Origin of the sequence: Methanoplanus limicola DSM 2279 (genome assembly GCF_000243255.1) — an archaeon.
Taxonomy (GTDB): Archaea; Halobacteriota; Methanomicrobia; order Methanomicrobiales; family Methanomicrobiaceae; genus Methanoplanus; species Methanoplanus limicola.
This window is the reverse complement of record NZ_CM001436.1, coordinates 692-116,034: the sequence shown is the minus strand read 5'-3', so window position 1 is coordinate 116,034 and position 115,343 is coordinate 692. Positions and strand designations below refer to the sequence as shown.

The following is a 115,343-nucleotide window of genomic DNA, read 5'->3' as shown; positions in this document are numbered from 1 at the left end:
GTTATTGCTTCTATAATATTGTTTATTGTTATTATGACAGCCGGAGGGTTTTACATGTCAGGTGCACTTCCGGTAAAAAAATAAACGGGATTAAGAAGATAATGGATTTTAAGAGTGGATATTTTCGGTTTATTATCCACAAAAAAACTATATTGTGGTCTGTTTTAATATAGAACTTCCGAATATAGATCTGCTGAATATGATTATTCATCATTCCGGCAATATTTATTTTACTGAATTTAGCGTTATGTCAGATTCCGGTCCTGATTTCTGAATGTAGTACTCTGTCAGCAGCTATTTTATCAGTAATTATTGTTTTTATTATTGCTTTTGTTTTCGGTTTTTGGTTTAATCTGCCCTGTTTTAGATTTTTTATTTGTGTTTCCTGATTTTGTCTTTCCGGCGGACTCTTTTCTCTGTAAACTGCCTCTCTTCTCATTCCATGCTTTCTTCTGGGCAGACATCTTTTTCTTCTGTTTATAGTACCACAGCGGATGGGTGACGGACTTGTTTTTGCATATGGCATCGGGGTTTACGCACAGCCCGTATGTTTTCATTGTTGCACATCCGGGAGGATTGTATTCTGTGCCGCCCTTTCCGGAGATATGCTCTACCTGGTACATTGTCTTCTGTACGTCAAAATCCGGTGCCCTCGTATAGACTTCTACTATCTGGTGGAGGTCCATTCCGATTGTGTGCATAAATGCCGTCACGGCAAACCTTGCGGTATGCGGAATATTTGTCCCTTCAGATACTGCTGCAATTATTGCTTTCATGCATGGCGGAAAGGAACCTTCATCCAGGCTGCCGAACTGCTCAAATATGGTCTGCTTATAATTTACTGAAATTTCTTCAGTTGCCGTTTTTAAAAGTTCACATATGGAATCTGTCACCGGAAAAGGGAGTTGCTGGTGGAGTACTGTTCTGATTCTCTCCTTTAACAGCTCAGCTTTCTCTTCATTGGTGATCCTGACCATCCCTCTGTTAAGTTCACGGTTTACAAGCTGCCATTTTGCATCTCTGAGGTTTGGTACGAGCATGACATATGTGTGCACCGGAATTTCATCAGAGAACGGGTCAATTCCCATGCTTTGGGAGATGTAATCTCTCTTCTCCTTCTCTTCAGTCTGAAGGTAAAAATATGCTTTTTCAGATTCATAGCGGCAGATCTTATCTATAACTGCCCTCTCTTTCATACAGGAGACAATCACTCTTGAGATGGCATATGCCATGATCTCGCCTTCCGGAAATTCGTTGCGTATATTCTCAAATAAGTAAGGGGGTTTTATAGCCTTTTTCACTCTTTCAGCAGCATGTTTTGAGATTTCAGTTCCCGTGCGGCTTTTAAGGAAGTTATCCAGTGAATACGCGCTGCTGCTGACGAGGTCGTGTGCTTCTTTTAAAAAAGGATATTTTGCCAGATCTTTTTTGTCAAATTCGACAGGCATTTTCAGTCTGTTTCAATACGGGGTGCCAGAAGGAATTCAACTTTTCCATTGCCCTGCGCAATCTCAAAGCCGAATTTTACAGGGTGGTCTAAGCCTATATCTATCTCTACTCTGTCTGACCTGCTCATGACTTTTCCCATGTCGCGCAGATAATCCAGAGAGAAGAGTGATTTTGCTTCTGCCGGTGTGATTGATTCAAGCTGATCCTTTTCAAGCTCAAGGTTGATGTGGTCGGTATCTCCGTCTGCCTCCATGAAGAAGGTGGGCTTTTCCGGATTTATTCCAAAGGCAATCTTGTCTGATACAAGCGATGCCGCTTTTATTGAGCTGTTTAAGTCCGAACCTGATAATACTGCTTTTCCCGGAAGATCAATTGATGGCGGATTTGGATCTTTCCGTACTGTATTTACATCCAGAAGGGCGATTGAGTACTTGTATCCACCGAATGCCATCTCCATTTTGTGACCGTCATCAGGAAGTTCAAGTGAGAGTATCTCATCTTTTCCCATCATTCCGAGAATATTTTTCATCTTGTTGATGTCGAGACCGATCTCGGTTTCGGTTGCATCGTAGGATGTAAAAGCTCCTGAACTGAGGGTTAAAGAGATCATTGCAACGTTAGCCGTATCAACGGCGCGTGTGGTTATTCCATCAGGGCTTATGTGCAGCCGGCACTCTGTTACCAGGGCGGCGATTACATCAATAGCCTCTTTAAAGACATCTGTGTTTATTTCTGCTTTTAACATTTCTTTCCCCTTTACAAAGTCTATTATAAACTAGATTAGCATAATTTTTAATTATATCTAATGTTTGAACTTTGATATTTAAAAAAAGGAGGATAAATACGGACAATGGGTTCTCAATGGGGAGCAGATAAGTACTATCGCAGGTCAAAAGGCGAAGGTTACAGATCAAGAGCTGCTTACAAACTGGAAGAGATTCAGAGAAAATTCGGGCTGATACGCGGGGATGACAATGTGGTTGACCTTGGTGCGGCCCCCGGAAGCTGGCTGCAGTTCGTAAAAGGCATCACAGGCGGAGTGATCATCGGCATTGATCTCAATCCCATAGTTCCCGTAGAAGGGACGCATACAGTTAAAGGTGATTTTACTAAAAAAGAGATTCAGGATAAGGTTATCTCTCTGACTGGTGAGAATAATGTAGGAATTGTTCTCTGTGATGCCGCGCCGCAGTTTGCAGGCAATAAGTCATATGATCAGGCAAGAGCGATCGGGCTTAATGAAGGGGCACTTCATTTTGCGTGCCGGATTTTAAAGCCGGGCGGAAACTTAATCATAAAATCTTTTCAGGGTGAGATGTTTCAGGAACTTCTTAATGAGATAAGACAGAATTTCTATGCAGTAAAGGTTTACCGGACAAAGGCATCAAGAAGGGGGAGTACTGAAGTATATATTATTGCAAGAAATTTCAACGGAAAGATAAATGCAGAAACTGACTGATAATTACGGCAGAAAGATTTCAAATCTGAGAATCAGCATCACTCCCCGGTGCAATCTTGACTGTATGTACTGCCACCGTGAAGGGGAGGATAATCCGGGCGCGGAGATGTCACTTGAAGAGATATCAAATATATTTAATGTGGCATCCGGGTTTGGAATAAGCAGTGTGAAGATAACCGGGGGTGAACCGACTGTAAGGAAGGATATCTGTGATATTGTTTCTGCGGTTCCCGATTCTATGGAATCTTCAATGACTACAAATGGTACTCTTCTTGCTCCTATTGCGCACGATCTGAAGGATGCCGGACTTTCAAGGGTAAATATCAGTGTTGACTCTTTAAATCCGGATAAATACAGGGAGATTGCCGGTAAGGATATGTTGTCTGATGTTCTTGAAGGCATTGAGGCTGCCATTGAGGCCAGACTTACGCCTGTAAAGATCAATGTTGTCATGCTTAAAGGCGTAAATGATGACGAACTTGAAGATTTTGTGGACTTTGCAAGGGGCAGGCGGGAGATAATTCTTCAGTTTATTGAACTGATGGATTTCAAAGATCCTGATTCAATTACAAATGTCGATGAACTTGAAAAAGACCTCCAGAAGCGTTCAAAACTGATAATCACACGCCGGATGCACCACCGGAAAAAGTACTGCCTTGACGGCGCGGAGATTGAGGTTGTGCGCCCTATGCACAATAAGGAATTCTGTGCAAACTGCAACCGCCTGAGGGTGACTTCGGACGGTTATCTTAAACCATGCCTGCTCAGGCATGATAATCATATAAATATCAGGGGTCTTTCTGAGGATGAAATGAGGAAGGCCTTTCTCATGGCTGCAAGTATAAGAGAGCCTTATTTCAGGTGATCTGGCTTATAATCTGTATAATCTGGCAGAATGGATAATATTCTGCTTTTTTGTTAAATCATCATATTGGAGGATTGATGCAGAATAAAGTTTTTTACGGTTTATGGGATGAACGCGCTTTTTATCTCTGCCTGATTTTTAAAATTATGTTCCGTTAAAATCAGGCTGCCGGATCAGGGTACCTTTCCTGATGGCGGTTCTCTTGTTTAAATTATCCGCAGGGCAGGTGTATGTTATCTGATCTTTTTGCAAAATTATTTTTTAACGGCGGTTTAACTGGTAGTTATGCTAACTGAAAAGAATGAATATAATCATGTTCTGGATAAATTATACAGCAAATCCCTGGTTCTTGAGTCCGTAAGTGATTTTAACCCGGTATTATACTTCTATTTCATGGATTCAATCGCACATATAGATTATTCCGTATGTATTCTCTCCTTTAATTTTCACAATGTCAGGAATAAGATGAATATGGAGTATATGCGCTGGAGGATTGATGAGGAGAAGAAAGGTGATCGCGCTTATTTCCCCGAATTCATAAACTGGATGAAGGAGAATCACCGGGATAAATTTGATGAACTGCCTTCATTGTGGCAGGCTATATATGATAAAAGTACTCCTGCGGCTTACAGGAGTTTCAGAATATCAATAAATCCGGACTCAAACCAGCCGACTGAGGTGAGGATGTTTAACAGGTGGATTGATGAATTCTTCTCAAACCAGTTCATCAGGAGCATGTACAAAGGAGCTTCACTTGATCTGCTGTTTACTGAGTTTATGAACTCCCGTCAGAACTGATAGCGGACAGGAACTGTCATACTGAAGATTTTGGTGTCTGTGCTATGGAAGTTGAAAGTTTATGCTCTGAGCTGGTTAAGATCAATACAGAAAATCCTCCGGGGAACACAGAGGGTGCGGTCTCTTTCATTGCAGAACTCTTTGATGAGAGGAATATCCCGTATGTAATTACCGAAAATGAGGGTGGCAGGGATAATATCCTGACTGATTTTGGTGAGATGCCCCTTCTTCTTGCCGGGCATCTTGATGTTGTCCCTGCGATTGCGGATCGCTGGAAGAGAGATCCCTGCTGCGGGGATATAGACGGCGGTTTTGTTCACGGCCGCGGTTCGACTGACATGAAGGGTGGCTGTGCGGCCCTTCTCTCTGCTTTTTTTAAGGAATATGATAAGAAGGGCAGGGTTTGTGCAAATCTCTGCTTTGTCTGTGATGAGGAGAACGGCGGCAGATATGGTATGAGGCATATTGTTGAGAAGAAATTTTTTGAACCCTGTGACTGCCTTATAGCTGAACCGACTCCGGTACTTAATCCTTCAATCGGGCAGAAAGGACTGTTAAGGATTAATTTTGACTTCATGGGTGAGCCTGGTCATGGTTCATTATATCCTCATGTAGGTGAGAGCGCAATAATGAATGCCCTTGATCTTATGATTTTTATCCGGGACATTGGCAACCGGGATTTTGATGCAGGGGCCAAACTTTCAGATATGATTGGTGATTCTGTTTCACTGTTAGGGGAAATCTTTGATATTTCCGGGATAGAAAATGTGCTCCGGAGAATAACATATAATCCCGGTCAGATTAAGGGCGGAGAGAAGACTAATATTGTTGCTGAGAAGTGTTCGCTTGATCTTGAGATGAGAATTCCATGGGGGTGCAGCCCTGAAGATCTGATCTGTGAGATTATGGATCATGCACATTCTGCCAATGTTGAAGTTCTGGAGTGCTTTGATCCGTCTGTTACAGGAAATGAGTCAGATATTGTAAAAAAGACCTGTTCTTCTATTGAGAGTGTTTACGGTTGCAGATCGTTTCCTTTTGTACAGTGGGCAGCCACTGATGCAAGGTTTCTCCGTCAGGCAGGTTTTTGTGCCCTTGAATATGGTCCCGGGGAGATTGATCTTCTTCATGCAATTGATGAAAAAGTGTCTGTTGCAAATCTTCGCAGATCGGTTGATGTTTACAGGGAGTTAATCCGCAGGTACTGCTGAATCTGTAGTTGCTGATGAATTGTTGTAATTAAGAAATATTTTATTAATTACTATGATTTCTTTCTGATGCAGGTGCGGCACCCCGTTGTGATTCTTCTCTGCGCCGGATTTCTCAACGCTATAATTTTAATGAATATTGACATTTATTTAATTTTTAAGGGTGCTTTTAGCTTTAATTGTGCCGGATGTCTGTCGGGAATTATTTCATTGGTGTTCGCGCTTTTCTGATTTTTGCAGATCTGCTCATATTGTGGCTTAATGCACCGTGTAATAATTAATTAATATCTGTATGGATCATTACATGGATATACCATACTGCACCGTTCAGAGATTTTACTCCGGAATTTACTGTTATTTCCTCATTTTTTGCGAAAGTTATATATGATATTAGTGTTAATTATGGTCTATGACAGTTGTTAACGGTGTGAACAAAGTTCGGCTCCCTCCATCGGCAAGAACGGTTCTCAACCTGCTTGAAGATGGCGAGCCCAGAACATTCAAGGACATGACTGAAGAGGCAGAAATTGCCCCGAGAACCATACGCTACGCATTAAAGCGCCTGAAAGAGAATGGGTATATCATTGAAAAATTCAATTTCCGTGATGCCCGTCAGGTTCTTTACCAGAAGAAAATTCTTACTGAGGATTCATCTGAAGCGGCTACAGCATGAAGCATCCTGTCTGCAATATCACGACCTGTGATGAGATCGTCAGAGATTATCTCCCTTACATAAGAGCTGAGTTAGTCTGCCGGCTTGTGCATGATCGTGGTATTCCACAGGTTAAAGTAGCAAAGTGGATGGGTATTTCCCGTTCAGCAGTGTCGCAGTATCTGAATAAAAAGAGAGGATGCAGGGATATTGAGATCTCTGCGGAGCTCAGCATAATTATAGATTCGTGGGCGGAAGGTGTTATCAGTGGTGAAGGAGCTGTTACTATATGTGATATCTGCCGTTGCGTCTATATGATGAAAGAAAAATCCGGCTATCTTATTGAATCTGATAATTATCCGGAATAATAATTAATTCCTGAAGAAATTTTTACTTTTTTGCTCTGCTTTTACTGAATTTTATTTTCTCTCATTCTGTGCTGTCTCTTCTTTTCTTCTCTGTTTTCTCTTCCTTTATTCTTTATTTTCCGGATGGTGGAACAATCTGTCTATGCGGAAATTTTCCGGAAAGCCCTGATATTCAATTGTCCTTTATCTGTCAGATAATTCAGAATTTCCCGATAATTCTCTTTGGAATTACAGTTTCGGTAAATCTCCTCTCAAAATAGCCGTCCGTCATACCTGCTATATAGTCCGAGACTATCTCCGGAGGGGACGCATTTCTCAGATAATCAGGATTTTTACCGTCTGTTTCTATATACTCCTTATAAATCCTGGATTTTTTATTCCCGTTCTCGAGGTCATCAAGATAGGTCTCAAAGAGAAATTCATACATAAATTCAATCTTTTTCTTCTGCGATGTGAGTTTTTTATTGTTATATATATTTTTATAATTAAATTCCTTTAGTTCCCTGAGAGCGCCTGCTGTTCTGTCCGAATAGCCTATTGTGTTCAAATCTTCATCGTACCTGTCAGCAGGCACCCTGACGGAATTTTGGTTGCCTGCTCTGCTGTTCTCTATCAGATCCATAATCAGGCTGTTTACAATCGTCCGGTTGTCACATCCAAGTACTTCAGTGGCACTGTCGGGAAGACTCACATCTGCGGGCAGAAGGCCGATTTCTATAGCATCCTGGATATCTCTTCCGATATATGCTATGGTATCTGCCAGCCTGACCACGCAGCCTTCCGGTGTGGAAGGATAGAGATGACTGCCCTTATGGCCGTCTTTCTGTGCATCAGACAGTTTTTCGTCATATATCTCCCATGAGGAATATCTGCTGTATGAGAGCCTTCCCTGGTTTGATTCTCCGTCGTGGCATAATATTCCGTCAAGTACCTGAAGTGTGAGGTCAGAATCTTCAATCAGGTCAAGAAATCTTACACTCTGCACATTATGCATGAATTTTTTAGATCCATGTTTTTCACTGAGTTCAGAGAGTATTTTCTCTCCCGTATGTCCGTATGGAGGGTGCCCGATGTCATGTCCGGTGGCGATAGCCTCAATCAGGTCTTCATTCAGCCTTAACCTTCTGCCTATAGTTCTGCCTATTCTTGATACAATCTGTACATGCAGCGCCCTGTGCGTTATGTGATCGTTTGATACAAGATAGAACACCTGTGTTTTGTCGATATATCTTGAATATGCCCGTGAGTGAATAATTCTGTCACAATCGCGGGAAAATTCAGTTCTTATATCTTCAGGGTATCTCTTCTTTCTTCGTACTGCATGGGAGTTGAGGGTTGCATATGGTGAGTAGTATTTCTCTATACTTTCCTTTATGGCCGAATCTGACTGTATTTCCGGAGCTATATTCTGGCGGTTGTTCATTCTGTTACTCTTCTGTTACGAAAATTTATATCCTGAGTATTATACTCCCGATATTGTTTATTTCTGTGGTTTTTTGCTGGCGCTTCTGTTTATTAGCTGTTGAATCTACTCCTATGAATCAATAAACTGTTTCATTTATCATCTGTGAACCCACAGGCTCATGGTGACTTTTTTGTTCAGTTTTTGTGCAGCAATTGTCTATGACTATATAATTTATTGAATAATCTGTTTTTTCTGCTGACGGCAGGCATTATGCCTGATTGAATTTATGTTTTCCGGGTTTTATGCAGTATTTTTCGGGGCAATATTTACTGAATTTTTTTACATTTTATGAATGCGTGTTTTTGAGAGTTGATTTGAAGTTACCTCCCATATTTAAAATAATTTAGAATTGTCTGTGCAGAAATTGATACCTTTATTTTTAAAAGAAATTCAATATTAGATTATAAGAAATTTTTTTGGAGAAAAATATGGCAGATAATAATAGTACTGAATGTGACGGAAACTGCAGCAGCTGCGCGTCAGCAGCAGGATGCAGCGATCCAAAGAAGACAGCGGCAGGAATTCAGCAGAAAGTGGATATTAATGTAAAGCATGTCATTCTTGTTCTGAGTGGAAAAGGGGGAGTCGGCAAGAGCACTGTATCGACAAATCTTGCAATGGCGCTCTCCAGCAAAGGTTACGCCACCGGAATTGCCGACATGGACATTCATGGGCCAAATATCCCCAAGATGCTTGGGATTGAGGATGAAAAGCTGACATCCATGGACGGCAAGAAGATCTCACCGGTAAAGATTACAGGAAATCTTTCAGTTGTCTCAATGGCATTTCTTCTCCCGGATAAGACCAGCCCGGTTATCTGGCGCGGACCTATGAAAAACACTGCAATTAAGCAGTTCCTCGAAGAGACCGACTGGGGCGAACTTGATTTCCTTGTGGTTGATCTCCCTCCGGGAACGGGGGATGAGGCTCTTGCTGTTGCTCAGCTTGCGCCGAATATTGCAGGTGCAGTCATCGTTACAACTCCGCAGGAGGTTGCAATCCTTGATTCCTCAAAGTCTGTAAAGTTTGTTGAGAAAATTGGTCTTAAGGTTCTTGGTATTGTTGAGAACATGAGCGGGTTTACATGCCCTCACTGTGGGGAAATTGTTGATCTCTTTGGCAGAGGTGGCGGAGAAAAAGCAGCCGAAGAGCTTAATGTGCCGTATCTTGGTTCAATTCCGCTTGACAAAGAGATGCGTGAAGCAGGTGATTCAGGAAAACCGTTCATTGTAAAGCGTGACGGTACTGAGCAGAATAAGATCACCTGGCAGCACGTTGATGATGTAATGGAAGAAGTTCTGAAGCAGATCAAAGAGTGAATAATTTCAGAATATTCTTTTTTTTCATTTTTTCAGATTATCTATTTATTCTTTCAATTCTCAACAATAAGGAATGAGAATTGGAATTGTTGGCGGAACAGGAGATATTGGGGAAGGTCTTGCACACCGTCTTTCACATGAACATGAGATAATTATCGGTTCCAGGGAAAAAGATAAGGCCTGCACCATGAGTAAATCTCTCACCGATAATCTGGCTGAGAAAGGAGTATTGGATGCAAAATGCGCCGGGGCAACCAATCAGGAGGCAGTTGATAATGGTGATATTGTCATTCTCTCGGTAAATTACAAGCATCTGGAATCCACACTGGCAGGACTTACAGGTTTTGAAGATAAAATAGTAATCACTCCTGTAAATCCGATATCAAAGAAAGATCACTTCTATTTCGATCCGCCGGCAGAAGGTTCGGCAGCACTTGAGATAAAGCGCCTCCTTCCGGAAAGTTCACGTATAGTTGCGGCATTCAATAACATCTCTGCACAGAAATGGAAGAGACTGAGTGAAAAACTGGACTATTCAGTTGTGGTATGCAGTGATGATGAAGATGCCAAAAAAACTGTAATGGAGCTTGTAAACAGTATTTCCGAATTAAAGGCGCTTGACGGCGGACCTCTTGAGATGTCATCGGTTGTTGAGAGTTTAACCCCCCTTATCCTGAATATTGCAAAGTACAATAATATGAAGGATGTCGGAATTAAATTTTTCTGATTATTAATATTTTATATTTTTTTAAATCTTAATATCTTATTTTTTAAATCTTAATATATTATATTTTTTTAATCCGGCTAAATTTTGTATTTTATGGGTTATATTGGCTGTATCTTCTATCTTTGTCTCCTTCAGGCTGAATATTATATATTCTGTTATTTTATTTCGTTCTATATGGATTATATAGATATCATTAAATAATGATAGAAAGAAGTAGTTTATTGTCGATCATTACCCGTGCCAGTGTTTTGCCGGATGGGTAAGTCAGATCTCTGTCATCCGCTATGATTTCATCCTGCGGATATTCAGAATTAACTATTATATGTTCTGAGTGTAATCAACAGATGACAGAACCGGAGGAGAAGTTATGGCAAATTTAAAAACCCCAAATTCAGATGATGCCGTGCATACATCGACCCGCTCAAGAAATGTTGTTCCCATGTCCGGAATGTGCTCACGCTGTGTTGACGGATGTAAAGGCAACTGTGATATCTGGCTGTCTTCTTTCAGGGGCCGTGAAGTGCTCTATCCCGGCCCTTACGGGGAGGTGACGGCCGGTGCAGATAAGGATTACCCTGTTGATTATTCACATTTAAACATCCATGGCTATGCTGCCGGTGCAAAAGGGCTTTTGAAAGGTGTTACTGCAAGCCCGGATACAGCAGTTTTTGAGGATGTAAACACAGAGACTGAATATGGCTGGGATCTAAAGGTTCCGATGAAAGTTCCCGTTTTTACCGGAGCACTGGGTTCTACCGAGATTGCCCGTGTCAACTGGGAACATTTTGCGGTAGGTGCTGCAATATCCGGAATTACACTTGTATGCGGAGAAAATGTCTGTGGTGTTGACCCTGAACTTCAGCTTGACAAGAACAATAAGGTTTCATCATCTCCGGAGATGGACAGGAGAATTGAGACATATAACAAATTCCATAATGGCTATGGTGAGATTCTTGTACAGCTCAATGTCGAGGACACACGGCTCGGCACTGCCGAGTATGTATCATCTAAACATGAGCTTCAGACGATAGAACTAAAATGGGGCCAGGGTGCAAAATGCATAGGCGGTGAGATCAAGGTTGATTCACTTGAACGTGCTCTTGTGCTTAAAAAAAGAGGTTATATTATACTCCCTGATCCAACAAGGCATGAAGTGCAGGAAGCATATAAGGCGGGCGCTATAACTGAATTTGAGCGCCACTCAAGGCTTGGTTTTGTTACAAAAGAGGGTTTCCTTGAGGAGGTTGACCGCCTGCGTGACCTGGGATTCAGGCGTATCACCCTTAAAACCGGAGCATACTCCATGAAGGAGCTTGCAATGGCACTGCGCTATTCATCGGAGGCAAAGATTGATCTTCTGACAATAGACGGAGCACCGGGCGGGACCGGCATGAGTCCCTGGCCCATGATGAATGAATGGGGTATTCCGACCTTCTATCTCCAGTCACTTGCATATGACTTTTCAAAACAGCTTGAAGCTAAAGGATTCCGCGTTCCTGACCTTGCAATCGCAGGAGGTTTTGCAGATGAGGCGAATGCTTTTAAGGCGCTCTGTATGGGTGCGCCATACTTTAAAGCTGTATGTATGGGCCGTGCGCTTATGATCCCCGGAATGGTGGGTAAAAATATCGGGAAATGGCTTGATAAGGGAGAACTTCCAAAGACGGTGTCCAGGTACGGAAATAGCGTCGAACAGATCTTTGTCTGCTATGAAGAACTTAAGGAGATGTATGGTGAGGGTATTAAGGAGATACCTCTTGGCGCAGTTGCCCTTTATACATATACTCAGAGGTTTAAGACCGGAATGCAGCAGATAATGGCAGGAAGCAGAAATTTTAACCTGGGTACAATATCAAGGAATGATCTTATGGCACTGACTCCTGAAGCAGCGGAAGTCTCCGGCATATCATATGTCATGGAGTCATACCGTGATGAAGCACTGGATATTCTGCTGGAGTGATCTTCTCCTCCGTCTGCGGATATTTTCCTGATAATGTGATCCCTGTAATATAATGCCGGAATTTTCCGGCAGGATATTTTTTCCGGACAGATAATTATACCTTCCACTTATCAGATAATCCGGCAGGGCTTAATGCAGTAATAACTGGTATTATTGCTGATTAAAGCCTTTAATACAGATATATAATATATTCCGGCTGTTTTTTCCGGAGTTTTTTTCAAAATGTGAGGGTTTAATTCTTGTTTCTGCCGTCTTCTTTAAATGAAATGAAAAAGTCCGGTTACGACGAGTGTGATGTAATCATCGTAACTCCGGATGCCTATGCTGATCATCCGTCTTTTGCCATGGCACTTCTGGGGCGGTTTCTCCAGAGGAATGGTTACAGGGTGGGCATACTGTCACAGCCGAAATGGCGCGATCCTGAATCATTCCTTAAGCTTGGTGTTCCGCGTATCGCCTTTGCAGTATCCGGCGGCCAGATGGACTCGATGGTGCTGAATTATACGGCAACTAAGAAGCCGAGGCATGAAGATCTCTTCTGTGAGGGCGGTAACCCCTATTTTTCAAAGAAAGGTGAGGACAGGAAGTACCGCATCCGTCCTGACAGGGTTCTGAATGTCTATTGCAGCCAGATAAAATCGGTATGTAAGGAAAAACCGGTTATAATCGGCGGTATTGAAGCTTCGCTAAGAAGGACTGCCCATTATGACTACTGGTCAGGGAAGGTAAAGCGGAGTATTCTCTTTGATTCAAAAGCTGATATGCTCATCTATGGTATGGGTGAATATGCCCTTCTGGATGCTGTCAGGGGTTTTGAATCCGGAATTTCAGTCGAAGATATGCAGATTGGGAATACTGCGGTTGCTGTGCGAAGCACTGAAGGCTATGAAGATCCGGTAATTCTGCCCTCCTTTGAGGATGCAAAAAACTCAAAAGATGATTTTGCGAAGGCCCATCTTCTGTTTGAGAAGAACCGTGATGATAAGGTGCTCTTCCAGAAGCAGGATTCAAGGTACATCATCCAGTACCCCCGCCGGAGAATCAGCAGGGAAGAACTGGATTTTATTTATGAAAGCCGGTTCATGAGAAAACTTCACCCGGAATTTCATGATATTCCGGCTTTTGAGATGATCAAATACTCTGTAACCTCTCACAGGGGATGCTTTGGGAACTGTTCATTCTGTTCGATTGCCTCTCACCAGGGTTCTGAAATAGTATCCAGAAGCCGTGAATCTATACTCAGTGAGGTTCGGGAAATTGCTGCGATGGACTACTTTAAGGGAACAATAACGGACATCGGCGGCCCTTCTGCAAATATGTACGGCGCAGAGTGCATTACTGGCGGCTGCACTCTCCATGACTGCCTTAAGGATGGTTCCGGGTGCAGAAATCTTATCTCCGGAAATTCTGAATATCTGGCGCTTCTGAAGGATGCAGGAAAGATAAAAGGCGTTAAGCATGTATTTGTCAATTCCGGACTGAGGTTTGACCCCTGCCTTATGGATGAAAGATTCCTTGAGGATATGCTGAATAATCATATCTCCGGTCAGATGAAGGTTGCTCCGGAATCCGGATCCGATAAAGTGCTCAGACTTATGAATAAGCCGGCTACAGCAGTTTTCTGCGGATTTTTATCCGAATTTAACCGGATTACGAAAAAGGAAGGTATCAGGAAGTATGTTATTCCTTATGTCATAGTGGGGCATCCGGGTGAGGGTGATAAGGAGGGTTCTGATACTGCGGATTTTCTGCTTAAAAACAACCTGAAAGGCAGGCAGTTTCAGATCTTCACGCCCACACCCGGGACGCGCTCAACTGCTATGTACTATCTCGGTTTTGACCCTGTTACCGGAGAAAAATCTGTAACAGAGAAGAATATCGGGAAACTTGAGGCGCGAAAAGATAAGATCATCCGGAAGATCTCATAATGGGTATCAGTTTATGGATATTCTCTGAAAGACTTTTTTTTCAGAATTTAAGCAGGTTAAGGATTCTTATGTTCTCCTTTTGGGCGGCTTACACCTGCTGCCTGCAACGAATCGGATATTTAATCTCCGGACAGAACCTGTAACTGTAATACCTCTGATTACAATATCTGTTACAGCATTATCTCAGATAATTTTCACAATGTCCGGATGGTTTTGGTAATGAATAAAAATTATATTCTTGGGTTTGTTTTTGCGGTTGCTCTGATATTTTTCATTTTTGCTGCCCTTTCGTACGATCCTTCTGTAAATAACGATGACTCTGTTTATCTCTTTTCTCCGCTTGATAAACTGCTGAAAGGTGATTATAACGGTACATTTGCCTACTCTGATGTTATGCTGCATGGAGATACAGGACTTGGTACTTTTGACCGCCTTAATGGTGAGATGGTTGCAGTCGATGGTGAATACTATCAGGTATTCTGCAACGGAACAGTAGGTGAGGTTTCGGGAAGCCAGACCGCCTCTTTTGCCGAGGTTAAGGAATTCAGTCCTGATATTGCCTTTGCTCTTGAAAGTCCAAAAAATTATTCCGGCATGAAAGAACTGCTTACAGACAGGTTTGAATCTGACAGCAATCGTTCAGTGATATATGCTGTCAGGCTTGACGGTTATTTCAGCGAGGTTAAGACGAGGAGCGTGAAGGGGCAGGATGAGCCTTACAGGCCTCTTGAAGAGGTTCTTTCCACAGATAATCAGGCATTTTTTGAAAGAACCGGTGTTAAGGGTACTGCTGTAGGGTATTTCCATCCTTCTTATATGGCAGACCTCACCTCAGAAGGCTTTCATCTCCATTTCATAAGTGAGGACCGGAAGTTTGGAGGCCATCTTGTTGAATTTAGGATGGACTACGGCGTTTTGTCAGCCGACAGATCAGATAAGGTCGTGCTCAGAACAGCCGGGGTGAGTTCAGATTATTTCTGATTATTTTTCATAATTTCTGAGATCACATCACCTGTTTTCTTCTTTTTTTAATTCTGTTTATTATTCAGAAAGATCTCCGGTAAAAATCGGAAAACCCGAAAAAAGCAGTAAAAATTTTTTTGAGTAAAATCATTCAGATATGCTTTTTCCGGCAGAGATAATTATTGATAAAATCAATTTTTCATGAAGATGAAACTTGGTGTCCTTTTTTCCGGCGGGAAAGATTCAGTATATGCGTGCCACATGGCACTCTTAAAGGAGGAGGTCTCATGCCTGATAACGCTCAGGTCCTCCAATAAAGAGAGTTATATGTTTCACACCCCCAATATCGACCTGACTATGATGCAGGCGGAGGCAGCAGGAATTCCCCTTTTAAGATATGAAACTGCGGGTGAGAAGGAGGAGGAACTAAAAGATCTGAAAGCCGCAGTTTCTCTTGCCATGGACAATTACGGCATTGAGGGGATTGTAACCGGAGCGGTAATGTCGGTTTATCAGGCATCGCGTGTTCAGAAGATCTGTGATGAACTGGACCTCTTCTGCTTTAATCCGCTCTGGTATGTAAACCAGGAAAAATATATGAACTCGCTGATTGAGGATGGTTTTGAGGTGATAATTGCCGGAGTTTACTCCTGCCCGTTTGATGAAAAGTGGCCCGGCAGGGTCATTGACAGAAAAACTCTTGCCGAACTGAAGAAGATAAGGGACAGGTATCATATAACACTCACGGGTGAAGGCGGGGAGTATGAGTCATTTGTATGTGATGCGCCCTTCTTTAAGAAGAGAATTGTCATTGATGAGTCCTCGTGCAGTTACAGAAATTACAATGGCACACTTTCAATAACATCGGCACATCTGGAGGATAAATGATCATCAGCGTTTTTTTCCTGAATACCGGATGCCTATGCTGCGACCATATTCGGTGCTATGTTACTGCCCGGACTAAATCCCGGAGGCCATATGATTCTTATTGCTGATCTCTGCTACCGGAAGGATTCTCTCTCATATTATGAATATGTAAATCCGGTCTGTGAAATCATTGAGGACTGCGGTTTTGAATATGATGTCCTTCATTACTCAGAACTATCCGGAGAAATTCCCGAAAAATACTCCTCTGTGATATTCTGCGGTACTGCCCTGAAGGACAATCTCTTTATTGAGGATTCATCTCTTATGCAGACTGTCAGGGAATATGACAAACCTGTAATCGGAATCTGTGCCGGAATGCAGGTTGTTGCTTCTGCATACGGCGGAGAGGTGAGAGACCTTAAAAAGATTGGAATGAGCCGGGTCAGGTTCTCACCGACAGATCCGGTTTTTTGTGATATTCCGGAAGAGATTATAAGGTCGGGTGAGGTGGCAGCGCTGGCAAAAGAAATGGCTGAAGGGAATTATGATGAAAATACTTCCTCTGCTGCATCAGAAAACTGCTCTCCGGAAGATAATTCTGATCTGTCAGGTAATTCCGGCAGTCCGGTCTATGAGTTTGAGGGTTATGAGGTTCATTCACGTATGCCCGGGATGCCTGATGATTTCATACCGCTTGCTTTCTCCGGAGACCGGAATGATTCATCTGAACCGTCCGGAATTTCAGGTTCATCCTTCTCCTCCGGGGGGTTTTGTCCGGAATTTTATCCGGAGATAATCAGGCACAGGGAAAAACCTGTATATGGAATTCTTTTCCACCCGGAGGTCCGGAATGTCTGGATCATCCGAAATTTTGCACGGCTCTCCGAAGGGGGCGGGTTCTGATATGGCCGATTCTGAGGGGGGCTATGAGGCTCAGGGCATATATCCGGACTACAACGGGATCTGGAGGAATGCAGTCCGCCTGAACAACTCTTCAAAGGGAACTGCGGACTGTGTTTCTCACTGGGAAGACAGGGAGAGTGTTTACAGGTTCATAAAGTCAGATGAAATTCAGGACAATGAGAGAATTATGTGGATTATGGAATGTCTTGATATCAAACCGGATGACAGAGTTCTTGATATCGGTGCGGGACCTGGAACTGTTTCACTTGAAATTGCAAAAGTCTGCTCACATCTTACTGCTGTAGAGCCTTCCGGAGTTATGGCTGAGGTTTTTGAGGAGAGGGCTGCTGCACAGGGCATCTCCAATTATGATCTTGTCCGGAAGAGGTGGGAGGATATCGTTCCCGGAGAGGATTTAGAGGGAAAGTATGATCTTGTCATCTCTTCCTTTTCTCTTGGCATGGAGGATCTGAAGGATTCACTGGTAAAAATGAGCAGTGTCTGCTGTGGTTCTTTACATATATTTAATCATGCCGGCCCTCTGCCCTGGGAGCATATGAGGTGTGCCCTGTGGAAGAGGCTTCATGGTAAGGAGTATGTACCTGTACCAAAGGCAGATCTCATTATGTCTGTGTTATACCAGCTTGAAATTTACCCGGATCTTACATGCCGGAAGTTTGTCTCTGACAATTATTTTGGTGGTCTGGATGAGCTTATTTCATTTTATGCCAATAAACTAAAAATTACGGATGATTCCGGGAGGAAAATGATTGCCGGTTATCTGAAAGATATTGCAGAATATAAAGACGGCAGGTACATAATTAAGGAGACCGGAATTAAAGCACATCTCAGTTGGGACTGTTCAGGGTGAAGAGTTCCGGCTGTCCCTTTTTAATCTTCTGTCATTTCTTCTCTGCTTTCTGCGATGACTTTCAGGGAAGATATAAACTCCTCAGCAGAACTGTACCTGTTATCCGGATATTTTTCGAGACCTTTCAGGATGAAGGCATCGTACTTTTTTAATTCCGGATTGTAATATGAAGGAGGTTTTGGCACTTCAGCTATTATTGCTGCGGTAAACTCTCCTATTCCGTCACCGGAGAACGGCAGATGTCCGGTGATTAGCTCATAGTACAGTGCAGATAACTGGAATATGTCAGTTCTTCTGTCACATCTGCCAAACTTCTTTGGCAATACCTGTTCAGGTGCTGCATAATGGAGTGAGAATGCCATTGTGCCTGTTTCAGTATTCTCCAGTATATGTTTTCCAAGCCCCCAGTCGGCAATCTTTGGAATATTATCTCTGGTAAGCAGTATATTCTGGGGTTTTATATCCCTGTGAACTATTCCCCTTTTATGAGCATAGGAGAGACCTTCCGCAATTCCTGATATTATGGCGGCAGATTCTTTTTCATCAGCCGGTTTTTTCATACCGGCAAGTGAATCTTTGAAATACTCTATCTCCACAAATGGCACCGGAAGTATGTTCAGATCGAAGACATGGATTATATTTTTGTGGTCAAGATCTTTCCATATATTCATCTCCCTGAAAAGATTAATGCCGGTTTTCTCATCGAGATATATCGGAATTTTCAGGGCTACAGTTCTTCCGTCTTTTCTCCTTTTTACTTTAAAGACCTTTGCCATTCCCCCTCTTCCGACAAATTCATCCTGCATATACCGCTCTTTTAAAATATCCGGGAATGATGATAATTTGGTATTCTGATCTTTAATCAGATTTTTATCACTGAAATATTCAGAATATTTTTTATCACTAAAACCTGTGATTATCGTATCATTAGGGTTGAATGACGGGTATCTCTTTATCATTGCAAAGTATGAGGTGTTAATCAATAATGAGGTAATTCCGGCTGCAACCGTTGTATAGATCTGTAATTCTGAATCCGGGTAAATTATTATGAGTGTTGCGGACAGGAGAATTAATGTCAGAATCATTGTCAGGTACCAGACAAATATTCCGTTTTTCTTCTCTATTATTGAATATGCCATGTAAATATATCCCAGTGAGAGTGAGAGGTAGATCCATGACAGGAAGAAGTTTTCAAGCGGACCTGTACCTCCGATCTCTTCAAGTCCCAGCCCTGAGGTCATTGTAATGGTGATGAAGAAGAGGTAAAGTCCCTGAATCGTATATGCGGGTATCAAAAATGCAGTGAGAAATGGCTTTTTGTTGTAAATATATCTCTCTGATGATTCTTTTCCGGCTATGTGGGCAAGAAATACAATCCATGCCGATATAAAGAGGATCAGAATAAAGTAGATGTTTGAGAAGAATCTGACTGTGTATCTGTCAGTATATTCTTCTGCTGTATCTGTGGCACTCAGGTTTACGGACTGATTCTCTTCTTTTGCATAATCTGTCTCTAACCTGTTATCAGAATCTAAAATTTCGTTTATCCTGTCTTTATAAGAGTTTATTGCCTCATTGCCCCCGGACTGCTCCAGGTATAGTGAAATATTTAACTGATCATTATCAGGACTATGATCTGCAATTAATGGAGAGGATTCATTTTTTTCTGCACAGACCGGATTTAACAGTAGAACTAATGATATTACCAGTAAGATTAAAATTATTTTATTGCTTTTTTTATTTTTATCCGGATCCATCACGTTTCCTTTTATCAGATTTCCTGCAGATTTCTGTAATCAGGGGTTATACCGAATATTATGGCTCCTTCAGAATTTTGTCTGATGAGTTTTCCGCCGGAGAGTCTGTTATTATTTATTGTGTATTGATATATTTAAGATTATTTTGAAATATTTGTTGCTGCAATAAATGCTGCCCTTACCTGCCTTTTCAGGGTACAGAAAGTCACTCGTGAGCCTGCGGGTTCACAGGTGATGAATGAAACAGTGTATTGTTTCATTAGGAGTTCTTCATGAACCAGCCGGTTCACAGATGATGAACGGAACAGTGTATTGTTTCATAGGAGTTCTTCATGAACCAGCCGGTTCACAGATGATGAATGAAACAGTGCACTGTTTCATAGGAGTTTTTCATGTGCCGGATTCTGCCTGCACATGGATAATAAATGATATGTTATATTGTCTGAGGATAATGTTTTTTGAGGGATTACCAGTGATGTTTATGGCATTATCACATCTTTTTGCCTGCACAAAAGATCATCTTTGCGCCTTTTGTACTCCTTGAGAGTTCAATGGTGCTGCCGTCATAGATCTCCGTCCTTATTTCTTTTTCTGCTTCCTCTCCATTAATATATGTCCCGCCTGTGCTTTTTATATCCTCGATGAACCATCTGTCATTCTCACGTATTATACGGCAGTGGGGTTTTGAGATCCGTGATACAGCAGAATGGAACTCTGATACGATTATATCTCCTTTCTCTGCTGCGTATGTCGAATCATTGTCTGCACGTCCGATCCTTGTCCTGGTTTCTTCAACCGGCCAGATTCTCCCGTCCTCAGGTCCTCCTATTATTATTACGGCAGGATTGTCAGGCCTTATTCCTGCAAGAATCTCCTCTTTAAGTGAGTTTACCCTCTCACTGATATGCTCAGTTCCAGGTGTAAGGCTGAAGCATGAAAATATCTGGAGGTTACTGAATACTGAATCCAGCCCTCCGGGCATAAGTGAGTATTTCCATACCGGATGGATGCCCTTTGATGACCTGCTGCTGATACCTGTCTCCTTCCTGATAACTCCGGCTGTATTCAGTTTCTGAATATGCTTTTTTGTATTTTCATATGATACACCCACTTCATATGATATTTCGCGTATGTCTTTCGGGACATTTTCAATGGCTTTAAGAATTTTAAGCCTTGTGGGGTTTGAAAGTACATCGAGATAATCTGAAAGCTCTTCCAAAAATTCATCGTCATTTTCAAGATAGACGGTCTCTTGGTTTTTTCCTGCTGACATTTTCACTCCCTGTCTGTAATGGTGTATAATTTATTCTCTATAACTGTTGGCTGAACAATTGATTTTTATTGTAAATTCGGTCCGGCCGGCTTTATTCATTATAATTTGATTCTGCACATTTTGCTGATAACTTCTGAAGCCGGATGCTTCCTGATCATATTTTCCAGATCCGATTACGCGGCCGGATATGGTTTACCATACTGATCTCAATAATTCTCCGGTTCATAATAAAATAATTGTGGCAGAATATCTACCCGGATGGTATCTGTAAATACTCGGGTTTAACTTCCAGGTTATATGGTGATGCTGGTTTAACCGGACAGGTTATCTGAAAAATCATAGTGAATAATATTGGCCGCTGTGAAGAATTACCGGCATTATCCTATCCTGTAAGTCTGATCTGACGTCTGTAATTTATTATTGCACTTTATTATTAATCATTCTGAATTATATTGTTGGTTCTGAATTATATTGTTGGTTCTGAATTATATTGTTGGTTCGAATTATATTGTTGGTTCTGAATTATATTGTAGGTTCTGAATTATATTGTAGGTTCTGAATTATCCGGGAAGATATCTGAATCAGCTGTGATTCTGAGTGAAGTAAAGATTCCGGAAAAAAGTTTGATTTGGTTTGATTTGGTTTGATTTGGTTTGATTTGGTTTGATTTGGTTTGATTTTAGTTCATCTGCAGGAGGAATTATTTCCGGTTTTTTATGGTGCATCTCTTAAAGCTGTTTAAGAATCTCTGACAGTCAGACATTTTTCAATGTCATAGATAAAGATCTTTCCGTCACCGTTCTTTCCTGTATGTGCATATTCTTTAATGATATCTACAATTCCATCTAAATCTTCATCCTCAGTTACAATCTCTATCTTCACTTTGGGTATGAGATCCACAAGGATCTCTTTTCCCCTGAACTGAAGTGCAATTCCACGCTGGGCACCACGGCCGCGTACTTCAGTTACTGTCATTCCATAGTGTCCCTTCTCTAATAGGGCTTCTGATACTTTTTCAAGTTTTTCCGGACGTATTATTGCTTCAATTTTTTTCATGATCCACCTCACATACGCACTGATTCACCGTGCTGGGCAATGTCTAAGCCGACATATTCCTCATCTTCTTCCACACGCAGGCCGATTGTCTTTTCCACAAGCATTGCAAGAATATAGGTTACAACGAATGTATATACTACTGCAACACCTGCATCTATCAGCTGTATTACAAACTGGTTTACGTTTCCATATATCAGTCCGTCTATTCCGCATATTGCAGCGGTTGCGAATATACCTGTTGCTATTGCTCCCCAGAATCCTCCGACTCCGTGTATTGCCCATGCGTCCAGGGATTCGTCAAGACCCTTCTTTAAACGGAAGAGCAGTGCAGCGTAGCAGATCACACCTGCAACGGCCCCTATTACAATTGCAGACATTGTGTCAACAAAACCACAGGCAGGTGTTATTGCAACAAGTCCTGCTATTGCACCTGAGATCATTCCAAGTGAACTTGGTTTGCCCTTAATCCACGATGCTCCCATCCATGCGAGCGCACCTGCTGAAGCTGCAACAATTGTTACAGTGAATGCATTTGCAGCAATTCCGTCTGCTGCCAGTTCACTTCCGGCATTGAAACCAAACCATCCAAACCAGAGCAACCCTCCGCCGAGCAGAGTCATTGGTATGTTTGCAGGCTCCATAGTCTCCTGTCCGAAACCGAGGCGTTTTCCTATTACAAGGGCAGCTGCAAGTGCTCCGAAACCGGAACTGATATGAACTACTGTTCCTCCGGCAAAGTCAAGCGCTCCAAGCTGAGATGCCCAGCCGCCTCCCCATGCCCAGTGTGCAAGCGGGTCATAGACCAGTGTTGTCCAGAGAAGCCCGAATACAATAAAGGAACTCAGTTTTATCCTTTCAGCAAAACCTGATGTCAGGATTGCCAGCGTAAGTCCGGCAAAGACAAGCTGGAAGACCATGAACAGAATGTCAGGTATCCCGTCACCGTCAAGTCCGACTCCGGCAAGACCTATGTGATCAAGTCCGCCTATAAAACCCGCAATGTCGGGGCCAAATGCAAGCGAGTACCCGAAGAGAACCCACTGAATCGAAACAACCGCAAGTGCAACAAATGCAAGAGTGATCATTGAGATGACACTTTTTCTGCGGACCATTCCGGCGTAGAACAGTCCGACACCCGGTATCATCAGCATGACCATTGCGGTACAGATTATTATAAATGCTGTATCTCCACTGTCAATCATATTTATATCTCCATTCCGGCATTATGCAGGCAGGTATGTACATACCCTTTCACTGCATATCCTGAATTAGTAATTTTTGTTGTAATTTGACAGATAGAAGTTATGTTCTACCATATTTAAACATTTACTTTTTATCTATATAGATCACAATATTTGTGAAATTTCCAGAAATAATTTATCATATCTGAAGATAACATATGAGATTCTGTTAATCAGCTTCAGAAGATCGCCGGTATGACAGATATTATCTTTAAAATATCGCTAAGAATTGATTATTTCTCTAAATAATGTCAAAATATTCTGTGATATGTGGTGCCTTTCCAGATGAGTTATAACATATGCGGATTGGCCGGATAGAAACTTCCGTTTACATATTAATATATATTTGGCTAATCCAAGTTTATTAGCAATTCGTATAATATCAATTATCAGAATCGGCGGATAGATTGAGTATGTGTGGAATTATCAGCGTAATAGACCGTTCTGGTTCGTCTATGGATGGCGGGGCGATAAAAAAAGCCCTCGCACAGATGAATGAGCGTGGCAATGGTGAGGGCGCAGGATATGCAGTTTACGGTGCATACCCTGATTATAAGGACTATTATGCCCTTCATGTCTTTTATGACAATCTTGCAGAGTCAAAATCTGCGGTTGAGGCTATACTTGAACAGTGGGGCCATATAGAGCATTCTGAGGAGATACCTACATATGAGCAGTCAAGGCTTAAGAGGACCCAGATCCCCTGGCGGTATTTTTTCAGACCGGACGCTTCACTAATCAGCGGCGGTATTTCAAACGAGAAGGATGCGGTAATCAGGATAATCAATACTGTTAACACTACTGTTAATGGAGCTTTGATCTTTTCCTCAGGCAAAGATGTCGGTATTTTTAAGGCATCTGGCTGGCCTGAGGAAGTTGCTGACTTTTACAGGATTGAGGATTATGAAGGTTATATCTGGCTTGGACATAACAGGTACCCTACAAATACAGGCGGATGGTGGGGCGGTGCACATCCTTTCAACCTTCTTGACTGTAGTGTTGTCCACAACGGTGAAATAACATCTTACGGCACAAATGTACGTTACATTGAAAGCTTTGGTTACAAATGCACAATGCTTACAGATACTGAAGTTGTTGCATACCTGCTCGATCTCCTTGGCAGAAAGCATGAACTGCCTGTTGACCTGGCAGTTAAGGCACTTGCACCCCCGTTCTGGGATGAGATAGACAGTATGGGCATAAGTAAAAAAGAGCTTTATACGGCTCTGAGGATGGCATACGGCTCAGCACTTATGAACGGACCTTTTGCCATCGTGGTTGCTAATTCTGACAGCATAATGGGATTTACGGACAGGATTAAACTGAGGCCGATGGTAGCCGCAGAGTATGGTGACCGTATGTATATTTCAAGTGAAGAAGCGCCAATAAGGATAATGGAGCCTGTTCTTGATTCTGTCTGGATGCCTTCAGCCGGAGAACCTGTAATCGGGAGGCTTAGAAGATGAGTATCGGAAGTGTTCCTGTCAAGTTCAAAGTAACGGTTGACAACGACCGCTGCATGCTCTGTGAACGGTGCATTGAAAACTGTTCATATGGTGTTTTCAGAAGGGAAGGGCAGAAGATTGTCTCTGACTCCAGAAAATGCACGGCATGTCACAGATGTGTTGCCATGTGCCCGCGTGATGCCATTGACCTTGAGGAGAAGCCCAATGACTACAGGAGTCATCCCCTCTGGACAAGGGAAGCCAGGGAGGCTATATACAATCAGGCAAAGAGCGGAAAGATCATTCTCTCCGGGATGGGTAATGCTCTTGATTATCCGATAATTTTTGACAGGCTTGTTCTTGATGCCTGCCAGGTAACAAATCCAAGTATTGACCCGTTAAGAGAGCCGATGGAACTTCGGACATATATCGGAAAGAAACCTCAGCGGATAAATGTTAAAAAGAATAATTCCGGAGATTACGATCTTAACACAGAGATTGCTCCAAATCTGAAGCTTGAAACTCCGGTCATGATCGGCCATATGAGTTATGGTGCAATTTCACTCAATGCCCAGAAGGCGCTTGCAAAGGCTGTGAGCAGTGTAGGGACATTCATGGGTACAGGAGAGGGTGGCCTTCACAAAGACCTCTATCCTTACCAGAACAGCATGATTGTCCAGGTCGCATCCGGACGTTTTGGCGTTGATATCAATTACCTTGAGAGGGGTGCAGCAATTGAGATTAAGATCGGACAGGGTGCAAAACCGGGTATCGGCGGCCACCTTCCGGGAGAGAAAGTTCCTGAAGACGTATCAAAGACAAGGATGATTCCGCTTCACAGTGATGCAATCAGTCCTGCGCCCCACCATGATATTTACAGTATTGAGGACCTGGTGCAGCTTGTAAGGAGTTTAAAGGAAGCTACTGAATGGAAAAAACCGGTCTTTGTGAAGATTGCCGCGGTTCATAATGTGGCTGCCATCGCAGCCGGAATTGCCCGTTCATCTGCTGATGCTGTAGTTATCGACGGCTTTAAGGGCGGAACAGGTGCTGCACCGAGGGTCTTCCGTGACCATGTGGGCATGCCTGTTGAGGTTGCAATTGCGACCGTTGATAAGATCCTTAGAGATCAGGGCATCAGAAATGAGGTCTCAGTTATTGCAAGCGGTGGTATCCGTGACAGCGCTGATGTTACAAAGGCTGTTGCACTTGGTGCAGATGCGGTTTACATCGGTACTGCTGCACTCATAGCAATGGGCTGCCGTGTCTGCGGTTCATGCTACAGAGGGCTTTGCCCCTGGGGTATTGCAACCCAGAAACCGGAGATTGTCAGCCGGCTAAACCCTGACGAGGCGGCTGTAAATGTTGCAAACCTGATCAACGGGTGGACACTTGAGCTTGCAGAGCTTATGGGTGCTGCCGGAATCAATTCGATTGAGAGCCTGAGAGGAAACCGTGACCGCCTAAGGGGCTATATGCTTGATGAAGGGATCATGGACGTTCTTGATGTAAAGATGATAGGTGCATAATTATGGGAGAAGAACTTGTAATTGATGCAGACGGCATTCACTATACTCCGCTTAATAAGATGATCAGGAGTGCCGCTGCTTCTGGCGTCAAAAAAGTTATTTTAAATAATGTATGCGGGCAGCGCTTCATAGCAAACGGCCTTAAGTGTGACGGCATTGATATTGAGATCCACGGTGTACCCGGTGGTGATCTCTCAATGTTCATGAACGGACCGGAGATAAACGTCTATGGCAATGCCGATCATGCACCTGGCAATACAATGGACGGTGGAAGGCTTATCATTCACGGAAGCACCGGTGATGCTGTTGCACACAGTATGAGGGGCGGTGAAGTCTATGTACGTGATGATGTCGGTTACCGTGCCGGAATCCATATGAAGGCATATATGGAGAAAAAACCGGTTCTTGTCGTGGGCGGTCAGGCAAGATCCTTCCTCGGAGAATATATGGCCGGCGGAATTCTGGTCGTTCTTGGCCTTGGTAAGGACTGTCCGGTTGACGGCAGAGGTGTTGGCAGCGGAATTCACGGCGGTGCAATATATCTCAGAAATGTTGCTCCTGAAGATGTCAAAGCCGGAATCGGGGCTAAAGTTGTCGCTGCTGATGAAGAGGACATGGCAGTAATAAAGCCATTTATTCTGAATTTCTGTGGGTTCTTTGATGCGGATCCGGAAGAAGTGATGAACAGTTCGTTTGTCAAGATTATACCATCAAGTGCCAGGCCTTTTGCAAATAAGTACTGCTGGGAGTGAGATTTTTATGAAAAGAAAGAATTATGAAGATTTGAAGGCTGAGGTGTGGGATACCGGCAGATGCTCCGGTTGTGGCGCCTGTATTGCAGTATGCCCTGCTGATGCAATTGTCTTTTCAACAGATGACGGATCCGATAGTCCGGTTAACACAGGATACTGTAAAGAGGTTGTTGACTGCGTTCCCTGCGGAGCATGCTATGCAGTATGCCCGAGAACTGACGATGTCAAAATCCCAAAAGATGTAACCGGAGAATACAGAAGGATTGTCCCGGCAAGGTCCTCCTTTGAAATTACCGGAAAACAGAGCGGCGGTGCAGTCTCTGCAATTCTCCTTGACGGACTTGAGCGCGGTACAATTGACGCGGTTATCACTGTCTCAGAAGATGGCTGGACAAGGAAGCCTTACTCTGTGATGATAACCTCTAAGGAGGCTATCCTTATGAAGGCCGGAAGCAGATACAACTGGCATGTCCCTGTTCTGACTGCATTAAATGAAGCAGTTGTGGGCCGAAAGTATTCTAAAATTGCAATTGTCGGAACTCCGTGTGTTGTTCAGGCTGCAAGGCTGATGAAGGAGAGCACAAACGATCTTGTAAAACCGTTTGGCAATGCCATACGCCTTATTATCGGTCTCTTCTGCACTGAGTCTTTTGATTATGAGAGGCTGATGGAGGGTAAACTGAAGACTGATATGAATATTGAACCCTGGCAGATCAGACGGATGGATGTTAAGGGTAAGCTTGAGATTACCACTGACGGGGAAGTTGTTGACCTTCCTCTTGCAGAACTTGACGGCTGTATTAAGGAAGGGTGCAGGATCTGCACAGACTTTACAGGTCTTATGTCTGATCTCTCAGCCGGTTCTGTCGGCTCAGAGCCTGACTATACAACGCTTGTCATCCGGAATGATACCGGAGAGGGTTTTGTATCAAATGCTGTTATGAGCGGAAAGCTTGAGATTTCCGGAGATATCAATCTTGGGCTGATTGAAAAACTCTCACGTGCAAAGCTTTCAAGAGCTTAAATATCAGATATTTTACTTTTTTTCATTGCCCGCGATATTCTGCAGTTTTGTAATCGGGCAGAATAATAATAATTTACAGGTTCTGAGATTTCTGTTCCCTGACAGAGATCTAAAAAAAGTTGAATTTATTTCTTTGACCCGGCAGCTCCGGTAATTATTGGAAGTGCTGTCGCAAGCTCGTCAAGTTTTTCAACCGGAATTCCCATAACCATGAGATCATCGTCAATTCCTGAAAACTTCCTTGAACCGTCACATCCGAGCGAGACATTTGAATTTCCTGTCATGTAAGGCTGTGCGCATGCATCAGCACATACGGACTGAATTCCTGAGAATTCTGAATAAATTCTTCCTCCGGTATGATAAAGGGATGACTGTGCAAATTTCAGAAGTGCAATCGGCTGTGCAATTACAACAACAACATGAGGGTCAAAGGGTGTTTTGTCAAGCGGGGCATAGAGTGATGCGTAGGTTACAGGTTCATCTCCCACAGGATTTTTTATGCGTGGTATGCTTGATATTGTTCTGCTGCATGCAGCCCATGTGTCAAACTTTCCAAGTTTGTAGTAGAATTCGCCGCTCTGAAGTGTTGGTGTAAGCTCTTTTAATCCAAGTGCCCATGCACCGCCTGCGCAGAGGTGTTTGTCAGGTTTTGCATAGAAGATTTTGTCTTCCTTGCCTGCCGAGACAACCATCTGGCAGTGTCTTGCAGCCTCTTCAATCTCCGGGACATTTTCCGGAATTGCATCCTCTGATTTTGCGAATTTGACTGCAACAGGTTTAATCCTGAGGTGCAGGTTGTCAATAAGTGTCTTTGATATCGCTTCATAGTCCAGTTTTGTTCTCATTTCATCAGCCATTTTTTTCACCATTAATTTTTAGATTTACTTTATAAGATATTATAATCCTAAGTTCTCAAGAGCATATATAAAGCCTGCCCCAAGAATCAGTATAATTACTATGAGGTATGCAGGTTTTATTCCAAGCATCTCCGGAAGGGTTGTGTATTGGACCTTTCTGTAATTCAGGAGATTATCTTTGATCTTAGGATAGATCAGTGCAAATAGTCCTGCTCCAAGCATTATGCCGATTATACCGAAGAAGGCATCAACAGAACCCTGTCCCAGTGCACCTGCCACGGTGCCCGGACATAATCCGAGTACTGCAAACCCTGCGCCGAAGATCAGCCCGCCGATTATAACTGTTGATACAGAACCGATATTTATATGCAGTTTTGCACCCCCCATATGGATTAGCAGGTAAACACCAGGCATACCGACAAGAACTGCGGTCACCATAAGTTTGACAACCGTAAAATCTGTCAGAAGCAGCTGACCCATAATTATATCATAATATGTGACACCGCCTTTTTGCAGGAATATTCCAAATGCCACGCCTGTTATCAGTCCCAAAGCAAGCTGAAAAGTCCTGTTTTTGTGATAATCCGACAGCATCTCAGGTCACCCCGTAGATAATGAACGCCGTGGCAATTCCTCCGGCAAACATGAATATGACGGTAAGAATGCTTGTGATGTTCAGCTGGGTTATCCCGGATATGCCGTGTCCGCTTGTGCATCCGCCTGCGAACCTTGCTCCAAATCCAAGAAGTATTCCGCCGGCAGCAGCGAAGATTGCTCTTAAAAGAGCGTTGTCGCCAAATCTGACCGCAAACATATCCGGCACCATGGATATGGTAAAGGCACCGGATGTCCATGCAGAGATGAATGCACCTATGATTATCCCGAGGACAAGCATAACCTGCCAGTCTATGACTGGTGCAAATTTTTCATAGTACGGATTATCTTCTCTTTTTCCTCTTCTGAACAGACCTCTTATCATTCCGAATGTTCTGAGATATGAAGTAGAACATCCCAGCGGTTTATCTGCAAAAGCAAATGATATCCAGCTTAATACGCCAATGCCTGCGCCGGCGATGTAGGGGGACCACTGCTCTGCTGTCAGAATTTCCAGCATTTCGATCAAGTTTTCCTTATTCTTTTCTGAATAAATATTTTGGCCTGATTTATCAGTACCGGAATTTTTTCCGGAGTTGTCCTGTTAAGGAGTCATTTCAAACATCCTTGAAATGTAGTTCTGTATTCAGACATTTTATATCTTTTGGTTTCTAACATCTTTGAAATGACTTCTGCTGATTATGAAAGCTACGGTGATGATGTCCCACGTGAGATCATTGAGGAAATAGAGGCAAGAGGGGGGATTGAGGGAATTAAGAGAAGTCTGCCTGATGACGGATGTTCGGAAAATCAGGCTGTAATGCACAGAGCCTGTACAGATCCTGTGCGCCTTAAGATACTGGCACTACTGAGTGGGGGGCCTCTCTGCGTGTGTGCGATAAAGGACGCGCTTGAACTTCCGGATTCCAAACTCTCATACCATTTAAATGTCTTAAAAAAGGCCGGTCTTATTTCCGGGAGGCAGAAATACCGCTGGATCATCTACAGTCTTACCGAGCAGGGCGTGATCTGGAACGGCTGTGTGTGCCGCAGCCGTGATGCTGTCAGCGGCGACAACAGTTCTGAAGGGGGATAATTATAGTTCACTTCATAGTAATAAGCAAACTTTCCGGTTCATTCCGGAAAGTTCTGCATTATACTAAATTCTGTGATGATTCAGCAGATGTTAATCATATAGGAATCATAAGTTAAAAGGAAATAATATGGATAGTGCCCCGCTTAAATTTGTAAATCATAAAATTGAAGAGAATGCCACAAAAGTCACGTACAGGCCTGCTGAAAATACCGGTACAGTTATTTATAATCTCTCACTGATTGAGAGTGGCGACTATGAATTTGCGATCGACATCTTCAGGGAGGCCTTCAGGGCCGGACTTGTAGTTAGTGACAGAGTTTCATTTTTAAAAGAAGGTGATGAGATTGAATCGTACAAAATTCCGGAGGGTAAAACCGGTATATGTACAATATGCAGTATGACTCTTGACTCTCTCCTTCTCAGAAAAGGCATCCCCATAAATCCTATTGGTGGTGGCATGGTCGAAATTGAAAATATGATTCCCAGACGGTTTACTGCAATGCTGAAATATGAATATACTACAATAGATCCTATTTCAGTAATGATCTCACAGGGAAATACAAAGGTGACAGAGGTAATAAAAACCGGTAACGGTTCTATCACCGGAAATATAAGGGAATTTCATATGGAAGCTGAAAGTACAGTCTTTGGTGTTGTTGAGGAACTGAATTCATCCGGATTTACAGGTGTTCTTGATGTTGGTGCACCAAATACTTCTCTGCTTGGTGTGCCGGTCACCCCGGATTACCAGGGTTTTGCGATGATAGGCGGTACAAATCCTGTTGCGGCAATAATTGAATCCGGCAGGAGTGCTGAAGTCCGGTCAATGAAGGGTCTGATCGATATCAGTAAAATAAATTACCTGTCGGATTACTGATCTTTTTCCGGATTTCCTGGCGACATTCATATTTTTCGGTTATTCACATGAATGATTATAAATTTTCAGGCATTTTTCCGGTTGGGGCCCGGGAAATTTACTTTTTTTCTGTTATGGGCTGAGCAGACTTATGCCTGGACTGTGCGTATTGCAGGAAATACCATATCTGATTGTGGTCAGATATTGGCAGATTTATATCCTTTTGTGGAACATTTCCAATAACTGGCGGTGCAATCAGAATATTGCTGCACTCCGGTGAAACGACCTGAGACAGGAATATTTCACCTGTTAGCCGGTTCAGGCAGATTATGCCATCAGATGAGTGGCTCTGGAGTTTCTTAAGAAAAGTTTGGGTCTATTTAAGTTCAAATTTAGAATATGGAATATTTCCGGCACCGATCTCGGTTTTAATATTGTATCCTCTCTCAATTCCGCATCCTATCAGGTTCATTCCGGTATATGCCACAATCGAGGTTCTGTAGGAGTCCGGTCTGATGTTCATGACTCCGCAGCCGGTTGTCACCGGAAATCTGAATCCTGCCTTCTGCATTGAGGATGCAATTGACATCACTGAATCCTCGGAGCTTTCAGGAATCTCGCGTATATTTGCGAGCATTATACCATTTCCGCTCTTTGTGGTCTCACTGATTGAAGTCATTCCTGAATTTATGAAGAGAATCAGCGGGTCCACTGTTGTTCCCCTGTAACCGATCAGTTCAGTAAAACCGACAGGTATTTTATCTCTTATTTTCATTGTGCCTCCGAATGCCATATGCACCGGAATTCCGTTCTTCTGCAGGATACCGTCCATTGTTACACTGCATACTGTAATGAAACCGACGTGTCCTTTGGGTATCCTTGGATCACTGTCAATTATTTTATATGATGTAAAAAATCCGTAATCTGCCCCGATTACATCGTCAAATGCTTTTGCAACTCCTTCTTCCTCCTCTTCAGGGACAAAGGACAGGTTGTATGCAACGTTTCCTGTACAGGTTTCCGGGTCGAAATTACTCCGGAAAGCAAGTTTTTCAAGCTTTGATATTACGAATCCGACTCTCTCATCTACAAGGGCATTTTCAGATTCTGCTATCCCGTTTTTTGTAAGGACGCGGCCGCGGTTACCTATTTTTTTTGTAAATCCCGCCTCATCAAGATAACTCAGGTAGTACTGCACCGCTCTGTCTGTCAGTACAAATCCCCGTGCTGCCATCAGTTCTGAGAGCCTCTTTGCTCCGACAGGTTCCTGATAATCTTTTAAAATCCTCAGTATCTCAATACATTTCCTCTCTGATCGTACAAAACTCATGGCGTAGTAAAAGCTCCTTATATTGTTGATGAAAAATTGTGATAATCCTTTAATTCTTTTTTTCTCTATAATTAATTGATCTGATCGGGATTTAATATAACTGTATTCAAAAAATTTACACGGTAACTCCGGGTTTATGGCTGGAAGTAAAAAAGTAATGATTTGTGCTGGGGATATTTCCGATTTGACTGTGCAGAAAAATATTTATTCTGCCCGGAATTCCGGGGCTAATATTTGTCATTACCGGCAGGCGAACCGGATTTGGATAGTTTTTATGATGTATGTCTGTTATTGTCAGCAGGTTGTGAATTAATATCTGGTAAGGTACTGTTCAACTTCCCATGGGTGGACTGTTGTTCTGTATGAATCCCATTCCATCTCTGCGATTGAATTCAGTGCTCCTGTGACGTGTTCTCCAAATGTACTGCAGATCAGGTCATCTTCCATAAGGTACCTGTTTGATGTGATGAGGTCACCTGGCAGTGTGTCAATATGTGCCTGCTTCCTCTCTGCTTCCGTCATGTGGAAGATGTTCTTGCTTGCGTCTGCCGGAGGTTCGATCTCGTTCTTTATACCTTCTATTCCGGCTGCAAGGATGGATGCAAAGGTCAGGTATGGGTTGCAGGTTGGGTCAGGGCTGCGCAGTTCTATTCTGGTTGAGCTTCCTCTTGGTGCCGGGACGCGGATGAGAGCTGTTCTGTTGGATGCACTCCATGCGATGTAAACCGGAGCTTCATACCCGGGTACAAGACGCTTGTAGGAGTTTACTGTCGGATTTGCAATTCTTGTTATACTCTTTGCGTGGTTTAGTACGCCTGCAATGAAGTGCTGTGAATCTCTTGAAAGCTGATTTGGTGTATCAGGATCGAAGAATGCATTTTTGCCGTCTTTGAAGAGTGAGCAGTTTACATGCATTCCGCTTCCGTTTATTCCATAGACGGGTTTTGCCATGAATGTTGCATGCAGGTTGTTCAGAAGTGCAATTGTCTTTGTTGCAAAACGGAATGTTACAACATTATCTGCTGTCTTCAGTGCATCGCCGTATTTAAAGTCGATCTCGTGCTGACTTTCTGCAACTTCATGGTGTGATGCCTCTATTTCAAAGCCCATCTCAGTAAGTGCCAGTATGATGTCACGTCTTACATTCTCTGCAAGGTCGGTCGGGGCGAGGTCAAAATATCCTCCCTGGTCCTGAAATTCTATGCTTGGTTTTCCGTTTATCATCTTAAACAGGAAGAACTCAAGTTCCGGACCTGTGTTGAATGTGTAGCCCATCTCTGCTGCTTCTGCGAGTGTCTTTTTCAGGATGTATCTTGGATCACCTTCAAACGGAGTACCGTCTGGCCGGTAGACATCGCAGATGAATCTTGCAACGCGTGACTCTTCCGGTCTCCAGGGGAGGACTGCGTATGTGGTGTGGTCCGGCTTAAGCAGCATATCTGATTCTTCAATACGTGCGAACCCTTCTATTGAGGAACCATCAAAGGATATTCCCTGTGTTAGTGCTTTTTCGGCCTGCATTGCAGGTATGGCGACATTTTTTATCTGGCCCTGGATGTCTGAAAACTGAAGTCTGATAAATTTGACTTTGTCTTTCTCTATCCTTTCCAGCATTCTGGATATTTCTGACATGATTATTACTTGAAAAAAGGTATATTTATAACTATCTTGGATCCCAATTTAGTTCAAATATGATCTATATAGAATTATATATTTGATTGTGGGGTAAATTTATCTGTTTATCTGTTATTCTGAGTTCATTACGTAATAATTAATGGATGTTTCGCATATTACTCCTGAGTACTCGCTCACTCTCTTGAAGTTTTCAATTATGTATGCAAAAGGAACAATTCCCGGTTTGTTTGTATCAAATAAATCATAGGATATTTTATCGCATTTTTTTCTGAATTCTTTAATGTCTGTCAGTGTATTGTTTGTGAGATTTATATCTTCGTTATAGAAGGATTTTACAGACGAATTCAGGATATTTATGGACTCGTATGACAGTTGGGTGAGTGAGTCCATCATTTTTCTTTCAACAGGGGTGTAAAGGAGTGATTTTACATTTTCTGCGATGTGTACGATCTGATCGCCTACTCTTTCAAGTACTCTTGATACCTGGAGATAATGGATAGCATTGTCCACATTTATCCCCATTTCTCTTGAAAGTGATACGTTTTTTAAGAGGAGGTTGTACTGCCTTGAGATCAGCCAGTACAGTCTGTTTATATCTCTGTCTCTCAGGATTATGTCATCCGTAAGTTCGCTGTCACGGGTTTTTAATGCGAAGAGTGAATCTTTTGTCATTCCTTCAATGATGACGATCATTCTTGATATTATGTTTTCAAATGGCATCTCTCCGGGATTTAAGAGGTCTTTAATCACAATTGTTCTCTCTGTCTCTTCCGATACCTCCTGACCTATTGAGACCTGGATGAACATTCTGACGACTCTGTGGGCAAAAGATGGGAGTCTTGTCTGAGCTTTTATTATTATCCGGTTATATCCGGTAACATAAGCGCCTATAAGTAGTCTGTAGAGTACATCCGGATCTCTGATCTCCTTCATATTGAACTCTTTTTCTCTCTCTGCCGTCTTGCCTGAGAGTCTTGGAGTTATTGTGAGGGTTCCGTCCGGCTGAACTATAAGTCCGAGAGGGTCATTTTTTTTAATGTCTGATTCTCTGATCCACTCTTTTGGCAGAGAGACTATATAGGAGGATCCGCCTGTTATCTGTACTTTTCTTATTTCCATGCATTTTTCACCGTTTAACTGAATATCTCATCATTGGAATTCTAAAACTCATCTTCATTTCCGGATTGGTTTTTAGGAAATCCTGTTATTCTCTGTTATGTTCTTTTCAGCTCTATATATTATTTCAAAATAGTATATACTTTTCTGGTGGGTGTCTCTTTATCTCAACCACGGATTATTTTACGGGATTATTTTCCGTTATGGTCCTGCGATGTAATATTGTACTTTCCGTTATGGATCTGTAATATCCGTAATATTTTCAGGCAGTTCCGAATGTGAGAAATATATTTTTGGAGTCTGCTGTATCCCGGAAAGCGGCACTGTGAAGTAGATTTCTTTTTGCAGGTTAAAATTCAGGTATAATAATGATAATGGTAATATTAATTTAGATGTGGTCTGAAAACGTCCGGATAAATGTTAATTCCGGAAAAATTGTGTTATGGGCGGCAGATGATGCTGACACGGCAATCTGGCTGTTTATTCTGAAAATATTTTATAAGGTTTATCTGCTGTTTACATCAGTATAAATTTCTGCAAATGGTGAGTATTTCCTGAAAAAATCATGCAGAAATCCTGAAAATTCATCACTGTAGCAGGCATCTCCGGAAAATACATCATATCCGTTATTTATGGACCTTCTGACATGTTTGCCAAGCCCTGACTGGAGAACTTCCGGTGAATTCAGAATCTCTCCGGCATTTCTGTACTTCCTTTCAATCTCCACATAATATCTTGCATTTTCAATATAAGGGCCTGAACTGGTGCTGTCAAGATGTTTATGGAAAAATTTTTCTGCATTTGCTCTGTTCCACAGCGGCGGACCTTCCCGCTTTATTATTCCGGGCAGATTATCATTTAAAAGTTCAAAGAGAAGTATGCAGTTTTCCTCTCCCATAAATTCGCTGTATCTGTTAACTGCAAATCCGTTTCTTTCAAGCATCTCCTCAATGCCGGATACACTCTTTCTGAGCTGCGGCACTATAATGTCAGGAATTGCATTTGGTGTTTTAAAGACAACTGAATAGATGTATGTGCCTCTTTCTGCAAGTATTTCCTTATATTCCTCTTTTGTAAGGTATTTTTTTTCCCGGAGTTCAAAAAAGATTTCTGATGGTTTTTCGAGGTACCCTCTTGAATATTCTGAGAACTCGGCCATCTTTGATGCCGAGAGCGACGCTGCAACATTTCTTCCAGGATCAACAGGATCAACGACGGTCAGCGGTTCATCAAAATCTTTTGTCCTGTGTTCCTCAATATCGATTATCAGGCCCGGTTTCCATTCGGATGCCGCGGCTCTGATGAGTTCTTTAAACCCGCCGTAATGGTAAACAAGAAGTTCACAGAGATATCCTGCAAACCCTTCTGTCATATGGTCTGAGCCGTACACTCCACATGATTTTGCAAACCGTTTGGCAAGGAGGATGTCATCTGTAAGGCCGGTCACTTTCTCTTTAATGTATCGTGTATGAAAAGGGGTCCTGTCAACCGCGCTGAGGATGTTTGCTGCTGATCTGATGCTGTAGCACGGGACGAGATCGATGTCAAATCCTTTGATATTTGTATTGATGTAGGGGTGTTCAGCATATTTTTCAACCGGAACTGCGCCGAATTTCTCTGTGATCTCTTTTGCCAGGGAAAGGCCTTTCTTCTCAAGGTCTTCTCTTGTGACAGAGGGGTCAAAAAGCATGAATACATCAAGATCCCGGTCTCCTGATACCCAGGTGTCGCGTGCAATTGATCCTACGACCATCCCGGTTGCATATTCGCTCCTGTCAACTTCGGCAAGCAGCTCCAGGGCTACGGATTCAACCCTCTCCCTCTCTTCCTGCTTTGGCCTGATCTTTTGAAGTATACTGTTTTCGATATCAGAATATTTCAAAACTCTACCTCCAGAATATCTTCGTACACCGGCCCCTGTGGTGTCAGTGTGCTCTTTTTCAGGTATATTGCTGATACCTTAAATTTGTCCGGGCTGAAACAGAAGCATCCGTCTGAATTCTGATATATTATCTCTTTTAATCCCGGGGAGTATTTTTTTATTCTTGCGAGAGTTGCGTGTGCTTTAAAATCTCTCTTCTCCTTTGGTATTCCTGCCTGACTGAGCAGTTCCTCAACGGCGCTGAAGAGTTTTTCAGATTCCCCCTTGTCAGTGCATGAAATCCATATTATGCGCGGGTTTTTCCTGCTGTTCAGCTCCGGTTTTCCGGTGGCCATCTCAAAAGATTCACAGGTAAGTTTTTTGAGGGCTGTGATAATTTCACTGAGTTTCTCCTCGTTCACTTCTCCTATAAATTTCAGGGTGATATGTGCAATATCCGGATTTACAAATGTAAGTTTTGCATCTGATTCTTTCAGTCTGCCATGAACTGCATGAAACTGCTCCTTTATCTCCTGCGGGAGTTCAATTGCCACAAATACCCTTGTCATATGATTAATATTTGTGCGGCAGTTAAGATGAATCATTCCAATATTTCCGGTGAAATATTGGTGGTCACTGGCATCCTGAAATTAATTAAGTGCCGGTCTGCTGAAGAATTCCCTGTAACGGGCTATTATCTGATATGATCTCCTGCCGCCCGTAAGTATTATCTTATCAGGTAAACAGTAAACCCGGTGCAGCAGACTGTACATAATTTAATCTCTGGAGTTCGGCCGCAATTTCCTGAAAATAGCGATATATTATATTTTTTAAGCCTCTGTCATATCAGGGATAAATCCTTTGATCGGCTCGGATGAGTATGGTTTTATGCCATCATAAACAATAATGTAATAGCTATCTACCGGAGGTTTTTTTATTGGGAGAAAATTTAAATATTGTAGTATATACTCTTGAAATCTGTCCAAATTGTGAAATATTGAAGACTTTTATTAAAGCAAACGGTTTTGAATATTCTGAACTTGATCTCTCAGATCCCGTTAATATGACCGAACTTCGCCTTAACAATGTCTTTGTCAGGGAAGCGCCGGTTCTTCAGGTGGGGGATACTTTCCTTACGTCATCAGAGATATTTAAAGAGGGTTCAGTAAATGCGGATACTGTCCTTCCTCTTATAAAAGGTGATTAACTGATGCCGGGAGAACAGAACAGGGCCTCAAGACAGAAGACCCTTGATGGATTTACTCTCCCTCCGCTTCCGAAAGTCAGGACTTCAACCGGCCATATAATTGACTGGGACCGGGAGAGAATAGTCCGGATGATTCTGAAGGAATCACTTCTTTTAGAGGAGTTTTATGGGGGGAAAGCAGCAGATGAGGAGCTTGCAAGGGATATTGCCAGAAATGTTGAGCAGAAGATCCTTAAAATGGGACTTAAATTTCTGAGCGGACCTTTGATCAGGGAAATTCTGAATATTACACTCATTGAAAATGATCTTCATGAATACAGGAATGTTCTTACAAGAGTGGGCACGCCTGTTTATGATGCTCATATGATTGATGTCGGAAAGGGTTTTGAGTCCAAGGATAATGCAAACCTTCAGGAAAATGCCGAGACATCGCATAAGAAGAAGGCTGACAAGATAAGCAAAGAGCAGTATCTCCTCCAGCTGCCTCCGGAACTTGCGGATTACCACCTGCGTGGTGATATGCACATTCATGACCTTGAGTATTTTGGCACAAGACCGTTCTGCATTGACGGCAGCACTGTCATTCCAATGAGATCTGCCGGCCGTATCCGGAGTGTGCGGCCTGATGAACTGCTCTTCTCAGGAGATACCCTGCATACTGATGATCTTGAACTTCTTACAAAGAAGGGCTGGGCCTGTGTGGATAAGGTTACCCGGCGTAAGGTGAATGACGGAGAACTGATCCGGATAAAGACATCGGGTGGTCGCTCACTGTCCGTCACAAAAGAGCACAGGATTCCTGTGCAGAAAGATGAAGGGATGGTTATCAGGAAAGCAGAGGAGATAGTAAAGGGTGATATACTCTATGCAATCTCAGATTCAGATTCTGTCCGTGGCGAACCTGTCAGTGAGATTGATCTCATTCATGAACTGATTACATCTGTTCCCGATGACCTGCTGGAAGGGATTTATGTACGGGGAGCCGGAGAATATTTCTCCTCTGTTGTGGAGGCTGGTGAAGCTGAATCATTCCAGGGAATCTCAGAGGCTCTTGGCATCACCCACCAGAAGCAGTGGTATTCCAGGGGTATAATGCCAATCAGGCATTACCTTGAGTTCTGTAATCATTACGGGATAGCTGAGAGATCAGGTATTACAGTTGGGGCGACCGGAAGCACTCATGATCTCCCAGCCATTCTTCCTGTTACTCCTGATCTTATGCGTCTGCTTGGTTTCTTTGTATCAGAAGGAAATTACAATGCTTACCCTGAAAAGGGACAGTATAATCTCGCTATCACAGAAAACCACCAGTCAGCAGCAATCCAGGCATCAGTAACGGAGACCCTGAATACATTTGCAACAGTTACACAGCCTGTTGATGATATAACCACAATTTATGGTGTAGAAGTTGAAAAGAAGCGTGCACTACAGGTATATTTCGGAGGAAAGCTGGTTTATCTGCTATTCCGGTTTGTCTTTAATATTCCTGAAGGAAGTGTGCAGAAACGCCTGCCATGGATAGTCTATCATGCTGATAATGCCCTGCTGCGTGAATTCCTCTCAGCACTCTTTACCGGAGATGGATCTGCATATTACAGGCCGGAAAAATCTGATTGTATTGTTAATTATACAACTGCTTCTGAGTCACTTCGCCAGGAGCTTAGTCTTCTTCTGACATCACTTGGAATAAATCCACATATTACAGAACTGTACAGTGAAGATTCCGGGCGCCGGACGCTGTACCGGGTTCAGTTCCAGGGCAGAAAGAATGTTGAAATATTCTCAGAATATGCATCATTCCTCGATGAACGTCAGGCCCATATTGACAATTTTATTGCAGGCTGTCATGAGATCAAAAAAGCCGGCGGACCGGAACGTGTGGTTTCAGTTGAGCCTGATACGCCCTCTGGGTCGTATGTTTATGATTTCTTCCTGAAAGGTGACGGAAGTGAAGAGAGCCATACATTTTTTGCATCAGACGGGCTTTTGATTCATAACTGTCAGGACTGGGACCTCAGGTACTTCTTCTATTATGGCCTTATGCCGGACGGAAACGGAACCAAAGCCTCGGTTGCAGGCCCGGCAAAGAGGGCTGAAGTGGCAGTGCTTCATGCAGTTAAGGCTCTGGGCAGTGCTCAGACAAATTTCGCCGGAGGGCAGGGTTATTACAACTTCCTCACATTCCTTGCGCCATATTTTGAAGGTCTGGATTATGAATCCATTATGCAGCTGATGCAGATGTTTGTCTATGAGATGACACAGATGATGGTTGCAAGAGGTGGTCAGGTCGTCTTCTCCTCAGTGCAGTTAAGCCCGGGCGTTCCTAAACTCTGGAAAGATAAACCATGCATATACAAAGGTAAAATATGGGATGGTGAACAGGCCCCTCTGAAGGTTTACGGTGATTTCGAGAAGGAGGTCCGCCTCCTTTTCAGGGCGCTTATGGAAGTCATGCTTGAGGGTGATTACTGGGGCAAGCCGTTTAATTTCCCAAAGCCTGAAGTGAGCATTGAGCCGGATTTCATGGAAGAGGATGAGGAGTTCAACCGTAATAATCCGGGAATTCCTTCGTACAGGGATTTGTACCTGCTGACCTTTGAACTTGCATCCAAGTACGGCACACCATATTATGACAATCAGATTCCTGCATACAGGGGTGCCGGAGAGGGTATATCGTGCTATCAGTGCTGTGCCTACCAGTTCTCATCAATGGCTGATGATGACGATCATTTTGATGATAAACTCATATTTAAAGACGGGAAGCATTTCTCGATGGGTTCATGGCAGGTCGTCTCAGTCAACTGCCCAAGGGCTGCATACAAGGCTGAAGGCAGCGATGAGGCATTATTCTCCGAACTTAAGAGGCTGATGGATGTTGCCACTGAGATCTTTAAGATAAAGAGACGCTGGATGGACAATATCCGCGCAAAGGGCCGTATGCCCTTTGCAATGCAGAGGCCAAAGGATCCAAACGATCCTGACAGTGAGATCAGGGGTGAGGTTGCGGTGGACCTTGAAGGTCTGGTCTATACTGTCGGTATTGTCGGCGTAAATGAGATGGTTAAGCATCATACCGGATATGAACTGCATGAAAACCGCGAGGCATTTAAGCTTGCCGTACGTGCAATGACTGAGATGGAGCTTTATGCAAAGGAGATCTCATCAAGGCAGGGGATGACCATTGCCCTTGCAAGAACCCCTGCGGAGACAACCGGACAGAGGTTTGCAGTGGCTGATCTCATTGAAGATAATTTCCACGATTATGCGGCTGATGTTGTAAAAGGAGATCTCAAATCTGCTCTTGAAAATCTGGGTGAGTCCTTTGATCTTCCGGTTTACTACACAAACGGCACCCATGTCTCTCCCGGAGCCGATGTAACCCTTACAAAGAGAATGGAGATTGAACATGTCTTCTTCCCTATAGTTGACGGCGGTAATATATTCCATATCTGGCTTGGGGAGGCAAGGCCTGATCCAAGAGGGCTTATGGATATGGCTATGAATCTCTGTAAAAATACCCAGATCGGATATTTTGCATTCACAAGAGATCTTACAGTATCTTTAAAACAGTTTACCGAATATAAGCCTGAAGATGATAAGGAACCGGTATTCTCTCCGGTTGACAGCGGAATTCGGGTATGATTATATGTTTGATATCGACAGGGATATTCTCTCTATAGATGTAGGGAAGGGAACTCAGGATATTCTTTTTTTTGATCCGGAAAAATCCGTTGAAAATTCTGTGAAATTTGTTCTCCCTTCCCCGAATGTCATTGTCGGAAAGGAGATCATGGCTGCGGTGAGAACCGGCCGGCCTATTCATCTGAAAGGTTTTACTATGGGTGGCGGGGACTGTGTTGCTGCGATTATGCACGCAGTTAATTCCGGTACTGGGGTGACAGCAACTGAGGAGGCCGCACTTACCATAAGGGACAATGCTGATTCAGTTCGCGAGAAGGGAATTAAAATTACGTCCTGTGCACCTTCTGATGCAGTTGTTATTGAGACCAGGGATTTTATGGAGAGGGAGATTAAAGGTGTCTTTGACTCCTTCTCCCTTGATTATCCCAAAAATTTTGCCTTTGCAGTTCAGGATCACGGGTATTCTCCGGATATGAGCAACAGGATATACAGGATGAATCTCTTCAGAGAACTTCTGGATGAGAATGACTGGGTGCTCAATTCCCTTACGTCAGATCCTCCGCATCCTTCAATGACAAGGATGCGGTCTGTCCTGAAGCAGGCGCCGGGAAGTCTTGTAACAGATACCGGACCTGCGGCAATTATGGGTGCGTTATGCGATCCTGTCGTGAAGAAGATGTCTGAATCCGGCCTTGTGCTTGTCAATGCCGGAAACGGGCATACTCTTGTTTTTACGATTAAAGGCACGGAAATTTATGGTATTTTTGAGCACCATACGGGGAGGCTCTCAACGGCCGGTCTGCTTAAATATATTGAGGAGCTTAAGAGAGGTACAATTTCCGGGAAGGAAGTATTTGATGACAACGGACACGGTGCAGAGGTAAGAAAGCCTCTTCTTACAGATAATATTGCAGTTACTGGCCCTAACAGATTTAAGCTGCTGCCGGATGCATATCAGGCGGCACCGTATGGCGATATGATGCTCTCAGGTTGTTTCGGCCTTCTCAGATTCTGGGAGGAGCTTAGGGGTTAAAGTTTCTGAATGTGCCGGTGGTCATCTGTAAATGGTCATCCGGAATTAATCAGTTGTGATTATAAAAAACCGACTTTTTTTGTCGCTGAAATTACTTATAAATAAAAACAGAACCATATTGTTTCCATGGAAAGGCAGGATTTAATATTTTTTATCGGTGCAATTGCCATAGTTCTTATTCTGGCTCTTGTTGTAAAGCCGCTGATAAACGGAGATCCGATTATTCCCCTGCCTGAAACTTCAAATGATACAATTACCGTTCCACAGCAGATCCCTGTTCCGCAGGGCGCTATGGATAATCCTTATTCCCCTTCCCTTTCAGTAAAACCTACAGCGGCAGCTACTCCCGAATGGGACGGTCTTACTCCTAAAGAGGTGCAGTTTGTCGATCCCTCCACATATAATATGCAGTGGGAGTCTCAGCTCAAAGACTTTGGTTTCAATGTGCCTGCCGATGAGGAGATAAATGAGACATATGTCACATATGCCGAGATCAACGGGCAGTGGGATGCTACAACCCAGATCTTCAATATTCCGTACCCTTACTGGATTATGGATGTGACGCTGGAGGGCTTTGGATCAGTTGGTGGTGAGGGTGCAGAGGCCGGTCAGCAGTTTTACCTCACACCTTCGGTAAATATTCAGGTGATGAATGCCGACAAGCCAAACGGCGTTGAATATGTCCTTAATACAATGACTGAGGCTCCTTTCCCGGAGGAAGCACTTCTTGAGGGAGTGGATGAATCCGGGGCAACAATTGCGAGGGGTGAATTTGAGGAGTTCATCTGGCGACATGAATTTTATGAGGGATTCGGCAATTATTACTTCATAATTCATCCCAATATGCTTCAGTCCTATAAGATTGAGATTAAAATCCCGTCCAGTTATGTCTGATTTTTGTCAGATTAAGGATAATCCCGGACATCTCTGGAATAAAAAAAGGACTTTGTCCGGGTGGTATAAATTCCGGTCTGAACATTACTGAAATTTATTGAAATTAATATTCTGTTTTTTCAGGACTTTCTCTTGAGTTCCGGTTTATTTCTCTCAGTTCTGTACTTCTTTTGCAGATATGCTGTGAACTGCAATAAATTCACGGATAATTTTTGCAGCAACCGTAGCAGTCTGACCTGAATCTGTCGGGCATACCTCTACGTAATCAAATGCAGATGCATACGGGCCGATCTTTCTGACAAGGTCCCTTATGTCAAAGGTATCAAGCCCAAAGGGTTCGGGAGTCCCCAGTCCCGGAGTCAGGCAACAGTCTATGACATCCGCGTCAATAGAGAGATAGGTTTTTCTTCCGGAGATTATACTGATGATCTCATCACATATTCCGGAGATGCCTCTTCTTCTGACATCGTCCGGAGTGTAAAGATGAATTCTTTCATTCTCCCCTGCAAGCCGGAATTCTTCTTCAGGTCCGCTTCGTGCACCGATGATAAATATCTCCGCGCCCATATCGAATGCCCTTCTGGTGACACAGGCGTGGTTGAAAGGTGTGCTGCCGAATTCCTCCCTTAAATCCAGGTGGGCATCGCATACGACATAGCATTCGGGCCTTATGGCATTCAGTGCGCCAATGGTGAGTGAATGTTCCCCCCCGAGGATTACCGGAAATTTGTTCTCTTCCGTGAAATCACGCACTGCAGATTCAACTTCGCATATGACCATCTCAGGAACGGTTGATATTTCAAGGTCTCCCATGTCGCATATGGCTATCTCTGAGATGTCCAGATCAAAATCCGGGAGATATGTCTCGAAATTCCAGGAAGCCTCCCTTATTGCCTTAGGGCCGAGTCTGGTTCCTGAAAGGTATGATGTCGTTCCGTCGTAAGGGACACCGAATATTATGTAATCAGCGTCTTCGTAAGCGCATTCAGCATCTGCAAAAAAAGGTTTTAGAAAGTATTGCATTTTATTTAACTGTCAAGTTTCTTCTTTCCAAGTGATGAAATATATGGAATCTCTGAACCGGCCTCAAGTGTTGCAGCCTTGTCAGCACCAATATTCATCTCAAACATCTCAAAATCCTTGATATCCATTAACTGGACTGTGTCGCCGGCTATTGATATAACCTGCGCGCTTCTTCTCTCTACAATCGGGACGTAGGTCTTTGCTGAAACCGGCTGAACGATTGATCTCTTTACTCCGTCAAATATTCCCATTGCATCAATTCTTGACTTTGCAGCACCGTGTTTTCCGGGTTTTGAGGTGGCAATTGCGAGAATTTTACATGGTTCATCTTCGATTACAACGTAGCGGCCTTCTTTTAATTTTCCAATTTCTGTCTGTTCTTTCATGATGATCAAACTCTATATGTTATATCTAAATCACCTTAAATAAAATCAACGAAAAAAGAAAGGTTTGGGTACAGGATGCAGGAAGATTTCAAAAGACACTGTGAAGAGATGTCACAGAGGGTAATCAGCGGTATTTCCGGGATTGAAGGTACCCGTGAGGGCGCAAGGATCGTCTGTCAGGGTGCTGACGGCACAGCGACAAAACTTATCGACAAAATCGCGGAAGATATTGTATTTGATTATATCCGGGAAAATAACCTCTGCCGGTATGCCGTCAGTGAAGAGGCAGGGATTTATGACTTTGGTTCGGGTGAGGGCCGGATATTTCTGGATCCAATCGACGGAACACATAATGCAGTGACCGGAAATCCGTTTTATGCCCTCTCTGTTGCTTATGAGTATGAAGGGGAGATAACGCATGCATTTGTGAAAGATCTTGCACATGGTGAACTGTTTTATGCCTCTGAAGAGACCGGTGCTGAGGTTGACGGGAGGAGAGTGTCAGTCTCAGATACAGATCTGCTTGAGAAGGCCACTCTCAGTATCTATGGCAGGAAGTTTGACCCGTCATCAATAGAGAAGCTTGGCAAAAAGGTGAGACGCTGGAGACTTTACGGTGCATCAGCCCTTGAACTGTGCTATGTCGGTGCAGGCAGACTTGACGGGTTTGTTGATGTAAGGGATACGTTGAGAGTCACTGATGCTGCGGCCGGTATGTATTTCTGTAAGTGTGCGGGCGGTGTTGTTACCGGCCGGACGGGCGGGCCGGTTAATTTTTCTGATGATGTATCGGACGGGCGCTGCCTTGTTGCGACAAATGGCTGTATCCACAATAAGGTTATTGAGTACCTCAGGTGAAAGTAGAAGGGCTTTTAGGTTTTGCAGATGAGATTTGGAATTGTATCGCGTCCGGATAATAAGGATGTTCTGGAGTACGCAAGGGAATTTGGTGCTTTTATATCCGGAAGAGGACATCAGGTGATATTTGAGCGGAAGACGGCGGATGCGCTCTCGATAGAGGGCGGAGTCCCGTTTTCTGCAATTGATACAGATATTATTGTCGTTATTGGAGGTGATGGTTCTGTATTGCGCTGCGTCAGGGAGATTGGCAGGCAGATCCCGCTTCTCTGCATCAACAAGGGTCATGTTGGATTTCTCTCTGAACTTGAACCTGATGAGGCAAGGGAGCAGTTTGAAAAGATCGAATCCGGAAATTTTACCATTGAAGAGAGGATGAGGCTTTCAGTAAAGGTTGACGGTTATAATGTCGGCGATGCCCTTAATGAAGCTGTCATTGTTACATCACGGCCTGCAAAAATTCTGGAGTTTACAATCAATGTGGATCATGTTCCGGCTGAGAGGTTCAGGGCAGATGGTGTTCTGATAAGCACACCGACAGGTTCTACAGGTTACGCCATGAGTGCCGGAGGGCCTATTGTCGATCCGTTAATCGAATGTTTTCTGGTAGTGCCTCTTGCACCGTATCATCTCTCCTCAAGGCCTCATCTTATCAGTATCGAACGAAGGGTTGGTGTTGAACTTGACAGTCCGAAGCCGGCTGATCTTGTCATTGACGGTGAGCTGATAATGGAACTTTACAACGGCAATGTTGTCAGCATCGAAAAGTCCGAAGATCCTGCACTGTTCATAAATCTTGGCAAAAATTTCTTTGCAAAAGTTGACAGCAAACTGAAGAGTGTCTGACTGAATTTTCTGTTGTCAGATCATTCTTTATTCCTGTTTTAATGCGGAATGGAAGTCAAGATACATGGGAATTGTCTCTCTACGTGAATTTGTAGCCCTTTTAAAACCGAATTTTTGGTAAAAGGTAACTGAATTCTGTTTTGAATCTACAGTTAATATCCTGCAACCCACACTGTTTGATATTTTGAATGCAATATAAAATATTTCATCAACCATATGGGTTCCAATCCCCTTATTTTCAAAATTTTTATCTGTTGCAAGTCGTGCAATTTTCAATGCAGGATATTTTCTATAGATAATATCATCCTGACGATCTACATTTTCCAGGTTATCAATGCTGATACAGTCATTAACCAGTGTGAAATAACCTGTGATATTGTTATTCCAGTATAAAAGGCGCGTAACTGAAAATTTTCTAATCTGATTGTCCAGTGCATCCTGTACCAAAAATTCGTTTAATTCAGATTCAGAACAATCAAACCCTGATAATTTGTCCTTTTTTGATAAAAATGAAAATATTAACTGTTCTTTGGGAATATTATCCGGGAGTTCCATTTAATCTGTTTTGTATTCTGCTCTTTTTGCAGCATTTTTTAGCATTTCTCTTGCTTTTTTTGGATAAGTAGGATGTCTCATATATTTATTGAATCTTCGGGCATCGCTACCGGAGAGTGTTAATCCCAGTTCTATTGGTTTTGCCATTTTTTCCTCCTTAATTATTATTTTCGGATTATAAGTGATATTCTACTAATCTGTTTTTTTGTATATATAGTTATTCCTGGGTTCTTAGTTCAGGACGATTTTGATTTTTGATAAACCATATTCCGTAATCTGTTTGTAAAAGACTTATCAGTTTTGCAGATCAACTCTTTTAACAGGAGGTTGGAGGAAAATTGCAGGTTTCAATGAAGCTTGAGGTCAGGGATCTGCCGGGGCAGCTCCTTGCAGCCTTAAAACCAATATCGGAAGTTGGCGGGAATATAAAATCAGTGATACACGAACGTGATCCCCTTTCTGAAAACGGAACCCTTGATGTCCGGATTCAGCTTGAACTTCCGGAAAATAAGCTTGATGAGATGATTGATCTCATGAAGAAGAGTAATGTAAATATTCTCAGGGTCGGAGAAGAACAGCATCTTATCAGAAAGTCCTTCATTCTTATCGGTCATCTTCTGCATACAGATCTCAGTGATACTGTGCAGAAAATTGATGATACCGGATTTGCAGAGGTAGGTGCTCTTTCAATGGTAATGCCGGCTATAAATGAGCCTACGTCTGCAAAGATGACAATAAAATCCGACAGTCTGGAGGATATAGGGCGTGCCCTTGAGATTCTGCGTAATATCGCGGAGAAGAAGGATATTCTGATAATAGAGCCTCTGGAGGACTTTTAAATGAAGGTTGCAATAATCGGTTTTGGATCTGTCGGTAAGGGAATCGCTTCAATAATCAGGGATAAGGGCCTTGGCATCACGGTAACTGCCATTGCCGATTCAAAGAGCGCTGCAATAGACAATAGTGGTCTTGACATCCAGTCAGTATTCATTGCAAAGGAAAACTCCGGATTATGCGGAAAAATCGGGCTGACTCCGGATGATGTTATATCGGAAGCTGATTTTGATGTTTTAATTGAGGTTACTCCTACTGATGCAGAGACCGGAGAGCCTGCACTTGGTTATATAAGAAAGGCACTATCATCAGGTAAGCATGTTATTACATCAAATAAAGGTCCGGTGGCACTTAAATATCCGGAACTAAAAGAACTCGCAGATGAGAACGGCGTTGAGCTGAAGTTTGAGGCAACAGTCTGCGGTGCAATACCGATCATACTCTCACTGCAAAACGGCCTTGCGGGGAATGATATAAAAAGAATATATGGTGTCTTCAACGGGACATGTAATTACATCCTGACCAGAATGGCTGATGAGAAACTGACATACAGTCAGGCTCTTCTGGAGGCAAGGGAGCTTGGATATGCCGAAGCTGATCCTACCTACGATGTCATGGGTATAGATGCGGCGATAAAGCTTGTAATCCTTGCAAATACTGTCCTTGGCTATAAAAAATCCCTTGAGGATGTTGAAATTGCAGGCATAAATATGATCACGTCAGAATCCCTTCAGCTTGCAGGCGAGGATGACCTTACCATCCGGCTGATTGGTGAGATTGACTGCGAAAAAGAACTTTTAAGGGTTATGCCGCGTGTTCTGCCCAAAAACCACACTCTTGTGGTTCACGGAACTCTCAATGCAGTAACTGCGGAGACTGACCTTGCAGGGGAGGTTACATTAATCGGCCGTGGTGCCGGTTCTGTAGAGACTGCAAGTGCAATTATTGCAGACCTGCTCTTTATCAGGAAATTAAATGGCCGGTGTGCTTGAGAAGAGGCGTGAGCTTCTTGGATTTATGAGGGATTTTACCCTCGAAAAAGGATTTTTTACAGTTAATGACATTGCCGGAACTTCAGGTATTCCGAGAAGTACTGTACAGGACTGGGTAAACCGTCTTGCCAGTGAAAAGTGTATTATTTTAAAAGAAGAGAAGAGGGGCAGAGTTCCGGCGAGGTATGTGACCACCGGAACTATGCTGCAGTCGGCATGCAAGAGTATTTTCACAACCGTTGACGGGAATAATGTTCTGATATTTCATGAATGCAGGAGCGGTGGTTGTGCTGCATTCTGCCGGCATCATCATTCTCTTGCCGGCGGCGGGATTTCAAGGGCGACACGGGAGGGAACTTTGCTTGTTGAGTATGCATCTGTTGCAGGTCATAAGGGTGATATGAAGAGAATTGGTCTTTTCCCTGATCCGGCCGTAGGTATTGCAGATCTCCGGAGGGCAGGCACCTGCGGTGAGTTTATTGTCCAGACTATCCGGTGTATAGGCGGCCCGGCTTATTCGCTGACAGATATGATGAGCCTTGCAGAGGGCGTTGTCGATGTTAGGACCAGAAAGATAGAGGGCAGCAGTATTGTTGAAGGTGAAGTGACAACAAAGGCTCTCAGCCATCTGATAATTGGTATTGACGATACCGACAGTAAGGATGGAGGTGCAACATTTGCCCTTGCACTTGGCCTGCTTCAGTATCTCCGGAAGGTGAAAGGAGTTATTCCTATAGTTCACCGGGTGGTCATGCTTAAACCTGATCCTTCGATCTGCACTACCGGGAATTCATGCAGTTATATTGAGCTTGCGGTCGATCCGGTTGTCTTTTCCCACGTACGTGAGCTTGCTCTCCGTTTTGTTGAGGAGGAGTCCCTCTCTGAGGACTGGGGTATTGCTTTCAAATGCGGCTTTGAGATCAGCGATGAACTGAGGGATTTTGGCCGGCTCTCAAGAAGAGAAATTCTGGATGAGGTTTATGCCCGGAATGTTGCGAAGGATAACAGTATATCCCTGTATGGCGGCAGGGGTATTATCGGGGCACTTGCAGCAGTTTCATTTCGCGGGCTTTCTAATGATATTCAGTTAAATCCATATGCAGGATTTGATGCCTGAATCCTCCGGTATATCTATTCTGTTGCAGCATTTCTCCAGGCTGAGGATTGCCTGCTGTTCAGTTTTCATTCATTTTATGGCCCCCTTTTTTATGGCACTGTTTTTTTATTCATATTTTAATCAGACACCATCTCCGCGTTAGCAGGGCGTGGTTAATTGACAAACCGTTTGATTAATCAGGTCTCTGGGTTGATATTAATATCAGGATAATTATGACCGAGAGAAAATTTATGTTATATCTGCTTCCGGCTCTTCTGCTGGTTTTTGCATGTGTGCTGGCATCCGGATGCACAGGTGCTGATCAGAGGGTTAATTCACAGGGAGTTGGTCCGGATGATAAGAATTCACAGGTGACAGCACAGGCAGGGGATAAGGTGTCTGTTTATTATAAAGGGACACTTGATGACGGGGAGATATTTGACCAGTCAAAGGAAGGAAACCCTCTTGTCTTCATCCTTGGCTCCGGCCGGATGATTAAGGGTTTTGATGATGCAGTCTCTGGCATGAAAGCCGGGGAAGTTAAAACAGTAACACTCACTCCCGACGTGGCATATGGTGAGTATGATGAAGCTCTTCTCTTTCCGGCAGACCGATCAACTTTCCCTGAAGGCGAGGAGCCTGAGGTAGGGCAGCAGTTTTATATCTCTGATAATTCCGGCAGGCAGTACCCTGTAACAATTGCCGATATTACAGAGGATGAAATAATTCTTGATGCAAATCATAAGCTTGCAGGCAAAAATCTGACTTTTGAGATTACACTTGCTTCAGTTGAGAGATAATTATAATTAAATTATATTTAAATTATGTTTGAGTTATATTTAAATTATGTTTGAGTTATATTTAAATTATGTTTGAGTTATATTTAAATTATGTTTGAGTTATATTTAAATTATGTTTGAGTTATATTTAAATTATGTTTGAGTTATATTTAAATTATGTTTGAGTTATATTTAAATTATGTTTGAGTTATATTTAAATTATGTTTGAGTTATATTTAAATTATATTTATTTATTCATTTATCATTTTTTCTGACGTGGATTTGTGGTGATTTACAGTTCTGCGCCATATATTCTTCTTAATTTGTCCTTAATCTCTAAAATGCGTAATGAGTGATTATTATTTTCTTTTTTTTTCAGCGTTTTTCCTCAGCCGTTTCTGTTATATATCTGACTGTCCTAAGATAGTGGGATGTCAGGGGCAGAGAAAGGAGACCTTTTACTTGTTCATTTTACGAGCAGGACATCGGAAGGCGAAGTATTTGAATCATCTCTTGAGGGCGATCCACAGGAGGTGCGTCTTGGTGAGGGCAAAATAAATCCTGTATTTGAGGAGGCTCTTGCAGGCATGAAACCCGGAGATAAGAAAACAGTTAGTCTTCCGGCTGAGAAGGCTTATGGCAGTTACAGCAGCAGGCTTGTCTTCCGGATGAAGAAGAAGCATCTTAACCTTGTGGGTGATCCTGAAAAAGGAGATATGGTGAATATTACTCTCCCAAACGGCAAAAAGGCGCTTGTGGAAGTTGTTGAGTCGTCCGGAAAATACCTTAAGGTAGATGGCAACCATCCGATGGCCGGTGAGGATATGGAGTACGAGATTATTCTTGTGGATATCCTTCCGGATGAGAAGATCTAAGAATTTCTGAGAATGAAGGCTGGAATCCGGAGTTTTCCTCTTCTTCTGGTTTTTAGTTTTCAGGAAGGTATATGGGACAATACATAATAATACTGTTTCAGGTGGTATAATTTATCTATCTTTATCAGTTTTTGGAACCAAATATTAACAGACTGACTGAATAATATGCCGGAGAAAGAATATGTCACAGACCGGAAAGGGAGAAAGTTTGAGATCTATGATCCTCCCTTTTACAGACCGGAATTTAATGAAGCCCACAGGTATATTATTGATGAATATGATGTGGCTAATAAGGATATTGCGATATTTATCCCCTGCGCCCTCAGAAAACCATACAGCGAAAGCCCGAGTCACAGGCTTTTTCAGGGTATTATTGACGGTGTTTTACAGCCGGAGCAGTATCATAAGGTTATCTTTGGTACATGCGGGGTTGTCCCGTCAGAACTTGAACTGATGTACCCTTTTGCCAATTATCATTATATGCTCGGAAAGTGCACAGATGATAAGGTGAAGCAGGACTTTCATGAGATTGAGGTTGGAAAACTTCTGGAATATTTTGGGAAGACGAAGGAGACTTACCGGATAAGGATTGCATACTGCATAGGCCCTTTCAGAAAGGCAATGGCTGAAGCCTGCCGGATTTCCGGAACTGAGATGCACCTCCTGCCGTCTGATCCGATGATTGACAAAATGTATGACATTGACTGTCCTTTTCCGGAAGGGAGCCTTTCAATGCAGGAGTATATTGATGAATTCAGGGACGGGCTGAAGATGGTCAGGGATGAGGTTTATAGTGACCTGTTGTAGTAATCTCCAAAAATCCGGGTCCTGAAGAGATCACTGTCCACCTTCAAGCTTCTTTCTGAGTGCTGTTATTTTATCCCTCAGAAGTATCGCACGCTCGAATTCCAGTGATTCCGCTGCAATATTCATGTCGGCTTCAAGTTCGATGATGACATTTGGTATGTCTGAATTTGGTATATGTTTTATATCCGTGATCTCTGTCTCTTTCTCTTTTACAGGTTTTATGATAGTTTTTGGTGTGATCCCATGTGTTTTATTGAATGCAATCTGCATACTTCTTCTTCTCTTTGTCTCATCGACTGCCTTTTTCATTGAGTCCGTTAATTTATCGGCGTACAGGACAACATGGGCATTGACATTCCTCGCCGCACGTCCGATTATCTGAATCAGGCTTCTTGCATCACGTAAAAATCCTTCCTTGTCAGCGTCAAGTATCCCGATAAATCCGACTTCCGGAATGTCAAGACCTTCTCTGAGGAGGTTTATTCCTACAAGGACATCAAAGCGTCCGAGGCGCAGCTGCCTGATGATCTCGGTTCTCTCAATGGTATTTATGTCTGAATGAAGGTATCTCGTTTTAATGCCTTTTGATGCCAGGAATTCGGAGAGTTCTTCAGCAAGTCTTTTTGTGAGCGTTGTGATGAGCACCCGGTCACCCTTTTCAATGGTCTTTTTGATCTCAGAGAGGAGATCATTCATCTGACCTTCAATTGGCCTTATCTCAACTTCAGGGTCTGTAAGGCCTGTCGGCCTGATGATCTGCTCCACAATATCAGATGAGTGCTCTTTTTCGTATTCACCCGGAGTTGCGGATACAAAGATGACATTTCTCATGTACTCTTCGAATTCACTGAACACGAGCGGCCGGTTGTCAAAAGCAGAAGGAAGCCTGAATCCGTAGTCCACAAGCGGCACTTTTCTTGACCGGTCGCCGTTGTACATGCCTCTCACCTGCGGCAGGGTCTGGTGGCTCTCGTCAATGATCATCAGGAAGTCATCCGGAAAATAGTCCAGGAGGCAGAATGGTTTCTCGCCGGGATTTCTGTTATCAAAAAACCTTGAATAATTTTCAATGCCTTTGCATGACCCTGTCTCTTCGATCATTTCAATATCAAAGAGGGTTCTCTGCTTTAAGCGGTGTGCTTCAATTGCGCCGAGTTTGGGGAGCTGTTCTTCAAGTTCTGCCCTTATCTTTACCAGGGCATCCTCTTTTTCTTCTTGGGGAATGACATAATGCCTTGCAGGATAGATGAAGAAATACTTCATTGATTCTGTTTTTTCACCTGTGTTTTTGTCAATCTCAGATATTCTGTCGATAACATCTCCGAAAAATTCTATCCTGATTATATTGTTGAAATATCCGGGGATGAGATCGATTGTATCTCCCCTGACCCTGAACCGTCCCGGAGCCAGTTCAGTGTCATTTCTTTCATAGAGTATGTCCACAAGGCTGCCGAGAAGTTCGTTTCTCCTGATACGGTCCCCGGTTTTGATCTCAAAACCGAGTTTCTGGAAATTTTCCGGATTACCAAGACCATAGATACATGAAACCGATGCAACGACTATGACATCATCCCTTGAGAGGAGGGATGCCGTTGCCGCAAGCCTCATCTGCTCTATTTTTGGGTTGATCTGTGCGTCCTTCTCGATATACTGGTCTTTCTTCGGGATGTACGATTCCGGCTGGTAATAATCGTAATATGATACGAAATATTCCACCCGGTTCTCCGGGAAAAATTCCTTAAATTCGTTATATAACTGTGCTGCAAGTGTCTTGTTGTGTGCAAATACAAGGGTTGGCTTCTGCACTTTTTCAATCACATTTGCGATGGTGAAGGTCTTTCCTGAGCCTGTTACCCCAAGGAGGGTCTGACATCTCTCTTTTTTGTCAATGCCTTCAGTTAATTTATTGATAGCTTCCGGCTGTGAACCTGCGGGTTTGTAATCCGAAACAAGTTTGAATTTATCCTTCTGTTTTGTCATATGCGGCATACCTCTGTATAATTATGTCATTTTATTGCACTGAGATGATTGGGATTACGGTTTACGGGATGGTTTGGGAGTCATGTGAGGTGCTACTCCGTCTGCCGGGCGGGGTTTTGGATTTTGTGCTGAATTGGGTATTGTGAGAGGTTTCCTGTTTTTGGTTATTTTTCAGAGATTAGTTTTTTTATTTCCGGAAGGTCTTCTTTGACTGTTAACCGGACAATTTCGATATTGACTCCAAAATAAGCATGAATGAGTTTATCCCGCATACCTGCCAGTTCTTTCCAGAGGATTTTTGGGTATTTTTCCTTTTTTTCCGGTGGTATTTTTTTTAACGGCCTCAACGATTATTTCAGATCCTCTTATTACAGCAAACTGTGTCTTTTCGTCAAGGGCAAAGTCACCCTCTGTTGTGTCCTCTACAAATGATTCGATCTTCTCAATTGTTGTTACGATATCATTAAAATAGTCGTCAGCGATTCTGTTTCTTCTCATGCAAAGATCGTCTCGCTTAGTACCTCTTCTCCGATATTAGGTTTCAGTGAGTTTTTCACGACCAGATCCACCTTTATTCCATAGAGGCAGTGTGACAGATTATCTTCAAGCCTCAGGAATTTAATAAATCCGGGAGTCTCTGAAAATGATACCAGGATATCAATGTCACTTTCATTGTCTTCTTCCCCACGTACATATGACCCAAAGAGACCTATTTCAGATATTTTAAATTCCTCTTTAAGGTAAGTCATCTCTTTTTTTAATATTGAGATTATCTCATCTCTGTCCGGCAGTGCCTGAGGTTCATCTGTTTTGGTCATAGTTGTTCTTATATGGGTTATTGCCGGCTTTCATTAAAAGTATTTACCTCTCCCTGTTGTGCCGGGCGTCTTAATTGCAGACCGTACTGGGTATCTTTTATGCTTGTTTTGTTGGGTCAGGCGTCTCCGAATGCTTCTTTTTTCCTCAGGAGCCGGTTGTATTCTATCGCAAACCTGTGTGCCTCGTCCCTGATCTCCTGAATGAGAAATGAAGCCGGATCATTCTTTTTAACCGGAAGCGGAGCTGATAATCCGGGTATGAATATCTCCTCTTCACGTTTTGCAACCGAAATTATGGGTATTTTCAGGTTCAGGTCTTTGAGAACCGCTGCCGCATAGGCCAGCTGGCCCTTACCGCCGTCAATTATTATAAGATCGGGCATCAGGGTATTATCTTCTTTCCCGCTGCTTTCCTTCTTTAACCTTGAATATCTCCTCCTCACAACTTCAGCAATTGCTGCGAAGTCGTCAATGCCTTCCACCGTCTTAATTTTAAAACGCCTGTAATTTCTCTTATCAGGCCTGCCGTAACGGAACTGCACCATTGACCCTGTCATAGCAGTGCCGGATAGGTGTGAGATATCAAAGCATTCGATGACATTTGGATTTTCAGGCAGGTGAAGGCGTTTTTTCAGTGCCTCAACATTCTTCTCTCCCCTGAAAAAGACTGACTCAATATTCTTTGCCACAAGGTCAAGGAGATTTTTCTTATCTCCTCTCTGCGGGACTGTCAGTTTTACCTTTTTTCCCCGCATCTCTGAGAGAAAATCCTCAAGTGAAGGGTCTGAAATTTCCGGCAGAATAATCTCAGACGGAATTTCATTCTCGGAATAATACTGCACAATAAATTCTTCAAATGTCTCTTTATTCCCGTCAAAGATAAATTCCTTCTTGTCCCCAAGTGTCCCTTTAAAAACTGAAAAGAGCATGATATAAATCACACCTTCCCTTAATGTGTAATTTATTACGTCCTCATCCGAGTCCTTTTTCCGGTCAGCAAACTGCTTCTCTGAGAGATTTTCTATCGCATGGATGGTATCCCTGATCTCAAGTGCCCTCTCAAACTCCTGATTCTGAGAATGTGTTCTCATCTTCTCTTTAAGCTTAAGGAGCACCTCTTTTGTATGCCCTCTCAGGATTGATTCTGCATTTCTGATTCTGTCAAGGTATTCCTCTTCAGATATTGCACCTGTACATGGTGCACTGCATGATCCGATATGATATCTCAGACATGGCCGTTTCGGCATTCTCCTGCATGACCTCAGGCCGAAAATTTTTCTTAGTGCTGAAAGGACATAGTCTCTTTCTCTTGCAGATACAAAAGGGCCAAAATATTCTCCTTTTCCGCCTTTATTCCTTGCGATTCCTATTAATGGGAATTTATCACCACTTATCCGGATATATGCGTAATTCTTCGAGTCCCTCAGGTCAATATTGTATTTTGGTTTATATCTCTTGATGAGGTTATTCTCAAGAATCAGTGCCTCAACTTCAGTTCCGGTAACGATATAATCAAAATCCTCGGCAACCTTAAGCATTGCTTCAGTCTTAGGGTCATGCCGGCTTTTGGAAAAATATGAGGATACCCTCTTCTTCAGGTTCTTTGCCTTACCTACATATACGACATTTCCGTCTGTGTCTTTGTACATGTAGCATCCGGGATCTTCCGGAAGAGTGGTGGTGTCCATAATATTCTCTGTTTTATGTATATCCTGCTCTGTGTGGGAATTATTTTTATATTATATATTGTTCTTTTTCATATCTTCTTCTGATTTTTTCAGCATTGCTGTCAGTTGAGCATCTTTGCAAGGAACTGTCCTGTGTAGCTTGCCGGAGATGCAGCAACCTCTTCCGGAGTTCCGGAGGCTATGATCTCACCACCCTTCTCACCGCCTTCAGGGCCGAGATCTATTATATGATCTGCTGATTTGATGACATCGAGATTGTGCTCAATAACAACGACAGTATTGCCCTTCCCGACAAGACTGTCAAGAACAGATATCAGTTTTTTTACATCATGGAAATGAAGCCCTGTTGTCGGTTCATCAAGAAGATAGACCGTATTCCCGGTGGCCTTCTTTGACAGTTCCCTTGTAAGCTTAATCCTCTGCGCCTCACCGCCGGAGAGTGTGGTTGAACTCTGGCCGAGTTTGATATATCCAAGTCCAACTCTGCACAGGGTTTCAAGCTTTGACCTGACTGTCGGGACATTCTCAAAGATATAGTATGCCTCCTCAACAGTCATATCAAGAACATCTGCAATTGACTTACCTTTATATTTAACTTCAAGTGTCTCCGCATTGAACCTTTTGCCTTTGCACTCCTCACATTCAACATACACATCTGGCAGGAAATTCATCTCGATTTTAATAAGGCCTTCCCCGCCACAGGCCTCACATCTTCCACCTTTTACATTAAAGGAGAATCTTCCCGGTTTATATCCCCTGATCTTTGCCTCTTTTGTTTCTGCAAAGATCTTTCTGATCTCATCAAATACCTTGGTGTAGGTCGCCGGATTTGACCTTGGTGTTCTTCCAATCGGGCTCTGGTCTATAACTATTACTTTGTCAACCGGAATGTCAGACTCCATGCTCCCGTAATCTCCGGGATTTGTCTTTGATTTATAGACATCCTTCATCAGCGCCCTGTAAAGGGTGTCATATATCAGGGTTGATTTGCCTGAACCCGATACTCCGGTTACAACAGTCAGCAGTCCTGCGGGTATGGCGGCATCGACATCTTTGAGATTGTTCTGTCTGCAACCTTTAATCCGGATGAAATGTTCTGCTTTTCTTCTCTTAACCGGCGTTTCTATCTTCTCTTTTCCTGACAGGTACAGCCCGGTAAGGGACTCCGGATTATTTTCAATCTCTGCCGGAGTTCCTTTTGCGATGACATCTCCGCCATGAACTCCTGCACCCGGTCCCATATCTATGACATAATCCGCATTTCTGATTGTATCCTCATCATGCTCAACTACAACAAGAGTGTTGCCGAGATCACGTAACCTGTGCAGGGTCTCTATCAGTTTATGGTTGTCCCGCTGGTGAAGGCCGATTGAAGGTTCATCAAGGACGTACAGAACTCCGGTAAGGTTTGATCCGATCTGGGTTGCAAGACGGATCCTCTGTGCCTCTCCGCCGGAGAGTGTGCCTGCATTTCTTGATAGTGTGAGGTATCCCAGGCCGACCTGTTCCAGAAAGCGGAGGCGTGAATTGATCTCTTTTAAGACCTGTTTTGCAATCTCCTGCTCTTTAGCGGTCAGTTCAAGCCCGCTGAAAAATTCAGCTGCACGGCTTATCGAGAGATCGGTCACCTCCGCAATTGTCCTGCCGCCCGTCCGGACAGCAAGAACCGAGGGCTTAAGCCTCTTACCGTCACATTTCGGGCATTTTGAGATCTTCATGAACTTCTCAAGCTCTTTTCTGCGGTACTCCGATTTTGTCTGTGAGTACAGCCTCTCAGCCTGTGGCAGAAGGCCTTCCCATGAGCCGTTGTGTGACCAGTGTGCTTCTCCCCCTTTCATCTTCATATCAAACCTGATCTTCTCATTTGATCCATACATGAGAGCTTTGTACTGCTTATCAGTGAGGTCCTTTATCGGAGTGAATACATCAAAGCCGTAATGCCCTGCAACAGCAGCGAGGTACTGGCTTCTGTAACCGTCAAGGAAGTTTCTGTATGTCGCAACCGCACCGTCGGCTATTGATCTGTTCTTATCCGGAATTATGAGGTCAGGGTCAAAGTCCATCTTTATCCCAAGTCCGTTGCATTCCTCGCAGGCTCCAAACGGGCTGTTAAATGAGAACATTCTCGGCTGAAGTTCCTCAAATGAGAACCCGCATACCGGACATGCCATCTTTGAGGAGTAGATCGTCTCTCTGATTTCTTCCTGAATTCTCTCTTCTGAATTATCATCTCCAAAATCTCCGCCTGAGATTCCGGTTTCGTCATGATTCTCTTCTGAACAGTAATCTCTACCAGAATCTTTTCCGGCTGTGGGATTATTCTCAGCCGGAATTCCGGTGACGAAAACCAGTCCGTCAGATTTTTTTATTGCAGTTTCAACTGCCTCGACAAGCCTTGCTCTCTCTTCTGAAGGGTCAATCCGGTCAATGACAATTTCTATGTCATGCTTTACATACCGCTCAAGTGTGATCTCCTCATCAGTCCTGATGATCTCACCGTCAACCCGAACCCTGGTGAAGCCCTCTGAGTCGAGATCCTTTAACAGCTGCTGATATGTCCCTTTCTTCTGCCTGACAACCGGAGCAAGGACAGTGACCATTCCTCTGAAGTCCTCGGATATCGCATCTGATATTTTTTCAGGTGTTCTTGACTCAATCCTGATGTCATGCTCCGGACAGTAGGGTATTCCGATTCTCGCAAATAACAGCCTTAAATAATCGTATATCTCGGTGACTGTTCCGACAGTACTTCTCGGGTTTTTTGATGTCGTCTTCTGCTCTATTGATATTGCGGGGGACAGACCGTCTATTGAGTCCACGTCCGGCTTGTTCATTAAGCCTAAGAACTGTCTTGCATAGGCGGAGAGTGATTCAACATATCTTCTCTGCCCTTCTGCATATATTGTATCAAAAGCAAGGGTGGATTTGCCGGAGCCTGAAACTCCGGTTATGACAACAAATTTGTCACGCGGAATTTCAACACTGATATTTTTCAGGTTGTGCTCCCTTGCTCCCTTTATTGTAATGTTTTTCATTTCCCTGTATCAGAAGAGTTTTGGATCTTATTATAAATGAGGATTCAGGCATGCGGGGTGAAAGTAAAAACTCTGTATATCTTATATAATATTTCGATTGCGGCATATATTGGGTTTAGAACTGCTCAGGGATTAATTTTGGTTCTCTTCTGAGTTGTATTATGCTGTGTTGATAAAGATGATATTTCTGTTTATGCCCTGAAAGATAATGAGATATTTTTCCGGGAGATACAAATAATCACAGGTTTTTAATTATGGCATCTGATAACTCCGCACCAGTCTGCAATACTATACACTCCGGCGGGCTTGCACCTGTATCCGGAAGTGATCCGCTTATCCTTATTCTTGGAAGTTATCCGGGCGATGTGTCACTTCAGGTATGTGAATATTATGGTAACCGGAGAAACCATTTCTGGAAGTTAATGGAGGAGATTCTTGGCATTGATTCATCATTGTCTTATGATGAAAGAATTAAGGCTATCATATCAGAGCGTATTGCTTTATGGGATGTCTTATACGGATGCAGCAGGGAGAAGAGCAGTGACAGCAGGATATCATCTGCTGTGCCAAATAACATATCCGGATTTCTTGAAGAAAATCCTTCTGTGAAATATATTGCCCTTAATGGTAAAACAGGTGCAGGAAGGTGGTTTTACAGGACACAGAAAGATATTCTTTCACGTGATGATCTTACTGTCAGGATTTTACCATCTACAAGTCCTGCAAATGCTCTGTTTTCGTTTGAAGATAAACTTGATGAGTGGAGAATTGTTGGAAACTGGCTTAAAAGAGTATAATTTTTTCTCATATCGGGCGATATTTATAGTGTTTCATCAGAAACCGTGATATACGGGCTGTGAGGTTAACTGAAGCTGTAATGCTTTCTCAGAAAGTCTCTGATCTTTTCAGATTCGAGCCATCCTTTGTCAAGCCGGTTTACAAGTCTGTCTATAACTTTTGCCTGTGAAAGAATTCTGTCAGTATATTCTCTCTCTTCAAGTGTAACGTAACCGATAATTGCCTGAAGGGGATTTCTGATCTCATCGTTCAGTATCGCCAGGTCCTCAAGATTTTTTTCAATCTGTTCCAGACTGTTTTTCTGCTGCTTTTTAAGCTCCATCAGCTCGGTAATTTCAGTAAATATTGCAGCAAACTGACCGATTTTCGGGCAGTATGAATAGACATGGTAATATCTGTTCAAATATGGATTATAATTGTCGAACTCATCCGGAATTCCGGTCAGAGCTACTCTGCCGTATCTTTTTATCAGGTATTTCCCTGAATCCGGGAATATTTCAAGCATTGTTCTGCCTTTGATCTGCTCAGCTGAAAGTCCCGTCATATTTTCAAAGGCTTTATTCACTTTGAGAAATCTGTAGTCCGCAGGTTCACCATTATCATCTGTTATCAGCTCATGGAGTACAAATCCGTTTGTCATTGTTGAAAAGAGTTCTTTATACTCCATTTCACTTATTTGTAGAGCTTTTTCAGCATTTTTTCTCTTTGTTATGTTAAGTGACGACTCAACTGCCCCTATCACTTCACCATTGTCGTCAAATACAGGGTATGCAAGGACTTTTACATCAGTTTTATTATAATTGAGTTTCTCCTCAATGACCGGTTCTTTGCTTTCGATCGCTTTTTTGACAGTACAGTTTTCACAGGGGCTGTCCCTGTTGTACCACAGTCTGTAGCAGACTTTTCCTGTGAGGTCCTCCGGTTTCATCCCCAGGGAGTCGGCAGGATCCTGATTTGCCCAGATAATTTCAAAATCTGTATTATAATATACAAGGTTTTCATGTATGGCGTTTAATATTGTTGTTTTATCCTTCTCGGATTTTAACAGTGCTTCTTCCGTCTTTTTTCTGCCGGAGATGTCTTCTGCATAAAAACAGATGCAGCCCTGACATTCGGATGAGATTTTACTTTCTTTAAGTATTTTTGCAGTTATTTTAACAGGATAATTCCCTTTATTTTCGTGTTTAAACCAGGATTCAAAGGAGAATGTATCGTCATTACTGCTGCTTTCACCTCTGCTTCTAACCGGTTCTTCATTCCATTTTTCAAGCATCAGACGGAGTTCTTCAAAGTCACTGACCTTTTTTCCGGTTGGCAATCTAATTTCTTCGAGCCTGAAGGGTTGATTAAGGGTCATTCCGGAGATATTTTCTGCCTTTTTATTTAGATAGATTATTTTTCCGGATTTATCTGTAATTATAAATTTGTATGGGGATTTATCTATTATATCCTTCATCAGGCTGTTTTCCGATGTGAAATAGTTCTGTCTGTTCATTGCAGTTTCTCCCGGGTTATTCTGTGAATCTCAGAATGTCTCTGTTGTGTCATAATTTTTCTTATTTACCGGAGAGTCTGTGATTTTCAGGCTCATATTTATCCGGATAAATTCATTATTCTGACTATTTATGGGGTGACAGATGTACTGTTTTACAATTAATTTTATGTTTATTTGAGGTTTTCACAATATGGTTATATAGAATATCTACCCGTATATTCCGGCTATACTGTGTATTTCATATCTGATCCAAAGCATAATGCGGTCAGTCAGGTCAGGAATGATTCAGATTTGGCAGTAATGTTATTTTGTTCCGGAAATTTTATCAATTCTAAAAATTCCTGCTAAATATTATATCCTCTGAAGACAACCCTGCTAATCAGGTGTTATAAATTATGGCTGATTTGAAAGATGGTGATAATGCTCCCGAATTCTGTCTGAAGGATATGAAGGAGATGGAAGTCTGCCTGCCTGTATTTAAGGGAAAGTGGGTGGTCTTATATTTCTATCCGAAGGACAACACACCCGGCTGTTCAATGGAAGCTGAGACATTTACGGCTATGGAGGATGAATTCCGTTCACTTAATACGGTTATTGTTGGAATCAGTCCCGATTCCTGCGAGAGTCACAGGAAATTTGCTGAGAAGCATTCGCTTTCCATTCTGCTGCTTTCTGATCCCGGGCATGAAGTGCTTGAAAAATATGGTGTCTGGAAGCAGAAGAAGATGTTTGGCAACTCATTTCTGGGTGTTGAGAGAAGCACTTTCCTGATAGATCCGGAAGGAAAAATCAGAAATATCTGGCGTAAGGTTAGAGTAAAAGGGCATGCTGAAGCCGTTCTTGAAAAAGTTAAATTAATTTCAGGTTAATCTTACTGCCTGAAATAATCCGGGTCCGGATTTTGGAAGGATTTCTCCTCTAAAATCCCATTTGTTCTCTCATATCTGAGTTATTATAATTTTTGGGATACAATAATGCCCGTTCTTCATATCATTTGACTTTTGCAACTGCAAAATGCCATCCTGTAAGCTGTGATCTCCTGAATATGGCGGTCCACATTCTGCCATCTTTCTCATATTCCACAGTTCCGCTCTCTTCTGAAAGCATTTTATCAACCGCTCTTTCAAAGGAATTATTTTCGGTTATCTGTGATATGCTCTGTAAAATCTCTCCTTTCCCTGAACTTAGTGCGAATTTACCTTCATTGTCTATTGCATAATAGACTGCTGAAGCAGGAAGTTTTTCATTGAGTGTTTCAGCTACGCTGTCAGCATATACCGATGCCCCCAGGATACCGGTCACTTCTCCGTTCAAAATTACAGGTACAGCAACAATAGCGGCATTTTTTCCGGTGGAGTGACTAATTACGACTGTCCCTACTGACTCTTCTCCGGATAGCACAACCGGGAAATATGATCTCTCCTTAAGGTTTGAATCTGCAAGGTCATCCACAACAGTGTAATATGAGCCGTCGGTATTGGCATACCACAGTCTGGCATCCGGTTCTTTCTCTTCAAGAGTTATTAACAGAGGTTTAATCTTCTCCCATTCTCCTGAGCGGACTTCATCAGTCATAGCGAGCACTTCAAAGGGGCGAAGAATGCTTTTTATCTGACCTTCTGTTACTGAAATTACGGCAGTAAGTGTTGGATCAGTCTCTGAACTTATTATATCCGGAGATTTGACCGGATATTCTCCAACATTGCCATATTTATCAAGAATCGCGTCATATGTCCCGTCTGCTTTCATAGAATTAATGGCGTTCTGCCATTTTTCAACGGTATCTTCCGGAATTTCCGGGTTAAATGCAATATAGAGTTCATTGCTCCTGACCGGATATACCGGAATAATATCCCCTGATGAATATCCTGCTTTTTCTGCGAGATATTCGGCGTTCTGACTGCTCCCAAACCAGAGATCAATTTCTCCTTTCATTAGCTCTTTAATACAGGTTTCGTCATCTGCAAGAATGGCAAGGTTTTGGAAATCACTGTCTGAAAGGAACTGCTGGCGGGCGTCATCCTTTACAACCCCGATTTTGCCTGCTTTTTTTGCGGCATCCAGGCTGTTTATCTCAATTCCGGAGCCTGACTTTGCGTAAAGCACGTAATCAAATGATCCAATCGGGCCTGCCCATTTGAAAAGCGGTCTCCTCTCTTCATTAATTCCCATTGAGTATAATACGGCATTTGGTTCTGTCAGTGCTGCATTATAGCCTTTTGACCAGGATAGGAGTTCTATTGCTGCTTTCTTGTTGAGCCTTGATAATATTTCTTCCACTATTTCAGTTGACTGTCCTGTGATCCCGCCGTTTTTCTCCATATAGCTGAAAGGCGGAAATTCTTCGGTCATTATACGCAGGTCGGATTCAGAAACAGATTTTTCCGTTGCTATTGGTGCCGAAGAAGAATCTTCTGCTGTGCATCCGCATATAGCTGCTGATAAAGCTGTCATTATAATGATTAAAGCACATATTCCCGAATATCTCATAATTATGCCCCCCTGTGGTCAAATCAGACCTGTAATTACCGTATGGGGATAAATATTTTTGTGTGGCGCTTCATGAGTGATTTCTTTTACTGATTTTCAGGCCCTGCTGAGGTTCTTCTGGGAAACAGAGGTCTAAATGCCGGTAGTACAGTAACTCAGGTTCATAATGCAACCCTCTGATAAAGTCAGGTTTTCTACAGAGCCAGAATTTTCGTAACTGTTATCATCAATGTTATGCTATCATTCCATGGTCAATTATGAAACCCGGGATTACCTGTATATTCACGATCACCCTCCTGCTCATAATTATTTTGACAGTTTCAGCAGGCTGTATCAGCCCTGTTCAGCAATCTCCGGCTTCATCTGCCGTCAATGTGGTGGAATCTCCTCCGGCAGTATTTAAAGATCAGGAATTTTCTTTCCAGTTCCTGAGGACAGTTGGCGCCTCGTATTCGGGAGAGGCTGATATCGGTGAGTGCCTTGCCACTGCGTCCCGGATCAAAGAAGGAGACTTTGAGAGTTGGTACAGCGAATGGAAAAATACCGCAGACACCTTCAGGACTGCGGGTGACAAGAGCCTCGCAGCCGGGCACAGGCGTACCGCAATGGAAGCATACTACCGGGCTGCAACGTATTACCGCACAGCCGAGTTCTTCCTGCATGGTAATTCCACAGATCCCCGCATCGTTGAGACCTGGGGAAAGAGCCGGGAAACATTCTGCGATGCACTTGCACTCGATGCTGTCCCGTACGAGATTGTCAGCATACCTTATGAGAATACAACGCTGCCGGGTTACTTCTATATGGTCGATAATTCCGGGAAATCACGTACGCTCCTCATCGTCCAGACCGGCTTTGACGGTTGCCAGGAAGAACTTCATCCATATGCAGTGGAAGGGGTAAAACGCGGATACAATGTCCTGACATTCGAAGGGCCGGGCCAGGGCGAAGTGATACGGGTTCAGAATATTCCATTCCGTTCCGACTGGGAGAATGTTATTAAACCTGTTGTGGACTATGCGGTGAGCCGGCCGGAAGTCGATGAAGACCGTATTGCGCTCTGGGGAATTTCCCTTGGGGGCTACCTCGCACCCCGCGGTGCTGCATATGAGCCGGGGATTGCAGCGCTGGTCACGGACCCGGGCACCTACGACGTCGGAGAGAATCTCCTGCGGAACCTGCAGGAGGGCGGGGGAGCGGCTGCGAACATGACCAAAGAAGACCTGAGGGAATGGCTGCGGACGGATCCTGCTGAGTTCAACGACGCTATCCGAAAAGCAATGGCAGACGATACCGGCACCCGCTGGCTGAACGAGAATGGTATGTTCGTCTTCAGTGCCGGCTCTCCGGCACAGTTCTGGGCGAAATGGATGGATTTTTCACTTGTAGGAACTGCCGGAAAGATACAGTGCCCAACGCTGGTCTGTGCCGGTGCGGCTGACCACTTCGATCCGGACGGGGTGCAGGCACAGGCACTCTACGACAACCTCACCTGTGAACGTAAACTCATGGTCTTCTCCGACGAGTACGGTGCCGGGTCGCACTGCCAGCTCGGAGCATTTGCACAGTCTTTTGGCGCCAAGTTCGACTGGCTTGATGATACGATGGGAATGGACGGATAGACAGGCTGTTACCGGACCGCCCGGCCCCACAAACGCCTGTGCTGATGTGGAGGAGTTGAGGGGGTAGATATTTACTGTCCGTTTGCTATTTCTGTTCCGGACTAAAATATAATCCTGAAAGAATCAGGATCTAAACTTATATCCTCTTTTCTCATCAATATGTAACGGCTTTAAGGATCTGATTATGACTAAATCTTCCGGCATGAGATATTCCTGGATAATAATGAAGTTTTTAATATGAAATCCGGACATCAGTTATCACTTTTTTATGCTTTTATGGCGGCCGTGCTCTTTGGCGGGTGTGCTCCGGTTGCGAAGGTCCTGCTTGAGAATATAAGCCCTGCAATTCTTGCCGCTTATCTTTACATGGGGAGTGGTATCGGTCTTTATCTATATCTCCTGATCTGCCGCCTTGCCGGAAAGAAGAGGCATGTTAAGGAGGCTGCTCTTAAACGGGAGGATTACCCGTGGGTAATTGCAGTTACAGTATTCGGTGGTGTCCTTGCACCTGTTACTCTGATGTTCAGCCTTGATGCCACACCTGCAGCAACAGCGGCCCTTCTTCTTAACTTTGAGTCCGTTGCCACGACTATGGTAGCCGTTTTTCTCTTCAGGGAAGCGGTGGGCAAAAGGATCTGGGCAGCGCTCGGCCTTATAACATTCTCATGTATTCTCCTCTCCTATGATCCGGAGTCCGCCTTCGGTTTTTCGCTGGCTACATTCGGAATCCTCCTTGCCTGTACTTTCTGGGCATGCGACAATAATTTTTCAAGGGTTATTTCTTCTAAAGATCCAATTCCGATCGTAGCGGCAAAGGGTGTTTTAGCCGGAATTATATCCTTTATGATTGCAATTGCTATCGGCGAGCCTATGCCCGGGACGACTGATATTGTGGCAGCACTTGTTTTTGGTTTCCTCAGTTATGGTGGCCTTACAAGCGTGCTTTTTCTGCTGGCCTTAAGGGGCATAGGCACTTCAAGAACCGGTGCTCTTCTTGCTGTATCGCCGTTTTTTGGGGTGGCTGGTTCATTTCTGCTCTTCACCGAAATACCGGGTCAGATGTTTTACATCTCACTTCCGGTGATGGCAGCCGGAGCATACCTTCTTTTGACAGAGAAGCATTCCCATCCTCACACCCATTGTGCAGAAATTCATGAGCACAGGCACAGGCATGATGATCTCCATCATGATCATGAGCACAGTCCTGATGACCCTCCCTTGTCACCCTCTGGTGATCATTCGCATCTTCATGAGCATGGGAAACTGTGCCATGATCACCATCACACTCCTGATATTCATCACCGTCATGAGCATAAATGACTGTGTCTGGATGATTTTGGGTCAAATTCGCCTTTATGTGTAACCTTTATATCTTCACGCAGGACCGTTTTTCATAGTGCCGGCAGTGTAAAGTATCTGTGGATTTCAGGCCTTCCTGTGTGCTTCTATTTCGGTGTAATCCTGCGGTTATATTGGATTTTGGTCTGTTTAAGGGCCTGAATGCTGGTCATGATCATAATGTCTGTTTATTGGGTGATTGGGGTTCATTCCTGCCTTTTTCAGCCTGTGTTTTCTCTCTGTGCTGACATCATAATGTGTTGGTTATTATATTTGTAGGGTGATTTGATTTTCTGACAATTACTGCCCTTTCGCTGATCCGATATCCTAAATCAGAGATTAATACAAATGTCCTAATTTGCCACACATTTCACCCAAAAAACATCTCAGATTTCCAGAGGTGAGGAGTAAAACCAGAATATCATCTTACTCTCTCATGAATAATAATTCCATCTACAATCTGGCACATATGGCCTTAATTTATAATATAATCCCAAATCTGATTATTTAAGGTTCAATTTGATCATTTGCCTTTTGAAATGGGCGAAAGGCCAGAATTATCTCTTATTTACAAATTATGGGTGATTCCCGGACAATTCACTATGATTTATGTATTCTGACTGATTTATCCGGATTTATGGCTGAATTCATGTTGATGCGGATAATCTTGGTGTTTCTGTGTCTCAATTTTACTGACATTCTGTCACCAGTATTAAATATTATGCAGTTATATTATCGTTTTAACCCTAAGGGGGTATTATCAATGGGATACAGATGGAAAAATAAAATTGATGTTGATGAAGCGGTTGTGACAGTTATGAACACTCTTGATAAAGATGAGAGTCTGCCAAACTGGCTGATTAAAACGATTAACCAGTCGATTAAGGACTCTGATTCCGATATGGGTACCTACTTTTTTATGGAATTAAAAAAGCATGCCCCTTTAGGAATCAGGTATTTTGAGGATGATTATTAATCCCTCAAAATTTATATTTCAATGCCGGATCCGGTGCTGATCCTGTCTGTATTTTCCGGTTATGACTCATATATCCGTAACAGTATGTTAAAAAAGAATTCTTCTGCTCTTTTCAAAACAGTGTATCAGATTTGTTATGCAGGTATTATAAGGCGTTTCTATGCCATATTTTCTGCCGGTTTTTGCAATATATCCGTTTAGAAGATCAATTTCTGTTCTCTTTGCGTTTATGATGTCATAATACATCGAAGGATATACTTCTCCGAATGCATTTAACTGGTAATTTCTCAGGTAACTGGCGTATGAATCGGGACTTTCCCATGGCAGATCTATTCCTTCAGCCTCTGCAACAAGGAATGTTTCATTAATCAGACCGGAAATTGTCTCTTTCAGATCATCATCTCCAAGCTTTTTAATCGGAGCTTTTAATATGGCAGCCAGTGGATTTACTGCAACATTCAGCAGTGATTTTGACCAGATTTCTGATCTGATGTCCTTCGATTCTATGACCTCTATTCCGCATTTACTAAACATTGTGATGAATGATGTGAGTATATCTGCTTCTTTGCTGCTGCAGTGACTGTCAGGATATATACCTGCTTTTACAGGGTCACTCTGGCTGTTTATGATCAGATGTCTGTCAGATATAAACCCAAAATTTGTGCTGACAGTGCCGCCTATAACGAGGGGTGCGTATCTTTGAATTATATCCTCATTGCCAATTCCGTTCTGAAAGCTCACTGCTGTGGTATTTCTGAGAACTTTAACATATTCATTACAGATATTTTCAGTATCTGTTCCTTTTGCAGTGATTATGGTATAGTCATAATTTTTTCCTGCCGGCATATCAGGAGATGTATAACATATGATCTCTCTGATTAGATGCTCTCCCCATATCCCTGAAAGTTCAAGCCCTTTCTCATAGATGGCTTTTGCATATTTTTCCCTGCATACGACAGAGACCTCAGAATGGGCTGATAATACAGCCGCAAAGGATAAACCAACTGCCCCTGCACCAAGAATCAATACAGAAGGGCGCTTCTCCGGCATCTGAGTTACGGTTATCTTTTATCCTGCTTAAACATTTGCAGGATATTTTCTCTGTTCACATCCGGGAATTTATCGTTTTCAGAGATTTTTCCGGTCTTTCATGGCGTAAGAAAAGGACAAATAAATGGTTATTTATCAGATAAAATCAATCTCATCTTATTATTCTAGTTTGGTGTCTGTTATGTTCAGGAGAATCTTATTCCCTACCGATTTTTCGGAGAGTTCATTCCGGGCTTTTGACTGTGTTAAAAGTTTCAGGAAGGCTGGAACAGAGGAGGTTATTATACTTCATGTCCTTGATGAGTACGAGGTTGATCTTGTCAAGACCGGAATCGGGTGGATTAATTCGGAGAAGATGGCGGAGTATGACTCTGCGATTGAATCCAAGATGAAGGAGAATGCACGGCAGAAGGCTGAGGGTATGAAAAATACTCTTCTTGAATCCGGAATTAATGCCCGGATTATTATTGTAAAAGGCGTTGTTGATAAAGAGATTCTGTCATGCGCACAGAGAGAGAGGGCATCGGTTATTGTCATGGGAAGGCACAGCAGTGATAACCTGAAAGAAATAATACTTGGCACAACATCAGAGAGAGTGCTGAAACAGGCCAGGATGCCTGTATTGATGATTAATGAGGATCTTACTTCCGGATGTGACCTTGAGTAGGGAGTGCAGCAATTTTTTTGCAGAGAACCACATTTTTCCTGGATTTTTGCCTGGATGGAAGAAAAGCTCTGAATCTGTGATAGCTATGATAGTGTGTATTATACAATATTATTGTGTGGTATATTATATTTATTTCTAATAATCTTTATCCTGAAAGGATTCTTTTATAGTTTTGCAGGTTTATAGTCATTTCACCAGTTTTATCCGGTCATGAACAATGTCAAAAAAGGAGAAATCAGAAATGAGAGGAATGAAAGCAGGGATATCGCCTGAATTACTTGAGATTATAAAATCATTTCCTGCCGGAGATGGTTCTTATAATGAGAGACATTTTCTGAATCTCCTGCTGAATTCAATACCGTACCCGCTCTTTATCAAGGACTGTTGCGGCATCTATACCGGAGGCAACAGCAGGTTTTTCAGTTTCATCGGAAAACCACGTGATGAAGTAATAGGGCACCCGGTGTATGAATTTTTTGAGAAGGACTTTGCATCTGCATGTAATGCTGTTGATAAATCTCTCATAAAAAATCCCGGTACAAGGGAATATGAGACTAAACTCAGATTTCCGGATGGAAAGGATCACGATGTAATTATTTTCAGATCCACATTCACCGATAATGAGAGAAATCCGGTGGGTATTATCGGGATACTAAAAGACATCACAGAATTACGGGACAAAGAAGCCATAATAAAGACCGGTGAGGAAAAATTTGAGAAAGTATTCAGAATAATACCAGATCCGGTTCTGATCTCACGCCTTGAAGACGGTAAAATCATTGACTTTAACAATTCATTCGGGGGCTTATTTGGGTACAGTTTAAATGGAAGAGGAAGTCCTGATTTTACAGAAGACATGCTGTGGAGAGATTCTGAAAAAAGGGCAGAATTTATATCCTTTATACTTAAGGATGGCCTGGCAGAGAATTATTATGCGGACTTTCTTACCAGGGAAGGAAGAACGCTTAATATTCTGATCTCGGGTTCACTTTATTATATCAATAATTGTGCGCATATGCTTGTGGCAATCAGGGATATCAGCGATCTGTGGGAGACCCGCGGGAAACTTGAAATTGCAAGAAAGAAATATCAGGCAATATTTGAGAATGCGGGTACCGGTCTGATTGTTGCTGATGCTGATCTCAAAATAAAACTCTCTAATTCTCATCTCCTCAGTATGATTGGATATTCTTCTGAAGAGGTTGACGGAAAAATGTCTGTTGAAGATATTGCTGATGATTCTGAGAGGGAAATGATTGCGGAATATAAACTGAGGATGAAATCCCATTCCCCTTTAGCTCAGTCAAATCATGATCTGATATTAAGGTCAAAAGAAGGCAAAAAAGTTTATACTCACGCCAGTCTTTCTTATATGCCCGGTACAGACCAGATATTAATTTCATTGATCGATATTGGTGAACGTATTTCTGCGGAAAGAGCGCTTGCCGAGAGTGAGAGGTTCAATAAGGATCTCATAAGAAATCTTCCGGATTACATTGTAATTTATGACATTAACGGAGAGATAATCTATGTAAATCCTTCCGGATCAAAAGCCATCGGATATGCGGAGAAGGATCTTACCGGCAGAAGTATGACGGATTTCATACACCCGGATGATCGCGGTCTGGCAAAAAAGATGTTAAATCTCAGGCTTTCAGATTCTCTGAAGGATGAATATGAGATCAGGGTGATTTCGGCTGCCGGAGATGTGATTATAGTCAATATTAAAGGACGGCTCATTGAGTTTGATAAAAAACCGGCAGTGATGCTTCTCTTAAATGACATTACAAAACAGAAGGAACTTGAGAGAAGTCTTGAGATGAAGGCTGAGGAGTTCAGGCTTTTATCTGAATCAAAAGAACTTGCAAATAAAAAACTGAATCTTCTGAGCAGTATTACCAGGCATGATATTCTCAATCAGATCACTGTCCTGTCTGCATATGAGCAACTTGTTCATGAGTCAATAGAGATGAACAGAACTGATGATGCCCTGAAATATCTGAAGAAGGCCAGTGTCGCAACCGAAAAGATCTCAGGACAGATTCAGTTCACCAAGTATTACCAGGAGATTGGGGTAGATGCGCCTGAATGGCAGAATGTCTCCGGTACCATATCTGAGGTTATAGAGAAGGAATTTTTCCCTCCCGGACTTGTTGATGTTTTGGACAGTAACATTGAGATCTATGCTGACCGGATGCTTGGGAGAGTATTTTATACCCTCATTGATAATTCTGTAAGGCATGGTACTGATTTAACTTCAATTAGTGTCAGGTACGAACTTTTTGAGAAGGAACTACTGATATTTGTCGGGGATGACGGCGGAGGAATTCCTCCTGAGAAGAAAATAAGGATCTTTGATGCCGGATATGGATCTAATACCGGTTTTGGTCTTTTCCTGGCACGTGAAATACTTGAACTGTCAGGAATTTCAATCCATGAAAATGGTGTATATGGAGAAGGTGCACGTTTTGAGATCCTTGTACCTTCGGAGAGATGGCGTTATTCCGAAGAGAAAGTTCTGCCGGAGAGATCCGGAAAATATGAAGTAGATCTATAACAGAAATATAATCCGGATTTTTTAGTGATCTGAATGAAAGACAGCGAATTTACATCATACTGCGGGCTTTACTGTCCGGACTGCATACATTTCAGAAATAATCACAGTCCTGTTGCCTATCAGCTTAAAAAAGAGCTTGGGCGGGCTGATTTCTTTAAGTATTCGTCCGTCAGGTCTCATCCTGTACCTGAATATGAGGACTTTGATAAGTTTATTGCAGTGCTTGACAGGCTGATTGCCCATCAGTGCCGTTATGGCTGCCGGAAAGTCGGGAGCTGCATTTATTCCGGTGGTGAACCATGCCCTGTAGTCAGATGCTGTCAGGAGAAGGGATATTCCGGCTGCTGGGAGTGTGAGAATTTCAGGGACTGTGATAAATTTGATGTTATCAGGAAATTCTGCGGCGAATCAAATGTTAAAAATCTTGAACTGATTAAAATTTACGGGCCGGAAAAATGGGTTGAGAAGAGGCATCCGTTTTACAGGTGGGACTGATTACAGATTCTTTTCCTCCGGTATTTTCTGTTCGTTTATTATTTATCAGAGCAGTTTTGTCTGGGTTGTTGGTTTAGGCACTTTTACAACGAGAACCCTGAAAATATCACTGTCATTGTTTATCAGGCGGTGCGGGATATCCTTTGGGCTGTCGATGATCATATCCTCCGATACTTCTTTCTGCTCGTCACCGATCTCAACCATTCCTTCACCTTTAAGGACATAGAAGAATACATCTACCGGTGTTTTATGCCGCTTTAATGATTCTCCCTTTTTCAGGGTAATCACAACAGCAGTTGCATTTTCTGTGTCATATACCTGTTTTGCCTCCACTTTGTGAGGGTTCGGGCTTACCGGAAGTTCAGATAGTTTTTTGATTTCCATAATTTCCACCAATAACTGATATAATGTCCGGATATGGGATAACAGTATCCATGATTATTATGCCTGGACCGTAAGATGCCAGAAGATTATATTCTGTGAATTTTATGAATCAGTTCATCTCCTATGAAACAGTGCACTGTCTCATTCATTATCTGTGGACCAGCTGATTCATGGATTACTTTTTTTGTTTTGCTGAAAAAGGACAGATGAATCTTTCCATTCATACTGTAAAAGATCACAGTAATTTTAACTTCGAATATTTTAGAAGTCATGCATATCAGTATATGTATAAAAAATCCATTTTATTCTGGTAAATCATGAGCAAAAACAACCGACATAAAAATCCGGATTCAGATCTCCGTAAAAATAATGAGCATTCTAATGAGCATTTTAATGATCATTCCGGCAGAACGGGCTTCATTCCGGGCAGTTTATCCCTGATATTTCTTTCAGCCGCGATGATTCTGGCAGTTATCATGACAGCCGGATGCACAGGCAGCAGTTCAGGTGATATTTCAGATAATATAACTCCTGATATTATAAACAAAACTGCTGTCAATGGCACTAATGCCACAGATTATTCCGGCAATATTACAGGCACAGATAATAGCTCGGAAAATTCCACAGCAGTATCCGGTGATGAACTATCCGGCACAGAATGGCTCGTTACTTCATATATGGGAGTCGGCAGCGGGCTGAATGAAGTTCCGGAAGGGATTGATGCAACACTCACATTTGTAAATGAGAGCATTCTTGGCGGTAATTCCGGTTGCAACAGTTATTCGGCAGATTATAATTCAAATGACGGAGAATTTAAAACCGGAATTATAGCTTTAACAGAGATGTACTGCACAGATGCGACAATGCAGTTTGAGAATGATTACCTTGAACTTCTTCAGAATGGCAGTTCTATTGAAATTTCGGCTGACAATCTTGTAATCTCAGATGAAGACGGCAATGTGATTCTTACCCTCTTGCCATTTACACTTGAGGGTGGTTCATGGGAGCTTACTTCAATGAACAATGGTAAGGGAGCTGTCGTATCTCTTCCTGAGAATATCGGGATCACACTTGAATTTTCGGATGAGAAAGCCTCAGGAAATGCGGGCTGCAACAATTATTTCTCTGCTTACGCTATTGACGAAGATTTTGGGATTGAATTCAGTGCCATAGGTTCAACAAAGATGTACTGTGATGAGGATATAATGGTGTATGAGTCGTCATATCTTAAAAATCTTGAATCTGTCAGCAGATATTATTTTAACGGGAAATCACTCACTTTCAGGGATGATGACGGAAAAACACTGATGACATTTGTGAAATCAGGATAATCCTGAATATTTCCGTAATATTTCCGTCACTTAATCAATTATAATCCCATATTTTTCCAGCAGTCCGGTGACTTCCGGATATGAAAATTTTGCGCCCTTAAGCCGGTTTATCTCGGGGTCTAATGAGTAATTCACTGCTGTTCTGAAATCTGCCTTCTCTAAACTGCATCGGCTGAAGAGAGTACCTGACAGGTCACAGTTATAAAATATTGCCCCCGTAAGTCCACATTCTGCGAATTCGGCTTCTTTTACACTGCACTCTTTAAAACCTGTATTCTCCAGTTCATTCCTTAAAAAAATGGAATAATCGAGTATGCAGTCTTCAAAGTTCACCTCAAAGAGAAAATCTTTGCAATAGGTGAAATCCACGCCCATTATTTTGCAGTTTCTAAAATTTACCGATTTCAGCCCGGTATTTTTTAAGAGTGCCGCACTCAGATTACATCTTTCAAAGAGACAGTCCCTGAATTCATTCTCAGATAAATCGGCGTTTTCATAATTACAGTCTCTGAAGGTGCATGAATCATATTCACCCCCGCAGAGGGATTTGCCTGAATAATCCAGCTTTTCAGATAGTTCATTGAGATGTAAATTGTCTGCCATAATCAGCCTTTAATTGTAATTGTAATCTAATTCCGGTTAATATGTCAGTCGGACAGAATAATAAATTTCCCGGAAATCCTCCAAACCCTCACATCTCCGTACCCCATCATCTTTCGGGATTAAGTCAGTTGTACACGCCTTCAGGGTTCAGATTTTTCTCATTCTGATGCACGTTTTTTCTGCGGCATTTACCTCAGTCTGAGATGCACTCAGAAAATTAATGCTTTATATGTCTATTATATTGAATTTAATCTAATCTGTGTAGAGTTTTTACTTTCACCCCACGCGGCATGAATTTATATCTGATTCGGTACTACCACATAATTGTCGTGAGTGAGCAGGGCAGAATTCAGTGTTCCTTATCTGACATCTAAGGATAAACTCTCTGCACTGCTGTGATCTCCGGCAAAGTAGAAGAATGTCCATACTGTGCTCCTAACACAGAAGAGGGGCATCTTTTTACTGCATAAATGTAACCTCCACATCGAGATGTCAGATACCTCAAAACTCTTTCATAGATCTCCTGTTTACCCTGTCTGAAGACAGAACTTACAGGAAACCTCTCTTTTTATCTGTTTTTCTCTCATTTTTTTGCTTTTTTTGCGGAGATGGTCCAGGTGTAGCATTATGTAACATTTATCTGCAATTGTTTTAAAATATTAATCATGGCCGACTCAAAGGTTGTAAGGGTGCAGCTGGATGCACTTGAGACTGCACTCAGATATGGCAACAGCATCAGCGAAGGTATCAGAACCATGGAGAAACTCTTAAAAGAGAAGGATAAGAAGGGCGGTTTTGATATAGAAGCCGTCCGGATTGTTGTGCGTGAAGAACTCGACAGCATCGGGCGCTACTGATTGTGAGGTAGAGGTTGCCTGACAGCTACAGAATACTGCTCCATCCGTCTGCGGCAGAAGATAAACTCAGAGATCGCCTTTCAGAAATTCAGAACGCACTTCCTGATTTCAAAGTTCATAATAATCCTGAAATATGCATCGCAGAGTTTGAAACCGGAAAAAATTACGGAAGAAAAGAGATTAAGGATACTGTTGAAAAAATATTCTGTGATTATAATTTTATCGGATGTGAAATCACAGGTTTTGGATATTTTGTTAAGGGCGGATCATTCTCAGTTAATTTTCCGGTAATATTCAGTCAGGGAGCATTCATTCAGAGAAGATCAGAGAAAGATGCACCCGGAGGAAGTCAGGATAATAAGAATATTCAGATCTCATTTCCTGAAAAATTAAGTGAATGCCTTCTGTCAGAAATTTCCGGTATAAAAGACCTGAGTGTCACAGAATCTCCCTGCATAACCCTGACAGAAGGCCTAAGAAGGAAAGAATTTCTGAAGATTAGAAAACATACCGGATTTAAGATCAGCATTTTAGATGAAATTCTTCTGAGAACTTTCTGGAAGAAGGGCCGAGGGCCGAAGTACAAAATCAGGAATTTTTGTTTTTCTTTTGACGTGGTCAGAATTGCGGTGGAGAAGAACGGGAAAAAAGACCTGGAATATGATCTCACCTCAAAGGGATGGATTAAATATCCCGGACCGTCCGGATGGGGAGAAACACTTAAAAATTACCGCAGAATTAAAGGCTATGAATCTCTGCCTGCTTCGTCCGGAAAAATTTCTTCAAAATGGCTTATAGGTGATCTTCATATCGGGCATTATGATATGATACCAAAAACTGCAAGGCCCTTTGATCCAAAAAATCCTTCTGAGATGGATAAAATACTGACTGAAAACTGGAATCTTGCTGTAAAACCCGGTGATGAAGTCTTCTTCCTTGGTGATCTGACATATAATAAAAGCCCGGAATCTGTAGAATACCTTCTCAGCCAACTAAGCGGAAAAATTGTCTTTATCAGGGGCAACCATGACCAGTCTGTCCAAAATGCAGAGGATTTTTTAGAATATTCATATGGTGGGCATAAATTTCTCATGATTCACAATCCCGGCCATGCACCGGAAGACTACGACGGGTGGATCATTCACGGTCATACACACAACAGCCGGATGTGTGAGTACCCTTTTATTAATTTTAAGTCACGGACGATAAATGTCAGCTGTGAGGTTATATCTTACCGTCCTGTTTTATTTGACGATATTGTCAGTATAATCAGCCACCCGGAGAGATGTCCTGAGAGAATTATGTCATATGAGTCTGCCTGCATGAGTAAGGATGTCCTGAAGAAGGAGTGACAGAATTTTAAAATCAGATTAAAATCCTGATTTTATTCTGTTTTTAGAATCCGGGTGTCCGTATAAATATATTCATCTCATTGACCGGGATATTTTCAGGCAAAACATAGCCGGGGCTGAATGAGTGTTCAGATATGATGATTTATCACATTCTCACAGATGTCAGCCGAATAATCGACAACTCTTCTTATACTGTCTGAGATACTCACCAGGTGAGTTGCCACTGAGGCATCGTAGGTCAGTGCAATATCGTTAATCTCCCTGCACACCTCGGCATTATATCCGGTCATATCGATCAGCTCATTAGCTGCTTTAATATCTCCGTTAAAGAATGAATCTACGCTTTTTCTGAAGACATTGTTCGCATTAATGCCCGTTTTTGATATCTGCTCTATAAGTTCGGGTGAAAGCTCTCCCGAATCAAGATATTTTGAATTTTTTGCAATCCTGCTTGCATGATCCCCAACTCTTTCAATGATTCTGCTTGTAAGGAAGTAGCTTACAGCCAGATCATTTGAAATCTCCATCTTTCTTCCAAGATTTATATCATTTAACAGCAGATTGGACTGTCTTGCAATCAGCCAGTGGAGCCTGTCAACGTCATTGTCTCTCAGTACCACATTGTCTGCAAGACTGCGGTCATTATTTTTGAATGCCTCCATGGCATCCTGGTGCATCTTCATTACAATGACTGACATTCTTGAGAGTGTATTGTTAAGCGGCATCTCGGAGGGATTGAGGAGGTCTTTAATCTCTATTGTTGTGTCAGTCTCATCCACAACCTCCTGCCCGATAGCCATTGATGTAAATTCACGCACCTTTACACTCGCAAACGCAGGAAGCCTGCCATGTGCCCATATTTTCATAACTGTATATCCGGAGATGTAGGCTCCGATCATGCACCTTAAAAAATAGGTCTCATCGGTTGATGCAGCGACTTCAAACTCCCACGTTTTCCGGATCTGCTCTCCGCTTGTATTTGGGGTAATGAGTATTGTTCCGTCATCCTGCTCAATCAGACCGACAGGATCGTTCTTTTTTATCCGGCTCTTTATTATCCAGTCTTTTGGAAGGGATACGATGTAGGAGGAACCCCCGCTCATCTGAACCTTTCTGATGTCCATATATGTATTTATCTATTTTAGAATATATAATCTGTTTGATCAATATCTGAATATGTGTGTGGGTAGCCAATATATTTTATTTCGATCATCCCTTTATAATCTGTCTGTGGTATTTATAGTGCTGATATGAAAATAATGGATTGGATTTTTGATTGTGTTAAATTCCGGAAAAATATATTCACAATCATAATTGTTAACAGATCTTCTTCTGTTCGGATAATTCTGTGTAATATCTCAGAAAAAACTGATGGCGGTATTCCCCGTCCGGATTTAAAGGGTTTATTCAATGTCTCTCTCTTTTGATCTTAACGGTTCATCCGGAGAGGGCAGATTTCCGTCCGGAAACAGCATGAGGAAATTCTGGGACAGAACTGTAAAAGGAGTCCTTTTTGTTGCAGCGATCTTCGGAGTGCTTACAGTATTCTTCATCCTGCTGTTCCTTTTGAAAGATGGTGTTTCTGCGTTTTACAAATTCGGGCTTATTGACTTCCTCTTCGGCCCTTCCTGGAATCCTGCCGGCGCTGTCCCCGTATATGGCACACTGCCGCTCTGGGTGGATACCATCCTTGTCACCATCGGTGCAATGGTTATTGCAGCACCGCTTGGTGTTGCCGGAGCAATATACATCTCAGAGATCGCCCACCCAAAGGTTAAGAATGTTGTAAAACCCGCCATAGAACTTCTTGCAGGCATACCTTCGGTAGTATTCGGTTTTTTTGGGCTTATTGTTCTTACAGACTGGCTGAGGGTTACATTTGATGTTCCTTCCGGTGAGTCCTGGCTTGCAGGTTCAATACTGCTTGGTATAATGGCACTTCCGACTATCGTCAGTGTGTCTGAGGATGCCATAAGTGCGGTTCCAAAGAGCTTTAAGCATGGATCTCTGGCAGTTGGTGCGACAAACTGGCAGACTATAAGCCGGGTACTCGTCCCTTCAGCTCTATCGGGTATTACAGCGGCTGTAATTCTTGGGATGGGGCGTGCAATCGGCGAGACGATGGCGGTGATGATGGTCACCGGAAATGCGGCAATAATCCCTTCTCCAATTACGGACCTGCTCTCCCCTGTCAGGACACTTACAGGTACAATCGGTATCGAGATGGGCGAAGTTGCGGTTGGAAGTGATCACTATCATGCTCTTTTTGGTGTAGCGGTGATTCTTCTGGTGATCACTCTTGTAGTTAATCTCTCTGCGCAGAAGATACTGAAAAAGATTAATGAGAAGCATGCAGGTACGGGTAGTAAGAAAGAAAAGAAACTCCTTTTAATCTCTCTTCCAAAGGATCATCACCTCACAAAGAAGTTCAGGGGCAGTAAAAACCTGATAACTGCGGGGCTGCTGGTACTGTTAACCTTCTTAGTTGCAGGCATAATTCCGGCGGTGATACTTGCAGTTCTGGTTGCATGCGCTAATTTTATCTCTGACAGATTATCCCCGAAACACTCTCAGGTTATCGCCTACAGCCTTCTGTATGCCGCAGTAGGTATTATTATACTGACTCTTGCAGTCATTCTCTTTGATATATTCTCTAAAGGACTTCCTGCCATATCCTGGGAGTTCCTCACCGAATCTCCGAGAAATCTCGGGCGTGAAGGCGGAATATTCCCTGCTATAGTGGGCACACTCTATCTTGTTGCAGGAGCGATTGCGATGGCTCTTCCAATAGGCATTGGTGCGGCGATTTACATGACTGAATATACAAAAGAGGGGCGTTTAACGGAGATCATACGTACAGGAATTGATCTCTTAAACGGAACACCGTCTATTGTATTCGGTCTCTTTGGCTTCTCATTCCTTGTTCTCTTTCTGAACTTCGGTGTCAGCCTGATAGCCGGTCAGATAACCCTTGCGTTAATGGTGCTTCCGACTATTATCAGGACAACTGAAGAGGCACTGAAGAGCGTCCCGCAGTCAGTCAGGCATGGCAGTCTTGCTCTTGGTTCAACGAAATGGCAGACAATATATAAGGTGGTAATTCCGCCTGCGATACCGGGAATCATCACCGGAACAATTCTGTCAATAGGAAGAGCTGCCGGAGAGACTGCCCCGATTTTATTTACGGCAGTGGTCTTCTCGTCAAGATTCCTCCCGTCATCGGAGTTTGACCCAGTAATGGCACTGCCATATCATCTCTACATTCTCTCAACCAATGTCCCCGGTGCGACAGAAAACCAGTACGGCACAGCGGTCGTTCTCGTCACAATTGTGGCAGTGATCTACCTGTTTGCAATATTCATCAGAAATCATTACCAGAAATCAGTCAGGTGGTAATAAATGGAAAATAACGATAAAATTCTTGAGACAAAGAACCTTGACCTCTATTACGGGGAAAAACAGGCACTTTCAGATGTAAATATCCCCATAGCAAAAAATAAAGTGACTGCACTTATCGGCCCTTCAGGATGCGGCAAATCAACCCTGCTCCGCTGCTTCAACAGAATGAATGACCTTGTGGACAACTGCCGGATTACCGGCAAAATCCTATATCATGATGGGGACATCTTCCGGCCTGGAAATGATGTGGTCGCGATGAGAAAGAAGATTGGCATGGTCTTTCAGCAGCCAAACCCGTTTCCAAAGACAATATATGACAATGTTGCGTACGGGCCGACAGTTCACGGGCTTAAGGACAGAAAAAAGCTTGATGAAATCGTAGAGGCAAGCCTGAAAAACGCTGCACTCTGGGATGAGGTCCATGACAGGCTTGACGACCCTGCAATGGGACTTTCCGGAGGGCAGCAGCAGAGGCTCTGCATTGCCAGAACCCTTGCCGTGGAACCGGAAGTAATTCTGATGGATGAACCATGTTCGGCACTGGATCCGATTGCGACATCAAAGATTGAGTCACTGATTGATGACCTTAAAAAGAATTACACTGTAATTATTGTCACACACAGCATGTCACAGGCATCAAGAGTTAGTGATTTTACCGGATTTATGTACCTTGGAAAGCTCATAGAATACGGAGATACCGAGAAGATCTTTACAAGCCCGGATGAAGAACTGACTAACAACTATATTACCGGAAGATTTGGATAGGAGGATTTTAAATGTCTGATAAACTACACTCTGAGCTTGGAAAACTAAGAAATGATATTATTGAAATGGGTGAATTCTCTTTAGGGATGTTCTCAGAATCCCTTGACGCACTGAAGAAACTTGACAGAGATCTTGCAGAAAAAGTTGATGCCAAAAAGGTCAGGCTCTCTGAATTCAGTGATGATATAGAAGAGAGGACCATGAGAATTCTGACTCTTTATCAGCCGGTTGCCGATGACATCAGGGCAATATTCTGTATTATACAGATGAATACCACCCTGTACCGTCTGGGAAGAAACGGGCGTGAAATTGCCCGTCTTGTCATGATTCTCCCTGAGTCGCCACATCTCGGTATAATTAAGAGTCTCAGCCATATGGCTGAATGTGTAATTTCTATGCACAGGGATGTTCTTGATGCGTACAGTTCGGGAGATTCCGCAAAACTAACCAACCTCCTCCGCCGGGACGATGATGTTGACAATATGCAGGGTTCGATCTTCAGGGAGAGCCTCACATATATGATGGAGGATAACCGTAATATATCACGTTGTATCGAATATGTCATGGTCTCAAGATATCTTGAGAGAATGGGTGACCATGCATGCCTGATGGGTGAGAAGGTTTATTATATGATTGAAGGCGAAAAACTTGAAATAAACTAAGCTGAAATGAAAATTGCTGAAGGTTCAGATTTTCATTATAAGTTCAGGTGTTTTTTTATGAAGGCGACAAATCCCGAAAATCCGGAATATTTTACCAACAGGGAAGTCTCATGGGTAGAATTTAACAGAAAGGTCCTTGAGGAAGCCTTTGATAATAGACATCCTCTTCTTGAACGGGTTAAATTCCTCTCAATTTTTTCAAGCAATCTTGATGAATTTATGATGATCAGAGTCTCCGGACTTAGGAGGCAGATTAAGTGCGGCGTTCTTGAAATCCCTCCTGACGGAATGACACCTACGGAACAGCTGATTGCCATACGGAAGGAGTTAAAAGAGCAGATTCACATGGCAGACAGCTGTTTCAGGGACGACCTGCTACCTGCACTTAATAAAGAGGGCATCCACATCCACAGGTGCAGAGATTTAGGAAAGAAGCAGAAGAAATTACTTAGAGATTACTTTGAAAGAGAGATCTTTCCTGCACTGACGCCTATGTCCTTTGATGTCGGCAGGCCTTTTCCTTTTATATCAAATCTGAGTCTCAATCTTGCTGTAATTATTGATGATTCACAGAAGGGTATGGTATTTTCCAGGCTTAAAATCCCAAGGGACATCTTTCCGAGATTTATCGAAGTGCCGATGGATGAAAAGATTCATGATTCTGATAAAAAATCAGGTAAGGAATTTCATTTTGTATTCATTGAGGATCTCGTCTCGTCAAATATCGACCTTTTATTTCCGGAGATGAACGTTGTCAACAGCTATCCTTTTGTTGTCACTCGGGATGCTGATATTGAAATAGAGGTGGACGAGGCCTCTGATCTCTTAACTGCGATAGAGGAGAGCGTCGAACAGAGAAGGGTCGGTCATCCTATACGTCTCGATGTAAACAGGTCTATGCCGAAATGGGTGAGGGCAATTCTTGCCAAAAAGCTTGACCTGAGCTCCGGGGGAGTTTATACGATAGACGATCCGCTCAGGAAATCCGACCTGATGGAACTTTTAAGCATTGACAGGCCTGACTTAAAGGATAAACCTTTCATTCCGGCATATCCCTGCGGACTTGAAGATGAAAGTCTGGATATATTCTCAAAGGTACGTGAAGGGGATATTCTCTTTTACCATCCTTATGACAGTTTCACACCTATTGTGAACTTCATTAAACAGGCAGCAGAAGATCCGGGTGTAATTGCAATAAAACAGACATTGTACCGGGTTGGTTCAAAGTCTCCTGTTGTAGAGGCGCTAAAAAAAGCCAGAGAAAACGGAAAGCAGGTCTCAGTCATTGTTGAACTGAAGGCACGCTTTGACGAGGAGAACAATATCGTATGGGCAAGGCAGCTTGAGGAGGCCGGGGTACATGTCGTCTATGGCATAGTAGGAACCAAGGTGCATGCAAAACTCTGCATGGTTGTCAGAAGGGAAAAGGAAGGCATCAGGACATATGTCCATTTCGGAACAGGCAATTACAATCCCGGTACTGCACGGTTATATACAGACATCGGCATCCTGACCTGTGATCATGAGATTGCTTCAAGTGTAACTGATCTCTTCAATGCCCTCACCGGTCATTCCAATAAAAGGGAATATGATTCACTGCTGGTCTCATATGGTAAAAGCGGACATATGAGGAAGAATATAGTCGATCTGATCAACAATGAGGCAGAAGTGCATAAAGCTGGCGGTAATGGTTATATTGTATTTAAGCTCAATCAGCTCACAGATCCGGACGTGATCACCGCCCTGTACCGCGCATCATCCGCCGGGGTGAAAATAGATCTCAATGTAAGGGGTATATGTGCACTCCGGCCCGGAATAAAGGGTGTAAGTGAGAATATTACCTGTACGTCAATTGTCGGCAGATTTCTGGAGCATTCCAGAATTCTCTACTTCAGAAACGGCGGTGACGAGATTGTCCTTACCGGAAGTGCGGATATGATGCCGAGAAATCTCAGCAGGCGTGTTGAGGTTTTAGGTATTGTAAAGAACCCCTCTATAAGGGAGTCCCTTAAAAAAATCCTTAAGGTTCATCTGGCAGATAACGTCAATGCAAGAAGGCTTCTGCCGGATGGCAAATATGGACGTATTTTGCCTGGAAAAGATGATGAGCCATGCAATGCCCAGATCTGGATGACTGAGCACAGGGGAGAATGGAATGAAGGTCACCCCTGATATTTTCGTCTGTCTGTAAGATGAGAGTTGTCTGTGTATGATTATATAAAGATAAACAGCTGGCTGAGCATTGAATCTTCCGGGTGAAAAATTTAAGATTTTTTTGCTTTCGCCATGAAAATGTTATATATTCAAAAATACATTGTTAAATGAGTTATTCCGGAACAGATCAGACTATTCCGAAAGTATGCCTGATGATGCACATATGGTTTGCCCTGAAAAGATGTCTGAGTCATATTTGGTAATATATCAATGGGAAGTTCTGAAAGGATGTCTGAATTATATCAGATTATCAGTTGATGAAATATCCTGAAAAACGGAGGAGTCATGCTTGATGATGTATTAATGAAATATCCCGATCCTGATGTGGATTATGGGAAGTTAATCAGTCCGTTTCAGGCTGAAATCGGCCATCTCCAGAGGGAAATTCTGGACCTAAATATTCCGGTTATGATTATCATCGAAGGCTGGGATGCTTCAGGCATATCTGACATATGCAATAAACTTATCAGGTATCTTGATCCCAGGAGCTATCGCCTGTATCCTGTGGGCCGTCCGAAGGAGTCTGAAGCCGAGATGCCTTTCCTCTGGCGTTTTGCCCTTGCCGCTCCTGAGGAGGGAAAGTTTGCCATTTTTGATCGTGCATGGTACAGCCGCATGATTGTTGAGAACAAAGAAAATCTTAAAGATGTTTTTAGAATTAAGGTTGAAGATATAAAAGCATTTGAGAGGCATTTCTGTGATGACGGCGGGGTTTTGATAAAAATATTTCTCCATATCTCACATAAGGAGCAGAAAAAGCGGTTTAAAGAGGCTGATTCTGATCCATGCCGTTCTTTTTATCTTAAAAACGTTGACTGGAATCCTAAGAAAGAATATCCGGAATATTTCAGTGTCATTGATGAAATACTCTTCAGAACAAATACACCAAATTCTCCGTGGGAAGTAATTCCGGCTGAAAATCTTGATTATGCTGTTTACCGGGTTTATGATACAGTAATAAACCGTCTGAAGGCTGCAGTTTCAGATAAGTTAAAGGGCGTGGAGACTATATGCCATGAATGCCCCATCCTCTCCTCCGGCTACTGCCTTCCTGAACCGCATGCACCAAGAGTCCTTGACAGAAAGGAATATAAAACTAAGAAGAAGGAACTTGGAAAGAGACTGTCTGAGCTTCAGGTTGAGCTTTACAGGAATAAAATTCCACTTGTTATTTTATATGAAGGCTGGGATGCTTCCGGAAAGGGCGGTGCTATTACAAGATTCACAAGATATCTCAACCCCAGAGGCTACAGGATTGAGCCAATCGGGCCGCCGGATGTTAAAGAGAAAAAGATGGGTTACCTCTGGAGGTTCTACAAAAGGCTGCCCCGCCCGGGAAGGATTGTTATCTTTGACCGTACATGGTATGGCAGGGTGCTTGTTGAGAGGGTTGAAGGATTATGTTCTGATTATGACTGGAAGAGGGCATACACTGAGATCACCGAATTTGAGCATTTTATTGATGAATGGGGCGGAGTTATTGTTAAATTCTGGATTCATATCAGTAATGAGGAACAGCTTGACCGTTTCAGGGCCAGGGAAGCTGATCCTGACAAAGTATGGAAGATCACGCCTGAAGACTGGCGAAACCGTGAGAAATGGGACCAGTATGAAGAAGCAGTATGTGATATGATCTCACTTACCCATACACCCTGCTGCCCATGGACCATAGTCAGTGGAAACGACAAATACAGTGCAAGGATTCAGACTTTTGAAGCTGTAATTGCAGCTGTGGAAAAGAAGCTGAATTTATTTAAGTGATAAAATGACAAATAAGAGAGATTCCGGCAGAAATCAGGTCGATGCAGGATACTGCCTCTTTGGCGCACAGTCCATTCTGCCTTTAATTTCACAGCTTGAATCAGAAACAGATGGTGTCAAAATTGCGGATGACATAGAATATGTCCACAGATGCAGGGTTGCATCAAGACGTATCCGTGCGGCTCTTCCCATATATCGTGACTGTATCCCGCAAAAAGAGTTCAGAAAATGGAAATCCGGGATAAGGGATGTAACCAAATCCCTTGGTGAAGCCAGGGATGCAGATGTACAGGCTGATTTTCTTGAAGGATTTATCAGTGAGCATAATTTCAGAGGAGGTGATCACCGTACACTTTTCACACCGGAAATTGAGTCTGCTGAGGATTACAGTCCGGTCTCCGTCAGCAGTCCTGAAAGTACTGCTATATCCGGAGTTCAGGATAATTCCGGGGTTCATAAAGCCCCTGAAATTCCGGGGATGACTTTTGGCGGGAGAATCAGGAAATTTTTCAGGAAGTTTTCACCTTCAAAGGAGATCACTTTGCCGGTGAATAAGAATACCGGACCTGAGAGCGATTTTGCCAATAAATATCCTGTCAGTTTTGATTTTGAAAGAACCGGGTACTCTTACCTCCCGGGACTTGAGTGTCTTAAGACAAGGATCTGCCAGAAGAGGGAGTCTATTCAGCCCCACGTTATTGAATCAATGGAGAAGTTTGAAGAGTCCGGAGTTCTTGAGGAGATGAAGGATTATTTCCATGAAATTTCAGTTCAGGGACAGATGTACGGACATGACATTCATTCTCCGTACTCTTATGAACAGGCATTTTTCAATATATCGCTGAGGCTTGAGGATCTCTTCTGGCATGAGAAGCATCTCTTTGATCCTGACAGGACTGAGGAGCACCATATGATGAGAATTTACGCCAAAAAACTCCGCTACACAATGGAGGCATACGGCGATCTCTATCCTGACGGGTTAAAGCCGCAGATTAAAGCTATTAAGAAACTCCAGGATTTCCTTGGTGATATCCATGACTGTGACGTATGGTCTGATTTCCTGCCGGAATTTAAGGCGGAAGAGGAGAAGAGGTCTGTTGAATATTTTGGCAATGACAGTTTTTTTAAGATTCTGACTCCCGGAATTGATTATCTCTGTGATGACAGGATTGGGAAGAGAAAAGAACTCCATTCCGGACTTGTGGATTACTGGAATGAACTTGAAAAGGAAAAATTCTGGGATGAACTCAGGTCTGAAATATCACTGCCGCTCCAGAATGTCTTTTCAAATATGGCTGCATCCTGTGATGTGAAGGAGTTAAAGATTGCACTGATTGGTGATATCCATGCAAACCTTCCGGCACTTGAGGCAACACTTGCCGACATTAAGGAGAGGGGCGCCTCCATTGTGATAAATGCCGGTGATATTGTGGGTTACGGCGCATTTCCGGATGAGGTGATCACACTTCTGAGGGAGAACCATCTCATCAATATCTCCGGAAATTACGATCTGGCGGTTCTGAAAGCCGGAAGTTTGAGTGACAGGAAAAAAAGGAAGAGATATGAGCTGAAAAAACACAATAAGATTTACAACAGCCTCTCTTCATCCAACAGAAAGTTTCTCCGGACACTTCCAAAGACACTTGACCTTGTATTCGGAGGCAGGAAGATTCATATCTCGCATGGTGATAAAAAATCACCGGTTAAGGCATTTACGGAAAATACCACAAAGGCTGAGCTTCTTGAGGCATATAAACTTACAAAGGCCGATGTCATCGTAACCGGACATTCACATAAGCCCTTTGCCAGGGAAACTGACGGCAGGTGGTTTATCAATACCGGAAGCGTAGGTATGCCAAAGGACGGCGATCCAAGGGCTTCATATGCCCTTCTGACACTGAATCCGTTTTCATTATATCATATCCGTGTGCCTTATGATTTCCGGAGATCAGTTGATGCCATCTATGAGGACAGGCTTTCAGAGTCCTATGCACGAATATACAGGGAAGGAAATCCGGTTGATATTATCCGGCACTCAGGCGGTGATGAAGATTGATAACCGAATCTGAAGTGAGGGATATTTTTGCCCTGCTTGAATCTGCCAACGCCGACATCGATCACGCCTGTCAGGTTTCAAAACTCAGCAATGCTTTATTCAGTGAACTTTCCGGACTTCACAAACTTGGAGAGGATGAATTACGCTTACTTTATTATAGTTCAATGCTTCATGACATTGGGATTTCAGTCTCTGAAAAAGGCCACCATAAAAATTCTTATGACCTGATAATGTCTGATAAAACTCTCAGTCTGACAAATGAGGAGAGGGCTGTAGTTGCCAATACTGCAAGATATCACAGAAAGGCCGGACCAAAGGTTTCCCATAATGAATTTATGGGCCTGTCCGCTGAGGAGAGGCATATTGTGGAGGTTCTCTCCGCCATTCTGCGTATTGGAGACGGACTTGACAGGACGCATATGTCCCTGATATACAGGCTTTCATGCAGAATTTCAGATAAATATGTCTGGATCAGGTGCTATTCGGATTACCATTCCAGATTTGATGAAGAGGCGGCGCTTAAGAAGAGTGATCTATTTGAGAATATTTTTGAACATAAGGTGATTATCGAGTGGGAGACAGGTTAGAGGAGAAGGTCGTTTCATTTATCGACCTTGGAACAAATTCGGTCAGGCTTCTGGTTGTGAGGATTAACCGGAATTATTCCTATAAAATTCTCCGCAGGCAGAAGGATACTATTCGCCTGGGAGATGGTGAATTTGAGAAGAATATCCTCTCTGAAGCTGCTATGGACAGGGCAGTTTCTGCATGCCGTCAGTATGTGGATATATCCCGTAATTTTGGTGCCGAAGAGGTTATAGCTGTTGCAACCTCCGCGACAAGGGAAGCTAAAAACCGTGATGAACTGATAAGGCGTATGTCAGAATGTGCCGGAGCCGAACTTAATGTGATCTCCGGAGATGAAGAGGCACGCCTCATCTACCTTGGTATATCGAGCGGGATTGAGATCGGTGAAAAGAAGTATTTTTTCTTTGATATCGGCGGAGGAAGCACGGAAGTTATTGTCGGCGATCAGTCCGGCTACAATTATCTCCGAAGTCTTAAGCTTGGAGCGATAAGAACGACAGGGAGGTTTGGACTTGATACAGATAACGGCATTCTGTCTGACCGTGATTTTGATAATTTATGCAGGAGTCTCAGGGATAAGGTGCATCATGTTGCAAGGGAGACCCGGCAATATAATATCTCTGAAGCTTATGGGAGTTCAGGAACGATTATTTCAGTGATTACTGCTGCAAGGAAGATTTCCGATGCCTGCATCAGTGAGAATGGCAATGGAGCTTCTGATATGGATTATGATGGCAGCTGCAGCTATTCTGCCGGTATTGAGGAGATTTATCTTCTGCTGGATCATTTAAGAACAATACCCAACGATGAAAAGAAAAAAATTCCGGGCATAAGCCCCGAAAGGGCGGATATTATCCTTGCCGGTACTGCAATACTTTACACTGTAATGAAAGAATGCGGAATTGAGAAAATTACTGCATCTGAGAGAAGCCTCAGGGACGGAATGCTTGTGGATTATCTCTCTAAGATTCCGGGTTTTCCTCATGCGGAGAATATGCCCGTCCGTAAGAGAAGCGTCAGGCAGCTTGGAAGATCGTGCAGAATTGATGAAAGGCATGCGATGAAGGTCTCCGGTCATGCCCTTTCGCTCTTCGATTCCGGAATTATGGCAGGCATTCATAATTATAGTCCTAAAGAGCGGGAGTACCTTGAATATGCCTCATATCTCCATGATATAGGGCAGTTTTTATCTTTTTCAGGTCATCAGAACCATTCATATTATGTGATTACAAGGTCGCAGCTTCTGGGATTTGATCAGAAGGAGATAATTATTATCGGGCTTATTGCCGGATACCACAGGAAGAGAATGCCTAAGAGATCTGATGAGGGTTTTTCTTCTCTAAACCTCAAAGATCAGAAGAAGGTGACCTTTCTTTCAGGTCTGCTCAGAATTGCGGAATTCCTCGAAAGGAGCCATGATGAGAGGGAGAGGATCTGTGAATTTGTAATCCCGGATGATAAATGCCCGATGATCAGGATAAGCCCTGAGAAGGACTGTAATTCTGAAATTCAGCTGATTAAAAATGATATGAAGAATCTTAAAAAGGCTTTTGGGCGTGAAATTTTCATTGCTGCTGACCGTCTCTCAAATAAGCAATGACTGACTGCCGTATGTTCCGGACCGGCCTGAGTCACTGCTACTTTTGAGCTGAATATGGAGTTCACGTGACTTTCTGCCCGTAAAGTTAAACCGGGCTGTATATCTCGTATAGTCCGGAATTTTTGAGAAATTTTTTTAAACTTTCAATCCCACCGTCAAGATAGACTGCACCGGCAAACGCCTCCATACATTCCGCAAGTACTCTTCCTGATGTCCAGACATGCTGGATCTCTTCTCCCTTGCCCCATAATACAAAGTCCTTCAGTTCAAGTTCTTCTGCAAGTTTTCTAAGAACGCTCATGTTTACGATATTGGTCTTTGTAACTGAGATCTTTCCTTTTTCAGTTATTCCTGAGTTTATAAGATGTTCTATTACCACCAGATCGATTGCCGCGTCACCAAGTGTTGCCAGGTGATCCATATTCCACCCCTCCGGGAGGTTGTTCTCCTTTCCGAATGCAAACCTTGTGAGTGCCTTTTCCAGTAAATTCCGGTTGACAAACCTGTATCCTGTCTTCTCTTCAAGAATATCAGACCTCTTCTCAGAATATATCATAAATAATCAGGATAATATTTGGCTCTTCATGCATATCCGGTTATCTCATAATCTATATCTGACGATTTTTCTGCACATTCTTTCCCGTGGTTTAACATATCCTTAATCATATTTTCAAGAACTTTTGGATATACTGCCCCTATTAGGTCTGATACAGGTTTTCCTCCGCAGAAATACTTGAAAGTAGGTGTTGACATGATGGCGTATCTCTCCCTAATCCATGGTGATTCTACTACGTCAAGCATCCCGAAGATTATTCTGTCCCCGTATTCTCCGGCAAATTTTTCAAAATATGGTTTCATTGTCCGGCAGTGTGAGCATGTTTCACTATAAAACATTACAATAGCCGGTTTTTTGCTATTTTCTACCATTTTTTCCCAGTTTTTGTCATCCAGTTCCTGTATTCTCTCTCCGGTCATCTCCAAACCTCCTGTTTTTTGGATAATCCCTTTTCTGAATCAACACTGGCTGTCAGTTTACTCTTATATTATTCCTCTCTGTCTCAGCCTGTGCTGTCAGTATAATCTGTGATATTGGTATCCGGAATAATAAAGTTCACCCCGATTATGTTGAATTATACCGGGGAGCGGTGGAGAACAAATCATGATATTTCCGGTTGAGACTACTATTTTTATCCGGGTTTTAATTTACATTTCCGGATGTTCTCATTCTGCTTCTCCTTGAGAGCTGAATAATTCTGAAAAAAGTTGGTTTTTTGTTTCTGAAGGGTTCTGCCAATTCAGGACTATTCTGAATTTTCATCTTCAGATGTTTTTAAGTGCGACGATATCTGTTACACCTGTTAGTTTCCAGATGTTTGATCTCTCCTCTGCTGCAATGGATTCAAGTTCGTCAGACGGGTTATGTCCAAGCGCGGCGAGAATATTCTGTGAGAGGTTGTTCTTCCTGATCATATTAACAAACATGTCTCTGACCTCTTTTTTTGTGATTGAGTCCTCTTCCTGGACGATATAACCCTGCATAGTCACAAAGGTATAACACGAGAGATCTTTTGTATATCTCTCAACCTCAACAGAGACATGCGGGTTTTGTTTATACAGATCATTCTTGCGGCCATATTTTGTGGACAGGAAATATAGGAATTTTCCGTCAAATACATATAAAAATGGTGCCAGGTATGGATATTTCTCCCCCTGAAATGCAATGCGGCAGATAAATCCTTCTGAGATTAACCTGTCATATTCTTCTTTTTCCATCTTTGGAATCTTGACTATATCCAAAATAATCACTCCGTTAAGCAGTCTTCATTTTTCTCAGGTATATATTTTTCCAATTGATTTTTTCATTTATTTATATTTTATATATAATGTGTTGCTTTTTAGGGTTAATATTCAGCTTATTTTTATGTACAGGTTATGCGGGAAAGAAGTTTCAGTTGTAACCGGTTCATCTCTGAGATTTTATTATAATATATATAGATCTATTTATCTCTCCGGCTATAATCTGTCACTAATACCCAAATTATCTTATTGATATAAACCAATTTATCTGAATCAGAAACTGCCGGAGATTTATATGAATCATGTTTATGTAATCGGGCACAAAAACCCCGATACCGACTCAATTTCGAGTGTAATTGGTTATTCCAGTTTTTTAAACCGGAAATCCCCGGGGAAGTATCTGCCGGTCAGATGCGGGGAAATTAATAATGAAACAGAATTTGCGCTTGAGAAATTCGGCCTTCCTGCTCCTGAATTAATCGACAGTGTTGAGCCGAATATTTCAGATCTCTCTTTTATTTATTCAATTAGCGCACGTGAGGATGTTCCTACAATTGACATCATAGAGATGATGGATGAGAATAATGTACGAAATCTTCCTGTAACCGATTCAGAAGGGCGGCTTAAAGGGCTTATGAGTGAGCACGGGCTTGCTCAGGCATACATCGGCAGACAGAAGATTGAACAGCTCTCAATAACGCCGATAAAGCTTGAAACGCTGGGAAGAATCCTTCAGGCTGATCTGATCGTTCCGACAAGGGACTTATTTGAGGGCAAGGTTTACATTGCCATTGATGCGCTCCATGTGACTCTTTCCAGACTGACTGAAAATGATGTCGCGATTGTCGGAGATAATGAACCTGCCCAGCTTGCACTCATCTCTGCCGGGATTGCTGCATTGATTATTGCTGACGGGGCACCTGTGGGTGAGAGAACCATTAACGAGGCAAAAAAGAATCAGGTTGCACTTCTTGCAACAAAACTTGATGCTTTTGGTGTCGGGAAGATGATTAACCTCTCACTGCCTGCCGGTGAAATTATGGCCACCGATGTTGAGATTCTCAGGAAGGAAGACTCGATTGAATATGCAAAACAGATCGTTTCAAGTTCAAGGTACAGAACTGCCTGTGTTGTTGATGAGGATAAAAAACTGCTGGGCATGATCTCAAGGAATACTTTTCTTGATGAGGTTCAGAAGCAGGTAATTCTTCTGGACCATAATGAATTTACACAGGCAGTTGATGGCATTGAATCCGCGGAAATCCTTGAAATAATTGATCACCACAGAATCGGGGCAGTTACCACATTAAAGCCGATAAGTTTCTTGAATGAACCTGTCGGTTCTACCGCAACCATTATTACCGGAAAATATTATGAATCCGGCATGACTCCTGAGAAAAATATTGCAGGTATTCTCTTATCCGGAATTTTGTCAGATACAATGGTTCTGCGTCTGTCGACAACTTCTGATAAGGACAGAGCAATGGTGGACTATCTTGCAGGCATTGCAGAGGTTGACCCTGTTGAATTTGGCACTGAACTTATAAAGAGGGGTATGCAGGTTGAAGGCGATTCATTAAACGGACTTCTTCTCAGGGATGTTAAGAGGTATGAACTGTTTGGCCGTGATGTCGTCATCTCACAGGTGATGATACCGACATTTGAATTTGCGGAAGAGAATAAAGATGAGATCCTGAAAGAGATAAATGACCTAAGGTCTGTCCGCAATGTGGATGTCTATGGTGCGATGTTTACATCTGTATTTGATGACGGAAGTCTGCTTTTCTTATCCGCAGACGAGCATATTCTCTTAATCTCCGGGGCAAAAGATCAGCCACTGATGCTTAAGGGCGTTATGTCAAGGAAAAATGATTTTCTCCCGTGGTTTGGAAAGATCTTAAAAGAGTTTTAGATAATGAAATGTTTTGCCCGGAAAAATATTTCTGATTTTGAGTGCATATGCCCCGGATGTAATTTCCAAAAAAAAAGCCGGACTGAAAGTTATACAGTCTGAAAAGAGATGACCGGATAACTGGTCCCCGAACAATACCTGATCTTTTGGATGTTATTTCACATCCGGAATTTCTTTTTCTCTCTTCTCCCGAGAATAAAGCCGGCAGTTCCTGCCAGCAGTGCAGCGATAATCATTAATGCAGCAGAGAGGACACCTCCGGAGAGCATTTCGTTTTTGGTCAGTTCTGCATTTAATTTTAGATTTCCTCCGTTCTCAACTGATATTTCAGAACTGAAATCTGTATATCCGTCCATAATGAGGGTTATATTGTGATATCCGTTCCTGACACTGATACCATCTGCCGGTGTGGTTCCAGAGAATCTGTTGTCGATCAGAATCTCTGCACCGGGAGGGCTGGAATATATACTGATAGTGGCGGCAGGTTCTTCATCCGGAACGCAGGGCTGAGCCGGTTCGGGCATGGCAGGATCGGTTATCGGCAGTGCCAGAAAATATATTTTGCCGTCATTTGAGGCAATAGCCATTCTTGTCCCGTCAGGTGAGAGTGATACTCCCCTTACATTGCCTGATGTCCTGTAGCTCAGGATTTCGCTGTTTCCTCCCCTGAAAAGCCTTGCATAATTATCCTGGCATCCGGTAGCGAAGAATCGGCTTTCACGTGATATTGAGAGGCTGTTTACCGGCTGAATGTTTGTCCTTCTCTCTGCTTCCTCTCCGGAGATCCGGTATATGGTGGTTGTCCCGCCTGATCCACAGACTCCTGTATATTTCCCGTCAGGAGATACGGCGACATCATTTACCTGCTCTGAGATCTGCCGGTACCATTCCATATCACCCGGGAGTCTGTACAGGTATAGCCCAAAGAGCCTCTTTCCGGCAGCAATATATTCTCCGTCTTCCGATACTGAAACTGAGCATATGTCGCCGCCGTAGGCATTTCCTCCCGGCTGCTTTGACCATACAAGGTCGCCTGTTCCTGTGAAGAGGTAAAGGTATCCGTCATCTGATCCGGCGGCTATATACCCGCCTGTTTTTGATACTGAGACATCGTACATGTTCTCCCCCGCCTGTTTACTCCAGAGATACTCTCCTTCCCTGTTATAGACATAAAGGATTCCGTTTCTTGCTGCTGCGGCACATATTTCAGCATTATCTGCGAGATCAACTCCGTTTACGGCCGATGGCAGCTTCTTCTCCCAGATAAGTTTTCCATTGCTGTTTAAGAGGTATAATCCGGAATTTACACCGCCAGCGATGATGTAACTTCCGTCGGGTGATATCTCTGTGTCAGGAAAATTTGTCTGCTTTTCAAACGTCCACAGCAGGGTTGCCGTTTCTCCGGCTGATACCGGAATTATAAACAGCAAACAGAGAATGGTCAGAATAAAGGCCGGTTTCAGTATGGCCCGAATAATCTTATATCCAGTTTTCATTTACCTCTCACCACCATTCATATCAATGACATCATCTGAGAAACTTGTAAGCTGGGATATTATAATCGGGTCAAGCCCCCGCTCAATGGCGAGGAATATCCCCGATATGTTCAGGATTTTAAGTTTGCTTGATACAAAGTGCATAAACTTTGCAAGATTTTCAGATGAGAGGTATATCAGCATGGCATTAACTGAATCTATAAGAACATATGTTTTTTCCTCAGTCACATTTGCAAGTTCATTTGAGACTGCAATCGAAAGTCCTGTAAGGTCTGACGGGTTATTGACAAAGACGGCGTTAGGTACTCCTTCGGGTTTTTTACCCATCGCAAATTTTGATATTGCATCAATGAATGAAACTTTGTCAAGCCTTACATCTCCTTTTTTATATAATTCATAGAGGTAACTTGCCGGCTCATTAATTGTTATCACTATAATTCTGTGGTTCTTGTCTGTAAGCTCCTTTATCAGGGCCACATTGTTCTTTTTTATATGTGACGCCTCAGAGAGAATAAGGTATATCCGGCCTTCATCAGGATCTGTTTCAAAAATATCCATCGTTATCTATCCTGTAATAAACCGTCTGAAATAGTCCGGAATTTCATTTCTTCTCTCAACTATTGATCTATTAAGTTCATTCAGGTTATTGTTGATCTGCTCAATATTTTTCATCTGAATTATGAGTTTGGATATTATTATCTCTGTATTTATATCTCTCGACTGAAGATCAGTGATAATCTCTGCAAGATTGTCGTTTACTATGGAAGTTGGATTTTTAAGTCTCAGTGCTGATTCATTCATATATGAGAGCATCTCTTCATAACTCTCCTGGCGGTATATTGAAGAGCCGATTATTCCGGCAGCAGCACCGAGGGTGTCGATCTCGGCTTTTGTCCATTTTCTCTCTTCTTCCGATTCGTCAAAACCTATAAAGCCCCACCACCGGTCAATTATGAAAACCGGCGCTATAATCATTGATTTTACACCAAGTTTTTCCATATTTGCCCTCTCTGCTTCATCAACACTGCTGATATCGGCGTATATGGTCTCTTTTTTACTCAGCACCCTCTTCCATCTTGGCACACCGGCTTTCTCATATGTTAATTTCTGCATTTCTGGATTTTTAATCTGCCCTTCAAAACCTTCTGCTGTCCACTCAGATATTTCGTTCATCATTATTTCGCCGGAAAGAGGACCGGCAGTATTTTCAAAGAGGTATATTCTGGAAACTCCTGTAGCCTCTCCGAGATCTGAAAGGAATGCTTTGATATTCCCCTTCCATGAGACTGATTCCAGGAATAACTGTGAATGCCTTCCTATTGCCTCAAGTATTTTATCACGCCTTCTGAGGCTCTGATTCATCTCTTTTTTTTCAGTAATGTCAAGAAATGTCGCAACAAAAGTATTATTTTTTATTATATGTGTAACAGTGGCAGCTACATATCTCTCAGAACCGTCTTTTTTCTTCAGTCTGAATTCAAATATTCGTGAAAATCCTGCTTTATCTTCAGAAAAACGTCTGTATTTGTCATAAAGTGGTTTTAGATCGTCCGGGTGTATGAACTCGGGCCATTTCATATTGTTTTCTATCTCATCCCGACTGTAACCGGATATTTCTGAAAAGGCTCTGTTTGAAAGAATGACATCTTCATTACTGTTGCTTAAAATGAGTCCTGCACCGGCATATTCGAAAATATTTTCGTAATAACCGCTGATATTTTCCATATCCGTTTATTGTGTCTTTTAAATTATATATGTATGGAATCGAAGTATCTGCCGGCCAGGGTAATTTGTTTCTGGATATCCCGGGGCTCTGTGATCTAACTCTGCTGGCCTTACTGAACATAATATTTTCCGGGAAAACAAAAATTCCGTGCTTAAAGCGAAAACATATTTATTTCTCTCTTACAATTCTGTTGGTGATGAGTCTGTCATCAGTTAAAAAAAGGGTATTTGAGATCCTTAATGTTGCAGAAGATGGTGATTATGTCAGCCTGGCGTTTGACATCTTTATATTCTCCGTGATTGTTTTAAATATCGCGGTCCTGATTCTCGGAAGCATCAGGTCAGTTCTTGAAAAGTACTGGCTGATCTTTCTTCTTATATCCCTTTTCACAATGATCATATTTATCATTGAATATGTCCTCCGGATATGGTCATGCACATCTGATCCCAGATATTCTGAGCCTTTAAAAGGCAGAATCCGCTGGGCACTGACTCCTTTCGCTCTTATTGATCTGCTTGTAATACTGCCTTATTTTGCATTTCTTCTCTTTGGTGTGGATTTGACAGCCCTTGTTATTCTGAGAATTTTCAGGCTTCTTAAGGTTATTAAATATTCAGATTCACTCTCTCTTGTTGTGAAAGTTATAAAAAATGAGAGAAAAACCCTTTTTACAACATATGCTGCCTTAATTATGGTTCTTCTCGTTGCCGGGACATTGATGTACCAGGTTGAAGGTTCGGCTCAGCCTGAAAAATTTGCCAGTATTCCGGATGGAATGTGGTGGGGAGTTATCACCCTTGCGACAATCGGATATGGTGATGTTGTGCCCATAACCGTAGCCGGAAAACTTCTTGGAAGTATTATTGCACTGATTGGAATCGGGTTGTTTGCTTTGCCTGCCGGTATTCTGGCATCCGGATTTTCAAGGGAGATTGAGAGTGCGCATCGTGCTCGCGAGGATGAGGAGGTATATCTCTGTCCCCACTGCAAACAGGAAGTGACAAAGAAGGATTTATGGAAGAAATAACTGAGGGCAGACCTCTTTTTTAATGTAAGGCGGAATTTTCAGGGAAAATACTCTGTTCCGATAAGGAATGAAAAAAGTTAAAATTTAAATTATTTTGCTGTTTATATCATGTTGTGGTAGTGGCTCAGCGGCTCGATTGTGACCTCTTCCATTTTAATGGCTTTTATTGCGAGTGCCGCTGCCTTGGCTGCCTGTACGGTTGTGATATACGGGATGCCATAATCCAGGGCAGATCTCATTATCTGCATATGATCCTGCCTGGAATACTTGTCAGACGGAGTATTGATTATTAATTTGGCTTCCCCTTTTCTCATCATGTCAATGATATTTGGTGAGCCTTCCTGAACCTTTCTGACGAGATTTGCCTCGAGTCCGTTCTTTGAGAAGAAATCCACTGTTCCTTTGGTTGCAAGGATATTAAGTCCGAGTTCTTTTAGTTTTAAGGCAACCTCAAGAAGTTCGTCTTTATGTTCATCTCCTCCGGAGATAAATACCGTTCCTTCAAGCGGAAGTTCATTGTCGGCTGCGATACATGCCTTATAGTAGGCACGCCCGAAGTCATAGTCGATGCCCATGACTTCGCCTGTGCTCTTCATCTCAGGGCCAAGCACCGCATCGACACCTGGCAGTTTGTTAAACGGAAGAAGGACTTCTTTTACTGCAACGTGGTTGATCTTCTTCTCTTCAAATCCGGTTTCAGCGAGACTTATGCCGGCCATTGCCTTTGCTGCAATTTTTGCCAGCGGAATTCCGGTAGCCTTCGATACAAACGGCACTGTTCTGCTTGCCCTGGGGTTAGCCTCAAGGACATATACAACACCGTCTTTTACAGCATACTGGATGTTGATAAGTCCGCAGACACCTATACCGAGAGCTAGTTTTTTTGTATAATCCCTTACTGTCTCAATTACGTCATCACTGAGGGACTGAGGAGGTATAACACAGGCTGAATCTCCGCTGTGCACACCGGCTTCCTCAATATGCTCCATAATTCCGCCGATGAGTACATCTTTTCCGTCACAGACTGCATCGACATCAATCTCAATTGCATTCTGGAGGAATGAGTCCAGGAGTACCGGGTGTTTCTTTGATACCCTGACGGCCTCTTTGATGTAATTCTGAAGTTCTATGTCGTCATGAACAAGTTCCATCGCCCTTCCGCCGAGGACATATGAAGGCCTTACCAAGAGCGGGTAGCCGATTCTCTTTGCTATCTCAAATGCTTCCTCTTCAGAGTATGCTGAATCATTTGCCGGAGACGGGATCTTCAGTTCATCGAGGAGCTGGCTGAACCTGTCCCTGTCCTCTGCCATATCCATAGCTGCCGGAGTTGTACCCAGGATCTTTGTACTGAGGCCCTCCTCCTGAATGGCCTTCTCAATAGGCATTGCAAGGTTGACTGAATTCTGCCCTCCGAACTGGACCATAACTCCGGCATAGTCATCCTTTCTGAGAATATTCATAATATCCCCGAGTTTCATAGGTTCAAAGAAGAGACGGTCTGAGGTGTCAAAATCTGTTGAGACAGTTTCAGGGTTGTTGTTTACGATATGAACCTCGGTTCCTTCCTCTCTTAAGGCCATTACGGCATGGACGGTGCAGTAATCAAATTCGATTCCCTGCCCGATTCTGATTGGACCTGATCCGAGAATCAGAACCTTATCCTTTCCGTTCTTCTCAATCTCACAATCAAGACCGCGGGTTGAGTAATAATACGGTGTCCTCGCCGGAAATTCAGCTGCACAGGTGTCAACCATTTTATAGACCGGATCTCCGGCTATCTCTGTGATGGCTGCTTTATCAAGGCCGGTTATCTCTGCGATATCTTCCGGTGTAAATCCATAATCAACTGCCTTTATGATCTCTGCATCTGACGGGCTGCCAGACCTGAGCCTGGTTTCGGTTTCAATGATATTTGCAATCTTTTGTAGGAAGAAAGCATCAATCATTGTAAGTTCAGCAACTTCTTCAACTGAAAAACCCTGTCTGAAGGCATCAAAGAGGCACCCGAAACGTTCGTCTGTCGGGTTTTTGAGAAGCATCCTTATCTCAGAGTGATCGGTGTGCACATTGATGTCAGTATCAAGTGACCTGAGGGATTTCATGAAAGCCTCTTCAAGAGTCCGGCCTATTGCCATGACCTCTCCTGTGCTCTTCATTGCGGTTGTGAGTGTCCGGTCTGCGCCCTTGAATTTGTCAAACGGCCATCTGGGAACCTTTACAACAACATAGTCAATTGCAGGTTCAAAAGATGCGGCAGTGCATCCGGTCACGGTATTTGTGATCTCGTCCAGGCGAAGTCCTATTGCAATCTTTGATGCAACGCGGGCAATAGGGTATCCGGTTGCCTTTGATGCAAGTGCAGATGATCTTGATACACGCGGGTTCACTTCGATTACTCTGTAGTCACCGTCTTTATATGCAAGCTGTACATTGCATCCGCCCTGTACGTCAAGTGCCCGGATTATTTTAATTGAGGCTGTCCTTAACTTCTGGAATTCGTCATCCCTTAGTGTAAGGATTGGTGCAACAACGACACTTTCTCCGGTGTGGACGCCCATTGCATCGACGTTTTCCATACCGCAGATTATTATGCATGTGTCTGCTGCGTCACGCATTACCTCAAATTCAATCTCTTTCCATCCAATGACACTCTCTTCAATCAGTACCTGATGAATCCTTGATTTCTGAAGACCAAGCTCGACAATTCTCCTGAGCTCCTCAGGACTGTTGGCAATTCCACCGCCTGCGCCTCCAAGGGTGTATGCCGGCCTTATTATTGCAGGAAGCCCGACTGTTTCCAGGGCTTCATCAAGCTGGCTCATCGACTCAAGGATCATGCTTTTTGGTACAGGTTCACCGATCTCATTCATCAGGTCCCTGAACTGTTCACGGTCCTCACCACGGTATATGGCTTCAAGGGGGGTGCCGAGAATTTCAACATCTTCAAGTGCACCCATCTCGGCTAATTCAGCGGTCATGTTGAGGCCTGTCTGACCACCCATTCCGCTCAGAATTCCGTCCGGCTTCTCCTTCTCAATTATTTTTGCGATTACATCGGCCCTTAAAGGCTCAACATATATCACATCCGCCATGTCAGGATCTGTCTGGATGGTTGCAGGATTTGAGTTTACGAGGACTACTTCAATTCCTTCTTCCCTCAGAGCACGGCAGGCCTGTGACCCTGAGAAGTCAAATTCAGCAGCCTGTCCGATCTGAATCGGGCCTGATCCAATGAGGATCACTTTTTTAATATCAGCTCTTAGCGGCATATTCAGGGAATCCTCCTGTACATCATATCAAATACCGGACCTTCAGTATCACGGGGGCCTCCGAAAGCCTCCGGGTGGAACTGGACTGCATAGACATCAAGGTCATCTGAGTAGATGCCTTCAACTGAACTGTCATTTACATTCTCAAATAATACTCCGCAGTCACTGGGCAGTGTATCTCTGTCAACGGCGAAGCCGTGGTTCTGGGTTGTAATATATATTGACCCGTCTTTATGCCTCACAGGCTGGTTTGAACCCCTGTGGCCGAATTTCATCTTGTATGTTTCAGCACCGAAAGCGCGGGCAAGAATCTGGTTGCCCATGCAAATGCCAAGTACCGGGATCTCTCCCATGAAGTGTTTTGCACACTCCACTGCATCGGTTGCAAAGGCCGGATCTCCCGGTCCGTTTGTGAAAAATATTGCTTCAGGTTTGCATGCTTCAACCTCTGAGGGTTTTGCATTGTACGGGAAGAGATGGAGATCAGCCCCGCGTTTTCTGAATGATATCGCGATATTTTTCTTTATTCCAAGGTCAATTACTGCAATTCTTTTGCCTTTGCCTTTTATGTGGTATGGCTCTTTTATTGACACCTGCGGCAGGAGGTCAATTTCGGAAATTGGCTTTGCAGCCCTTGCAAGTTCGACTGCGTATTCCGGACTGTTATCTCCCGTTACCAGTGCGGCTCTCAGTGAACCTTCAATTCTTGTTTTTATTGTAAGTTTTCTGGTATCAACACCTGAGATTCCCAAAAGGTTGTTCTCTTCAAAAAAAGTTTCCAGAGGTTTATTCGCTGCCGGTCTTTTGCATACCTCATGGACGACGCATCCATGGGCATTGACTTTCGGACTCTGAAAGTTCTGCTCGTCCACTCCGTAATTACCAATGAGCGGATATGTAAACATGAGAATCTGACCCGCATAACTGGGGTCAGTCAGTGATTCCATGTAACCACTCATCTGGGTCGTAAATACGAGTTCACCGGTGCAGGAACCTTCGGCACCAAAACCGTTCCCGACAATATATTCTCCGTTTTCCAGACCCAAAACTGCTTTCATCTGTTAATCATTATACTTTGGTGGTGGCATGTATTAATAACTGGGGATATAGACTTCCATCTCCCGGAAATAAAATGTTGTGGTTTATTTTTAATATCCTGCAGAAAAAAAGACTGTTTTAATCTGCATATGATGTATCTGTCGCTTATTTTTGGTATTGTTCCTATCTTCCGGAAAAAGTGTTTCAGAATTGGTCACCAAAACAAATTTCTATTTATATTGCAGTTTAAACAATTATTCATGACTGGAGCAGTTAATATTGAGATTATAGGTTTCTCGGATTCTTCATGCGGGCCTTTTCCGTGCGATGGTGACCGGACATGTGAGCTTGAGAAGTGCGCACCGTCTGAGAATCTCGTAAAGGCATATGAGGCTCTTAAGGAAAGAATTGAACATATCTATGGCGAAAATGTTACAATGAAGCTGACACTTCTTGATGACGGCATACCTGAAGATATTTTAATGATGATTGAGGAGAATCATCCGCCGATCCCGATTGTAATGGTGAACGGGAATCTGACACCTCTTGGAAGGATATCACTTCCGTTAATCAGGGAAGAGATTGCAAAATATCTCTGAGCTGAGGAGTAACAATGGATTATCAGATAATTTCCCGGAATTAATCTGATTATTTCTGCCCATTTGGTTTTTGATTTTTTCGGCACCTGTTATGTGAGCGCATGCAGATGCCACGTCATCTTTTCAGAAAATTTGTATTAGTCTTTTGTTTTAGTCTTTTTTCCTGCAATTTGGGCTTATTTTTGTGAAATGGCTGAAACGCTGTGTATGTTTGAAATGATAATTTATTAATGGAATTACAATTTATTTTGTAATATCAGCTGCCTGTTACTGCATTACTGAGATCAGGCAAAAATGGAACAGATAACATGATTGATAAATTTATTGAAGGCAATAAACGTTTTATTGCAGAAGATTTTGAGCAGGATAAAGAACATTACGACCAGCTTTCCCAGAGTCAGAGTCCTTCTGTACTCTGGATCGGATGCTCTGATTCACGTGTTGCCCCTGAGAGGGTCACAGGTGCAAAATCAGGAGAGATTTTTGTTCACCGGAATATCGGCAATATTGTTCCTGTAAGTGACTGGAACTTTGCAACAGTGCTGGAGTATGCTATACGTCACCTTAAGGTGGATGATATTGTTGTCTGCGGTCATTCAGACTGCGGAGCAATTAAAGCACTCTCCGGAAAGGCCGGCGATGATGCATATATCCCGTTATGGCTGGATAATGCAAAACCGGCAATGGAAAGGGCCGGAGAAAAGCCGGGCACTCCCGAGGGTGAGAAGGAATGGAGAAGAAAGGTCGAATATGAAAATGTCAGACTTCAGCTGGAACACCTGAGGGTATATCCGATTGTAAAATGGGCTGAAAAGATGGGAAAAGTTGAACTTCACGGTCTGTACTTTGATCTGGAGACCGGAGATCTCTCAAAGATCTTTTAATCCGGAATATTGAAGAATTCCGGGAAATATTCACATCTTCTCTTTTTTATTACTGATCTATTTGGGTTCAGCTGAAACATAAGTTATTGTCTCAGCAGGTTGTCAGTAATTAAATATTCAGGCAGTTAATAACTAATTATTGTTGTGACTGATAATATAGTGGAGATTCTGTATATATTTGTCCTCCGCCTGTATAGGTAGAGTTAATATTTAATGTCCTTAATAATTTTGTAATCCGGAGACTTAAGATGACTGTAATAAAGGAAGTTGAACTGCTTGGTTTTGATGTATGGCAGTTGTCAAAAATATGCCTGCTTATCTCATTAATCATGGGTTTTATTATAAGCCTTATAATCGGAATATTTACTTTCCTTGGAATAATTCTGCCGCCTTCATTTTTTGTTACTTTAAGCGGATCTGAATGGACCGTTGCAGATATTATCGCTAATTCTGTTCTTTTTTCAGTATTTTCCGGAATGTTTGGTCTTGGTATAGGGGCATTGTCTGTGATTGTCTATAATATGCTCTCCGGATATTTCGGAGGAGTTATGCTGTATACATTTGAAGAAGAACTGCCCGATGATATTCTTAATGAAGGAAGTTCTGATAAAGAATCATCCAATGAAATGATCGGTTATGAATAAGAGTTCAGTATTTTGCTGAATTTAAAAAATTTATTCCCTGTAAAGGGTTACAACTTCGCCTATAACAATTATTGCCGGAGGTCTGACTCCCCTCTCTTTTGCAGTCTCTGCAATCAGGGATAATTTTCCGGTTGTCACCCTCTGGTCAGGCCGAAAACCTCTCTCGATTATCGCTACCGGTTTATCACTGTCCATCCCGTTTTCAATAAGTGACTTTGTTATATTGGGCAGGTTTCTGACACCCATCAGGATTACAATTGTGCCCGGAGATTCGGCAAGCCATCTCCAGTTTATCGCTGATTCCGGTTTTGTCGGGTCTTCGTGACCTGTCAGGAATGTTACCTGGGATGCAAATGTCCGGTGGGTAACAGGAATGCCGACATTTTCGGGGACTGCAATTCCGCTTGTAATTCCCGGCACTGTCTCAACTTCTATTCCCTTTGCCTGAAGATACTCCATCTCCTCTCCGCCGCGACCGAAGAGAAACGGGTCTCCGCCTTTAAGCCGGACCACATTTTTGCCTTTCAGGGCATAATCCGCCATCAGTTTTTCTATTTCGTCCTGCTCTTTTGTGTGCTTTCCGCCGTATTTACCGACATCGACCTTCTCTACATCGGGAAGGCTGTTTATGACCTCTTCTCCGGGCAGCTGGTCATAAAGTATTACATCGGCACTCTCGATTACCTCACGTGCCTTAAATGTCATAAGGTCAAGACCTCCGGGTCCTGATCCTACAAGATACACTTTTCCGGTCATTTTACTCTAATCCTCTGTTATTTTTTTATCTTATGGGATGGCTGTGATATTCTGGTCTGCATCCTTTATTGTTCTGAGAGTTTAGTACTTTCAGTTCTGACTGTATTGTGGTTTATATCCGGGCCGGATATTTTTGTCCGGACTATTTCTTAATATTTCAGTCCGAGGCTTTCTTTTGCCTCTTCAATCAGGTCAAAGGCCAGACCTTTCAGTTTCTGCCCGATAAAGCGGGCTTCCTCTTCAGAACCGCCTGCGTCCTCAATTCTTTCATAGCGGCTGCCGTCAAGTGAGAGGACTTCTGCTATCAGGAATCCGTTCTCACAGTATACTCCCTGCGGGGTATAGCATCCACCGCCAATCTCTTCCATCACTGCCCTTTCGATTGCAGTGTCCTTCTCTGTTGGTTTATGGTTTATCTGCTCAAACTGAGCGGCAAGGGCATCGTCTTCCCGGCATACAACTGCTATTGTCCCCTGATTCGGTGAGGGGACATACCACTGGGGAAGAAGCCTTGTGCCCGGAAGATCCAGTCCAAGCCTCTGCATGCCTGCTTCTGCAAGGACTATTGCATCGTATTCTCCTTCCTTTAGTTTTCTGAGCCTTGTATCCACGTTACCACGCAGTTCTTTAATCTCGGCATTGAGGTTTCCACGCATCAGCTGGGCACGTCTTCTTGTGCTTGATGTGCCTACAACTTTAATTTCCTCAAGGGGGCATTCGTGGACGAGGAAGTCTGCCGGAGAGTCACGTTTCAGTATTGCACATGTCCTGACACCTTTTGGCCTTGCGGCCGGAATGTCCTTCATGCTGTGGACTGCAAAGTCGACCTCACCCTTTGTGATGGCATCATCGAGTGCCCGGACAAATATTCCCTGCCCGCCTACCTGATGCAGTGGGACGTCTGTATTTGCATCCCCTTCTGTTTTAATTATCTTTATCTCCGTTTCTATGCCCAGTTCTGAGAGCATTGCACAGACTTTTTCGGTCTGGACAAGTGCAAGTTTTGAGCCTCTTGTGCCTGCTGTCAGAGGCATTCTGAATAAGCTCCGGCAATCTTCTCAATGTCTGCATCCGAATGTGCGGTTGAGATAAAGTTTGTCTCAAACTGTGCGGGCGGCAGGAAAATTCCGGCTTTGAGCATCTTCTTCCAGAATGCTGAGAATGCTTCTGTGTCGCTCTCCTTTGCCTCTATGTAGTTCTGTGGCGGAGTATCCCTGAAGAAGAGTTTGAACATTGAGCCGACGCTTACAAATTTGCTCCGGAATTTTTCCGGAAGGGACTCTTTTATGGTCCTGATATTCTCTTCGAGTTTTCCGTAGATTTCAGGATTTTCACGTAAATATCCTACTGCGGCCTTTCCTGCCGCAAGTGTGAGCGGGTTTCCGCTGAATGTGCCTGCCTGATAGACAGGGCCTGCCGGTGCGACCATCTCCATTATTTCCCTTCTTCCGCCGAATATTCCAATAGGAAGTCCGCCTCCGGCTACTTTTCCAAGTGTTGTAATATCAGGTGTGATTCCGTATTTTACCTGTGCACCACCGATCCCAAGACGGTATCCGCAGATGACCTCGTCACAGATGAGCAGTACGTCATTCTCTTCCGTAATTTTTCTGACTTCCTTCAGATAATCCTTTTTTGGCAGAATTGGGCCTACATTTCCCATTACAGGTTCAAGGATGAATGCAGCGATGTCTTTGTTCTTCTCAACCAGCTCTGTTAAGGATCCGGTGTCGTTGTAGGGGACCTGGGCGGTATGCTTTACTATGTCTGCTATTACGCCGGCAGAATCCGGAACGCCCATCGTTGTTGCACCTGATCCGGCTTTTATGAGCACTCCGTCATGTGCACCGTGAAATCCGCCTTCAATTTTTATGATGTCTTTTTTGCCGGAAAAACCCCTGGCAAGGCGGATTGCCGCCATCGTTGCCTCAGATCCGCTTGAGACAAATCTGCACATATCAATTGAAGGATGGTCTGCTATAATCATCCGGGAGAGATCAAGCTCAGATGGTGTCGGCGTGCCGTACAGCCATCCTTTTTCAATCTGTTCTGCTATTGCCGATTTCACAACCGGATTTGCGTGACCTAGAATTAACGGGCCGTATCCAAGGCAGCAGTCGGTTAATTCTTCGCCGTCTGCTGTCCTTAATTTTGATCCTTCTGCACTTTCCACATAGAATGGATATGGTTTTATTGCCCTTACCGGACTGCTGACTCCGCCCGGAATCAGTTTCTTTGCTTCTTCAAATAGTTCACTGCTTTTCATCAAGCCACCTCGCTGCATCTTCTGCAAAATATGTTATTATCAGGTCAGCCCCTGCCCTTTTGATTGCTGTAAGGCTTTCAAGGGCGACTTTTCTTTCATCAAGCCATCCGTTTGCCGCTGCGGCTTTGATCATTGAATATTCCCCGCTCACCTGGTAGGCGGCAAGCGGGAGACCGAGTGTCTTTACTGAGGAGATTATGTCAAGGTAAAATCCTGCCGGTTTTACCATGAGGATGTCGGCACCCTCATAAAGGTCGGTTTTGGACTCCAAGAATGCCTCGCCTGGATTTTCGGGTGCCATCTGGTATGTTGATCTGTCTCCGAATGACATGCCGGAGTCTGCTGCATCCCTGAACGGGCCGTAAAGAGAACTTGAGAATTTTGTGGAGTACGACATAATTGGTATGTCAGAGAATCCTTCTGAGTCAAGGGCCTGCCGTATCTTTGCCACCATTCCGTCGAGCATGCAGGACGGAGCGATGATGTCTGCACCGGCTTTTGCCTGAGATACTGCAATCTTTGCCATCACTTCAAGTGATTCGTCATTTAACAGGTCAGGTCCGCATGGTGTGTCGCCGATTATACCGCAGTGCCCGTGGTCTGTATATTCGCAGGCGCAGGTGTCGGTAATTACAACCATTTCAGGGACTTCTTTTTTAATCTCCCTGACAGCTTTTTGTATGACTCCGTTTTCCGTCCAGCCGGAAGTCCCTTCTGAATCTTTATCTTCAGGTATTCCGAAGAGAATTACAGATCTTATTCCGGCTGACTGAATCCTCTTTGCCACAGAACCTGCTGATGACAGTGGATATCTGTACTGTTCTGGCATTGATTCAATTGCTTTTTTTTCGTCAATGGTCTCATCGAAGAAAAGCGGCATTACAAGGTCATCCTTTGTAAGAACTGTTTCCTTAAACAAAGGCTGAATATGTCTTTTCCTCAGTCTTCTAAGTCTTCTTTGCGGGTACATGTTTTTCCTCTTGTTATTGCCAGAACCAGATTTTCAGCCGATCTGATGTCACCTGATTCTGCACATCCTCTGACTGCAATGGTTGCATCACTCAGCAGTTTTTTTACAAGAACTTTTGTCAGGTCGTCTATCACTTCGGAGACACTGTACTGTGTTTTTCCTATTCTTGAGACTGCTCTGTCTCTCTCCCTTACTCTTATTGCCTCTGCCCAGGTGTGCAGGTCGGCGAGAGGTTCGTTTGCGGCTGCACGGTTTATAAGTGATATGAACTGCCTGTGCTCTTCCAGGAGATATTTTTCAGCATTTTCGGCTTCTTTTCTCCTAAGCTTCATATTCTCATCGCTGACTGATTTGAGGTCATCTATTGTGAAGAGTTTTACACTTTCGATCTCTTTGACTTTCTCTTCGATATCCCTTGGCTGTGCAATGTCTATCAGTATTAGCGGCCTTTTTGTTTCGTCAAGTGGCCAGCGGATCTTATCCAGCGCATCTGTCAGGGGTTCTGCTTTTATAACCGGATGGGGAGCTCCTGTGCATGAGATGACTACGTCTGAAAGTGAGATATAATGGTAAAGCTCATCCATCATTACGGCTTTTCCACCGATCTCTTCAGCAAGTAGTTTTGCCCGGTTGAATGTCCGGTTTGTAACATAGATGGCAGTCAGTTCTTTTGCCGAGAGAGCCTGGGCAACCAGTTTTCCCATCTCGCCGCCGCCGACAACGAGGATGTGTTTTCCTGATAACGTGCCGATAAGCTCTTCGGCAAGTTTTACGGCCGCAGATCCGATTGAGACTGCACCATTGTTTATGTTAGTTCTCTTTCTGACCTCAATTCCGGCATGGACTGCCTTTGTAATGCAGAGGTCAAGGACAGGGCATGAGGTCCCCTTTTCCTGTGATAGTGCGAGGGCCTTTCTTAACTGTCCCAGAATCTGGTCCTCACCGACTATCATTGAGTCCATCCCTGCGGCAAGGTAAAGGAGGTGCTTTAACGCTTCGCATCCTTCCTTAATCCAGAAACCGGTTCTGCCTTTTTCTTTGAGGTACTTTTTGAGTGACTCTGCATCACCCTGTACGAATATTTCTATCCTGTTGCATGTCTGAAGCAGCACTACTCCCTTAAAGTGCTCTCTTGCATCGTTAAGAATCTCCGTCTCTTCTTCAAACCGGAATTTTTCCAGTTCTGATATGTCAGAGTTGTGATGGGATATTCCTGCGAATGCGATATCTGTGTGCAGTTTGTATTTCATGCGAGGTATTTTCCGTTTATATATTCCCTTGCGGAATTTTTGTCTTTTTTAAGATATTCCCAGGCGGTTCTGTCACTCAGGATCTCTCTTATTATCTCATTTCTTTCATTCTGGTTTTCAATCGTCTCTATTAAGTGTTTTCTTGTTTCTTCTGTTATTTCGATCATCCCGTCAAGGTCTTTGCAGTTCTCTTCAAGGAGTATCCTGATGTGCCTTGAAATGCCTGGACTTTTTCCTCCGGTTGTGACTGCAATTGTGTAGTTTTTGCCTTTAATCATCGACGGAATTATTATGTCTCCAGGAATTCCGTCTGCATTGTTAAACGGGATCTCTTCATTCCGGCAGATATCCCCAATTTTATTATTTACTGATTTATCTGATGTTGCAGCGATGACCAGAGCAGAATTTCTGATAATTTCTGAGATTTCCATATTTAGACAGGATTTTTCTTTTTCTGCGGCATATTTTTCATCCTGTTGATATTTCTCCGGTGGATTTGAATCACTCTGAATATCTGTTAATCCGGATAGTTCTCTTTTCAGAAGTTCAGCCTGTATTGATCCAAATTCCGGTAGGAAATTTCCGCTTATTATTGTCAGATCTGATTCTCCTGAAAAATAGCAGGCTTTTCTGAATCCGACTTTTCCCCCTCCAAATATTGTAACCCTTTTTCCGGTAAAGTCATGGATCAGGGGTATCATAAATATGATTTGATCGTGATATCTTTAAAATTTATTCATACTTTCCCGGGAGTTTTGTATGTACTAATCTGCGTTATACTCGTCTTTTAATTTATTCAGGCTGTGACACAATGCCTGATCGTTACAAAAACAAGCCCAATATGCTCTCCAATCAGAGGTGTGCATATATAAATGGACTTCGCCATTTTAGTTCTGTCACAGCCTGTATTTGTTATTTTATCAGGTTTTTACCGCTTTTTACTGTTACTGGCGGCGCAGGTGTGGTAATTATAATGACTGGACGGATTGTGGTTTTGACAGATGTTTTTATGATCTTTATTGCTGCCAGATTATTTCTTCCGGTGGTATTTGTCTGACTGCTGATTATGCTCCGGGTATTATCTTCTGCGCTGTAATATGCCGGGGGTATTTCTCTTCCGTTTTTTTGATAATTTCCGGTCTGTCTCTGAGACTTTTTGATCCTGTTTTCATCTGTTCTGATGATTGCCGGATTTTTTAATTTCCTGGTAATTGCCTGTTATGTCTCTTTATTTTGGCATTTGTCTGTTGAATGGTGTTTTTTTTGTTTTTATTGATTTCATATTTTCTTCATGCTGGTGTATCTGATTCCGAAGTGGATTTCGACAGATTTATTAATTTCACGTGCCTATATTGTAGAGCACCACGAGGTGCAAAGCGCAAAAACAACTGATAATTTCGGTATAATTTGTGCGCCGATAGTGTAGTGGTCATCACTAAGCGTTGCCAACGCTTAAACCCGAGTTCGAGTCTCGGTCGGCGCATCAGACAATATGTCCGAATTCGGTATCTTTCGTTTTGTCAGTTGGGTTTAATTCTGTAAGTTTTTGTGCGCCGATAGTGTAGTGGTCATCACTAAGCGTTGCCAACGCTTAAACCCGAGTTCGAGTCTCGGTCGGCGCATATTATTATATCTCCCTGAATCTCAGAGTTTATCTGATTATTTACTGCTTTTATCAGAATAAACAAATTTCAGGATTTCTTCTCCATCTGACGTATATTCTGCATTTTTTGTTTCCACTGAATCTGCTTTGTTGGCAAATGGTACAAATCCGTTCTTTTCAAGAACTTTTATTGACGAATTGTTTCCGGGTTCTGTATTTGCGATTATTTTCCCTGATAATCCTGAATATTTAAACCATCTGATCATTGCCCTTATTGCTTCTGTGGCATATCCTCTGTTCCGAAACTGTTCAATGACTGAATATCCGAGCTCATAATTTCCGTTTTCCTGTGATATGAATCCGCCGCTTCCAATAAGTGTTTTATGGGCCTTTAATCTGTTATCTCCGGGAATATCTTTTGTAGTCCAGTAAAATGTGTATATCTTCTCCTGCTTTGCGAGTTCAAAAAATAACTCAAGAACCTCTCTGGTGACTGATTCATGTGGCCAGTTTTCCGGGATATATATATCTTTCAGAACATCGGGGATTTCTTTTTTTTCCAGCTCAAATTCAAATATTTCAGCAGTTGCCGGGATAAGAAGGAGTCTTTCTGTCTGTATATCATTAAATTTCATTAATTGTCCTCTGATTCTGTTATCCTCTGTAATATCTGTGTGCGGGGATGCTTCTTAATCTGAAAATTTCCAAAAAAACCTGGGAATAACTCTGATTATAAAAAATAATGGATTGATATTTCTCTGCAGAAATTATGGTTGCCGGAAAGCTCTGATTTTATCTCTGCCGCCTCTTATTTTTATCAGCCAGTTTGATTTTTTTATCATTGCCGGACAGTATGCCGGTTTTCCGGAGTTCTGATATTATCATTAAAACTGTGCTTTCGTCAAGTGTAAAGTCGTATCCGGAATTTTCTTTTCTGCTTACGATTGTGATTTCATTTACTGTTTTTGTAAGTTCTCCTGCTGAAATACCGTTATTATCAGATATAATTTCCAGTAATCTGTATATGACTGGTTTTTTTATGCTGATGTTATGGAATAACTGGAGAGCATCGTCCTCATCAAAGTCCAGTTCACATATTGCATCAATAAGTTCTTCTTGATCACAGTACAGGTGGACAGAAGGATCAATTTTAATAAGGTATTTCTTTGTAAGTTCGTAATGCGTCTGTCTGATAATTTCTCTATAATGGAAGTCTTCCGGAAGGTTTACATTATCCATTGGCAGGTTTACCTGAACGTCCCCTCCATCAATTTCTTTTACTGCGATGTATCCTTCTTCGGATTCTTCAACAAATTCCTGTTCTATGAGCATATTATAATATGCAAACATTGGAATATCTATATCTTCGAGCGGATCATCTGCCTGTTCAGAATCCGGGGATATTTCATCTTCTGTTGATTCAGCCTCTCTCTGCTCTTCATTGCTGCCCTCTGCTTCGTCTGTACGGGATGGGAAATTGCCTTCGGAATCAGCCGTTATTGCTATATCTTCCGCCGCAGTAGGTTCTTCTGAATTCTCGCTGATTTGTTTAAGTATTGATTCATATTTTTCTCTGAAGGTTTCAAAGAAGAATTCCTTTGATTCTTCTATATCTTCTTTTTTAAAGAGAACATCTCCTGTATTATGCTTTTCAATTATTTTGTTGATATTTATTTCTATATTTTTCATCCTTTTTTTTGCATCTTTCCAATCTTTGTTAATTAAGAAGTATCCGGATGTTTCAGGTTCTTCAAGCCAGCTGACTATATCATTTACTTTCCCTGTCAGGCTTTCTTCAGTTTCTCCTTCGCTGATTATCTGTTTCTGAGCTTTACAACCGTTTTTTTTAAGGTGGTCGATAAATATGGAGGCATCCTCTTCATCGTAAAAAGAAATTTTCTCTTCAAGAATCATAATAGATGATCTCTTTTAGGAATGAAATATGTTTCCGGCGGGGTGGGTTATACGGAGAAAAAAGGTCATATGGATCTGATTCAGGATTTTAATATATTTGAGATTCTATCGGAAAATTGCTTTTTTTTCATTATTATATCTGTATTCTCTGCTTTGGTTTATTTATGGTGTTTCTCTGCCGGGAGAAGATATGAATGGATATTTATCCGTCTGTGTTTCCTGATGATTTTGCGCGATGGGGTATTGCTGGATTGTTTTGACGGAGAATTCCAGACTTGTTATTTAGCTGTGCCGGTTTTGTTCTCTGTTGTGTGGGTCTGAAATTTTCTATGTCGCGAAGGGTTTATATGTGGCGGCATACAACATTGTAAGGCCGAAGTATTCCGGTGACAGACGCCTCAGGGCGGCTGCAACTGTGGATTCGGGAAAGCCTGTAAGTTCTTTTACAGGTGACTGCAAAGCAAAAAGTGGATTCGCTGAATTTTGCGTTCCTCTGCTTTTCAAAGAAATCGCAAAACAATGTGTTTATATAACAATAAACCTAACATTGTTACCTC

General features: G+C 42.9%; 104 protein-coding genes, 2 tRNA genes and 1 other annotated feature (2 of these 107 running past the window's edge). Of the genes, 59 read left to right on the top strand and 47 right to left on the bottom strand.

Annotation, left to right across the window (positions count from 1 at the left end; translation table 11 throughout):
- On the top strand, positions 1-84 hold the final stretch of the coding sequence (locus METLIM_RS00540; RefSeq protein WP_157202182.1) for a hypothetical protein. Its footprint begins 87 nt before the window's first position; only the last 84 of its 171 coding nucleotides appear in the window; its start codon lies beyond the left edge, outside the window; it ends in the stop codon at positions 82-84.
- A gap of 218 nt (positions 85-302) precedes the next feature.
- Here METLIM_RS00540 and METLIM_RS00535 read toward each other — a convergent pair whose 3' ends face one another.
- Both METLIM_RS00535 and METLIM_RS00530 read right to left on the bottom strand, forming a co-directional pair.
- On the bottom strand, positions 303-1,448 hold the full coding sequence (locus METLIM_RS00535) for a DNA primase large subunit PriL (protein ID WP_004075838.1): 1,146 nt from the start codon (positions 1,446-1,448) through the stop codon (positions 303-305).
- Positions 1,449-1,450: 2 nt separating this feature from the next.
- Complete coding sequence (locus tag METLIM_RS00530) at positions 1,451-2,194, bottom strand: DNA polymerase sliding clamp (protein WP_004075837.1); 744 nt, start codon at positions 2,192-2,194, stop codon at positions 1,451-1,453.
- Between the two features lie 105 nt (positions 2,195-2,299).
- On the opposite strand from METLIM_RS00530, the gene METLIM_RS00525 reads away from it, so the two are divergent.
- The 6 genes from METLIM_RS00525 to METLIM_RS00500 all read left to right on the top strand — a co-directional run bounded on the left by METLIM_RS00525 (position 2,300) and on the right by METLIM_RS00500 (position 6,799).
- The gene (locus METLIM_RS00525) at positions 2,300-2,908 is read left to right on the top strand and encodes an RlmE family RNA methyltransferase (RefSeq protein WP_004075836.1); all 609 of its coding nucleotides are present in this window, start codon (positions 2,300-2,302) and stop codon (positions 2,906-2,908) included.
- Positions 2,892-3,773, top strand: a complete 882-nt coding sequence (gene moaA, locus METLIM_RS00520) for a GTP 3',8-cyclase MoaA (protein WP_004075835.1) — start codon at positions 2,892-2,894, stop codon at positions 3,771-3,773. Before METLIM_RS00525 ends, moaA begins: the two co-directional genes overlap by 17 nt.
- Positions 3,774-4,058: 285 nt before the next feature.
- Positions 4,059-4,571 carry a hypothetical protein gene (locus METLIM_RS00515; RefSeq protein ID WP_004075834.1) on the top strand — a complete coding sequence of 171 codons (513 nt, stop codon included), beginning with the start codon at positions 4,059-4,061 and terminating at the stop codon, positions 4,569-4,571.
- A 44-nt stretch (positions 4,572-4,615) separates the two neighbouring features.
- Positions 4,616-5,782, top strand: a complete 1,167-nt coding sequence (locus METLIM_RS00510; protein ID WP_004075833.1) for a M20/M25/M40 family metallo-hydrolase — start codon at positions 4,616-4,618, stop codon at positions 5,780-5,782.
- A gap of 406 nt (positions 5,783-6,188) precedes the next feature.
- On the top strand, positions 6,189-6,452 hold the full coding sequence (locus METLIM_RS00505; RefSeq protein WP_004075832.1) for a MarR family transcriptional regulator: 264 nt from the start codon (positions 6,189-6,191) through the stop codon (positions 6,450-6,452).
- Positions 6,449-6,799, top strand: a complete 351-nt coding sequence (locus METLIM_RS00500; RefSeq protein WP_004075831.1) for a transcriptional regulator — start codon at positions 6,449-6,451, stop codon at positions 6,797-6,799. The genes METLIM_RS00505 and METLIM_RS00500 overlap by 4 nt, the downstream gene beginning before the upstream one ends.
- Before the next feature lie 199 nt (positions 6,800-6,998).
- Here the strand turns inward: METLIM_RS00500 and METLIM_RS00495 are convergent, their stop codons facing one another.
- Positions 6,999-8,222 (bottom strand): deoxyguanosinetriphosphate triphosphohydrolase family protein, encoded by a 1,224-nt coding sequence (locus METLIM_RS00495; RefSeq protein ID WP_004075830.1) that lies wholly within the window; start codon positions 8,220-8,222, stop codon positions 6,999-7,001.
- 470 nt (positions 8,223-8,692) lie between these two features.
- Between METLIM_RS00495 and METLIM_RS00490 the strand changes: the two genes are divergently transcribed.
- From METLIM_RS00490 to METLIM_RS00450, 8 genes are all read left to right on the top strand, one after another.
- Positions 8,693-9,583, top strand: coding sequence for an Mrp/NBP35 family ATP-binding protein (locus METLIM_RS00490; protein WP_004075829.1), 891 nt, complete (start codon positions 8,693-8,695; stop codon positions 9,581-9,583).
- A gap of 73 nt (positions 9,584-9,656) precedes the next feature.
- The gene (gene npdG, locus METLIM_RS00485) at positions 9,657-10,310 is read left to right on the top strand and encodes an NADPH-dependent F420 reductase (protein WP_004075828.1); all 654 of its coding nucleotides are present in this window, start codon (positions 9,657-9,659) and stop codon (positions 10,308-10,310) included.
- 367 nt (positions 10,311-10,677) lie between these two features.
- Entirely contained in the window at positions 10,678-12,270 is a 1,593-nt protein-coding gene (locus METLIM_RS00480; protein ID WP_004075827.1) for an FMN-binding glutamate synthase family protein, read from the top strand.
- A gap of 239 nt (positions 12,271-12,509) precedes the next feature.
- Positions 12,510-14,198 carry a YgiQ family radical SAM protein gene (locus tag METLIM_RS00475; RefSeq protein WP_004075826.1) on the top strand — a complete coding sequence of 563 codons (1,689 nt, stop codon included), beginning with the start codon at positions 12,510-12,512 and terminating at the stop codon, positions 14,196-14,198.
- Positions 14,199-14,417: 219 nt separating this feature from the next.
- Positions 14,418-15,179, top strand: a complete 762-nt coding sequence (budA, locus tag METLIM_RS00470; protein ID WP_004075825.1) for an acetolactate decarboxylase — start codon at positions 14,418-14,420, stop codon at positions 15,177-15,179.
- Between the two features lie 189 nt (positions 15,180-15,368).
- Positions 15,369-16,049, top strand: a complete 681-nt coding sequence (locus METLIM_RS00465) for a diphthine--ammonia ligase (RefSeq protein ID WP_004075824.1) — start codon at positions 15,369-15,371, stop codon at positions 16,047-16,049.
- A 90-nt stretch (positions 16,050-16,139) separates the two neighbouring features.
- On the top strand, positions 16,140-16,931 hold the full coding sequence (locus tag METLIM_RS15280; protein ID WP_004075823.1) for a glutamine amidotransferase-related protein: 792 nt from the start codon (positions 16,140-16,142) through the stop codon (positions 16,929-16,931).
- Between the two features lies 1 nt (position 16,932).
- Positions 16,933-17,802 carry a class I SAM-dependent methyltransferase gene (locus METLIM_RS00450; RefSeq protein WP_004075822.1) on the top strand — a complete coding sequence of 290 codons (870 nt, stop codon included), beginning with the start codon at positions 16,933-16,935 and terminating at the stop codon, positions 17,800-17,802.
- 20 nt (positions 17,803-17,822) lie between these two features.
- Here the strand turns inward: METLIM_RS00450 and METLIM_RS15275 are convergent, their stop codons facing one another.
- The 4 genes from METLIM_RS15275 to METLIM_RS00430 all read right to left on the bottom strand — a co-directional run bounded on the left by METLIM_RS15275 (position 17,823) and on the right by METLIM_RS00430 (position 23,090).
- Complete coding sequence (locus tag METLIM_RS15275) at positions 17,823-19,559, bottom strand: serine/threonine-protein kinase (RefSeq protein ID WP_004075821.1); 1,737 nt, start codon at positions 19,557-19,559, stop codon at positions 17,823-17,825.
- Between the two features lie 490 nt (positions 19,560-20,049).
- Positions 20,050-20,832, bottom strand: a complete 783-nt coding sequence (locus METLIM_RS00440) for an FHA domain-containing protein (RefSeq protein ID WP_004075820.1) — start codon at positions 20,830-20,832, stop codon at positions 20,050-20,052.
- 738 nt (positions 20,833-21,570) lie between these two features.
- Positions 21,571-21,888 (bottom strand): P-II family nitrogen regulator, encoded by a 318-nt coding sequence (locus METLIM_RS00435; RefSeq protein WP_004075819.1) that lies wholly within the window; start codon positions 21,886-21,888, stop codon positions 21,571-21,573.
- Positions 21,889-21,896: 8 nt separating this feature from the next.
- The gene (locus METLIM_RS00430; RefSeq protein WP_004075818.1) at positions 21,897-23,090 is read right to left on the bottom strand and encodes an ammonium transporter; all 1,194 of its coding nucleotides are present in this window, start codon (positions 23,088-23,090) and stop codon (positions 21,897-21,899) included.
- A 452-nt stretch (positions 23,091-23,542) separates the two neighbouring features.
- Between METLIM_RS00430 and METLIM_RS00425 the strand changes: the two genes are divergently transcribed.
- Genes METLIM_RS00425 through METLIM_RS00410 form a run of 4 tightly spaced genes read left to right on the top strand, consistent with a single transcriptional unit; the run spans position 23,543 to position 27,879 of the window.
- Positions 23,543-24,595, top strand: coding sequence for a class II glutamine amidotransferase (locus tag METLIM_RS00425; protein ID WP_004075817.1), 1,053 nt, complete (start codon positions 23,543-23,545; stop codon positions 24,593-24,595).
- Complete coding sequence (locus METLIM_RS00420) at positions 24,592-26,103, top strand: glutamate synthase-related protein (RefSeq protein WP_004075816.1); 1,512 nt, start codon at positions 24,592-24,594, stop codon at positions 26,101-26,103. Before METLIM_RS00425 ends, METLIM_RS00420 begins: the two co-directional genes overlap by 4 nt.
- Before the next feature lie 2 nt (positions 26,104-26,105).
- On the top strand, positions 26,106-26,855 hold the full coding sequence (locus METLIM_RS00415) for a GltB/FmdC/FwdC-like GXGXG domain-containing protein (protein WP_004075815.1): 750 nt from the start codon (positions 26,106-26,108) through the stop codon (positions 26,853-26,855).
- Positions 26,856-26,862: 7 nt separating this feature from the next.
- A complete protein-coding gene (locus METLIM_RS00410; protein WP_004075814.1) occupies positions 26,863-27,879 on the top strand; it encodes a Coenzyme F420 hydrogenase/dehydrogenase, beta subunit C-terminal domain in 1,017 nt (338 codons plus the stop codon).
- Between the two features lie 125 nt (positions 27,880-28,004).
- On the opposite strand, the gene METLIM_RS00405 is transcribed toward METLIM_RS00410, so the two are convergent.
- Genes METLIM_RS00405 through METLIM_RS00395 form a run of 3 tightly spaced genes read right to left on the bottom strand, consistent with a single transcriptional unit; the run spans position 28,005 to position 29,886 of the window.
- Positions 28,005-28,736 carry a DUF169 domain-containing protein gene (locus tag METLIM_RS00405; protein WP_048146113.1) on the bottom strand — a complete coding sequence of 244 codons (732 nt, stop codon included), beginning with the start codon at positions 28,734-28,736 and terminating at the stop codon, positions 28,005-28,007.
- A 39-nt stretch (positions 28,737-28,775) separates the two neighbouring features.
- On the bottom strand, positions 28,776-29,330 hold the full coding sequence (locus METLIM_RS00400; RefSeq protein ID WP_004075812.1) for a YeeE/YedE thiosulfate transporter family protein: 555 nt from the start codon (positions 29,328-29,330) through the stop codon (positions 28,776-28,778).
- A gap of 1 nt (position 29,331) precedes the next feature.
- Positions 29,332-29,886 (bottom strand): YeeE/YedE thiosulfate transporter family protein, encoded by a 555-nt coding sequence (locus METLIM_RS00395; protein WP_281034217.1) that lies wholly within the window; start codon positions 29,884-29,886, stop codon positions 29,332-29,334.
- A 129-nt stretch (positions 29,887-30,015) separates the two neighbouring features.
- Between METLIM_RS00395 and METLIM_RS00390 the strand changes: the two genes are divergently transcribed.
- Positions 30,016-30,426: an ArsR/SmtB family transcription factor gene (locus tag METLIM_RS00390; protein ID WP_004075810.1), complete on the top strand. Its 411-nt coding sequence runs from the start codon at positions 30,016-30,018 to the stop codon at positions 30,424-30,426.
- A 127-nt stretch (positions 30,427-30,553) separates the two neighbouring features.
- Positions 30,554-31,303 (top strand): DUF128 domain-containing protein, encoded by a 750-nt coding sequence (locus METLIM_RS00385; RefSeq protein ID WP_004075809.1) that lies wholly within the window; start codon positions 30,554-30,556, stop codon positions 31,301-31,303.
- 355 nt (positions 31,304-31,658) lie between these two features.
- Here METLIM_RS00385 and METLIM_RS00380 read toward each other — a convergent pair whose 3' ends face one another.
- The 5 genes from METLIM_RS00380 to thpR all read right to left on the bottom strand — a co-directional run bounded on the left by METLIM_RS00380 (position 31,659) and on the right by thpR (position 37,829).
- Positions 31,659-32,612, bottom strand: coding sequence for a DUF128 domain-containing protein (locus METLIM_RS00380; protein WP_004075808.1), 954 nt, complete (start codon positions 32,610-32,612; stop codon positions 31,659-31,661).
- Positions 32,613-32,921: 309 nt separating this feature from the next.
- Complete coding sequence (gene glnA, locus METLIM_RS00375; RefSeq protein WP_245543558.1) at positions 32,922-34,226, bottom strand: type I glutamate--ammonia ligase; 1,305 nt, start codon at positions 34,224-34,226, stop codon at positions 32,922-32,924.
- A gap of 132 nt (positions 34,227-34,358) precedes the next feature.
- Positions 34,359-35,366 carry a phosphate signaling complex PhoU family protein gene (locus METLIM_RS00370; RefSeq protein WP_004075806.1) on the bottom strand — a complete coding sequence of 336 codons (1,008 nt, stop codon included), beginning with the start codon at positions 35,364-35,366 and terminating at the stop codon, positions 34,359-34,361.
- Positions 35,367-35,868: 502 nt separating this feature from the next.
- The gene (gene cca, locus METLIM_RS00365; protein WP_004075805.1) at positions 35,869-37,245 is read right to left on the bottom strand and encodes a CCA tRNA nucleotidyltransferase; all 1,377 of its coding nucleotides are present in this window, start codon (positions 37,243-37,245) and stop codon (positions 35,869-35,871) included.
- Entirely contained in the window at positions 37,242-37,829 is a 588-nt protein-coding gene (gene thpR / locus METLIM_RS00360; RefSeq protein ID WP_052300853.1) for an RNA 2',3'-cyclic phosphodiesterase, read from the bottom strand. Before thpR ends, cca begins: the two co-directional genes overlap by 4 nt.
- Positions 37,830-38,161: 332 nt before the next feature.
- Between thpR and METLIM_RS00355 the strand changes: the two genes are divergently transcribed.
- From METLIM_RS00355 to METLIM_RS00340, 4 genes are all read left to right on the top strand, one after another.
- Positions 38,162-38,431 (top strand): glutaredoxin family protein, encoded by a 270-nt coding sequence (locus METLIM_RS00355; protein ID WP_004075803.1) that lies wholly within the window; start codon positions 38,162-38,164, stop codon positions 38,429-38,431.
- A gap of 3 nt (positions 38,432-38,434) precedes the next feature.
- On the top strand, positions 38,435-42,073 hold the full coding sequence (gene nrdD, locus METLIM_RS00350; RefSeq protein ID WP_004075802.1) for an anaerobic ribonucleoside-triphosphate reductase: 3,639 nt from the start codon (positions 38,435-38,437) through the stop codon (positions 42,071-42,073).
- On the top strand, positions 42,051-43,106 hold the full coding sequence (locus tag METLIM_RS00345; RefSeq protein WP_245543557.1) for a DUF1786 domain-containing protein: 1,056 nt from the start codon (positions 42,051-42,053) through the stop codon (positions 43,104-43,106). The genes nrdD and METLIM_RS00345 overlap by 23 nt, the downstream gene beginning before the upstream one ends.
- A 126-nt stretch (positions 43,107-43,232) precedes the next feature.
- Complete coding sequence (locus tag METLIM_RS00340) at positions 43,233-44,000, top strand: hypothetical protein (protein ID WP_004075800.1); 768 nt, start codon at positions 43,233-43,235, stop codon at positions 43,998-44,000.
- Positions 44,001-44,153: 153 nt separating this feature from the next.
- Here METLIM_RS00340 and speB read toward each other — a convergent pair whose 3' ends face one another.
- Positions 44,154-45,023 carry an agmatinase gene (speB, locus tag METLIM_RS00335; protein WP_004075799.1) on the bottom strand — a complete coding sequence of 290 codons (870 nt, stop codon included), beginning with the start codon at positions 45,021-45,023 and terminating at the stop codon, positions 44,154-44,156.
- Positions 45,024-45,028: 5 nt separating this feature from the next.
- Positions 45,029-45,409 (bottom strand): translation initiation factor IF-5A, encoded by a 381-nt coding sequence (locus METLIM_RS00330; RefSeq protein ID WP_004075798.1) that lies wholly within the window; start codon positions 45,407-45,409, stop codon positions 45,029-45,031.
- A 75-nt stretch (positions 45,410-45,484) separates the two neighbouring features.
- Between METLIM_RS00330 and METLIM_RS00325 the strand changes: the two genes are divergently transcribed.
- A complete protein-coding gene (locus tag METLIM_RS00325) occupies positions 45,485-46,267 on the top strand; it encodes a bifunctional fructose-bisphosphatase/inositol-phosphate phosphatase (protein ID WP_004075797.1) in 783 nt (260 codons plus the stop codon).
- A 27-nt stretch (positions 46,268-46,294) separates the two neighbouring features.
- On the top strand, positions 46,295-47,113 hold the full coding sequence (locus METLIM_RS00320) for an NAD(+)/NADH kinase (protein WP_004075796.1): 819 nt from the start codon (positions 46,295-46,297) through the stop codon (positions 47,111-47,113).
- A 27-nt stretch (positions 47,114-47,140) separates the two neighbouring features.
- Here the strand turns inward: METLIM_RS00320 and METLIM_RS00315 are convergent, their stop codons facing one another.
- Positions 47,141-47,668 carry a GNAT family N-acetyltransferase gene (locus METLIM_RS00315; protein ID WP_004075795.1) on the bottom strand — a complete coding sequence of 176 codons (528 nt, stop codon included), beginning with the start codon at positions 47,666-47,668 and terminating at the stop codon, positions 47,141-47,143.
- Positions 47,669-47,815, bottom strand: a complete 147-nt coding sequence (locus METLIM_RS16800) for a hypothetical protein (RefSeq protein ID WP_004075794.1) — start codon at positions 47,813-47,815, stop codon at positions 47,669-47,671.
- Between the two features lie 203 nt (positions 47,816-48,018).
- Here METLIM_RS16800 and METLIM_RS00310 point away from each other — a divergent pair, with 203 nt between their 5' ends.
- From METLIM_RS00310 to METLIM_RS00285, 6 genes are all read left to right on the top strand, one after another.
- Positions 48,019-48,507, top strand: a complete 489-nt coding sequence (locus METLIM_RS00310) for a hypothetical protein (protein ID WP_004075793.1) — start codon at positions 48,019-48,021, stop codon at positions 48,505-48,507.
- Positions 48,508-49,494 carry a homoserine dehydrogenase gene (locus METLIM_RS00305; protein WP_004075792.1) on the top strand — a complete coding sequence of 329 codons (987 nt, stop codon included), beginning with the start codon at positions 48,508-48,510 and terminating at the stop codon, positions 49,492-49,494.
- Positions 49,478-50,611, top strand: coding sequence for a hypothetical protein (locus METLIM_RS00300; RefSeq protein ID WP_004075791.1), 1,134 nt, complete (start codon positions 49,478-49,480; stop codon positions 50,609-50,611). The genes METLIM_RS00305 and METLIM_RS00300 overlap by 17 nt, the downstream gene beginning before the upstream one ends.
- 212 nt (positions 50,612-50,823) lie before the next feature.
- Positions 50,824-51,390 (top strand): FKBP-type peptidyl-prolyl cis-trans isomerase, encoded by a 567-nt coding sequence (locus METLIM_RS00295; RefSeq protein WP_004075790.1) that lies wholly within the window; start codon positions 50,824-50,826, stop codon positions 51,388-51,390.
- Between the two features lie 410 nt (positions 51,391-51,800).
- The gene (locus METLIM_RS00290) at positions 51,801-52,244 is read left to right on the top strand and encodes an FKBP-type peptidyl-prolyl cis-trans isomerase (protein WP_004075789.1); all 444 of its coding nucleotides are present in this window, start codon (positions 51,801-51,803) and stop codon (positions 52,242-52,244) included.
- A 165-nt stretch (positions 52,245-52,409) separates the two neighbouring features.
- Positions 52,410-53,051, top strand: a complete 642-nt coding sequence (locus METLIM_RS00285) for a DUF5591 domain-containing protein (RefSeq protein ID WP_004075788.1) — start codon at positions 52,410-52,412, stop codon at positions 53,049-53,051.
- Positions 53,052-53,081: 30 nt separating this feature from the next.
- Here the strand turns inward: METLIM_RS00285 and uvrB are convergent, their stop codons facing one another.
- The 6 genes from uvrB to uvrA all read right to left on the bottom strand — a co-directional run bounded on the left by uvrB (position 53,082) and on the right by uvrA (position 60,572).
- Positions 53,082-55,031, bottom strand: coding sequence for an excinuclease ABC subunit UvrB (gene uvrB, locus METLIM_RS00280; protein WP_004075787.1), 1,950 nt, complete (start codon positions 55,029-55,031; stop codon positions 53,082-53,084).
- Between the two features lie 164 nt (positions 55,032-55,195).
- Positions 55,196-55,303 carry a HepT-like ribonuclease domain-containing protein gene (locus METLIM_RS17235; RefSeq protein WP_245543556.1) on the bottom strand — a complete coding sequence of 36 codons (108 nt, stop codon included), beginning with the start codon at positions 55,301-55,303 and terminating at the stop codon, positions 55,196-55,198.
- Positions 55,293-55,529 (bottom strand): HepT-like ribonuclease domain-containing protein, encoded by a 237-nt coding sequence (locus METLIM_RS00275; protein WP_004075786.1) that lies wholly within the window; start codon positions 55,527-55,529, stop codon positions 55,293-55,295. Before METLIM_RS00275 ends, METLIM_RS17235 begins: the two co-directional genes overlap by 11 nt.
- On the bottom strand, positions 55,526-55,849 hold the full coding sequence (locus METLIM_RS00270; RefSeq protein ID WP_004075785.1) for a nucleotidyltransferase family protein: 324 nt from the start codon (positions 55,847-55,849) through the stop codon (positions 55,526-55,528). The genes METLIM_RS00275 and METLIM_RS00270 overlap by 4 nt, the downstream gene beginning before the upstream one ends.
- A gap of 116 nt (positions 55,850-55,965) precedes the next feature.
- Positions 55,966-57,537, bottom strand: a complete 1,572-nt coding sequence (uvrC, locus tag METLIM_RS00265; RefSeq protein ID WP_004075784.1) for an excinuclease ABC subunit UvrC — start codon at positions 57,535-57,537, stop codon at positions 55,966-55,968.
- A gap of 101 nt (positions 57,538-57,638) precedes the next feature.
- A complete protein-coding gene (gene uvrA, locus METLIM_RS00260) occupies positions 57,639-60,572 on the bottom strand; it encodes an excinuclease ABC subunit UvrA (protein WP_004075783.1) in 2,934 nt (977 codons plus the stop codon).
- A gap of 254 nt (positions 60,573-60,826) precedes the next feature.
- On the opposite strand from uvrA, the gene METLIM_RS00255 reads away from it, so the two are divergent.
- Positions 60,827-61,369 (top strand): DNA-deoxyinosine glycosylase, encoded by a 543-nt coding sequence (locus tag METLIM_RS00255; RefSeq protein WP_004075782.1) that lies wholly within the window; start codon positions 60,827-60,829, stop codon positions 61,367-61,369.
- Between the two features lie 65 nt (positions 61,370-61,434).
- Here the strand turns inward: METLIM_RS00255 and METLIM_RS00250 are convergent, their stop codons facing one another.
- On the bottom strand, positions 61,435-62,865 hold the full coding sequence (locus METLIM_RS00250) for a PAS domain-containing protein (protein WP_004075781.1): 1,431 nt from the start codon (positions 62,863-62,865) through the stop codon (positions 61,435-61,437).
- A 395-nt stretch (positions 62,866-63,260) separates the two neighbouring features.
- Here METLIM_RS00250 and bcp point away from each other — a divergent pair, with 395 nt between their 5' ends.
- Positions 63,261-63,734 (top strand): thioredoxin-dependent thiol peroxidase, encoded by a 474-nt coding sequence (gene bcp / locus METLIM_RS00245; protein ID WP_004075780.1) that lies wholly within the window; start codon positions 63,261-63,263, stop codon positions 63,732-63,734.
- 121 nt (positions 63,735-63,855) lie between these two features.
- Here bcp and METLIM_RS00240 read toward each other — a convergent pair whose 3' ends face one another.
- Positions 63,856-65,355 carry a transporter substrate-binding domain-containing protein gene (locus METLIM_RS00240; protein ID WP_004075779.1) on the bottom strand — a complete coding sequence of 500 codons (1,500 nt, stop codon included), beginning with the start codon at positions 65,353-65,355 and terminating at the stop codon, positions 63,856-63,858.
- 257 nt (positions 65,356-65,612) lie between these two features.
- On the opposite strand from METLIM_RS00240, the gene METLIM_RS00235 reads away from it, so the two are divergent.
- The 3 genes from METLIM_RS00235 (at position 65,613) to METLIM_RS00225 (ending at position 69,291) form a co-directional block, all read left to right on the top strand.
- Positions 65,613-66,977, top strand: coding sequence for an alpha/beta hydrolase family protein (locus tag METLIM_RS00235; RefSeq protein ID WP_004075778.1), 1,365 nt, complete (start codon positions 65,613-65,615; stop codon positions 66,975-66,977).
- 237 nt (positions 66,978-67,214) lie between these two features.
- The gene (locus tag METLIM_RS00230) at positions 67,215-68,297 is read left to right on the top strand and encodes a DMT family transporter (RefSeq protein ID WP_004075777.1); all 1,083 of its coding nucleotides are present in this window, start codon (positions 67,215-67,217) and stop codon (positions 68,295-68,297) included.
- A 781-nt stretch (positions 68,298-69,078) separates the two neighbouring features.
- Positions 69,079-69,291: a hypothetical protein gene (locus METLIM_RS00225; protein ID WP_004075776.1), complete on the top strand. Its 213-nt coding sequence runs from the start codon at positions 69,079-69,081 to the stop codon at positions 69,289-69,291.
- 87 nt (positions 69,292-69,378) lie between these two features.
- Here METLIM_RS00225 and METLIM_RS00220 read toward each other — a convergent pair whose 3' ends face one another.
- Positions 69,379-70,341, bottom strand: coding sequence for a ketopantoate reductase family protein (locus tag METLIM_RS00220; RefSeq protein WP_004075775.1), 963 nt, complete (start codon positions 70,339-70,341; stop codon positions 69,379-69,381).
- Between the two features lie 181 nt (positions 70,342-70,522).
- On the opposite strand from METLIM_RS00220, the gene METLIM_RS00215 reads away from it, so the two are divergent.
- From METLIM_RS00215 to METLIM_RS00205, 3 genes are all read left to right on the top strand, one after another.
- Positions 70,523-71,008 carry a universal stress protein gene (locus METLIM_RS00215; RefSeq protein ID WP_157202181.1) on the top strand — a complete coding sequence of 162 codons (486 nt, stop codon included), beginning with the start codon at positions 70,523-70,525 and terminating at the stop codon, positions 71,006-71,008.
- A gap of 217 nt (positions 71,009-71,225) precedes the next feature.
- Complete coding sequence (locus METLIM_RS15270) at positions 71,226-73,565, top strand: PAS domain-containing protein (RefSeq protein ID WP_052300852.1); 2,340 nt, start codon at positions 71,226-71,228, stop codon at positions 73,563-73,565.
- A gap of 33 nt (positions 73,566-73,598) precedes the next feature.
- On the top strand, positions 73,599-74,060 hold the full coding sequence (locus tag METLIM_RS00205; protein WP_004075772.1) for a DUF3795 domain-containing protein: 462 nt from the start codon (positions 73,599-73,601) through the stop codon (positions 74,058-74,060).
- 45 nt (positions 74,061-74,105) lie between these two features.
- On the opposite strand, the gene METLIM_RS00200 is transcribed toward METLIM_RS00205, so the two are convergent.
- Positions 74,106-74,444 carry a cupin domain-containing protein gene (locus tag METLIM_RS00200; protein WP_004075771.1) on the bottom strand — a complete coding sequence of 113 codons (339 nt, stop codon included), beginning with the start codon at positions 74,442-74,444 and terminating at the stop codon, positions 74,106-74,108.
- 317 nt (positions 74,445-74,761) lie between these two features.
- Here METLIM_RS00200 and METLIM_RS00190 point away from each other — a divergent pair, with 317 nt between their 5' ends.
- Positions 74,762-75,775: an META domain-containing protein gene (locus METLIM_RS00190; protein ID WP_004075769.1), complete on the top strand. Its 1,014-nt coding sequence runs from the start codon at positions 74,762-74,764 to the stop codon at positions 75,773-75,775.
- A 30-nt stretch (positions 75,776-75,805) separates the two neighbouring features.
- Here the strand turns inward: METLIM_RS00190 and METLIM_RS00185 are convergent, their stop codons facing one another.
- Positions 75,806-76,378 carry a pentapeptide repeat-containing protein gene (locus tag METLIM_RS00185; RefSeq protein ID WP_004075768.1) on the bottom strand — a complete coding sequence of 191 codons (573 nt, stop codon included), beginning with the start codon at positions 76,376-76,378 and terminating at the stop codon, positions 75,806-75,808.
- Positions 76,379-77,043: 665 nt separating this feature from the next.
- Here METLIM_RS00185 and METLIM_RS00180 point away from each other — a divergent pair.
- Positions 77,044-77,235: a hypothetical protein gene (locus METLIM_RS00180; protein ID WP_004075767.1), complete on the top strand. Its 192-nt coding sequence runs from the start codon at positions 77,044-77,046 to the stop codon at positions 77,233-77,235.
- Positions 77,236-77,249: 14 nt separating this feature from the next.
- Complete coding sequence (locus tag METLIM_RS17095; protein ID WP_004075766.1) at positions 77,250-78,587, top strand: metallophosphoesterase; 1,338 nt, start codon at positions 77,250-77,252, stop codon at positions 78,585-78,587.
- Positions 78,588-78,715: 128 nt separating this feature from the next.
- Here the strand turns inward: METLIM_RS17095 and METLIM_RS00170 are convergent, their stop codons facing one another.
- A complete protein-coding gene (locus METLIM_RS00170) occupies positions 78,716-79,690 on the bottom strand; it encodes a phosphate uptake regulator PhoU (RefSeq protein WP_245543555.1) in 975 nt (324 codons plus the stop codon).
- A gap of 307 nt (positions 79,691-79,997) precedes the next feature.
- Here METLIM_RS00170 and pstA point away from each other — a divergent pair, with 307 nt between their 5' ends.
- The 8 genes from pstA to METLIM_RS00130 all read left to right on the top strand — a co-directional run bounded on the left by pstA (position 79,998) and on the right by METLIM_RS00130 (position 91,632).
- The gene (gene pstA, locus METLIM_RS00165; protein WP_004075764.1) at positions 79,998-81,983 is read left to right on the top strand and encodes a phosphate ABC transporter permease PstA; all 1,986 of its coding nucleotides are present in this window, start codon (positions 79,998-80,000) and stop codon (positions 81,981-81,983) included.
- 3 nt (positions 81,984-81,986) lie between these two features.
- Positions 81,987-82,751, top strand: coding sequence for a phosphate ABC transporter ATP-binding protein PstB (gene pstB / locus METLIM_RS00160; RefSeq protein ID WP_004075763.1), 765 nt, complete (start codon positions 81,987-81,989; stop codon positions 82,749-82,751).
- A gap of 11 nt (positions 82,752-82,762) precedes the next feature.
- Positions 82,763-83,413, top strand: a complete 651-nt coding sequence (gene phoU / locus METLIM_RS00155) for a phosphate signaling complex protein PhoU (RefSeq protein WP_004075762.1) — start codon at positions 82,763-82,765, stop codon at positions 83,411-83,413.
- 57 nt (positions 83,414-83,470) lie between these two features.
- A complete protein-coding gene (gene ppk1 / locus METLIM_RS00150) occupies positions 83,471-85,585 on the top strand; it encodes a polyphosphate kinase 1 (RefSeq protein ID WP_048146103.1) in 2,115 nt (704 codons plus the stop codon).
- Positions 85,586-85,912: 327 nt separating this feature from the next.
- Positions 85,913-87,388, top strand: a complete 1,476-nt coding sequence (gene pap, locus METLIM_RS00145; RefSeq protein WP_004075760.1) for a polyphosphate:AMP phosphotransferase — start codon at positions 85,913-85,915, stop codon at positions 87,386-87,388.
- A gap of 4 nt (positions 87,389-87,392) precedes the next feature.
- Positions 87,393-89,444, top strand: a complete 2,052-nt coding sequence (locus tag METLIM_RS00140) for a CHAD domain-containing protein (RefSeq protein ID WP_004075759.1) — start codon at positions 87,393-87,395, stop codon at positions 89,442-89,444.
- Entirely contained in the window at positions 89,441-90,031 is a 591-nt protein-coding gene (locus METLIM_RS00135; RefSeq protein WP_004075758.1) for an HD domain-containing protein, read from the top strand. The genes METLIM_RS00140 and METLIM_RS00135 overlap by 4 nt, the downstream gene beginning before the upstream one ends.
- The gene (locus tag METLIM_RS00130) at positions 90,016-91,632 is read left to right on the top strand and encodes a Ppx/GppA phosphatase family protein (protein WP_004075757.1); all 1,617 of its coding nucleotides are present in this window, start codon (positions 90,016-90,018) and stop codon (positions 91,630-91,632) included. The genes METLIM_RS00135 and METLIM_RS00130 overlap by 16 nt, the downstream gene beginning before the upstream one ends.
- Before the next feature lie 85 nt (positions 91,633-91,717).
- Here the strand turns inward: METLIM_RS00130 and METLIM_RS00125 are convergent, their stop codons facing one another.
- The 3 genes from METLIM_RS00125 to METLIM_RS00115 all read right to left on the bottom strand — a co-directional run bounded on the left by METLIM_RS00125 (position 91,718) and on the right by METLIM_RS00115 (position 93,429).
- Complete coding sequence (locus tag METLIM_RS00125) at positions 91,718-92,188, bottom strand: ribonuclease III domain-containing protein (protein WP_004075756.1); 471 nt, start codon at positions 92,186-92,188, stop codon at positions 91,718-91,720.
- 26 nt (positions 92,189-92,214) lie between these two features.
- On the bottom strand, positions 92,215-92,607 hold the full coding sequence (locus METLIM_RS00120) for a thioredoxin family protein (protein ID WP_004075755.1): 393 nt from the start codon (positions 92,605-92,607) through the stop codon (positions 92,215-92,217).
- A gap of 345 nt (positions 92,608-92,952) precedes the next feature.
- Entirely contained in the window at positions 92,953-93,429 is a 477-nt protein-coding gene (locus METLIM_RS00115) for a pyridoxamine 5'-phosphate oxidase family protein (protein WP_004075754.1), read from the bottom strand.
- A gap of 295 nt (positions 93,430-93,724) precedes the next feature.
- Here METLIM_RS00115 and METLIM_RS00110 point away from each other — a divergent pair, with 295 nt between their 5' ends.
- Entirely contained in the window at positions 93,725-95,341 is a 1,617-nt protein-coding gene (locus METLIM_RS00110) for a putative manganese-dependent inorganic diphosphatase (protein WP_004075753.1), read from the top strand.
- A gap of 158 nt (positions 95,342-95,499) precedes the next feature.
- Here METLIM_RS00110 and METLIM_RS00105 read toward each other — a convergent pair whose 3' ends face one another.
- Genes METLIM_RS00105 through METLIM_RS00095 form a run of 3 tightly spaced genes read right to left on the bottom strand, consistent with a single transcriptional unit; the run spans position 95,500 to position 98,562 of the window.
- Positions 95,500-96,837 (bottom strand): PEGA domain-containing protein, encoded by a 1,338-nt coding sequence (locus tag METLIM_RS00105; protein WP_004075752.1) that lies wholly within the window; start codon positions 96,835-96,837, stop codon positions 95,500-95,502.
- Positions 96,838-97,395: a DUF7504 family protein gene (locus METLIM_RS00100; protein WP_004075751.1), complete on the bottom strand. Its 558-nt coding sequence runs from the start codon at positions 97,393-97,395 to the stop codon at positions 96,838-96,840.
- A gap of 6 nt (positions 97,396-97,401) precedes the next feature.
- Positions 97,402-98,562: a PAS domain S-box protein gene (locus METLIM_RS00095; protein WP_004075750.1), complete on the bottom strand. Its 1,161-nt coding sequence runs from the start codon at positions 98,560-98,562 to the stop codon at positions 97,402-97,404.
- Positions 98,563-98,759: 197 nt separating this feature from the next.
- On the opposite strand from METLIM_RS00095, the gene METLIM_RS00090 reads away from it, so the two are divergent.
- A complete protein-coding gene (locus METLIM_RS00090) occupies positions 98,760-99,590 on the top strand; it encodes an ion transporter (protein WP_048146101.1) in 831 nt (276 codons plus the stop codon).
- Between the two features lie 101 nt (positions 99,591-99,691).
- On the opposite strand, the gene carB is transcribed toward METLIM_RS00090, so the two are convergent.
- Together carB and carA are read right to left on the bottom strand one after the other, a co-directional pair.
- A complete protein-coding gene (gene carB / locus METLIM_RS00085; protein WP_004075748.1) occupies positions 99,692-102,862 on the bottom strand; it encodes a carbamoyl-phosphate synthase large subunit in 3,171 nt (1,056 codons plus the stop codon).
- A gap of 2 nt (positions 102,863-102,864) precedes the next feature.
- A complete protein-coding gene (carA, locus tag METLIM_RS00080; protein WP_004075747.1) occupies positions 102,865-103,920 on the bottom strand; it encodes a glutamine-hydrolyzing carbamoyl-phosphate synthase small subunit in 1,056 nt (351 codons plus the stop codon).
- A gap of 240 nt (positions 103,921-104,160) precedes the next feature.
- Between carA and METLIM_RS00075 the strand changes: the two genes are divergently transcribed.
- From METLIM_RS00075 to METLIM_RS00065, 3 genes are all read left to right on the top strand, one after another.
- Complete coding sequence (locus METLIM_RS00075) at positions 104,161-104,499, top strand: hypothetical protein (protein WP_004075746.1); 339 nt, start codon at positions 104,161-104,163, stop codon at positions 104,497-104,499.
- A gap of 308 nt (positions 104,500-104,807) precedes the next feature.
- Entirely contained in the window at positions 104,808-105,383 is a 576-nt protein-coding gene (locus tag METLIM_RS00070) for a carbonic anhydrase (protein WP_004075745.1), read from the top strand.
- A gap of 248 nt (positions 105,384-105,631) precedes the next feature.
- The gene (locus METLIM_RS00065) at positions 105,632-106,027 is read left to right on the top strand and encodes a hypothetical protein (RefSeq protein ID WP_004075744.1); all 396 of its coding nucleotides are present in this window, start codon (positions 105,632-105,634) and stop codon (positions 106,025-106,027) included.
- A gap of 30 nt (positions 106,028-106,057) precedes the next feature.
- Here METLIM_RS00065 and cobA read toward each other — a convergent pair whose 3' ends face one another.
- From cobA to METLIM_RS00035, 6 genes are all read right to left on the bottom strand, one after another.
- A complete protein-coding gene (gene cobA / locus METLIM_RS00060) occupies positions 106,058-106,783 on the bottom strand; it encodes a uroporphyrinogen-III C-methyltransferase (RefSeq protein ID WP_004075743.1) in 726 nt (241 codons plus the stop codon).
- A gap of 149 nt (positions 106,784-106,932) precedes the next feature.
- Entirely contained in the window at positions 106,933-107,817 is an 885-nt protein-coding gene (gene hemC, locus METLIM_RS00055; protein ID WP_004075742.1) for a hydroxymethylbilane synthase, read from the bottom strand.
- Positions 107,808-109,049, bottom strand: coding sequence for a glutamate-1-semialdehyde 2,1-aminomutase (hemL, locus tag METLIM_RS00050; RefSeq protein ID WP_004075741.1), 1,242 nt, complete (start codon positions 109,047-109,049; stop codon positions 107,808-107,810). Before hemL ends, hemC begins: the two co-directional genes overlap by 10 nt.
- On the bottom strand, positions 109,036-110,019 hold the full coding sequence (gene hemB / locus METLIM_RS00045; RefSeq protein WP_004075740.1) for a porphobilinogen synthase: 984 nt from the start codon (positions 110,017-110,019) through the stop codon (positions 109,036-109,038). The genes hemL and hemB overlap by 14 nt, the downstream gene beginning before the upstream one ends.
- Positions 109,989-111,269, bottom strand: a complete 1,281-nt coding sequence (gene hemA / locus METLIM_RS00040) for a glutamyl-tRNA reductase (protein WP_004075739.1) — start codon at positions 111,267-111,269, stop codon at positions 109,989-109,991. Before hemA ends, hemB begins: the two co-directional genes overlap by 31 nt.
- Positions 111,266-111,970 (bottom strand): precorrin-2 dehydrogenase/sirohydrochlorin ferrochelatase family protein, encoded by a 705-nt coding sequence (locus tag METLIM_RS00035; RefSeq protein WP_004075738.1) that lies wholly within the window; start codon positions 111,968-111,970, stop codon positions 111,266-111,268. Before METLIM_RS00035 ends, hemA begins: the two co-directional genes overlap by 4 nt.
- 710 nt (positions 111,971-112,680) lie before the next feature.
- Here METLIM_RS00035 and METLIM_RS00025 point away from each other — a divergent pair.
- A tRNA-Gly gene (locus METLIM_RS00025) sits at positions 112,681-112,752 on the top strand.
- Between the two features lie 67 nt (positions 112,753-112,819).
- Positions 112,820-112,891: transfer RNA gene (locus tag METLIM_RS00020), tRNA-Gly, on the top strand.
- A 37-nt stretch (positions 112,892-112,928) separates the two neighbouring features.
- Here METLIM_RS00020 and METLIM_RS00015 read toward each other — a convergent pair.
- Together METLIM_RS00015 and METLIM_RS00010 are read right to left on the bottom strand one after the other, a co-directional pair.
- Complete coding sequence (locus METLIM_RS00015; RefSeq protein ID WP_004075736.1) at positions 112,929-113,507, bottom strand: GNAT family N-acetyltransferase; 579 nt, start codon at positions 113,505-113,507, stop codon at positions 112,929-112,931.
- A gap of 157 nt (positions 113,508-113,664) precedes the next feature.
- The gene (locus METLIM_RS00010) at positions 113,665-114,786 is read right to left on the bottom strand and encodes a hypothetical protein (RefSeq protein WP_004075735.1); all 1,122 of its coding nucleotides are present in this window, start codon (positions 114,784-114,786) and stop codon (positions 113,665-113,667) included.
- Between the two features lie 379 nt (positions 114,787-115,165).
- Positions 115,166-115,343: a sequence feature (23S ribosomal RNA rRNA prediction is too short), on the top strand; it runs 691 nt beyond the window's last position.

Bases quoted from the DNA above. Each gene is read 5' to 3' on its own strand.
- METLIM_RS00535 (WP_004075838.1), bottom strand. From the start codon at position 1,448: ATGCCTGTCGAATTTGACAAAAAAGATCTGGCAAAATATCCTTTTTTA.
- METLIM_RS00530 (WP_004075837.1), bottom strand. From the start codon at position 2,194: ATGTTAAAAGCAGAAATAAACACAGATGTCTTTAAAGAGGCTATTGAT.
- METLIM_RS00525 (WP_004075836.1), top strand. From the start codon at position 2,300: ATGGGTTCTCAATGGGGAGCAGATAAGTACTATCGCAGGTCAAAAGGC.
- moaA (WP_004075835.1), top strand. From the start codon at position 2,892: ATGCAGAAACTGACTGATAATTACGGCAGAAAGATTTCAAATCTGAGA.
- METLIM_RS00515 (WP_004075834.1), top strand. From the start codon at position 4,059: ATGCTAACTGAAAAGAATGAATATAATCATGTTCTGGATAAATTATAC.
- METLIM_RS00510 (WP_004075833.1), top strand. From the start codon at position 4,616: ATGGAAGTTGAAAGTTTATGCTCTGAGCTGGTTAAGATCAATACAGAA.
- METLIM_RS00505 (WP_004075832.1), top strand. From the start codon at position 6,189: ATGACAGTTGTTAACGGTGTGAACAAAGTTCGGCTCCCTCCATCGGCA.
- METLIM_RS00500 (WP_004075831.1), top strand. From the start codon at position 6,449: ATGAAGCATCCTGTCTGCAATATCACGACCTGTGATGAGATCGTCAGA.
- METLIM_RS00495 (WP_004075830.1), bottom strand. From the start codon at position 8,222: ATGAACAACCGCCAGAATATAGCTCCGGAAATACAGTCAGATTCGGCC.
- METLIM_RS00490 (WP_004075829.1), top strand. From the start codon at position 8,693: ATGGCAGATAATAATAGTACTGAATGTGACGGAAACTGCAGCAGCTGC.
- npdG (WP_004075828.1), top strand. From the start codon at position 9,657: ATGAGAATTGGAATTGTTGGCGGAACAGGAGATATTGGGGAAGGTCTT.
- METLIM_RS00480 (WP_004075827.1), top strand. From the start codon at position 10,678: ATGGCAAATTTAAAAACCCCAAATTCAGATGATGCCGTGCATACATCG.
- budA (WP_004075825.1), top strand. From the start codon at position 14,418: ATGAATAAAAATTATATTCTTGGGTTTGTTTTTGCGGTTGCTCTGATA.
- METLIM_RS00465 (WP_004075824.1), top strand. From the start codon at position 15,369: ATGAAACTTGGTGTCCTTTTTTCCGGCGGGAAAGATTCAGTATATGCG.
- METLIM_RS15280 (WP_004075823.1), top strand. From the start codon at position 16,140: ATGATTCTTATTGCTGATCTCTGCTACCGGAAGGATTCTCTCTCATAT.
- METLIM_RS00450 (WP_004075822.1), top strand. From the start codon at position 16,933: ATGGCCGATTCTGAGGGGGGCTATGAGGCTCAGGGCATATATCCGGAC.
- METLIM_RS15275 (WP_004075821.1), bottom strand. From the start codon at position 19,559: ATGGATCCGGATAAAAATAAAAAAAGCAATAAAATAATTTTAATCTTA.
- METLIM_RS00440 (WP_004075820.1), bottom strand. From the start codon at position 20,832: ATGTCAGCAGGAAAAAACCAAGAGACCGTCTATCTTGAAAATGACGAT.
- METLIM_RS00435 (WP_004075819.1), bottom strand. From the start codon at position 21,888: ATGAAAAAAATTGAAGCAATAATACGTCCGGAAAAACTTGAAAAAGTA.
- METLIM_RS00430 (WP_004075818.1), bottom strand. From the start codon at position 23,090: ATGATTGACAGTGGAGATACAGCATTTATAATAATCTGTACCGCAATG.
- METLIM_RS00425 (WP_004075817.1), top strand. From the start codon at position 23,543: ATGTGTGGAATTATCAGCGTAATAGACCGTTCTGGTTCGTCTATGGAT.
- METLIM_RS00420 (WP_004075816.1), top strand. From the start codon at position 24,592: ATGAGTATCGGAAGTGTTCCTGTCAAGTTCAAAGTAACGGTTGACAAC.
- METLIM_RS00415 (WP_004075815.1), top strand. From the start codon at position 26,106: ATGGGAGAAGAACTTGTAATTGATGCAGACGGCATTCACTATACTCCG.
- METLIM_RS00410 (WP_004075814.1), top strand. From the start codon at position 26,863: ATGAAAAGAAAGAATTATGAAGATTTGAAGGCTGAGGTGTGGGATACC.
- METLIM_RS00405 (WP_048146113.1), bottom strand. From the start codon at position 28,736: ATGGCTGATGAAATGAGAACAAAACTGGACTATGAAGCGATATCAAAG.
- METLIM_RS00400 (WP_004075812.1), bottom strand. From the start codon at position 29,330: ATGCTGTCGGATTATCACAAAAACAGGACTTTTCAGCTTGCTTTGGGA.
- METLIM_RS00390 (WP_004075810.1), top strand. From the start codon at position 30,016: ATGACTTCTGCTGATTATGAAAGCTACGGTGATGATGTCCCACGTGAG.
- METLIM_RS00385 (WP_004075809.1), top strand. From the start codon at position 30,554: ATGGATAGTGCCCCGCTTAAATTTGTAAATCATAAAATTGAAGAGAAT.
- METLIM_RS00380 (WP_004075808.1), bottom strand. From the start codon at position 32,612: ATGAGTTTTGTACGATCAGAGAGGAAATGTATTGAGATACTGAGGATT.
- glnA (WP_245543558.1), bottom strand. From the start codon at position 34,226: ATGCTGGAAAGGATAGAGAAAGACAAAGTCAAATTTATCAGACTTCAG.
- METLIM_RS00370 (WP_004075806.1), bottom strand. From the start codon at position 35,366: ATGGAAATAAGAAAAGTACAGATAACAGGCGGATCCTCCTATATAGTC.
- thpR (WP_052300853.1), bottom strand. From the start codon at position 37,829: ATGATTCATCTTAACTGCCGCACAAATATTAATCATATGACAAGGGTA.
- nrdD (WP_004075802.1), top strand. From the start codon at position 38,435: ATGCCGGGAGAACAGAACAGGGCCTCAAGACAGAAGACCCTTGATGGA.
- METLIM_RS00340 (WP_004075800.1), top strand. From the start codon at position 43,233: ATGGAAAGGCAGGATTTAATATTTTTTATCGGTGCAATTGCCATAGTT.
- speB (WP_004075799.1), bottom strand. From the start codon at position 45,023: ATGCAATACTTTCTAAAACCTTTTTTTGCAGATGCTGAATGCGCTTAC.
- METLIM_RS00330 (WP_004075798.1), bottom strand. From the start codon at position 45,409: ATGAAAGAACAGACAGAAATTGGAAAATTAAAAGAAGGCCGCTACGTT.
- METLIM_RS00325 (WP_004075797.1), top strand. From the start codon at position 45,485: ATGCAGGAAGATTTCAAAAGACACTGTGAAGAGATGTCACAGAGGGTA.
- METLIM_RS00320 (WP_004075796.1), top strand. From the start codon at position 46,295: ATGAGATTTGGAATTGTATCGCGTCCGGATAATAAGGATGTTCTGGAG.
- METLIM_RS00315 (WP_004075795.1), bottom strand. From the start codon at position 47,668: ATGGAACTCCCGGATAATATTCCCAAAGAACAGTTAATATTTTCATTT.
- METLIM_RS16800 (WP_004075794.1), bottom strand. From the start codon at position 47,815: ATGGCAAAACCAATAGAACTGGGATTAACACTCTCCGGTAGCGATGCC.
- METLIM_RS00310 (WP_004075793.1), top strand. From the start codon at position 48,019: ATGAAGCTTGAGGTCAGGGATCTGCCGGGGCAGCTCCTTGCAGCCTTA.
- METLIM_RS00305 (WP_004075792.1), top strand. From the start codon at position 48,508: ATGAAGGTTGCAATAATCGGTTTTGGATCTGTCGGTAAGGGAATCGCT.
- METLIM_RS00300 (WP_004075791.1), top strand. From the start codon at position 49,478: ATGGCCGGTGTGCTTGAGAAGAGGCGTGAGCTTCTTGGATTTATGAGG.
- METLIM_RS00295 (WP_004075790.1), top strand. From the start codon at position 50,824: ATGACCGAGAGAAAATTTATGTTATATCTGCTTCCGGCTCTTCTGCTG.
- METLIM_RS00290 (WP_004075789.1), top strand. From the start codon at position 51,801: ATGTCAGGGGCAGAGAAAGGAGACCTTTTACTTGTTCATTTTACGAGC.
- METLIM_RS00285 (WP_004075788.1), top strand. From the start codon at position 52,410: ATGCCGGAGAAAGAATATGTCACAGACCGGAAAGGGAGAAAGTTTGAG.
- uvrB (WP_004075787.1), bottom strand. From the start codon at position 55,031: ATGACAAAACAGAAGGATAAATTCAAACTTGTTTCGGATTACAAACCC.
- METLIM_RS17235 (WP_245543556.1), bottom strand. From the start codon at position 55,303: ATGCGGGATAAACTCATTCATGCTTATTTTGGAGTCAATATCGAAATT.
- METLIM_RS00275 (WP_004075786.1), bottom strand. From the start codon at position 55,529: ATGAGAAGAAACAGAATCGCTGACGACTATTTTAATGATATCGTAACA.
- METLIM_RS00270 (WP_004075785.1), bottom strand. From the start codon at position 55,849: ATGACCAAAACAGATGAACCTCAGGCACTGCCGGACAGAGATGAGATA.
- uvrC (WP_004075784.1), bottom strand. From the start codon at position 57,537: ATGGACACCACCACTCTTCCGGAAGATCCCGGATGCTACATGTACAAA.
- uvrA (WP_004075783.1), bottom strand. From the start codon at position 60,572: ATGAAAAACATTACAATAAAGGGAGCAAGGGAGCACAACCTGAAAAAT.
- METLIM_RS00255 (WP_004075782.1), top strand. From the start codon at position 60,827: ATGGCATCTGATAACTCCGCACCAGTCTGCAATACTATACACTCCGGC.
- METLIM_RS00250 (WP_004075781.1), bottom strand. From the start codon at position 62,865: ATGAACAGACAGAACTATTTCACATCGGAAAACAGCCTGATGAAGGAT.
- bcp (WP_004075780.1), top strand. From the start codon at position 63,261: ATGGCTGATTTGAAAGATGGTGATAATGCTCCCGAATTCTGTCTGAAG.
- METLIM_RS00240 (WP_004075779.1), bottom strand. From the start codon at position 65,355: ATGAGATATTCGGGAATATGTGCTTTAATCATTATAATGACAGCTTTA.
- METLIM_RS00235 (WP_004075778.1), top strand. From the start codon at position 65,613: ATGAAACCCGGGATTACCTGTATATTCACGATCACCCTCCTGCTCATA.
- METLIM_RS00230 (WP_004075777.1), top strand. From the start codon at position 67,215: ATGAAATCCGGACATCAGTTATCACTTTTTTATGCTTTTATGGCGGCC.
- METLIM_RS00225 (WP_004075776.1), top strand. From the start codon at position 69,079: ATGGGATACAGATGGAAAAATAAAATTGATGTTGATGAAGCGGTTGTG.
- METLIM_RS00220 (WP_004075775.1), bottom strand. From the start codon at position 70,341: ATGCCGGAGAAGCGCCCTTCTGTATTGATTCTTGGTGCAGGGGCAGTT.
- METLIM_RS00215 (WP_157202181.1), top strand. From the start codon at position 70,523: ATGTTCAGGAGAATCTTATTCCCTACCGATTTTTCGGAGAGTTCATTC.
- METLIM_RS15270 (WP_052300852.1), top strand. From the start codon at position 71,226: ATGTCAAAAAAGGAGAAATCAGAAATGAGAGGAATGAAAGCAGGGATA.
- METLIM_RS00205 (WP_004075772.1), top strand. From the start codon at position 73,599: ATGAAAGACAGCGAATTTACATCATACTGCGGGCTTTACTGTCCGGAC.
- METLIM_RS00200 (WP_004075771.1), bottom strand. From the start codon at position 74,444: ATGGAAATCAAAAAACTATCTGAACTTCCGGTAAGCCCGAACCCTCAC.
- METLIM_RS00190 (WP_004075769.1), top strand. From the start codon at position 74,762: ATGAGCAAAAACAACCGACATAAAAATCCGGATTCAGATCTCCGTAAA.
- METLIM_RS00185 (WP_004075768.1), bottom strand. From the start codon at position 76,378: ATGGCAGACAATTTACATCTCAATGAACTATCTGAAAAGCTGGATTAT.
- METLIM_RS00180 (WP_004075767.1), top strand. From the start codon at position 77,044: ATGGCCGACTCAAAGGTTGTAAGGGTGCAGCTGGATGCACTTGAGACT.
- METLIM_RS00170 (WP_245543555.1), bottom strand. From the start codon at position 79,690: ATGAGCGGGGGTTCCTCCTACATCGTATCCCTTCCAAAAGACTGGATA.
- pstA (WP_004075764.1), top strand. From the start codon at position 79,998: ATGTCTCTCTCTTTTGATCTTAACGGTTCATCCGGAGAGGGCAGATTT.
- pstB (WP_004075763.1), top strand. From the start codon at position 81,987: ATGGAAAATAACGATAAAATTCTTGAGACAAAGAACCTTGACCTCTAT.
- phoU (WP_004075762.1), top strand. From the start codon at position 82,763: ATGTCTGATAAACTACACTCTGAGCTTGGAAAACTAAGAAATGATATT.
- ppk1 (WP_048146103.1), top strand. From the start codon at position 83,471: ATGAAGGCGACAAATCCCGAAAATCCGGAATATTTTACCAACAGGGAA.
- pap (WP_004075760.1), top strand. From the start codon at position 85,913: ATGCTTGATGATGTATTAATGAAATATCCCGATCCTGATGTGGATTAT.
- METLIM_RS00140 (WP_004075759.1), top strand. From the start codon at position 87,393: ATGACAAATAAGAGAGATTCCGGCAGAAATCAGGTCGATGCAGGATAC.
- METLIM_RS00125 (WP_004075756.1), bottom strand. From the start codon at position 92,188: ATGATATATTCTGAGAAGAGGTCTGATATTCTTGAAGAGAAGACAGGA.
- METLIM_RS00120 (WP_004075755.1), bottom strand. From the start codon at position 92,607: ATGACCGGAGAGAGAATACAGGAACTGGATGACAAAAACTGGGAAAAA.
- METLIM_RS00110 (WP_004075753.1), top strand. From the start codon at position 93,725: ATGAATCATGTTTATGTAATCGGGCACAAAAACCCCGATACCGACTCA.
- METLIM_RS00105 (WP_004075752.1), bottom strand. From the start codon at position 96,837: ATGAAAACTGGATATAAGATTATTCGGGCCATACTGAAACCGGCCTTT.
- METLIM_RS00100 (WP_004075751.1), bottom strand. From the start codon at position 97,395: ATGGATATTTTTGAAACAGATCCTGATGAAGGCCGGATATACCTTATT.
- METLIM_RS00095 (WP_004075750.1), bottom strand. From the start codon at position 98,562: ATGGAAAATATCAGCGGTTATTACGAAAATATTTTCGAATATGCCGGT.
- METLIM_RS00090 (WP_048146101.1), top strand. From the start codon at position 98,760: ATGAGTCTGTCATCAGTTAAAAAAAGGGTATTTGAGATCCTTAATGTT.
- carB (WP_004075748.1), bottom strand. From the start codon at position 102,862: ATGCCGCTAAGAGCTGATATTAAAAAAGTGATCCTCATTGGATCAGGC.
- carA (WP_004075747.1), bottom strand. From the start codon at position 103,920: ATGAAAGCAGTTTTGGGTCTGGAAAACGGAGAATATATTGTCGGGAAC.
- METLIM_RS00075 (WP_004075746.1), top strand. From the start codon at position 104,161: ATGACTGGAGCAGTTAATATTGAGATTATAGGTTTCTCGGATTCTTCA.
- METLIM_RS00070 (WP_004075745.1), top strand. From the start codon at position 104,808: ATGATTGATAAATTTATTGAAGGCAATAAACGTTTTATTGCAGAAGAT.
- METLIM_RS00065 (WP_004075744.1), top strand. From the start codon at position 105,632: ATGACTGTAATAAAGGAAGTTGAACTGCTTGGTTTTGATGTATGGCAG.
- cobA (WP_004075743.1), bottom strand. From the start codon at position 106,783: ATGACCGGAAAAGTGTATCTTGTAGGATCAGGACCCGGAGGTCTTGAC.
- hemC (WP_004075742.1), bottom strand. From the start codon at position 107,817: ATGCCTCTGACAGCAGGCACAAGAGGCTCAAAACTTGCACTTGTCCAG.
- hemL (WP_004075741.1), bottom strand. From the start codon at position 109,049: ATGAAAAGCAGTGAACTATTTGAAGAAGCAAAGAAACTGATTCCGGGC.
- hemB (WP_004075740.1), bottom strand. From the start codon at position 110,019: ATGTACCCGCAAAGAAGACTTAGAAGACTGAGGAAAAGACATATTCAG.
- hemA (WP_004075739.1), bottom strand. From the start codon at position 111,269: ATGAAATACAAACTGCACACAGATATCGCATTCGCAGGAATATCCCAT.
- METLIM_RS00035 (WP_004075738.1), bottom strand. From the start codon at position 111,970: ATGATACCCCTGATCCATGACTTTACCGGAAAAAGGGTTACAATATTT.
- METLIM_RS00015 (WP_004075736.1), bottom strand. From the start codon at position 113,507: ATGAAATTTAATGATATACAGACAGAAAGACTCCTTCTTATCCCGGCA.
- METLIM_RS00010 (WP_004075735.1), bottom strand. From the start codon at position 114,786: ATGATTCTTGAAGAGAAAATTTCTTTTTACGATGAAGAGGATGCCTCC.